Raw genomic sequence first — 115,343 nt, forward strand, 5'->3', positions numbered from 1 at the left:
ACAACATCCGCAAGCAGTACTACACAACGACCTCGGGCAGCACAGAATACGCGTTGCTCTCAATCCACGTAGCCAGCAGACAAAATCCCAACTGGGTATGGGGATCCTTTGAGCACCAGATGAATCCCGGAAGATGCGATTACATGGGTTGCTTTGACACCTTTGGCGCAGTGAAGCCCGCTATCATGCCCAATCGCACCGACTTCAATGCTGGCTACGGAACATGCGAAAAAACGCCCGCATTGAAAGCCATGATGCAGAAGGCCAACCTGTCGCCGGTCTGGGATAACTACTGCCTCAAGTCAACGGAAGTCGATTTCACCGCAGCCGATGGCACACCATACGCCTTGGGAAATTCGGTGATCGAAGGCATTGTGGGCAACGGGACGGTCGCTGCGTCATCCTGCATCTCCTGCCATTCCTACGCTTCGTTCGGCGCAACGGGAGCACCGACAACCGCGGCGACCAACATCCTGCCTTACAACCCTGTCGGTAAACCGATTCCAACAGTGCTCACTGGATCAAAGACCTTCGCATTCAACTGGGGTCTGCTCACGCAACAACCGTAAGCAACCGAATGAAAAACACAACGAACAGCTTTCCCTCAGAACGGAGAAAGCTGTTCCTTCACCAAAACAAAAGACGCGCGGTAAATCCGCGCGTCTTTCAATCTGCAAACGATGATTCAGTCTTGAACTACCAAAGACCCCATGCGCGCGAGACGTAGTCCAGCAGGCTCATGAACACAAGAATCAGGAACGTGAAGAAGCCAGCAGCAACCGTCAGCTTCACCAGTCGCGAGCTGTACTTCACGTGCATGAAGAACAGCACCACGAACACAGCCTTCGTCACAGCGATGCCGATGGCAATGGGTGCGTTGAATGGTCCAAGGTTCACCATGGATGCGCCCACGGTCAGCAGCGTACCCAGCATCAGCACGCCAAAGATCATGCCGTAGACGGCCGGGCTCACAATGTGGTGAGCAATGTGCTCCGGGTTCGTAACGTTGTCCGGGTCGTGCACATCCAGGTTATGGTGCTGTGCATCGACGGGCGTCAGGTTCTGCGATGTTGCCTGGTGGTCGCTCATGCGCTTCCTTTTACTGCAATCTCTTCGGTGTTACCGGGCAGGATATTTCGCCTGCCCTTGTTGCATACGTCCGGAACTCAGTGCCGGTTAATCAAATAGAGGAACGGGAAGAGGAAGATCCAGACAATATCGACAAAGTGCCAATACAATCCGAAGTTCTCAATCGGTTGAACATATCCCGTTGTGTATAGCCCCGTGCGCGCCTTCCAAACCAGAACGAACAGGATGGCGATACCGATGATCATGTGCAGTGCGTGGACGCCTGTCATCGCGAAGTACAGCGAGAAGTAAATCTGCGTCTTGTTCGCCATGTCCACGGTCAGCGGCTTTTCCAGGCTGCCCTTGGGCGGGTTCACGAAGTCCTTGATGTCGAACGAAGCGCCCGGAACGTGGTGCTCCACGAACTTGTCGTGGTACTCAACGGTCTTGATGCCAAGGAAGACGAATCCCAGCAGGATGGTGACCCATAGGAAGAACTTCAACTTCTTCAGGTCACGAATCTCTGAGGAATGCACCGCCATCGCCATGGTGAACGAAGACGAGATCAGCACGATCGTGTTGACCAGCCCCAGCGGCATGTTCAGAGAGTTCGAAGCGGAAACGAATGCCTCGTAGTACCAGTTGCGGTACAGCAGGTACGCGAAGAACAGTCCGCCGAAGAACATGATTTCCGTCAGCAGGAACAGCCACATTCCAAAGCTGGCGGCTTCACGCTGCTGTTCCGCCGTCTCGAAGTGGTGCTTCTGATAGAACGGGTGCTCATGCACGTCATGCGACGGATGGATCTCCGGCTCCGGCGGATGCGTAATGGTCGAAGCGATCGACATCGAATACCCTCTCGTACTGCGTAAATCTTGTGTTGCCCGGACTGAGCTTTACGCTGCAGCCCGGTAATTCAAATCTGTTTAGCCAACGTGCTGCAGTTCGCGTTCCTGCTTCTTCGCCAGCCACTCGTAGTCGTAAGCTTCCTGCGTCACGATCGGAGTCTCGATGAAGTTCTCCGTCAGCGGCGGCGACTGAATCTGCCACTCAAGGCCGGTAGCCTGCCAGGGGTTCGAACCAGCAATCGCGCCATACTTCAGCGACCAGGCCAGGTAGAACAGCGGCAGCATGTAGCCAACACCCAGAACCGTAGCGCCTGCGGTCGACAGCACATTCAGCACCTGGTACTCAGCCGGGTAGGCCGCGTAGCGGCGCGGCATACCGAGGTAGCCAACCACGAACTGCGGGAAGAACGTCAGGATGAATCCGATGAAGGTCACCACAGCGGCAAACTTCGAAACGCCTTCCGGATACATGCGGCCGGTCATCTTGGGCCACCAGAAGTGGATACCCGCGAGGAACGCCATCAACATGCCGCCCACCATCACGAAGTGGAAGTGAGCCACGACGAAGTAGGTTTCCGTCAGCATCACGTCCATACCCAGCGAGCCAAGGAACACGCCGGTCAGACCACCGATGGTGAACAGACCGATGAAGCCGAACACGTACAGCATGGGGGTCTCAAACGTGATGGAGCCCTTCTGCATGGTGAACGCCCAGTTGAAGATCTTGATGGCTGAAGGAACTGCCACAAGCATGGTCAACAGCGAGAAGACCAGCGCGGAGTAGTTCGACACACCCATGATGAACATGTGGTGGGCCCATACGAAGAAGCCGAACACCGCAATCGCCACCGAAGAGAACGCCACAGCCGTGTAGCCGAAGACGCGCTTACGGGTGAAGGTCGAGACCACTTCCGAGATCACACCAAAGCCGGGCAGAATCATGATGTACACGGCAGGGTGAGAGTAGAACCAGAATAAGTGCTGGAACAGCAGCGGATCGCCGCCCTTGGTCGGATCGAATACGCCGATACCAATCGTGCGCTCCAGAGCCACCAGGACAATCGCGATAGCCAGAACCGGCGTACCCAGAACCATCAGCACGGAAGCTGCATAGTTCGACCACACGAACAGCGGCATACGGAACCAGGTCATACCCGGTGCACGCATACGGTGCACGGTCACAATGAAGTTCAAACCGGTGAAGATCGACGAGAAGCCGGCGATGAAGATACCGGTCGCGGTCGTCGCAACGTGTGTGTTCAGGTAATGCGTGGAGAGCGGCGTCGTAAACGTCCAGCCCGTGTCCACACCACCCAGAACCAGCGTCGTGATCACGAAGATACCGGCGGCCATGTACAGGTACCAGCTCAGCAGGTTGATCTTCGGGAACGCGAGATCCTTCGCACCGATCATGATCGGCAGGAAGAAGTTACCCAGCGTTGCCGGAACCGACGGCACCAGGAACAGGAAGATCATCACGATGCCGTGCATCGTGAACATCTTGTTGTAGGTGTCGGCAGCCATCAGATCGCCAGCCGGGGTCAGCAGTTCCAGGCGGACCATGCCCGCGAAGAAACCACCGATGAAGAAGAAGAACGTGATGCTGAAGAGATACAGCATCGCGATCCGCTTGTGATCCGCAGTCAGCAGCCAGCTCAGCAGGCCGTGCTCAGCGTTGATGTAGTTCTTCTTCGGCAGCGTAGCCGTGCTCTGATCAGGGAGCGAAACGATGGTACTCATTGCGTCACCTTCTGCGAAGCCGTGGGTGTGATGGGCGCCGCGTCATCGGACTTTGACGTGTCCAGCGTCTGCTGCACACGATAGTTGGTCTTCAAGCCCTTGATGTATTCCACCAGGTCGATCAGGCCTTCTTCGCTAATCTGCCCCTGGTATGTCGGCATGATCGGCTTGTAACCATAGGGGACATGCTGCGAAGGATTCAGGATCACGTCGCGGAGGAAGCCATCCGTGGCCACCTGCTCCGTGCCGTCATCCATCTTGATTTTAGACCCGTAAACACCAGCCAGACTCGGGCCAGAGGCCGTCGCATTGCCGGAGTGGCAGGAGATGCAACCAAGCGATGCAAAGAGACGCTCGCCGTTCTGTGCAAGGCTCATGCCGCTGGTCGACTCTTCCGTCCACTTCTGGTAGTCAGCCGGATCCATGACCGTAATCTCACCGATCATGCCGGAGTGGAGCGTACCGCAGTACTGCGTGCAGAACAGGTGGTACGTTCCCGGCTTCGTCGCGTTGAACCAGACCGTGGTGTAACGGCCAGGGATCACTTCACGCTTCACACGGAAGGCCGGAATCGAGTACGAGTGGAACACGTCCTGCGAAATCATGGTCAGCTGCACCGGACGTCCTGAAGGGACGTGCAGCGCGTTGATCTCGTGCTGGCCGCCCGGATGCTCAGCCTTCCACATCCACTGCTTGCCCACCACGTAGACCTGCATTGCATCAGCAGGCGGGTTGTAGATGCGGAAGTAAAGCCATGCGCCCCATACGAACACAAACAGGAAGATACCCAGCGGGATGATCGTCCACGTGGCTTCCAGCAGCGTCGATCCTTCGATCTGCACTGCTTCCGGGTGCCGTTCCTGGCGGTAGCGGATGGCGAAAAATAGCACTAGCGCGCCCACCAGGAGCATGCCCACCACCGTCATCAACCAGAGGAAGATGTACAGCGCGTCCGCCCAGGGCGCAATTGTGGAGGCCTGGTCGGGCCAAAGCGCCGAGCTGGTGAGCCATTTGGTTAGGAACTGCCAAAGCACTGGACTGATCTGCATCGTTGGCCTTTATCTCTTCCTGTCCGTTCTCTCGTTCGGGTCCTGCGGTCTCTTGTCCGCGAAAGTTCAATACGCTGGTGCGCCGGTCGTTAGGTCCGGTCGTCCTTGCGGGTCAAAGCGTTCTCGCGGCCAAGCTTCAGGTCGCGGCGAAACATCAAAAACATAAATCCGCCCAGCCCCGCCACTGTGATCATGCCGCCGAGCTGTACAACGCGGGCGACGATCAGACTGTGCTTGTTACGGTGCGGATCGTAGTGGTAGCAATACGTCAAAATGTTGGCGACCGGCGATCCGATCTTGTGATCCGATGCCTCCACCAGTCCCAGAAGGAGATCCTTTGGGGCATACTCAACGCCGAGGTAGTACTGCGCAATCTTCGCCTCGGGCGTCAGAATCTGGATCGCGCTGGCGTGCGCAAACTGGGTGGTCTTGCCGTCCGGGCTCGGAATCTTCACATAGCCAAAGCCCACAGCCTTGGTCACAGCGTCGATCGAAGCCTGCTGGCCAGTCAGGAAGTGCCATCCACCCTCAGTACCAGGACGTGCATACCGCTTGGCGTACAGCTTCTTTTCCTTCAGAGCATCGGTCGGTGTATCGGTCGGGTCAATGCTAACCACCAGGACATTGAAGTCCTTGGAGGGGTCAAGGTGAACCATCGCCAAACCCTGCACCAGACCATCCAGCTCTTCCGAGCACAGCATCGGGCACTTGAAGTACACCAGAGCCAGAACCGCAGGCTTGCCGTTGTTGAAGTAGTCAGCCGTGTTCACCGCCTTGCCGGTCTCGTCCACAAAAGGAACAGACGGCAGAGTGGTGTTCAAATGCTGATCGATGGCAGCGCCCTTCAGCACGGTCGGAAGTTCGCTACCGGAATTCTCTCCGGACTGCTTATCCGCAATGCTGGATACCTGGGCAGAAACAGCCGCAGGCAACAGGCCGAACATCAGCGCGAGCACAGCCAACAGGCCGCCCATGCGCTTTCTCCGGATTGTCTTCTGCAGCTTCATTTCCATCTCCATCAACTACTGACTTACTTCTTGGCTTCCTGAGCTTCTTTTTCCACGGCCATCTTCTGCTCGCGGCTTTCGATCTGCTCCAGCTCATAGCCAGTGCGCGCAAAACCGGTGGTCAGCGGCGCAACTGCCTTGAACTGCTTGTCGCCGGCCATCTTCGTCTGAACACTGGTAGCCGGAGTTGCTGCCGTCGGCAGACCACGCTTCACAACCAGAGCCATTGCCTGCTCCACCGGAATGTGGATGGTCCCTTCCGGGCCCTCCGAGGGATCAGCGTAGGTGTAGTGCTCCAGCAGGAGATCCTCGCGGGCATGCATGTCCGCAGTCTCCTGGTCATCGTCGTCCACCGGAATACGGGGCGAAGGGAAGCTCTGCGCGATGCGTGCTGCATCCGCCTGCTCCTGCTCCGGATTCGTCGCCAGGCTGGCGCCGCGGTGCTGCACACCTTCCGGGCTACCGCCTGCATAGGGCGACTTCGACGCTTCCTGCAGATCCTGCTTCAGCAAGCCATAGTTAATGGCCTTACCCATCACATAGCAGAGACCGAAGAAGACGATCAGGAATCCAACCAGGCCAGCGATGAAGACTGCTACGCCCTTGGTGTTGACGTCCGTAACTTCGTATCCCGGATGTTCCGGGTCAAACTTCGGCGAAGGGTGCGGCTCCGGCTTCGGAAGACCGTGTTCGTCGTGGAACGTCGAGGGTCCCTTGACGCTCTCGATGTGATCGCGCTCGTTGAACTCAGTGGGCATGTTCGGGCTCCAGGACCTCCGCGGTGTGCGGGTCATTCAGGGCCAGCAGCGGCCGCGAGGCGAGGTTCGTGAAGTAGAAGTAGAGCCAGATGCCGCCGATGGCGACCGGCACAGTAATGTACGCGAAGATTCCGGCGCTCAGGTGGAAGTTGCGCGCAGCATCCGGGAAGTTCGGCTCGATGAGCCAGAACAGATCGAAGCAGCGGGCAAACATCATCCACATGGTCAGGCCAAGCATCTTGCGGTTGTCGTACTTGAAGCTGCGGCTCAGCAGGCAGCAGAACGGCACAACCCAGTGGAAGATGAAGTCCAGCGAAGTGAACACCCACCATCCGCCACCAATGCGGTTCAGGTACCACGGAATCTCTTCCGGCGAGTTCGCAGACCAGATGATCAGGAACTGCGCAAAGCTCAGGTAGATGTTCAGCATGACGAACGCCAGCATGAACTTACCCAGATCGTACTGCTCGGTCTTGCGCAGAATGGTCTTCAGCGGCTCATACAGGCTCAGGCGGATGGTCGTATTCACACCCAGCGCCAGTACCGCGTAGCCCTGACCAACCAGGAAGATCAGACCGTACATCGTGGAGTACCACGTGATGTCCAGAGCCATCACAAAGTCGATGGCAACCAGCGTCAGCAATCCCGAGTAAAGCAGGATACCGATACCAGACAGGTTCTCCGTCTTGGTGCGCCAGTACTCGTACGACGCCTGCGTGCCACGCTCAGGATCTGCGTCACGCTGCAGCGACCAGCGGTTCAGGAAAGTCGTCCAGACCGCGATGAATCCCAGAACAATAGCAATCTGAATAGTCACGCTTGCGGGCGAAAGCATGATGCGCTTCCAGTCCAGCGAATGTGCCTGACCTTCAGTCAGCAGACCGCTGTGCAGAGCGTTCTCCACGGCTTCATGCGTCGGATACGCAGCCCACAGCCACAGGCGCTTGCCGAATACGAAGAAGGGGAGGCAGAGTGCAGCAACAACCCACCAGGTAGCTGCCATGGCTTCCAGCGGACGACGCAGGACCAGGCCCCACTTACCGCCAGAAATGTACTGCAGCATCAGCACGCACAGGCCACCGCCGCACAGGCCGAAGACCAGCATCCATGCCTGCAGATATGCGCGGGCGACGTGATTAAAGTCGAGGACGCCAAGAATACCGGAGAGCACCAGGCCCACCACTGCAACGATGAGGCTGCGTGTCTTCCACGCGGCGACCGCTGGAGGTGCGCTCAGGTCGGCTGGAAGCACTCGCGGCCCATGATCGGCGTGCAGCGCGCTATGAGCTGCGCCGGGATCGCCGGCTCCTTCCAGTGCGTAATGTTCGTGTCCGTGTGCCATTCGTTGCGGCCTTATCCTTCAGGGAACTCGATTACTTGCTTGCTGCCAGGAACGCGACGATGTCGTTCACGTTCTCGTTGGAAAGTTGCGGAAACGCCGGCATCGGCGGTTTCGATGTCGGTGACCCGTTGGCCACCTGCGCGTGAATATGTGCCGCTCCTACGCGGGCCACAATGCCCACAAGCGACGGAATCATTGGCGGCATACCCTGGCGTGTCGGCTGGTGGCACACGCTGCAGTTCGCCGTATATAGCTTCTGCCCATTCGCTACATCGCCCGCGGCGGCATGCGGAGCAGCGGCCGACGGAACCGAAGCACTGGCTTCCGTCTTGGCTGCCGCAGCGGTTGCCGCGGTCGGCTTGGCTCCAGCTGGCAGGGCAGATGCCAGGGGAGCCGACTTAGGGTTTGCTTCAGACACCTGCGCGGGCTTCGCTGCATCGGCAGCGGGCTGCGGCATGGGCTGCGGAAGAGGAGCTGCCATCACCTGCGACTTCTGGATCTGGCCAGCCGTTGCCGGCAGGTCCCATTCCTTTACGAAGTTCGCGGACAGGCCTTCTGCCTTCTCCACATCTTCCATCTTCTCAATCTTTGCGCCGCCCGCATCCGCCGTGGTGGCGTGCTGCGAGAGCTGCAGAGCACGGATGTAAGCAACAACAGCCCAGCGGTCTTCCACGGTGACCTGTCCCTGGTAGTCAGGCATCGCGCCATAACCATTCGAGATCACGTTGAAGAAGTGGCCCAGAGGAGCCGAACGCAGGCGCTCCGTGTGCAGATTGCCTGCGGGGAAGAACCCACGCATCACAACCATGCCGCGACCATTACCGGTACGCGAGTGGCAGGACGTGCAGTAGATGTTGTACCGCTCCTGGCCACGCTCAATCAGATCTGCCGTCAACGGCACCGGAAGGCCATCGCCCTCTGCGCCATTGATCAGGCCCGTGCGGTAGTAAGAGCCTTCGTCTTCCTGGCCGCGTGCCACGGTTCCAAGCGCCTGCGGACGGACCGAACGGCCATCTGCATAGAAATTGGTACCGCGCTGCGGGAAGAACTTCGGCTGGTCGTGCATATCCTGACGGCAGCCGGCAAGACCCAGCATGCTCAGACAGGCCACCGACGCAGCCAGAAGGCGGCGGGACATGTTTCCCTGTTCCCTGTTGCCGATTGCCTGCATTACAGATCTACCTCCACCACGCTCACCGCGCGGAACTGCTCCAGGAACTCGCGCGTTTCGCCAAGCTCAAACTTGGGATCCGTCGCCTCCAGGCACAGGAAGAACTTGTCATCCGTCGCGCCTACACGGAAGTTGGGCGCGTTGAACAGCGGATGGTACGGCTGCGGCAGACCATTCAGTCCTAGCATGCCGAACGCCGCGGAAAGACCCGCGAACAAAATCGTCCATTCGTAAGCCGGGATGATGAATGCCGGCCACGAGAACAGCGGACGACCCGCAATGTTAATCGGATACGAGATCGCGGACATCCACGTCTGCATCAGGAATGCTGTCGTCAGACCCATCAGGCCGCCCATCAACGTCAGCAGCGGCACACGGTTGCGGTGCACATCCAGTGCGGTGGCAGCTTCTTCCACCGGATAGGGCGTGTAGCATTCCATGCGACGGTAGCCCGCGTCGCGTGCGGCGACAGTGGCTTTCACCATCGCCTGAGGCGTATTGAACTCGGCCAGGAGGCCGTAGACTCCCTCTTCGACCGGCATCAGGCAGTCTCCTCAACAGTTTCTTCCGCGTCCAGACCATTGAACTTGGTCTGCGGAAGCATCATCTTGATTTCGTTCATCGGGATCATCGGAATGAACCGGACGAACAGCAGGAACAGGCTGGTAAAGATACCGAACGTGCCGAGGTACAGCAGGTAGTCCCACTTGGTAGCGCGGTACGTGCCCCAGCTCGAAGGCAGGAAGTCACGGTAGAGCGAGGTGATAACGATCACGAAACGCTCGAACCACATACCAATGTTGACCACGATCGACAGGAAGAACAGGAATCCAACGTTCGTCCGGAGCTTGCGCCACCACAGGGTCAGCAACGGGATCGCGATGTTGAAGATGATCAGCAGCCAGTAGCCCCAGCCGATGGGTCCGAACATACGGTTCCACATCATGAAGAATTCCCAGTGGCTGGCAGAGAACCAGGCCATGAAGACTTCCATGCCGTAGCCATACGCAACGATCAGACCGGTTGCCAGCATGACCTTCCCCATGTTGTCCAGGTGACGCAGGGTCACCAGGTCTTCCATGTGGTAGAACTTGCGGATCGGAATGGCCAGGGTCAACACCATGGCGAAGCCGGAGTACACGGCGCCCGCAACGAAGTACGGCGGGAAGATCGTGGTGTGCCAGCCCGGCAGAGCAGCGACCGCGAAGTCGAAGCTGATGACGGTGTGTACCGAGAGTACGAGAGGCGTTGAAAGACCGGCCAGCAGGAGGGATGCCGTTTCATAGCGCATCCAGTGGCGGGTGGAACCGCGCCAGCCGAGTGACAGCAGACCGTAGAACCACTTTGCGAAGGGCATCTGCGCCTTGTCGCGGAGCGTTCCGAAGTCAGGAATCATGCCGACGTACCAGAACACCACCGAGATTGTCGCGTACGTGGATACAGCGAACACGTCCCAGCACAGCGGCGAACGGAACTGCGGCCAGACGTTCATCGTGTTCGGCAGAGGCAGCAGCCAGTAACCGAGCCACGGACGTCCGACGTGGAGTACCGGGAACAGGCCGGCGCAGACCACGGCGAAGATCGTCATGGCTTCTGCAAAACGGTTGATCGAGTTACGCCAGCTCTGCTTGAACAGCAGCAGAATGGCCGAGATCAGTGTTCCGGCGTGGCCGATACCGATCCACCACACGAAGTTGACGATAGCGAAGCCCCACGCGCCTGGGATGGTGACACCCCAGATACCGGTGCCCTTCAGCACCAGCCACGTAATCGCGATCAGCGCCAGCGAGGCGAAACCGCCCGCCACGATCAGTCCGAAAAACCAACCGAGCGGCGTGTGCGAGGTAAGCACCACGTTCGCAATCTTGCGCGTGACGCTGGTGAAGTTATGTCCCGGAGCGAGGACCACGTATTCGCCCGTTACCGGGTCGATCATCGGGTCATTCACCGGCTGGCGGTATGGATCGTGAAGAGGTTTGGTCGCCATTACGCCATCTCCAGCTCAGGATTCGGGTTAGACACGCCAGCGGTGTAGCTGGTCCGCGGCCGGTAGTTGAGGTCGGCCAGAACCTGGTAGTCCCGCTCCTCAGCCTTGCGCTTCGCAACCCGGCTGCTCTTGTCGTTAATGTTGCCGAAGACGATGGCGTCGGTCGGGCAGGCCTGCTGGCATGCCGTAACGATTTCGCCGTCCTGGATTGCGCGACCTTCCTTGTCGGCTTCGATCTTCACGGCCTGGATACGCTGCACGCAATAGGTGCACTTCTCCATCACGCCGCGCGAACGAACGCTGACATCGGGGTTACGCATGAACTTGAGGCTCTCCGTATCGAAGTCCGAGTACAGGAGGAAGTTGAAGCGACGAACCTTGTATGGGCAGTTGTTCGAGCAGTAGCGCGTACCCACGCAACGGTTGTAGACCATGGTGTTCAGGCCTTCCGGCGAGTGCACCGTAGCGCCTACCGGGCAAACCTGTTCGCAACCGGCGTTTTCGCAGTGCTGGCACAGCATCGGCTGGAAGTGCGCCTTCGGAGCATGCAGATCGCCCTCGAAGTAGGTGTCGATGCGGATCCAGTCCATCTTTCGACCGATCTTCACCTGCTCGCGACCAACAACAGGGTTGTTGTTCTCGGCATAGCAGCTCACCACGCAGGCGTTGCAGCCAATGCAGGAGTTCAGATCGATCGACATGCCCCAGGCATTCTGCATCTTGCCGCTGGACTTGTCGGTCTTGTCGTACTTCCAGTCATCCGGGAAGAACGACTCATCCTTCGGCGGCGTCTCGTAGAGCAGGTTGCCCTCGTGTGCGTAGCCAGGATTCTTCTGAGCTTCCGCCAGCGTGGCCGTGCGGATCACACCGCGCTCCATCGCTTCGTGGCCCGGCTCGGAGATCGCTGCGTTCGCATCCGTCGGATGCTGCAGGTCGCTCTGGGCAAGCTTGCCACGATGATCCAGATCATGAACCTGGGTCACGCAGAGGTCATACACGCCGTCGGTCTTCTTCGCCTTCAGGCCCGGCTGCGACCACTGCGAGTTGATCGAGCGCAGCTTGTTCGCATCGGAACCCACATACTGACCCACGCGGCCAAACCAGCGGCCACCACCAAGGTGAACCGTGATCACGCCATCTGGATGTCCCGGCATCATCAGCACGGGGAAGTTCACCTTCTGGCCGTTGATTTCCAACTCAACCAGATCGCGCTCTTCCACCTTCAGGGCTTCCATGGTGTTCATGGACATCAGCGCGGCGTTATCCCACGCCATGCGCGTTACCTGCTTCGGAACTTCCTGCAGCCAGCCGTTGTTGGCAAAGCGACCGTCGTAAACCGAAGGATCAGCCTTGAAGGCGATTTCGTAAGCGCCAGCCGAAGCGGCCAGTCCAGAGATGTCCAGCGAGACAGCCTTGCCGGAAACACCCGACTTCGGCTCGAACGCCGTTCCCTCAACCCAACCGTCGTGCAGGGCCTTCTGCCATGCGGTAGCGTCGCCGCTCTTCGCGTAGGTCTTGAAGTTCTCCTGAATCACCTGGTACGAAGTCTTCTGCGGATTATCCAGAACAGCCTGCAGAACATCGTGCGATGTCTTGCCGCCATACAGCGGATCGATCATCGGCTGCACGATCGAAATCGTACCGTCGTATGCGCGAGCATCCGACCAGCTCTCCAGGTAATGAGCCGCATTCACGTGCCAGTGAGCACGCTGACCGGTCTCATCCAGGTGCTGACCAAGGTGCGCAACAAACGGCACCTTCGAAACTGCATCGCCGAACTTAAGATCAGCCGGAGCACTGTAGATCGGGTTAACGCCGAGGATGACCACCACGCGAGCCTGACCGGAGTTCATCGCGGCAACCATCGCCTTCAGATCATCCGCACCAACCGACGGCAGAGCCTGCACCGTTTCGGTGTAGACCACGGTGGAACCCACCGCGCCAAGCTGAGCATTCAGAGCGTGCGCCGCAGCCTGGATGGCCGGGTGGCTCTGCTCACCCGCGATAACCACCGCGCGGCTGCCAGCCTTCTTCAGGTCGGCCAGAACTGCAGCAAAGAACTTCTGCGCGTACTCGTCGCCCGCGAACGATCCACCATTCCCCAGCGCGCTCGCAAACTTGACGATGTCGCTCGGCTTCAGGCCCAGGCGATGCTCTGCCTTCGCGCCGGTCACGGTCGGCATGCTCTCTACCGTGTACAGGCGGTTCATTACCTTGCCCGACTCGTAGCGATGACGCTCTGCATACGCAGCCGACAGCGGCAGGAAGCCCGGGTACGCCGACGACGACAGGAAGTCCGCATCCAGCGAAAGAATGACGTCTGCATTCTCCAGCTTGTACTGCGCGTCGTAGTAGTCGCCCAGCACAGCCTTTGAAGCGATGCGTGCCGAATCATTGTTAACCGGCGACCACTGAACCAGCTTCGCGCTCGGATACTTTGCAGCAAGCTGCTTCCACTGCGCTGCCAGCGACGGCGAAACGATCGGCTCGGACAGGACATAGATGCCCTGACCACCGCTCATCTGCACGGCCGAACGGAACGCATCAGAGAACGCACCGAAATCCGAGTTCAGCGTCATGCCGCCAACATGCTTCACAACATGCGCGGAACGGTCCGGATCATACAGATCCAGCAACGAAGCCTGCGCGAACAGATCGCTGCGGCCCTTCGATACCGGATGCTCCGGGTTACCGTCGACCTTGATCGGACGGTATGCCTCGCTCTTCACCAGGACCGGCAGTGCGCCTGTCGAGAAGGGGTAGGCAGTTGCAAAATAGTTAGGCTTGCCAAGGACCAGGTCCTCAGGAGCCTTCACATACGGGAAGATCGGTTCGTCCGGCTGCTTGGTGCAACCCGTGGTTGCAGCCAGTGCCAGCGACGCGCCCATCACCTTCATGAAGCCGCGGCGGCTGATGCCGTCCGTCAGCTCCGAAGCCTGCTGCGGAAACTCTTCGTGCAGCATCTCGGTGAAGCCCGGCGCCTCGGCCAGTTCATCCATGCTCTGCCAGAAGCGCTTGCCACGCTTGCCGTCAAGCTTGGCGCGAACCTCCGCCAGCGTCATCTTGGCCGGAGCGATCGAAGTGATCACGGTTGCGCCGGTTGCGTTGTTCTCAGCCATACCATTTCCGTTCGGGTTGCTCATCGGTGGCACACCTCGCAGCTCTGCAGCTCATTCGGTGTGCGGATGCGGTACTTGTCCGCCAGGTACGTTCCCAGCTCTCGCTGCGACGTGAACTTGTGATAGCTGGACGGCAGGATCGCCATCGGAGGTACATCCGACATCGTCTCGCCAGCGCCATTCAGAGCGTGCGGCTGGAGCTTCACGCCACCACCCGAATCCTGGCCATCCGAAGCGCCCTTCTGCAGGAACGCGAGCTGCGGATTGCCTTGGCCCGGATCCTTCGTCGTGCAGGTAACAGCCTGCGACGTGGGAGCCAGCTTGCCCGTCTCAGCGCACCAAACCGGCTTGTCGCCAGAAGCGCCTGCCCAGGCCATGTTGTAGATCTCGCTCGTCGGGCGAAGGTTCTTCACCGGATCGCGATGGCAGTTCAAGCACCACTCCATCTGCAGCGAGTTCTCGGCATACATGATGGGCATTTCATCCACGCGGCCGTGGCAGCTTGCGCAGCCGATGCCCTTGTTCACGTGGATTTCGTGATTGAAGTACACGTAGTCCGGCAGATCATGCACGCGGATCCACGGAATCGATTCGCCTGTTGCCCAGCTCTTGCGAACCGGCTCCAGCATCTCGGCGTTCGTCCAGATCTCCGCATGGCAGTTCATGCAGGTCTTGGTCGGGGGGATGCCGGCATACATCGATTTCTCCACCGACGTATGACAGTACTGGCACTGGAGACCAACGCCCTGTACGTGGTGGCGATGCGAAAACGGCACCGGCTGGTCAGCCCGCTGGCCTTGCCGGGTAACCCACGGGGAGCGCTGCAACTGGTTCAGTGCCACGCCCAGTGCGACCACGATCAGACCGGTCAGCACAAGGGCTGCACGGGCCAGAGCGTTCGAACTGCGGTCAAAAACTTGCGCCATGTGAGTGCTTCCTGCTCTCTCTTGTCCATCCCGAAGGTCAGGCGGGGGGACTACCCTTCGAAAAGATTGAAACCTGCAAAACACCCAGGGAAACCCTTAAAGGGCATTCCCCGTTCTAATCCGACTGCGACCTTTCGGCCGAGGTGGAGTCTAAGTGTGATTCCACCTAAAACTATAGCAGCGTAGAAACCGCTTGAACTGTACGTCGCATTACGCCGAAACGACTTTCTTTCATCGACTTCGATAATCGAACCAATGGTCCAACCACTGCGGCACTACATGTCGTGTCCCGATGCGTCGCTTCCGCACCAGACCACAATATCTACCCTCTCGCACAGGCATCCGGCTTGTAAATTCCGTCCAAATCGGTCCGCGTTCTTTTGTTCGATCTTCGCGCAACCACGCAAATCACTATCGCAGACCAAACATGAAAGCACTGTGACGACGGTCACGCAAGAGGGAAATCGTACAGGTACACGCGTCTTTTCATGCGTCCATAGGAACCACTCCACGCTCCTGTCCGTATCATCCTCACCAAGGAGTTTTCAAACACATGCTCCGCTTCGCTCAGCGACTCTTCGTACTCCTCGCCTGTGTCTCCACTCTCTCGGCCCTCGCGCAAACACCCATCACGGAAGAGCCGGATTACAAACCAACGCTCACCTTCGATGTCGCCACCATCCGCGTAGCTCCGCCGCCGGGAGCAAATTTCCGCGTCTCCGTCACCAGCCCACGCGACTCCAGCCGCTTCGACGCAACCAACCTCCCCGTCCGCACCCTGCTGCAGATCGCCTACGGCTACGACGCTCCCTTCGTCAACGCACCGGACTGGATTGCCAACACCTTCTACGACATCCACGCACGCTCCGACGAAGCTGCCGACGCACGCCTCGCCAAACTCCCCGTGAATGAAGTGCGCCTGGAAAAGCGAAATGCCATCCGCCTGCTCCTGGCAGACCGCATGGCCCTGAAGACACACATGGAAACGCGCAGCAGCGCCATCTTCCATCTCGTCGTCGCCAAAGGCGGCCTCAAGATGTCTCCCATACCGACACCAGCGCCCTCAGCCGACGGTGAAAAGCCCCGCATCCCGCCCGTTGATACGCAGGCGCATCCCTCACGTCACGGATTGGAATTCGTAGGCACCAACGCCAACATGCAAGCCATCACCAGCGTGCTCAGCACCATGATGGAAGCGCCTGTCATGGATAAAACCGGCCTCGCAGGCTATTACAACTACACCCTGCAGATCAGCCGCCCCTGGTCCGCAACCGACCCCGACACCTTCCCGGACATCCTCACCGCCGTACAGGAACAACTCGGCCTCAAACTCGAATCCGTACGCGAACCCGTACCCAACCTAGTCTTCGACAACATCACCAAACCCACCGAAAACTAAGCACAAAATCAGCAGGTCCAGAAAGCAAAGCTGAAGGACCTGCTGATTTTGTGCTCAAGTGCCAAATGTTTAGTGAATGCACGAGGTACCGGCGAACCAAGCGCCAAAGGCGCGACCAGATATTAGCCTAGGCCGAAGGCCTAGGTAGGTCCGCCTCGTAAAACCCAAGGGCCAAAGGCCCGCTCTATCCTGCCTGCCACAAATCTGCCATCGCACGAAGTGCGACCACGCGTAGCGTCGAGAACGGTACGAAGTACTCAGAACTTCACGTCCGTAACCTTGCCATCCTCAAACACCACCTGCATCCCGCGATAACTCCACTGGGCCTTCGAACCAAAGCTCACCTTTTTATCCGGAGCGCCCACTGCCTTCAACACATCCGCCTCGGTCATACCCGGTGCAATGGATGCATCCTGCGTCGCAACAGGCCCCGGCGCAGCTACGGCAGCCGGTGCCTGTGAAGCAGAAGCCGCACCACGACGTCCCATTAGCTTGGCAGAGTTTTCCTTCGTCCAGTGCTCGATACTCGAAGCCATATTGCTCGCAGCCAACCTCCACGAGAGAGACGACTCCGACTGCATCGGAATCTCCGAATTCCCCACCAGCAGCGTCACATGCAGTTCATTGATCGTCTGAACAGTCGGAACGGTCGTTTTCGTTGTGGACTTTCCATCGTCGCTCTTATTCGAATAGGTGTTCACTGCAGACGTCTCTTTACGGACGTTGCGAGAATCCACGCGAGCCACGACATCGGCATCGGCTGCAGAATCGACGACTGTCAAACTCTGCGACTTACCGAGTAACGCCTTCCGCAAATCCAACGCGGAATCACTCGCTCCATTCGCAGCAAAATCACCGCTACCCGCCTGCACATAAACGCGAATCAAAGTCTGCGACCACGCAACCGGAGCAATCAAACCAATAGCGAACAACAAGGCGAAAGAAAGCCGACGAAAGCTCATAGATCTCGTTTCCTTCAAAGCGATTTCAGAAAAGGGGATGCAAAACAAAATGCAGACCCATCCTACTCGACTTCAAAGAACTGAAATCCCCAACAAACCAAAATCCTGTCAAGCCCCTCATCCGCACAACCCCAACAAACCAAAAGAAATAGAGTTGGCATGGTATTTCCTCGAACTCTCTAAAATAGAAATAGGCAATCAAGCCCGTCGTGTGACCAACTCGGGAGCGCTGCCAGTAACTCCTTTAGAAAGACGATTTTGCCCCTAACCCCAATGGGCAGACGATTTTACGGCCACCAGCGCCGTAAACCCAATCAATAGACGATTTTAGGAAAACAGGGGGAGGGGGGTACCTCCCGATGCAAACCGAAAAAGTTCGCATCTCGTTCAGCGCACGATATGCTGAAAACCGGAAGAACCAGTAGCTCAGCTGGATAGAGCATCTGCCTTCTAAGCAGAGGGTCGCAGGTTCGAGTCCTGCCTGGTTCACCACAGATTGCGTACAAGGAAGGGATCGCCAGAAGCGATCCCTTTTCCTTTACCTCTGCGGCTGTGGCTGAGGCTGATTTGTCGGTGGAGTTGTGGGTGCGGGCGGCGGTCCAGAGGTGGTCGGAACCGGAGGCTCCGGACTGGAATTCGGGTCGACGGGATCGGTTCCCGGCTTTGCTGTGGACGGCACATCCGGCGTCTGCATACTGCTGTCGCTGCGCGGAGTGCTATTCGGTGTTGTTGTTCCGGAACTATTGGTGCTGTTGGGTGTGGCCGTTCCAGAACTCTTTCCGGTCTGCTTCGGTTGCGGAGCCGTCGTCGAACTGCCCGTACCAGACGCGGTCGATCCAGCGTTGGTGGAGCCCGAAGTACTCGAGCCGGAACTCTGCGCATGCATGGCAACGGGCGCCATCAGCGCCACCGCCATAAGGGGAAGTGCAAGTCTGCCAGAGAAGCTCATCGTGATGCCCTCCTGTCCAGACGGGTAAGAGGCCATCCGGCGCGCAGGAGATGCCGCGTGGCGTTATTCGGCGACTGTGTAAGGCGCAGTCTCTGAGCTGGCCACAATCGGTTTCCCCGTAACGTGTCGCAGAACCGCCAGTGCAATCACCACAAACTCCAGCGTGGTGATGCCAGCAGCGCCAAAGTGCTGCCACAGCACCGGCGAGAAGGCCGACGCGATGGAACCACCGATGAAGTACGCGGTCATGTAGATGGTGTTCAGCCGCGCTCTTGCCTCGGGTCGCAGGGCGAAGTTGCGGGCCTGATTGCCAATCTGCATGCCCTGCATGCCAACATCCATCCAGATGACGGCAAAGCCCAGCGACAGCAGGTAGAGGATCACATGCAGATGTCCCGCAGCCTGCGCACGGACGGCGTAACGCTCCACCAGGTACATGCTCAGGTAGGCCGCAGCCATCAGCGCCACGCCAATGGACAGCACATGCCGCGGCCCCTTGCGGTCCGCCATCCGGCCCCACACGGTAGCCCCCAACGCCCCTGCTGTAGCCACCAACCCAAAGCTCCCGGTCACAGCCGCGCCCAATCCATGCGATTCCATGACGAACGCAAACGTGTTCCAGAAGGCCGAAAATGCGCCAAAGCAAAGCGCGCCCATCCAGCAACTCTCACGGAGCAACGGCTCCTCACGCAGCAGCTCCCATAGCGACCGCATCGCCTGCGGATAGGTCAAGGTGCTCTTCGGTGGCAGCTCCGGCATCATGCGGCCAACCAGCGGTACCAGCGCCGCCGACACCAGCGCAGCCACGGCAAACACCACGCGCCAGCTTGCCACACGGTGTGTCAGGTGCGCCGCGCCCTCAGACAGCCAACCAGCAAAGGTACGACCCAGCAGAACACCACTCAGCAAGCCGGTCATCACCGCGCCAATCGCCTTGCCACGCTCCTCAGGAGCGGCGAGATCCGGCGCAATCGGTAGAACCAGATGCGTCACGCAGGCCATGAAGCCTGATGTGGCGCTCAACAGCAGTAGCAACGGCAATGACGGCGCGCAGGCCTGCAACAGCAGAGCCACCGCAACCAGGCCGAACATGCGCTGGATCATCCCGCGACGCTCGCGGATGTCGCCCAGCGGCGTCACCGTGAGCATGCCAATGGCATACCCCACCTGCGTAGCCACGCCCACCTGCCCCGCCGCCGCAGCATCGGCACCAAACGTAGCGCCCATTTCAGGCAACAGAGGTTGGCAGAGGTAGATAGTTGACACACCCACGCCGCAGCAGAGGCCGAGGAAGCCAAGGTGCGCTTTGGGGTGGGTGGAGGGAGCGTCGTGCTGCATCCCTCCAGTTTACTGGAGTTTTAGAGGTTTCTGGCGATTTGACTACTGCAGGGCCCGGCGAATGCTCTGTCCGGAAGCCTCAAGAGCTGCTTCAGCGGCTGCGCGAGCGATGCCGCGCTTCTGCATCACGATGGCCACGCGCACACTTCCCGCCTGCTGCAGCAACGTCGCCGCCTGCTCCTGAGGAATGCCGGTCGCTGCGGAGATGATGCGTTCTGCGCGATCCACCAGCTTGATGTTGGTGGTCTGCACATTCGTCATCAGGTTGCCGTAGACGTAGCCCAGCTTGATCATCAGGCCGGTAGAGAGCATGTTCAGCACCAGCTTGGTCGCTGTGCCCGCCTTCATACGTGTGGAACCAGTCACCACTTCTGCCCCGGTCGCGGGCGAGATGGCGATGTCCGCCGCCTGCTCAACAGGCGATCCCGGCACGCATGACAGACCAATCGTCAGGCAGCCATGATTACGCGCCGTCTCCATGGCACCCAACACATACGGAGTACGACCACTCGCAGCAATGCCCACCAACACATCCAGCCCTGGAGACTGGTTGAACCCGTTCAGCAGCAGGTCGGCACTACCCTGCTCGCGGCTGTCTTCAGCACCCTCCTGGCTAACGCGCAGTGCAGGCTCACCACCTGCAATGATCCCCACCACCATGTCACGCGGCACACCATACGTCGGAGGACACTCGCTGGCATCCAGCACTCCCAACCGCCCACTGGTGCCGGCCCCCATATAAAAAAGACGGCCGCCTTCGGAAACACGCTTGTAGATCGCGTCGACTGCTTTTGCAATCTGCGGCAACACTTCGTTGACGCGTTGAATCACAGTCGCGTCTTCGTGATTCATGATGGCAAGCATCTCTTCGGTTGAGACGATGTCGATGTTTTCCGACGCGGGATTGCGCGATTCGGTAAGTAGGTTACCTAACTTCATCTCTCTGCCTCTGGATTAACGCGGTTGAGGTGTTCGCTCTTCGCTGGGGCGGTAGCTTTCCTTCTGTTTCTTACCTGTGGGATCAAGCTCTTCATCATCCGCATCAGGCCGCTGGTCGCTGTTCTGGACGGTGCGTTTGGGAGCAGCGAACGGCTGCTTGATTCCCTGTTCGGCCGCTGCACGCACATCCGCCTGCGCTCCAGGCGTATTCATCGCTGCCTTGTATTCGGCAACAGCCTTCGAGCGATCAGGGTTCTGCTGGGTGTCATATAAGCGCCCCAGATAGACGTGTGACCACGCGACCATGCGGGGGTCTTTGCCAGTCGTCGTAATCTTCTGGAAGCGGTCGAACGCTTCCTGCGGTTCGCCACCAAGCAGCTTCAGGCGCGCCATCATGTACTGCGCTTCTGTATCGGAAGGATTGACCGCAAGCTGTTTCTCCGCAATCTCCTCCGCGCCCAACTTGTCACCCTTCTGTAGCTTCAGCTCGGCCTGATCCATCACGGAGAGTGTGCGCTTCGGAGCACGTGCGCGTGTCACACCTGCGCCTGCAACAAGGTTGTTACTGTCCGGCGCGAAGAACGGAATCTTCTTCGCTGCATCCACTTCATGCGGCACATCCATGCCGTAGACCATCTCAGCGATACTGTCCTTCAGCGTGATGCCGTCTTTGTCTTCCTTCATCAACGAGTCATAGAACGAGCCTGTAAGAACCCACCCCGACTCCATATCAAGTACGACTTGCTTACGACGCACGGCTTCGGCTCGACGGTCGTAGTCGATCAATGCCTGGTTGTAATCACCAATATCAACGCGTGCTTTTACCGTTCCCGGCTTGCGAGGCTTATCGAAGCCCACGTCCATCGTGCGTGCTTCGATCGCCTTCACAAGACACTCGGTAGTGAATGCAACGATGTCGTTCTTGTAATTGAAGTCGATGGGCGCATCCTGAATGACCTTCAAGATAGGCAGCAGACGATTGGTGGCCTGCGCACGCGCATAGATAAGCGGATCAACCTGGTAGAGCAGATAGATATGCTTCACCTGTTCCATCTGCAATCCACCCGCATGCGATCCGATAGTTAGACGTGAACCATACGACGACTTGGTAGCCGTGTTCTGGTCGATAGGCGTCGGCGACGTCACGATGAAATAGTCAGAGCCATACACACGGGCATTGACCGCCTGTGGACTGAGCATGGGCTCTAGCAAAACGAGAAACCGACGCCCGTCATAGATGCTGACCGGCTGGTGAAGATAGGAATTCGTCTCCAGCAGAAGACGCGTCATGCTGTCATGCACCTGCGCTGTTGCTGCCTCGTACTCCGCATGATGACGCACGAAGATGAGGTGCAAGTCCGCCTTTTGCGCAAAGTCCTTAAGCAGAGGCAACACGCCGACGACCTGTCCCGCGTCCGGCGAGAGATCGCCTTCGCTTACTGACAATGTGAGATCCGGTGGAGGCGACAGGAACAACGTCAGCGACACGTATTGCGCCAGGTTCTGCGCGCCGCCCTGCGAATGGCTTCCGATGTATTTGCAGAGCGCAATCTGACTCTCGCGAACATCAACCGAACGATCCAGCGCAGCACTCACTTCAGCACGAACCGCCGCCCGTACCGGCAAGGAGCTTTCAAGTCCGTTGTCATAGCCACAGGAGTTCAGCGCAGCCGCCATGGTGAACATGGTTTCGCTGGTTTCCAATGAAACAGCGGAGCCAGCCTGCTCCACACCGCGGCGCGGGATCACTGTGGAAGACGGCTGCTCTTCCACCTGTTCACCGGTGGAAGAGGAAGACGAGGAAGATCGCTGCGCATGCGCGGGCAACAGCACCAGGAGTGCTGCGAGAGAAAGGACGGAACGGGAAAAAAGTCGCACGGATGTTCGACGGACCTCAGCGAAAGGTGTACCAGAGGCTGAGTCTAGGCTGCTGGCGAGGGGTGGTCAAACCTGCGCAGTGGTTAGCCACGCACCACAACGTCGCCAAAGGTGAGCAGAACGCTGCCCCGAACCGGATGGTCAAAGACACGCGCAGGCTGGAAAATGCCGGTGAGCATACGCTGGCGCAACGACTCTAAAGCATGTGAATCCAACGCGCCGGAAAGCACCTGGTAGTCATACACACGACCCGTGGAATCGACCATTGCCTTCACGATAAGCGGCGCTTCATTCACGCTGGCCAAAGGATTCTCTCCCGCAGGAGAATAGAGATAGCGTGGCGCGGAGAAACCGGCCAGAGGTTCGTCGTTCGCTTCCACTGCCTGCTGCGGGGCGCTCAGCATCAGGGCGCCACCCGTAATAGCCACTAGCGCCACAGTTGCAACACCAGCCTGAACGGCCATGGGACGCAGCGTGTTCTCCACGAACAACTCCACCCGCTCCTTCATGCGATGAAGCCAGTTGTGCTGCGCGCGTACTCGCTCCTTAGAAAGTGCAACGCGGATACGCAACGAAAGATCGCGCGGCGGCTGAGCCGGAGCAAGCGTGCGCAACGCGTTATCCGTTAGCGAACGCTCAAAACCAAGTTCCTCCTGCTGTGTTTCGTCTTCATGCAGACGATCCAACAGGTGCTCCAGATCTTTGGACGAAAAACTCATCGTGCCTCCTTGGATGTCGCAGAGGAGGCTTTCGCTGCGGCCTGCGGCATCTTTTTGGGCGCGACTTGTGCAAATTCGGGAAGACGTGCGCCCAGGCTGGTTCGCAGAGCTGCGCGACCACGCATCAGTCTGCTCTTCACCGTCCCGATATGGATATTCAAAATCTCTGCAATCTCGTCGTAGGCCATGCCTTCGATCTCACGCAGAATAACGACCGTACGAAAACTCTCCGGCACTTCGCGCAACGCACCTTCCACCACCGTCCGAAGCTGCGATTGACGCGCGCTTTCAAACGGCGATTCACGATGGTCCGCAAGTGTGTCGCGAAGCGAGAAATTCAGTTCGCCATCTTCTTCGCTGCTATCGCTGTCAATGGTGACTTCCGGCTTCTTGTGCCGCACCCACCAACGACGGCTGTTCGACGCCTCATGCATGGCGATGCGATAGATCCACGTGCGCAGACTGCTGTCGCCATGGAAGCTTCCAATAGAACGGAAGATTTTGATGAACACGTCTTGCGTGACATCCGCAGCATCTGCCGGGTCTGCCAGCGAACGCAACAACAGCGAATATAAGGGGCCGCTGAACTGTGAAATGAGCTGACGGAAGGCGTCCTCAGAACCCGCCTGCAAAGCGGCCACCAGAGCCACTTCTTCCACAGGCAGTTCCGGACGCGCGGCAGTTATGCCACCCGCCTTGGAAAATCCACCGATCGTGCCGGTAACCGGATCCATCACCGCTGCCCCGTTCATCTGTACTGCTCCTTTTAAGGTACGGCTCTAATGCATTTCCTTGCAATGGCCTAATCCCGGGTGGAGAAAAACGGCTCATCCGCCGGCGGATGAAAGAGTGCTCTCGCTCACTCTGCAGGTATAGACACCGGGGGCGGTTGGCTTTGTTCCCACTCGCTACGGTTTTTGCGGAAGATTTTCTCCAGCCGAGGGAATAATTTTCATCAGAAATCACAGCAACCTACCGGACATAGGTCGTGTCTATCCGAACAACCAAGCGACACGGCAGCAAGAACGCCGTGCAGGAGGAAGTTCGATGAACACCAGCTTGAAAGTCGGTCTTGCAGCAGCACTGATTGGTACTGCATTTGCACCATCATTGGCCGGAGCCCAGGTCTATGTCCGCGTAGGACCGCCACGTCCGATCTATGAACGTCGTCCCCCACCGCCGCGCCCCGGCTGGGCCTGGCAGGCTGGCTACCACCGCTGGGACGGTCGTCGCTACGTGTGGGTACCTGGCGCCTATGTTGCTCCGCCACGTCCGGGCGGAGTGTGGATCGCAGGCTCTTGGGTACACGGCCCCCGCGGCTACTACTATCGCAACGGCTACTGGCGCTAAAAGCGAAATGGGCCGGTTGACGATCGCAACCGGCCCATTGGCTTCAACACGAAACTCGAACCCTATGCGGGTTTACGTAATCCACTAAACCGGGTATTCTGAGAGAACAGTGGGCCTGTGGCGCAGCTGGGAGCGCGCTTCCATGGCATGGAAGAGGTCATCGGTTCGATCCCGATCAGGTCCACCAAAATCCCCTGCCCAACGATAGCTTGGCGATACTCCCCTCCATCTAGTGGGATCGTGGTTATGCGGCAAGTTTCACTGACTATCGACCAAGCCCGAGAGTCAGTCGCATCTGCCTCTGATAAGCTAGCTCCCCTGAAATTCAATAAGGTCCTGTTCGTTGCTATTAGCGAATCCGTTTGCGAATGCTGGCAAGCGACCCAGAGTTTAAGGGCCACAAGACTTCACGACGACTAGATCGTGCATGGCGTTAGATGAGATATACCGACGCCCTACTGTGAGGGAGTTATACTCTGAGGCAAGATGCTTTTAAGGAGCATCAGTAACATTAAGCGATATGTGTGGAAATGGGGCAGCAGCACTTGGAACCTTCTGGCCGTCGTGATCGAATTTCTTTCTTCATTCGTCAGCGAAGGTCGTTATTACGACCCCTCCTGTTCACGGCATTAGCTGTATCGGTTTGGCCTCAACTACAGGCTCAGGATTGCAGCAGCTCGTTTTTGGGTTCCGCGACACCGTGTCAAACACAGACAACTCAAGACTCTCAGCAGCCCCTATCCAACCCTCAGCAATCTACTCAAACCTCCCCCCGCACTGTGTCCCGTCCAAGTGACAACACACAGGTGTATATAGATTCGGCCGGAATGAGTACACAGCGGGACACAGCGTCCGATGAGCGCAACCGAGTGCGCTTCCCGCCGGATCCGACCACAGACCTCCAGAAGCTGGCCCGATCCTCAACTGGACAAGCTCTACCGGTGTTTGGTCGAGATTTATTTCAGGAACCGCCGTCAACATTTGCGCCTGCTGACCAGATTCCCGTAGCGGCAGACTACGTCATCGGACCGGGCGATGATGTCTTGGTTCGAATCTCCGGGGCTGAACAAATCAGCAGTAATAGCCAACTTACCGTAGATGCATCCGGAAAAATCTACGTCCCCCGGGTGGGAGCGATCCAAGTAGCGGGGCTCCGGGCTAACGAATTACAGACTCAAATCGCGCGAGAGATTGATCACTATTTCCGTAATTATCAACTCTCTGTAAGTCTCGGACGACTTCGTTCGATACAGATCTATGTGGTGGGCGAGGCACGCCGACCCGGTGCATATACCATTAGCGGCTTGTCAACTGTGTTGAATGCTCTGTTTGCTTCGGGCGGCCCCAACGTGCAGGGGTCCATGCGGCGCATTCAGGTCCGCCGCGGCGATAAGACGATCACGACACTGGATCTATACGATCTCATCCTTTCGGGAGACAAGAGCCACGACATACGCCTTGAAACCGGTGACACGCTTTTCATTCCCGCAGTGGGTCCGCAGGTAGCGTTAGCTGGTAGCGTGAGGCACCCAGCCGTCTACGAACTCAAGGAAGATATTGCCGGACAAGGAGCTAATACGCTTGGCGATCTGCTAACGGTTGCGGGTGGGTTAGGTCCTACTGCCAACCCGGGACAAATCCGTTTGGAACGCATCGATGCGAACTTGCAACGGCATGCCGTGACCGTGGCATTGGACACCACTGGCAAAATGATGCCACTCCATGACGGGGACATTCTCTACGCCAATCACATTGCATCGGGATTTGAGAAAACTGTGACAATCCGTGGCAATCTGGCAAATCCTGGGCGCTTCGCATGGAAGCCGGGGATGAGGCTGAGTGACGTGCTCCCGGATCGCGAAGCGTTGCTTACAGGCGACTACTGGCGCGAACGCAACCGAATGGGGGTGCCCACTCCCCTATTTGAGCCGAATGAATTCAATTCACCTCCATCTCAGGGAGCATCCACCGATTCTGCAATGATGCGGGCTGGCATAGAGCGCTCGCCTAACGGTCAAGCAAATTCCGCCCGGAACGCTCTAACTTCAGTTCTTCCCCCCAGCGCTTTCGGGGAAGATCAGGAACAGGCTACGGTGGCAGCCAGCGGCGTGGTGTCACAATCTGCGACCCAGATGGATCGCAATGCCACAGCTGAGGCAGCCTCCAGCAAGACGAATTTGGGGACTTCTTTATTTGGACAACTTGGTCAGCCAAACCAGCAGCAGCAGCAACTAGATGGCAGTGTCCAACAGCCTCAACAGTTGCAGCAGCAGCAGCTTCTGTTAGGGCAGCAGCAACAACAACAGCAGAAGACACAGCAGCCCGTCACTGCTACGCTCACCACAAACATTATTCGAATACCTGCCCCTGAGATTGATTGGTCGTATGCGGTCGTGGAGAGACTAGATCCTGCGACGCTAAAAACAGTTTTGGTACCTTTCAATCTCGGACGGTTGGTACAAGACCATGATCCAACTCAAAATTTGGAACTGCAACCTGGTGATGTAATTACAATTTTGAACCAGCGGGATATCCTTGTGCCCCAGGCAGAGCAGACCAAATTTGTACGTTTGGAGGGAGAGTTCTCGGGAGCGGGTGTGTACAGCGTACAACCTGGAGAAACGCTAGATCAGTTAGTGAAGCGTGCCGGCGGTTTCACCTCAAGCGCTTATTTGTATGGATCGAGCTTTCAACGGGAAAGCACTCGTGTATTTCAGCAACAACGCCTAGATGAGTACATCACGCGGCTTTCCGCTGACATGGATCGGCAGACTGCAGTTCGGGGGGCTTCCACGTCAACTGGGGTCTCTGACCCTAATGCTTTAGTGCTGGAGCGCAACCTAGTTGCCCAACTTCGCGAACTACGCGCGACGGGGCGAATTGTTTTTGAATTCTCTCCAGACAGCGTAGGGGTTGATGCGTTACCGCATATTCCTTTGGAAAACGGCGATGTGTTCCGCGTGCCGACGCGCCCAAGCACAGTGAGTGTGATCGGCGCAGTGTACGGGCAGAACGTGTTTCTATATAACTCGCAACGACATCTATCTGACTATCTTTCTCTGGCTGGACGGCCGACTCGTATCGCCGATAAAGATCACGCGTTCATCGTTCGCGCAGATGGTTCTATCTATAGCCGGGAGAAAGCTAAAGGTGTGTGGTCGAATCACTTTGACTCAAGCTTTATTTACCCGGGTGACACCGTCGTGATTCCAGAAAAACCGATCTCTCCCAGTGTGACCAAACGTTTGCTTGACTACGCTCAGATACTGAGTTCGTTCGGACTTGCAGTCGCCGCGATCAATGTCATTAAATAGTTCTGATGTATCGCATGGAGGAGATAGAGCTAACTATTTCTCAAGCTAGGCTTATCAATAGTTAGCTCTATGCTCAGCTCTTTCTGATTTCAAAGCTTTGTCGCATGCACGAGCAGGATCAATCTCTCAACATATGCAGCCCGCACAATGACAACACCACCGCTTTCTTGCAACGGTATCCTTGCGGTTGTTGTGGTCTACAAGACACAGCCCGCGGATTGTCTGAGCATGATCACTCTAATGGCCTCGATAGCGAACCTGCCCGCAGGCTCTCCGCCGGTCTCAGTGATAGTCGCTGACAACACTCCAAATGGCCAGCAAATCAAACAGCTGCCAAACTTGGTCCGATACACAGCATACGAAGGTAATCCCGGTTTGGCGCGCCCTTACAACGATGCGTTGCTACAGGCAGAGTTGGGCGGCTTCGGATGGTTGCTCACATTGGATCAGGACACATCGCTTCCAGGCACGTTTCTGAGAGACATGTTAGGAGCCGCCAGAACGTATCAGGGCGACTCAACCGTCGCCGCGATTGTCCCCCGCATCGTCGACGGTCAGCGCGTTATCTCTCCGTTTCGTTATGTCGGTGGATTCCTCCCAATTGTGTATTCCACGAACAAGTCGGGCCTTGTCGGGCCTCATGCATCGGCGCTGAATTCCGCGTCGCTCCTTCGCGTGAGCGCTCTCCGTGAACTGGGCGGATATGATGAAAGTTTTCCGCTACATAACAGCGATACCCGGCTCTATCAACAACTGAACGAAGCGGGGAAACGGATTGCAGTAGCGGCTCATGTCGTGGTGCCGCATGAGCTTTCCATCCTGGACCGTGAAAACAGAATGTCGCCGGAACGCTATCGACGGATGCTCGAAGATGAATGCGAGTTCTGGGATAGCCACATGGGAATGCTCGGCCGAATGGAGCGACTAGTACGCCTAGTCGGACGCTATTGCAAAGGAATCCTCTCTGGCGAACAGGTCATGTTTCAGCGTGTGACTTTGGAGGAATTACGTCGACGCCTACTGACCCGCAGGACCAATCGCATTCGCCGTCACCTTTCGAACCTAGCGCAGATAGGTCAGTCACTGTTACCCCCTAAGCAATGACCAGCGAACAATGCCAATAGATCGCTTACCTCACCTTGAGTACAGCGCACTGTAAACAGCAGCTGTCTGAGTTGCAGCACGCTCCCACGTGAACTTCGCTGCCTGTTCCGGCCCTTTCTCCCTGAGCCCCGCCGCTAGCACAGGATCTCCCATCACGGCCTCGATGGCTTTCGTGATCGCTCGCGTGTCCTTCGGATCAATTAACAACGCAGCATCTCCTGCAACTTCTGGCAAGGAAGATACATCACTCGTAATCGTTGGCACCCCACACGCTAAAGCCTCGAGCACAGGCAAGCCAAAACCTTCATAAAGTGATGGATACACAAATAGGTCGGATCCGGCGATTAGAACTGGCTTCTCCTCTTCTGCGACATACCCCGTAAATATCACCCGATCTTCCAGGCCAAAAGCATGAACGAGGTCAGTGAGGTGTTCCTGCTTCCAACCCATCATGCCGGCAATTACCAGTGATGTTGTTGGCAATGCGGAAGCTAGACTCGCGAAGGCTTCAACGAGCCTTTCGAGGTTCTTACGAGGCTCAACTGTTCCAACGTATAAAATGTAGCGCTCTGGCAGCCCATACTTGACGCATAAAGGTTCAATTTGTGTTCTATCAATCAGGGGATGAAAAGCCGGACTTTTACCGTGATAAACAACTGTCGAAAGCCCCCGAGGAGGCCCTAAATGGGAGACAAAATCTTCTTGCGCAGAACGCGACACAAAAATGAGGCCATCGCTCCATTTTTGTGCTCGGCGAATGAAAAATCTGTAGTACCTCAATTTGATGCCAATATGTACCTCTGGCATAGATAACGAAGTCATGTCGTGGATTGTGACCGCAGACTTAGCACCGAACCGAAAAATCGGGAATGAGTAATGCAGAGAATGCACTACGTCAACCCGGTATTTACGGATCAAAAAAGGCAGTACAGTTTGTTCGAAGATAATACGTAAAGGAACTTTTCGCAGAAAGCGAGAGGGCATCCTCAACACGGTTACAGCAGCGGGATAATAAGCGAGATCGGGATCGTCATCTTGCACAACCAGATATAGTTGCACCAGGTTGCTCGCAACGAGGCCGTCAATCAGCTCTTTGCCATAAACGCCGACTCCTGCCTTCCTCTTCGTAAGACCTGTCGCATCGATCAAAACTCTCATAGAGCCAAGCCATTCTGCCTTCGTCCCTCCATAGGTATGGCCGAAGGCAGAAATAGAGAGGTATTTAGGCGTGTTTCACTTGGACACTCCACGCAGATCAAATCAGCTTCTGCTCCTCACCGTCGGCCTTGTCTGCGTCGGTCTTGTTGTAGACATGCTTATTTTCAACGACACCCTTCTTAAAGACCTTGCGTAATCCCTGTCGCAACGCGATGTCGCCTTGCAAAAGAAGATCGCGGACAGGCTGCTCTGGACGACCGCGAAACGAAGTCACATGGAAGTACTCGTGATTCTCGAGCGGCTGATCCGAAAAATAGTAATTTGAAACGCAGCAACGAGACCGATCCACAGTTACCTCGCTGACAGAATGCCAACTCTTCTCGTGCGTGGCCATAAGGGCTAGCCGATTGAAGTGGCTCGTGATCTCGCGAGGACTCCCTTTGGGACCGTCGTCCCACAACTCCAGGTTGCCGCCTTGCTCATGACTCCAATCGGGGGTCACGTAATAGAGGAGGTTTAGAACTCGATAGCGCTCACGATCCTTATCGTGGGAATTATCTAAGTGAGGATTGAGAAAGTTACCATGCGCCATAAGGCTGATGCCACCCGCGTACAGGCGGTCATCAGGAACCATACCCTGAATACCGGTTATCTCTGTAACGATTTGTACGATGCGAGGATCCTGAAAGGCATAGATAATCTCTTCCAGCACAGGAGCATAGCGGTCCATCTGAGCAGCGACGTATTTGTTTTCGCGCATGCTCTTCTTCAACGTCATAGTGCTCTTGTCAGGAAATGCCTGAACAATTTCCAATGCCAATTCTGTCGGCAACAGATTATCGATGTAGCAGCTCTGGACAACATGCTTTGGGAAGTCTTCACGTAAACGTGGAAATTCTTCCTGGAGCCGGGCAAGAATAAGGGAAGCGTACTCTTCGCGATTCAACATGGGCTTCTGAAGGATCCTTGAAACTTCCTTCATTGAACACCTGTGGACTCTGACAGTCAATCACCGCAGGTTCCATCAGACGCTGCAAGCACAGCGTCAGCCTCACGTACACACTTCCTCGTTGTTCTTCAGCAAGTACTGATGCTTTCAGGAAGTGCCAAGGTGAGAGAAGTATCTCTGGCCTGTCGCGTAGGGCTTTTCATAGCCGTAAAGGCTTCGCCTCAGACGATGGTAGATTAGGGTAATAAGCGGATGAGGAATGAAGTCGGGGTTGCAGCGGACGACAAAATAATGGGAGAGCGAAGCATAATCGAGGATCCTGAGGTTGCCTCAAAGACACCGACACTTGATCTTTTTTTGCTTCTTGCAGCCCGGAAGCGCTTAATCGCCGTAGTCACTGCGGGCGCGATGGCCATCGCTGTTGTATTTACGCTTTTCATGAAGCCAATTTATACAGCTAGCGCCACAATCTTGCCCCCCCAAACGCCCCAATCCTCGCTTTCGTCGATGTTGGGTCAGCTTGGATCTCTATCGGGGTTGGGCGGTTCTGGTGGCCTCTTGAAGAACCCTGCAGACATGTATATTGGCATCCTTCAGGGGCGGACTGTCAGCGATCGGGTCATCGATCATTTCCACCTGCAACAGCGGTGGAAGCTGAAAAATATGACACCAACTCGTCTGACACTGGCTGAAACAGCGCAGTTTGAGTCGTCAAAAGACGGCATGATCAGGCTTTCGTTCAAAGACCATGATCCGCAGTTTGCGAGCGACGTGACGAATTTTTATGTGGACGCGCTTTACGATGTCAATTCCTCTCTTGCGATCACGGAGGCGGCTCAACGGCGACTTTTTTTCGAAAAACAACTGGATGAGGAAAAAGCAGCGCTGAGTGCAGCCGAAGAGGATCTGAAAAAGACTCAGCAAAAGACCGGCATCCTCACCATCGCTGGACAGACGGAACTTGCGGTGCGTAATGTTGCGCAGATTCGCGCAGAGATCTCCGCTCACGAGGTTGAGTTGCAGGGCCTTCGCACCTATGCCGCAGAGAACAACCCGGACGTCACGCGCATTGCTCACGAATTGCAGACTCTACGAACGCAGCTAGCGGCACAGGAAGAAAATCAGAAGAATACTGCGATTGGGGACACCGAGATTTCGACCAGCCAAGTACCGGTGGGTGGTTTGGAGTACGCGAGAAAGTTCCGTGAGGTGAAGTATCACGAGACCCTCTTCGATCTGCTTTCACGCCAATACGAAGCTGCACGGATCGATGAAGCAAAATCTGCTCCCATCATTCAAGTAGTGGATCGAGCCGTCCCCCCCGATCAGAAGTCTGGACCTCACCGCACCTTGATTGTTGTGGGGATGGGGCTGGTTGGTTTTTTCCTTAGCTGTGCCTGGATTATGTTGCAGGGTGCTCTTTCCAGAGCAAAGCAACAACCAGTGCTGGCGGAAAAGCTGCAGTTGCTGCATAGTTTCTTTCCTTGGCTGCCGCTTTGACTCCTGGCTAGCCACGATGCGGAACCTCACCATCGTCGGATTCATCTACTGTCTTTGCAAGACAAATCCGGCTGGCATTCCGTTCTATTTGCAGCCCATTCCATCTGCTCTTCGCGGCTCTTTCTCGTCCTGTCGGCTGTATGAGGTTGGCCTCGATGAACCGATTGGGCCAGAGGTTATTACGCCCGTAGATCCAGAGACGCGTTAGTCATTAGGAATTGTAATTACCTCTTACTTGGGGCCTTTCCGAAAAAAGGCCAAGCTTGGCACGTGTTTGTGCAGCATCTTAAACAAATAACTGACACGTATAGTTACTCCCCCCTACAAGCCAGTAGCATTTCGGGGCGGTTGAGAGTAACCAGTGACGAACAAAAGAAGGCGAACATGACGTTGAGAGCGACGACAGAAGAACCACTTGTTTCAATCATTACGGTGGTATTTAACGCACGAGAAGAACTGAAAGCATTGATTCTCAGTGTGCTGCCACTCAAGACTGAAGAGGTCGAACTCATCGTCATCGACGGCGGATCCCAGGACGGCACTGTCGAATATCTCAACTCCGTTCATGAAATCGACTATTGGCATAGCGAACCTGACCGGGGAATATACGACGCCATGAATAAGGCTATCGCGCATGCCCAGGGGACGTATCTCCTCCACCTGAACGCCGGGGATCGCCTCTTAGAACTACCGTTGAACATATTGAGACAGGCGCGCACTAACCAGTTGGACATTCTGGCATTCCGCGTAGCTCTCGATAACGGTCGCAACTTTCAGCCTACTTATGGGTACGGATTGACGTTTTCCAATACGCTGCACCATCAAGGAACATTCTTTCGAAGGAGCGTGTTCCCTGGGTACGACGATCAATACCGTATTTTTGCCGATTTCGATGCGAATCAGCGAATGGCGATAAGAGGAGACAAGGCTAGAATCTACAACAATGTCGTCGCTTATCACGCAACGGACGGAGTCTCAAACCAGAACACAGTTAAGGCGAAGGAAGAGTTCTTAAAGGTGATTGAAAGAAATCATGGTCGTAAGGCGCGCCTCATAGCCAAATGCTTTGGTAAATGGCGCGGCTTACGGGCGCGCCTTGGTATCTGACTCTCCGGATGGACCACTCAGATCACTATCTATTAAGTTCCGGGAAATCTATGAAGCACAGGTGCCATGTTGACAGAAGAGGCTCTGAATCCGGATGCCTATATGTCCAACTGAAACCACCGAGTGACGACTCAATAACGAAACCTTCCGCCGCCTGCTCCTCGCTTAAAACTGCATGACTTTCTGAATCTGCGACGCAATCACGGTGTTAGATATAAGAAGGCCGCTCCCCAGAATCACTCCAACAGATTCGACTGTCCGCACAGAATAGATCGAGAAGTTCACTGTCGTATCGATACGGTGCGGCTCGAAACATCCAATCCCAGAATTGGTTCGAGCATCAGCGACCTTCTCCTTGACATCACGTAAAATGAAGGTTGTTGGCTTGTGTCGTTTGGGTCGCACAAGCACCGCTTTCTATGAGCCTTCCTTCTTACAGCTGCCAAACGCCTGTCGCCTTTTTTGTCTTCAATCGTCCAGAACTGACACGTAAAGTATTCGACCGTATTCGGGAGATGCGGCCGAAAAGACTACTTGTAATCGCAGACGGACCGCGTGGCACGAAGCTCGGAGAAGCTCAATCGTGTAAACAGGTTAGAGAAATTGCGACGACGGTCGACTGGCCCTGCATTGTCGAGACCAACTTCGCGCCCGAAAATATGGGCTGTCGTGGACGTTTGACGAGCGGGTTGAAGTGGGTGTTCGAGCAAACCGAAGAGGCAATCATTCTCGAAGACGACGTCTTACCTGACCCGACCTTCTTCCGGTTCTGCGACGAAATGCTGGAGCATTACCGTGATGATCCACGCGTCTCCATGATCACAGGGTTCAACATAGTGCAGGACCGCACCGCGACACCAGACAGCTATTACTTCTCTGGACTAACGCATATCTGGGGCTGGGCGACATGGAGACGTGCTTGGAAGACCTACGACGAGCAAATCACCAGTTGGCCTGCAGTAAAGGCATCCGGGCTAATGGCTGAGATGTTTCCCCAGGCCGACCATCGTGAACACTGGACCCGCATTTTTGATGAGATGTACAACGGAACGGGTCCAAACACATGGGACTTGCAATGGGTGTATACGAATTTGATTCATAACGCCCTATCTATAGCTCCAGGCGTGAACCTTGTTGACAACATTGGGTTCGGGCCGAATGCAACACACACCATCTTTGAAGCTGATGCGCCACGCCTCCCTGTCCATCCGTTGCAGTTTCCATTACGGCATCCGCCGGCGATGGTTCCATTGCGCCAGTTGGACCTGCTAGATCAAGATCGCAGCGGATGGGGCAAGCTGTCGCTTCTCATGCGAATACGCCGAAAGATTCTCAGGCAATGGTTCGCACGACGTGGCGCCAGCCGTTAACTCTGTTTCCCAATAGTCCGCAACACACTTTCGCGGCGATGCTGAACAGGAATTAAACGGCCACCGCAGATTCAGTTTTCTAAATGCGTCAGAAGCTAAGCAGCGCTCGATAAAGAAACCAATATTGGCGAAGGAGAAACTCCATGATCGAACGTGTTGGTCAGCGGCTTATTCGACCATGAATCCTGCGATGTTAGCTATTCCGCTCTTCGCGAAGCAGCCCCAACTCTGCATCAAGCATAGCGGCAATCACATCCTGCATATAGTACTTCGGACGCCACCCAAGCCCCACAGCTGCCTTGCTGACATTCACCTTGTTATGGGCGATGTCAGTGGGACGGATCAGTTCGGGATCAAGAGTCACAAACTCCTGCCAATCCCTATCGATCAGACGATAGGCCGTTGCTACGAATTCTGTCAGGGTGTGACTGCGGCCAGTGGCGATGAGGTAGTCGGCAGGGGCATCTTGAGCGAGCATCCGTGCAATAGCGTCCACATAATCCGGTGCCCATCCCCAATCGCGCTCAATATTGAGATTACCGAGAGACAGCCGCTCGTTTCCACCCAACGCTAGCGAGGCAACGGCATGGATGATTTTGCGTGTAACGAAGCGTCGCGGACGCAGGGGAGATTCATGGTTGGAGAGAATACCCGTACAGGCGTGCATCCCGTAGGCTTCCCGATAAGCACGAACGGTCCAAAATGCGGAAGCTTTAGCAACTGCATACGGGCTCCGCGGCCGCAGTGGTGACTCCTCATCAGCGACGTAATCGCCGGTATCGCCGAAACATTCGGTAGAGCCGGCGTTATAAAAGCGAATTTCCCGGGCGGAAAGACGAATCGCTTCCAAAAAGTTCAGGGTTCCCTGGGCGATGCTTTGCATCGTCTCGATGGGTTGTTCGTATGACAAGCCAACTGAACTTTGGCCAGCGAGGCTGAAGACTTCGTCCGGCTGGCACTGACGCAGGAGGCCAAGCGTACTTCCCAAGTCGCTAGTGTTTAGCGAGACGAGGCGCACATCCTTAAAAATATTCAAGGTATGCAGATTGCGGAATGAGTTCATCTCCGCGTCTCGTGAGCTTCCCCATACCTCGTACCCCTTTCTGAGCAGAAGCTGAGCAAGGTAGGCTCCGTCTTGTCCCGAAATACCACAGATCAGGGCGCGTCGGCTCACAGAGAGTATTCCTTGGGGTGCAAGTTGAAAAGTAGATCGGCGGAGACGACGCTAGAAATCTTGTTACGCGGGAACATCCTATTCTCTTTCGAAAGAGCTCATTCGTCTTGCCGATGGTACAGGATATCCGGATCCGTATCCAAATCCCTAACGAAGCTGCGACGGGGCACGGCCAGGCAAATCTAGGCGATCGCTATTCTTCGATAGAGTCTGAAAAACTGTCGTGCCGTTTCTTCAATTGAATAGTTCTCCAGTACCTTTGCACCACGAGCGGAGAGTTTTTCGCGCAGTTCGGGTGAAGCCAATATCTTCTCCATGGCATCAGCCAACTCCTCGGGCGAGTTCGGAGGGAAGAGCAGGGCTGCATCGCCAGTGACTTCAGATAGGACCGTCGCGTTGGAACTGATTACGGGCAAGCCAGCTCGGAATGCCTCCAGGATAGGGAGTCCAAGACCTTCGAAATGGCTGGGAAAAAGCAGCGCTGTCGCGAGATGGAATAGCACCTGTATCTGGCTCGATGTTGTGAAGCCCAGAAAACTAACCTTATCCGCAACTCCAAGCTCTTGGGCCAGTGCCTCCACCGTCTTTTGATACTCCGCGGGCTTGCCCGTGAACACTACATGTGGAGCCGGGCCTTTTCGAGTCTTCAGCAGAGCCAACGCACGGAGAATGACAGCATGGTTTTTGTGAGGCCAGCAGATGGCGGGATAAAGAAAGAATTGCTCTGGCAGTACCAAATCTTGGCGCACACCCTCAATATCTTCCGCTGAAGGCTGGCTATATGCCTCAAAGGCGGTTCCCCAGCGAATGACGACGACCTTATTTGGATCGAGACCGTATTGCGTGACGACGTCTTGTTTCGTCCACTCCGTTTGTACACAAACAAAACGGGCCCGTTCACAAAATGCTGGATATTGCGTCTCTCGGACGCGATAGTCCTGAGGTGAGAAGAACTTTGGATAATGGCGGTGTTGCAAGTCCCAAGGCTGGTAGATTGTCGGCAGGTCGGTCGTGTATCCGACCTGCGATGGGAAGTGAACCAAATCACAACCCAGCCGTTCTGCTGTGCCGTCAGAAGCGGGAATCCTCGCGCTGACTGGCCGCAACTTTGTATAAAGCCACTGCAGGAAGGAGATGTTGCGTAACGCAGCCTTCCATCGTGATTTGGCTGAAAGCGCCGGTTTCGGAATGCCCACCAGAGAACAGTTTCCAGATACGTACGGACGAAAGAAATCTAGGTGTGTGTCCCAAACAAGTAGAACGTATTCCTGTTCCTTTTGTTCGAGTTGGCTGAGGCCATGCAATAGTGCTAGAACTGCCGTACCTACACCCTGTCGCGGCTCTTCCACACGAAACTCAATGGCGACTTTCAACTTGCGTGATTGCAATACTTCGTCCTTGGGTGCCTTGTTCAAGCGTAACGTGCAGCCGGCCTAATTCAAACAATTAGACCTCTTTAGTAGAAATGGCCGTGACCGGAAAATCCACGGCGCACTTGCACGATCATTTCCCGCCGTCACAACGTGACGCTGCTATGGTGCACAAGAAGGCCTTCCTCAAAGCGCAGTTGGGATGTGGCACCAACTTGCTGCGAGTTTGATCAAGCATGTCGGCCGTCCGTCAATTATCTCGCTGATTGTAGATGAATGGTATCCAGAGGGAAAAGCCAACTGCTTCATCAGCTGAAGCGCTGAAGAAACGTCTATCCTGTAGAAATGCTAATGAGGCCTCGCACCTTCAGTCTCTGCCTGCGTATCGCGTGCTGGCTGATGGCCCTTTCATGTTCCGCGGCTCTAGCCCAGCTCCCTGACGCTCCTTCGCCTCTGAAGGCCCCCTATTTAAATACTTTCTCTCTCGCAGTCCCAACCGCGCCAATAAGCGTGGATCCCAAACCTATCGAGCAGCCCCAAACACCTCCTGTCTCGCTCGATGATGACCGAACTGGATCCACCCTCGTCCCCATGGATAGCTGGGTATACCCGGCACTGGAGAGGCTGGCCGCGATGGGGCTTATACCTTCGCAGCAGGTTGCTATTCGTCCTTGGACTCGGCAAGAGTGCAGGAGACAGGTACGAGAAGCGGAGGACTCTTTACATGGATTCGGCAACTTGGACAATCCAGTCGCAAAAGTTGTTACTACCGAAGCGGAATCGATGTTGCCGGACTTGGAGTACTACCTGCGTGAACCGGAACTGCAATCCAAGGTCGTACTGGAATCTATCTACGCCCGCTACGGCTCCATCATGGGCCCTGCCCTCACCGATAGTTTTCACATAGGCCAGACCTGGTGGAATGATTTTGGTCGACCCCTCGGACGCGGGGGAAGCCTGATTGCTGGCTACGCCCTGCGCGCAACCTCAGGTCGCTACTTCTTTTATAGTCGGCAGGAGTTACAGACCCATCCTGGACTCCCGGCTGTATCACAATCCCTTGCCGACTATTACAAGCAGATAGACAATGACACCTTCTCCGGCCCGGCTCCTCCGAACTTCAATCTTGCTTCCCCCCCAATTTCTGCGTACGTGCGCCAGCGACCGATTGATCTTTACGCGGGGATGGCCTTCGCAGGCTACAGTCTCTCTTTCGGCAAGCAGGAAATTTACTGGGGACCCAACACTATGGGGCCGCTCTCGTTTTCCAGCAACGCGGAACCGACCTATAACCTGCGTCTCACTTCAAATCGCCCACACGACTTGCCGTTCATCCCATCGCTCGGAACATACAGCGTGGATCTTGTCTTTGGAAAGCTTTCTGGGCATCGCTACCCGGCACGTCCCTACTTCAATGGACAAAAAATTAACTTCAACCTGGGTCGAAACCTCGAGATCAGCTTTACTCGTTGGTCTATTTTGTGGGGCGTTGGCCACCCCATGACGTTGCGTTCGCTCAAGGACAATTTCTTCAGCAGCAATTCCACCGGTAGTAACTTTGGGTATGGCGATCGTGAGGATCCGGGAGATCGAAAAAGCGCGTTTGACTTCCGTCTGCACGTGCCGGGCTTAAGCAACTTGGTGACTATTTACAGCGATTCCTACGCCGACGATGACCTGAATCCGCTGGATGCTCCGCGCCGAAACGTGTGGGCGCCTGGTATCTACGTTGCTCGCTTGCCCGGCATGTCTCACATGGATTTTCGCTTCGAGGTGACATCCACCGAAGAACTCTCGCAGGACGAGGGCAATCACCGCATCTACATCAACAACCAGTATCGTGATGGCAACACCAATAAAAGCTTCCTCCTCGGGAATGTTACTGGCAGAGATGCGCGCGCCTACGAGGGCCGCCTGGGGTATTGGGTTTCCGCTAGAACTCGCGTAGAGGGAGGATATCGCCAAGAAAAGATCAGCCCATTGCACCTGACCAATGGTGGCACGGTTTCTGATGGCTTTGTCCGGGCAAACTATGCGATCGGAAAGGACTGGAACGTCGAACTATTCTCACAGATCGAACGCTTTCTAATCCCCGTACTCGGACCTGAACGCCAAACTAATGGCAGTGTACGGCTACAAATTACTTGGGATCCGAACAAGGTGATCGGCCATCTCCGTTCTAGATAGAGGTTCGCGAGGGCAGTCCATAAAGAGCGAACGCAACAAAACACGATTGTTGAAACTATGCCTATCAATGTAGGAAATCTCGAAGGGGGACGTGTCGTTCCGCGAAAGCATTCTTTCATTACAATGAGCCTGCATGCTTGAGAACGATTCTTTGGAGAAGAACCTTCAACAACTTCCAAGAATGCAAGTAGCGAAGTTTCATCCGATGAGAAATACAGCAAAACTTCCTTCTATTTGCCCACGTAGTTAAAAACTGCACGAAACTTCGTGCTGAAGATCGGGGTCTGAGTTGTTGTGAAACAGCATTAAGAGTGGAGACGGCAATAGTGGCATCGCACACATCATCTTCTTGGAAGTCGCTCGATGCCCTTCTCAAGGAAGAGCAGGAAAAGAATCTGGCCTCACCACTATCAGAGGATCAAGCATTGGAAACGTTTGCCACTGCCATGGACAGTGAACACATCCGACCCCATCGGCTTCATTTGCAAGACGTTGCCGTGATTATCCCGACCTATAACGCCGGCGCCGACTTCGAGCTCTTGAGGGACTCCCTCATCGCGTCTGGTCTGGAAGCGCGTCAGGTTCTAGTTCTGGACTCCGAATCGAAAGATAAGACGCGTGAAATCGCCACTGCGGCAGGATTCCGAGTAGAGAGCATTTCCCCACGTAACTTCCGTCATGGAAAGAGCCGGCAATTCGCTACAAGCTTCGTCCCTCAGGCCAAGATTTTGGTCTTCATGACACAAGACGCCATGCTTGCCAATGTGGATGCCATTCGTAACCTTGTCAGCAGCTTCGATGATCCCGCAGTGGGTGCAGCCTTCGGGCGCCAGCTTCCCCGTGAGGTGGCAGGTGCGATCGAGCGCCACGGTCGCTTGTTCAACTACCCAGACGTATCCTATGTCCATGTGTACGAAGACCGTAAACGAGTTGGCTTTCGCGCAATATTCTTCTCGAATAGCTTCTCCGCGTACCGGCGAGATGCCTTTGACGCCGCTGGCGGATTCGACCCAGAAGTGATCATTGGTGAAGACTCAACGATGGCGGCCAAGATGCAGGCAAACGGATGGAAAACTGTCTATTGCAGCGAGGCAAAGGTCGTTCATTCGCACAACTTCAACTTCTCTCAGACAGTATCCCGCTACTTCGACACAGGGGTATATCACGCCCGTAAGCCTGAACTAATGGAGACATATGGTGGAGCAGGTGGTGAAGGCCGCAAATTTGTGATTTCGGAATTCAACTATCTGCGCAAACACGATCCGCTGGCCATACCGCGAGCGGCAATGCTCACCGTGGCTAAGTACTTAGGGTACAAACTGGGCCGGATGGAAGCTCATCTACCCTTGTCCCTCAAGCTCAAGCTGACAGGCCAACGCTCCTATTGGACTTAATTGGTCGCTCTTAGATAAGGCAACCTCTTACTCCTCAGAACGTACGTAGTCTCCGCTCTTGCCGCCTTTTTTGCTTAGCAGGACGACTTCTCGGATGCGGATTCCCTTATCCAGCGCCTTTGTCATGTCGTAGACGGTGAGTGCCGCGACGGCCGCAGCGGTCATCGCCTCCATCTCCACTCCGGTTCCGGCGACTGTTGCCGCGGTGGCACGAATGCGGACACCTCCACCTGTCTTCAACAATGCCGCGGGATGCACGATGGTCGCCTCAACGTCCACAAAGGACAGCGGTAGCGGGTGGCACATGGGAATCAGGTCTGCAGTCTTTTTGGCGGCGGTAATTCCCGCAAAGCGCGCTACTTCCAGAGGATTGCCTTTAGGGTTCTGTGGCAGCGCATCAAGGACATCCGCGTTCAACTCCACGAATGCTTCGGCTACCGCTTCACGGCGCGTTGGCTTCTTGTCGCTCACGTCCACCATGTGCGCTTCGCCAGCTTCGTTGTAGTGCGATAGCTTGCTCACAAGTCTTCTCCGCGGCTCAGCATTAATCCCACAATCAGCACACCCGCGTCCAGCGCCAGCCATTTCAACAGTTGCTTCTGTTCGAGGTGGATTAGGAAGTAGTGGCTCTCCACGATCAGCCCGGCTACCGCCAACGCGGGCAGAATCACAGCTGCACCAATTAATAGTTTGCCCAGGCGCGCGGTCTTGGTCATGTGTAAGAGCCTACCGCAGCAGCACCGTCACCGTGGTTCCGGCTGCAACGGAATCGACATCCGAAGGCACAACAATATAGCAATCAGCGCGAGCATTGGAAGCCAGATCACCAGATCCATGCCATTCCACCGGATTAACAGTCACGGCATGAAGAGAGGAAGAGAGCTTTGCGGGGACAAACCGCGTCAATCCAGAACGCACCTTCATTATGGATGCCAGCGTCCCCTGTACGAATCGCGGTTGTGGCAAGGACTCGCCACCCAAAGCCTGCAACATCGGCATGGCGAACAACAGCGCCGTTACCTGCGTGGACACCGGATTACCGGGCAAACCGAAGATCCACTGCTCTGCGTGTGTTTGGGTCGCAGGCAGACGCCCGAAGACAACTGGCTTGCCGGGCTGTATGAGAACGCCGGTGAAGAAGAACTCCGCGCCAAGCGAGAGAAGAACATCCTCTACCAGATCATATTTACCCGCGGACACCCCGCCACTCAGCAGCAACATGTCGGCGTCTCGCGCGACACTAATACGCTCAAGAAGCGATTCTCGAGTATCAGACGCAGGCGGCAACAGACGCGGCACACCGCCATGCTCCCGCACGATCGCCGCCAGCGCATGAGAGTTGCTGTTGCGTATCTGGTGCGACGCCGGAGTTTGGTCTACCGCCACCAGTTCATCCCCCGTCGCTAATACCGCAGCGACAGGCTGCACATAGACATCCAATCCCGCGGCTCCGACGGAGGCTGCAAGGGCAATTTCAGCGGCGGCTAGGCGGACGCCCGCATGCAGCAGAACATCGCCTGCGCGAGCTTCTTGCCCACGCGGAACCACGTTGTCACCAGCGCTCGGCAAGTGACGGTCAGAGATGCTCACCGTTGTAGCCGTAGCCTCCACATGCTCCAGCATCACAACGGCGTCCGCCCCATCCGGAACCGGAGCGCCTGTCATCACCTCGATCGTTTCTTCCTGAGCCAGAGAGGCACCGGTCCACACCTCACCCGCACGAACAGAACCAATAAGTTTTCGCACGCCGTGATCCACTGCACGCACGGCGTAGCCATCGCGAGTTGATCGTGGAAAGGGTGGTTGATCACGGTCAGCATAAACGGACTGCGCGAGAACGCGTCCGAGTGCCTGCTCCAGTGGCACTCGCTCCGTGCAGGTACGCGGGAACAGTGCGGCAATATGAGCGGCGACGAGATCGAGTGCTTCCTGGCAGGTGATCAACGCCATGTGAGTGTCCTCAGGATGCCAACAGTTCGCGTGCGGCGGCTCGACCATCGCGGATTAGATCCGGCAGTCCCACACCACGATATCCGTTACCCAGCAAATGCAGCGCACCCAGCATATTCACGCGCTCCTGCAATTCTGACATGCGCTCACCGTGCCCTACGCCGTACTGCGGCAACGAAGACGGCAACCGACGCGCGAATGCGATGGCAGAGTGTGGAAGCGGTCCCAGCACCTTCTCCATCTCGCAAGTCGCAGCCGCGATGATCGTTTCATCGCTTTCCTGCTGCAGCGCTTCTGCCTCTTCGCCACCAAAGAAAGCACGCAGACTCTTGCCGCCTTCCGGCACGCGATGGGTGTACTTCTGATCAGAAAACGTTGCAGCCAGCAACCTGCATGATTCGCCCTCCGGCGACAGGAATCCGAACCCTTTAGGAGTGACAGGTGCGGTCCCCGGAAGATAACCAAACCCAACAATGACTGCGGAACTCGTCGGCTGCACAATCAGTTCCACCATGCGCGCATCCGTCTTTGCAAGAAGCCGCGCCGCGTGATGAACCGGCAATGCCATCATCAGGTGATCAAACGGCTCACCGTCAATCGACCACCCATTCCTGGTGCGCTCAATTTGCTCTACTTCTGCATTCATGCGGATGGAAGCATCAGACAACGTCGCAGCCATGCGTTCCACCAGCGTTCCTGTTCCCGTCTTGAGCGAAGTAAAGACAGGTGAAGCAGGCCGATCCCCACGTTGTGCCTTCTTCGCAGCAAGTCCGCGGATCAACGATCCATACTCGCGCTCCATCTGCACAAACGCGGGCATCACCGCACGCACGCTGAGTTGATGCACATCGCCACCGAAGACACCGCCAAGCAATGGCGCTCCGATCACACGTAATACCTCTTCTCCAAAGTGCCGCTCGATGAAGCTGGCAACAGACTCATCTTGTGTCGGTGCTGCAGCTTTTAACTCATCCGCACGCTGCTCTTCTGCAATGTATGCGTTGCGCGCACCCTCGCTGAACAACGGCGAATGCAGAATCGTATCCACATTTTCGGGAACCATCATGCGCATGTTGTCTGGCATGGGTAGCAACTTGCCTTGCTGCAACACCCACGTAACGCGTTCGTGGTCGTTGGATGTGATGAGCTCGTCTTCCAGGCCAAGTTCGATCGCAAGTTCGCGCGCCCATGGCTTCTCCGTGACCCAACCATCAGGGCCACGCTCAATCACGAAGCCATCCTGCCGCAGCGTGTCTACGATGCCACCCAGGCGATTACTTTGCTCAAAGAGAGTGAAGCTATGGCCATTGCGCTGAAGTTCATAGGCAGCCGATAGGCCCGCCAAGCCTCCGCCAACAATGGCAATGCGCTTCATGCCTTACACCGATGCCTGTTCTTCCACTGGCGCAAGTGTCTGCACAACTTCCGCAGGCTGCGCCGTTGTGTTGAGAGGATGCTGTGGCAAACTGCGTGTTCCGCGTCGTGTCAGATCAGCCAGCGCGCCGATCAGTGTCGGTGAATCGTTCAGGCTCTCAGGACGCGATAACGTGATACCCAGTTCTGCTGCGGTCTTCTGGAATGCAATGTCGATGTCGTACAGAATCTCAACGTGATCGCAGAGGAAACCAATGGGATCAAGAATCACGTGTTGATAGCCCCCATCGCGCAGTGCTTTCAATGTGTCTTCAACACTTGGTCCAATCCACGGACCACCGCTCATGCCCTGTGACTGAAAGCAGAAATACCAGTCGCTCTCGCTGATTTGTTCGCTGAGCTCTCCCGCTATGAGCGCCGCAGTTGCTTTGCACTCAATCGCGTAGGTGTCGGCTTCCGTAGTGAGCAACATGCCGTGGTGTTCGCTGGGCTTCGACTGAATGGTGCGACACGGAACAGAATGCGCTGTGAATAGAACAGCCGTTTTCTTGTCCTGCGGTGCGACTTCGAGCGCTTTGCGCAAACGTTCTGTAAAGGCACGAATCAGCAGCGAGTGTTCGCTCCAACCGGCAACGAAGTCGATTTCGAATGCGCCGTCGGCCGCCGTTTCCATCGCTCGACGATACAGCCCCACACTGGTGCGCGAATTCTGTGGCGCAAGACAGATAGCGCGCACTTTCTTCACGCCGTCCTGCTTCATTTGCGCAACGGTATCCGCGATAAACGGCTTCCAGTTGCGCATGCCAACGTAAACCGGCATGTCCGTACGTTCACGCAACAACTCAGCTTCACGCAGTGTCCACCGCGTCAGATGTGGGCCTTCTGCGGTTGGCTCATCCTTCAAGCCGATCTCCGCATAACGCTCCTGCAACTCATGCACTACGCGCGGCGGAACACCACGTCCGCCGGTGACCAGCTTCAGATACTCGTCCATCTCACCCAGCACATCGGGTGTGCCGTGTGCGAGAAGAACGATGGCATCAAAGTGCTCTGGTTCCGGTTGCGTGACGGCAGGCGCGGCCATGGCTGCGGCAATCTGATCTGCATTGCTGATCTCATACTGCGCAAGAATGCGCCCTTCCTTCGCTGCCACGGCGGGCGCAGCCATCTGCTCCTGCAGCTTCAACTTCTCGCTGGCAAGACCGATGAGAAAGAAAGGAAGATCACGCAAGCTCATCGTGCACTCAGCTCCTTCACCCACTTGCTGACAGCAATCACGTTGTCAACAGGGGTTCCGGGGACAATACCGTGTCCCAGGTTGAAGATATGACCTGGACGGTTTGCGGCCTTGTCCAGAACATCTTTCACGCGTTGCTTCAGCAGATCCTGCGGAGCGAACAGCGCGATAGGATCAAGGTTTCCCTGCACACCGCATGTGTCTCCGGCAAGCTTCCAACCTTCATCCAAAGGCACGCGCCAGTCGAGGCCTAGAACGTCGCAGCCAGTTTCGCTCATGGTGCTGAGCAGCGATGCCGTATCCACACCGAAGTAAATTACCGGCACGCCGAGCGCCTTCACACGCTGCACCAGATCGCGCGTGTGCGGCAACACAAAGTCACGATAGTCATTGACCGCAAGTGCGCCAGCCCAGCTATCGAAGATCTGAATGACATCCGCGCCGGCCTGCACCTGCTGCGCAGCGTATTCCGCAAGCACGGTGTTCAGCTTCTCCATCAGCAGCGACCACGACGATGGAACGCCATACATGAGGCGCTTCATCTCCACGTAGTTGCGCGAAGAACCGCCTTCAATCATGTAGCTGGCCAGCGTAAATGGCGCGCCGATGAAGCCAATGATGCCAAGACGGTCGCCGTCGGTACGCGGCGCTGCGAAGTGCCTGCGCACTTTCTCAATAGCCTTCGCAACGTAGATCAAGTCTTCCGCACGGTCGGTGCGCAGAGCTTCAATCTGTTCACGCGTCCGGATGGGCTTGTGCACCACCGGCCCTTCACCATTCACGAACTCAAAGTCGAGTCCCATGGGCGTGAACGGCAGCAGCAAGTCGGCGAAGATGATCGCCGCGTCTACATCGAGCCGTTCCGCTGCGGTGATAGTCACCTCAGCAGCGACGTCCGGCGTACGGCAGATGTCCAGCAGCGAATGCTGCCGACGAACTGCCATGTATTCCGGCATGTAGCGACCTGCCTGCCGAAGAAACCACACAGGTGTGCGATCTACCTGCTGACGCAGACATGCACGTACGAAACGGCTGTCAATCGCGTTACGTTTTGACGATTCGATAGGTGTAGAAACGTCCGTCATTTACGCCGTCGGGGCGACGTATTCCTTGGGAAGCTCGCCGCCAGAGCCGTAGAAGAACTCGTTCATCTGCTCCACCAGGAACTCCTGCGCCTGCGGTGTCCAGGGTTGCAGACGATACTCGTTCAGCAGCATCTTCTGGCGCTCAATCCACTCGCCCCACGCCTTCTTGCTGACGGTGTTGTAAATCTTGTTGCCGAAGTCGGAGTCGAAGGGAGGCTCGTCCAGCCCCTCCAGCTCCTGCTTGTACTTTGAGCAGAAAACCATGTGTGCCATGTGTGTCTCTTTCCGTTTTCTATTCTAAATTGCCGGGAAGCTGTTCGCCTTTGCCCGGCACCAGATCGCCATTTTCGTCGTAAGGGCAGTGGCGACAGCCATTCCCGCAGCAGGAACCACGTTTGCGATGATATGCCGCTGTAAAGACCAGGAACGGGCCGTCGTAATAGAAATCCTCATCGGCCAGTGAGGGCTGCGTGCTCATGCGAACAAGCTGTCCTGCGGTTGGACTGTTTCTGCACGAGGGGTTTCCAGCTTTGGAGACGGGTTTCTTCGGATCCCCTGCGGCGTCGCCACTGCGTCAATCGAATTCCCCTCAGAATCACACGCCAGTCCGTTACGCAGATGCGCTTTCCGACCCGCAACCGCGCTGGTGCGCTCACCCGGCACTACGATTCCGATGAGATTCACCGGATCGCTGGCAGCAAGAGTGAGTACTTCTTCGTGCTGCAGATCGCGGGTGGCTCGCAAGCTCTCCACCGCTTCTGGCAGAGCAAATTGCTCGCCATGGAAGCCCTGCACAAAACGGCCTCCACGCACTTCCCCACGTGCCTCCATACGACGCAACATACGCTGCAGATCACGCCAGCGCGGCGCGTTTGACTCGCGCGTGAGGATGTCGCGGAAAACCACTCCATAACGTGCCAGCAACATGCGCGCAGCGGCCACGAGTGAGGTCTCTTCTTCGCGTGCGCGCTCCGTTACGGTGAGCTGACGATGCTCATCTTCGATGAAGAGGGACCATCGCCCTGCAGTGCTACGCGTGGCTCGACGCGCAGCGTTTGTCACCGGTTCGGCGGCCATCGGTTTGCGCTTCGGGTCCATCATGATGCGAAGTTGATCGAAGCCATCTGCCGAGGCAATGCCCGCCGTTGCAAGCTCCCACAACGCACTTTGCGTCTGCTGTTTGCTGAGGACGCAGAAACGTTGCAGATCACTAGCAAAGGACGCGCCGCGTTCACGCAAAGCATTTCGCACCGAGAGCGCTTCAGGGCTCAACGCCTGCTGCAGCTTTGTTTCATCAATCGATTTCTGCGCAAGCGCCGCAGGCAGCCAATCCGCGGATTCACGCAGATAAAACGTAATCGGCGCCATATTCGTTGGAATCACGCGGCGCGGTGCAGCGCCATCACCCGCAGCCCATGCCGGGTGTGGCGAGATGCGTCCCCATCCCACAGCACCGGAGAGACACAACGCATCCAGCCATTTGCCGTCGTAATCCTTCACGCGCTGCGGCAGTAAATTACGTTCCCACTCAATGGCAGGCGCTTCAAATCCCTCCAACTGCACCAACGCTTCCAGCACACCTTCTTCGCCACTAAGCTGTGTCTGCGGTTGCAGATGCTGCCAGCGAGTAAGCCAACGTAGGTACACAGCCGGCGTAACAGCTTCAATCTGTTTGCGTAGCGCGCCAAGCGTCAGACGATGAATGCGTTGCAGGATGCGGCGCTCGCACCACTCCACATGTTGATCGTTCTCTGCGGAACTATTGCCCTCAAAGATGCCACGCAGCGCCAGCCCCTGCACTTCAATAGCGACAAGCTGCTGTGCGATGGCACGTGGTTGCAATTCAAACATCTCTGCGAGATGTGTAGCAGTAGTCGGCCCCAGGAGTTGAAGAAATCCCTGCGTCAACAAACGGAGGGATTCGCTGATGGTTATAGCATCTTCACTCTGTTCGGAAGCCACAGGCACAGACGCACCTTGCGAGATGAATTGCAGAAGTTGTGCGTGAGGCAAACGTTCCGTTGCCACCCAGCAATCCTGCGTTCCAAAACGAACGAGACTTGCACGTCCGCGCTGCTGCAGTCGATCAAAGAACAATGGCCAGTGGCGACTACTGTGGATGCGATGCGACTGCATTTCTTCATCGGCACATACAGCCAGCGGGCTCTGCTCCGTGAAGAGGGCTATCGGCAAAACAATGGCGCTGAAGAGAAGATCATGCAGTTCGTGTTCATCGCGCAGGTCGGGCCATATCTCGCAACGTGTCTGCCGAATGGCTGCAGGATCAAGTCGTCCTGCCTCACCCAACACAGAATCCGGAATACTACCGCGCAGGGACACAGCACGCGCACGACGCTCACCCAGATCAGCTTCATCTAGAAAGGCATTCTGATTCGCATTAAGCAGTTCATGCGAGAAGACTGATGGCACCGGCGTATCGACTGCAATGCAACGGATCTTACCGCTATCCATATCGCGCAGAACTTCCTGCAGCCCCGCCAGGTCCATCGCTTCCTGCAACACGTCCTGCATCACTTCACGAACAAGTGGATGATCCGGTATCTCGATATCACCGACAATCGTTTCAAAGCACGCTGCGGCCTGTGGGAACACGCTTGCAAGCAAATCCTCACCACGCGTGCGCTGTACCTGCGGCGGCACCTTGCGGCCTTTTTGAAAGCGCAGCAGTTGCAGAGAACGATTCGCAGCCCAACGCCAGCGCGTCTTGAAAATAGGTGATGCCAGAGAAGCCTGTTCCAGCAACTCCTTCGCTGTGACTTCCGTGAGGAAATGGAATACATCGGCCAATGGGAAGCTGTGCTGTTCTGCGAGACAGATGTTGATGCCGTTGTCCGTCGCTGCCGCCTGCAGCTCGTAGTTGAAACCGCGGCAGAAGCGTTTGCGCAGCGCCAGTCCCCATGCACGATTGATGCGTCCGCCAAAAGGTGCATGCAGAATCAACTGCATGCCGCCACCTTCATCAAAGAAGCGCTCCGCAATGATCGTGTTCTTGGTGGGTACACAACCAAGAACAGCGCGACCATTCGCAATGTATTGAATTAGTTGCAGTGCAGCAGATTCACACAAGCTGCATTCTTCCATGAGCCATGCGAGCGCTGCATCCACACGCACATCATCGCGCGTGACCATCTCATGATGCACACCTTCTGTTCGACAACTGATCTCTTCACGAAGCCCTGAGACGAAGTCGCTGAGAACGTCGGTACGTTGTGGCGCCTCGCCCTCCCAGAAAGGAACGGAAGGCGGCGCGCCATGCGCATCTTCCACCAGCACGCGACCTTCTTTTTCTACCGTGAGAATGCGCCAGCTCGCATTGCCAAGCTGCACCACATCGCCCGGCCCGCTATCCACGGCAAAGTGCTCTCCCAGCGTGGCAATCTGCACACCTTCCGGCATCAGGACGACGGAGAAGATAGACGTATCCGGAATAGCTCCGCCATTGCCAATGGCGGTCATGCGCGCGCCGCGGCGTGGGTGCAGTATGCCCGCAACACCATCGCGCAAGAGATAAGCGCCATAGCGTCCACGCGAATTCTCAATGCCGGTATGCAGCAAGGTAACGAGTTCATCAAACTCATCACGCGTTAGAAGACGATACGGGTACGCACGTGTGATGACGCGGTACATCGCATCTTCTTCCCACGGCTCCGCACCACACATCGCCACCATCTGCTGCATCAACACATCAAGCGGTTGCGGCGGAATCTCAAGCCGGTCAAGCTGGCCGTTGCGCATAGCGCGAATGAGCGCAGCCTGCTCCAAAAGATCGTCACGTGTCGTGGCGAAGAATCGTCCTTTAGGAATAGCCCCGCGCCAATGACCCGCACGACCTACTCGCTGCATGGCGACTGCGATATCGCGCGTGCTGTTGAGTTGCAGAACAAGATCAACCGCGCCAATATCAATACCCAGTTCCAAGGAAGCTGTTGCAACCAGGCACTGAATCTCACCAGCTTTCAATCGCTGTTCTGCATCGAGTCGAAGTGCGCGTGAGAGCGAACCGTGATGCGCGGCGACATTGTCTTGTCCCAACCGTTCGCCCAACGCACAGCACAGACGTTCCACCATGCTGCGAGTGTTCGCAAAGACCAGTGTGGAACGATGTTGCGTGCACAGCTCCGCCATGCGGTCCACAACCTCAATCCACATCTTGTTATCTCGAACACTTGTCAGTTCAGACGATGGAATTTCAATACCAAGATCGAGCGTACGTCGCTGCCCCACTTGCACAATGGTGGCGCGTGTGCGGTCTGCTGCAATGCCAGTAAGGTAATCCGCAACCAGCTCAATCGGATTCTGTGTTGCGGAAAGCCCTATGCGCTGCGGACGTTTCGCCAGGCCCATCAACATGCCACCAGGAGCAAGTCTGTTCTCGCCCGTTACCAGTGCATCCAGGCGTTCCAGCGTGAGTGAAAGATGCGCGCCTCGCTTGTCGTCCACCATGGCATGGATCTCATCCACAATGACGGTGTGAACATGGCGAAGATTCTCACGTGACTTTCCCGCGGTCAACAGCAGGTACAGCGACTCCGGCGTGGTGACAAGAATATGCGGCGGCTCTTTCAACATCGCGAGACGCTCTTTGGGCAGCGTATCGCCAGTGCGCACACCGGTGCGGATACGCGGGCAGAGATAGCCCTCTTCCAATGCGAGTGCGAGTATCTCGCGCAAAGGCTCATCGAGGTTCTTCTGAACATCGTTGCCCAATGCCTTCAGCGGCGAGACATACACCACCTGCGTGTAAGCGGGCAGCGATCCTTCCAGCGCTTCAGTGACAAGCCGGTTGATGGCGACGAGGAACGCTGTGAGCGTCTTGCCACTGCCGGTGGGTGCGGAAATAAGAGTATCGTCGCCACGAAGAATCGAGGGCCAGCCCTCTACCTGGGGTTCAGTAGGCGAACCGAACTTCTGCACGAACCAATACCGCACGACGGGGTGCGCCCATGCCAGCGACGCATGGATTGCCGAGACGGGGGTGACGGCAGCAGCCATGCGGTTGATTGTATTCTGTTCGTGATTTCTTCGCTTTTCATGCCAGCGTAAATGCTCGAGACACTGCGGCAGATCTAGGTGATCGGAGATGCTCTGAGATGATGGAGACATGGATGCAGAACTGAAAGCACGCGCAGAAAAGATCAAAGTCATTGTGTTTGATGTGGATGGAGTACTTACAGACGGAACGCTGTGGTTCATTCCCACCGGCAAACGCGAGGATGGCTTTATCAGCAGCGTGGAAGTGAAAGGATTTTCAGCGCACGATGGCCTGGGTATGGGCATCGGTCGCATTGCGGGCTTGCGTTTTGGCGCCATTACCAAACGCACCAGCGACACCGTCGAAGTTCGTTTGCGCGATCTGAAAGTGGAGTTCATTCATCAGGGATCGCAGCAGAAAATGGACGCCATTCGCCAGATCATGCAGGAAGGCGACGTCACTCTCGAGGAGATCTGCTACGTCGGCGATGACATTATCGATCTGCCACCGATGCGCTCTGTGGGTCTGGCCATTGCTACGTGGAATGCTCGTGAGCCTGTGAAGGCCGTCGCACATTATGTAACGACACATGCCGGTGGCCACGGTGCAGGACGCGATGCGATCGAGCTTGTGCTGGAAGCTAAAGGCGTACTCGCCGAAGCAATTGAAGACTATCTACGTGAAGCTGGCGGCGCACGTGACATTGGCCACAACGTGCAATAGGGAACGTTAGACCTGCGTATCTCCCTCTAGGGAATGAATCTTTGGTGGCTTGATATGCAGCAGCCTGCGTCCATAGCGAAATGCAATGTGGACACTCAAGGCCACACCTGTACCGATGAGCGTGGCCATCACGCGATGCAGTAGCACCTCGCGTGGTGGCTGGCGCGCCACCGCCAGAACGAAACAAATATAACCAGTCAACGTGACAGCAAATGCACCGTAATTGACGGTGTTCAGCAGATACGTGGCTGCCTGAAAGACCAGAACGTAAAACGCAAGCCACATGCCGCTGGGATGAAATTCCACCACAATCAACGTGCAGAGCGCCGCGCCGATCAGAGTGCCTGCGGCCCGCAGTAGACCTCGCGCCATGGTCTGTACAAACTCCGGCTTGGGAAGAAGCAGCGCGGTCATGGCGATCCAGTAAGCGCTTGTCCACGTTTGCGCCTTATAGATCCAGACGGCCACTGCCGCCGTTACGGCCATGCGCAACGCAAACTGAAATGTGCCACTGCCGGGTGAGAGTTGTTCCTTCAGAAAAGCTCTCTGGAATCGTGTCGGATCAAAATCAATGCGACTGAATTTTGTATGCGCCTCTGGCAGCCACAGACGGAAGATCCACAAAATCGAAAACTGTAGCAAGCCACCCGCAAGCACGCCTGCGCCTCTCAGCAATGCGGAGTACAGCAGGTCATGCGTCGTTCCCGGCGTGTTCGGAGCAGCAGCCGAAATAACAAGGAAGATGCAACATTGCTGCCCCACCCACGCAGTCGCGGTGCTAATGCTGTTGGAAAACGCATACAGAACGGCCCACAGAATTGTTGTGAGCAACAGCGCAACAGTGTTGTCACGGCACAGTGCCCCGACAAGGGCAGAGAGAGCAATGCCGAACGAGGCTGCAAGCATCGCGCCCGAACGCGTAAACAACGGCTGCTGATAGGACCCAAAGCCCACACACTGCGCTCCGCCCACCATCAACGCAGCGGTGCCTGGATAACCGTAGTGAATGCCCACAATCAACGGCAGCGCCAGACCCGGCATGCAAAGCAATGCATGCAGAGGCTCCGACTTGTGCCAGTCAAAACGGGCGACTAACTTGCGAACAGATTCAGACACGACAGTCTGATGCTAACGCCTCAGGAATAAGAAAGATGTAAAAGATAAGGCCCGCGATTTTTCGCGGGCCTTGGTATTACGTTCGGAACGAACTAGCGTTTGCCCAGGGTTACACGCAAGCCGCCGAATACGGCAATAGGCGCTCCCGGTGCAAGGTAGGTCGTGTTACGCACGGCATAATCGCCCGAAGCATACGCCGCGAATGGACGCGCAACGAAGTTGCCATTCGCGTCATACGGCGTGGTGGCAAGCTGGCCAGCCGTGTAGTAATGGCGGTTCAGCAGGTTGTTGATTTGCGCGAAGAGCTGGAAGTGCGAGGTGATGTTGTAGCTGGAACCCAGGTTCACAACGCCAAAGCCAGGGCTCTTGCCACTTCCCAGGTAGTACACGCCATCAGCCTGATGCTGGTTGTTCTCATTGCCGCGAACATAGCTTGAGCTGATGAGGTTAAAGTCTGCACTGATGCCCAGCTTCAGCAACGGATGATAATCCGAGTAGAGCTTGAACATGTGCTGCGGCACCTGCGGAATGTTGTTTCCGGGCTGAATGGTGATCAGCCCACCATCGGCCACGCCCTTCTCTCCACTCTTAGCGTTACTGTTGCTGCTGTTGCTGTCTGCTTCAATCGTCTGCGAACTCTGATAGGTAGCTTGCAGGAAGGTGTATTCCGCACCTGCATCAAGCTTGCGCAAATGTGCTGAAGCGGCGGCCTCCACACCTTGACGACGCGTCTTGCCAAAGTTCTGGAAGTATCCATAACCAGTGGCCTGTGCTGCCACGAAGAGCAGATCATCGTAGTTGTTGGTGTGGAAGTATCCAGCGGACCAGCGATAGCGTCCATCCGGGTTACCACGGAAGCCGAACTCAAACGTACGGCTCACCACCTGCTTCAGCGGCGGATCGCTGACCAACGCATTCGGCAGCGAGCAGGGGAAATTCGGATCGGCGCAACCAAGCTCTGTGGATGTTGGGGCGCGGCTGCTCTCGTCGTAGTTGAAGTATCCGTTCAACAGGCTGCTGGCTTTGTACACAATGCCCGCAGTCGGATTGAAACGCTGGAAGTTGTTTACCGCAGTCAGCGTGCCGCGATAGCTGGCAGGTGGCAGGCGGTCCACATTGTTGATGCTCGTGTGGTTATAACGCCCACCAACGTTCAACACCCACTTGTTCAGACTGAAGGTATCGGTCACGAAGAAGCTCGGCGTCGTTGTTGTACCGTGCAGGTTCACGCGATTGTCGATGACGGTGCCGTCATCATCGGTGTAGGTGCCATCGAGGAATGCGTTTACACGTGTAATGCTGATGCCGTCCGTATTCAGATAACCGAACTGTCCAGTCTGCTGAAAGGTCAGCCCGCCGCGATCAAATCCAGCACCAACGGACAACTTATTGTGAGTCGTGTTCCAGTTCAAAACGCCGCTGAAACCAGCAGCATGCTGGCGGGTAACAGTATCCGTATCCACGCCGGTGCACTTCTCGTACGGTTCGTCCTTTTGCAGTGTCTGCGCGATGCAACGGAGATAAGGGAATGGAACCGTCGAAGCATTTTGCACGGTGCTGGGATAAGGAATACCCGCTTTCGTCAGCGCTGTTTTGTCACCAGCGCTTAGCGTATACAGCGACTGGTCAAAGCTGTCGTCATTGATGTCACCGTTCGCAGTGTTCTGGCGCGTATAGCGAACGTAAGCATTCGCATTGATCGTGACGGAACTGGAGATCGCCTGCGTCACGTTCAGCGTAAGGAAAGGCTGGTGCTGATAGGTGACATCGGGGATGGAATACACGCTGTTGTAGCCGTGATTCAGGCCAGTGGTGCGATTGATCGCACGGAAATCCTGCGTACCATTGCCAGTCAGATTGTTAATGGCATAGCCGCCAGACAGTGACACCAGAGTGCCGCCCTGCGCGTAACCCAGCTTGGCAAAGCCCTGACGCACACTGGACGGAGAAAGAGTACGCCATCCATCCTCGTGATACAGCGTGCCGGCAGCGAACCAGTTCCACGCTCCCTTGTTGCCGCCATACTCAGCGTCCACTGCACGGCGTCCGAACGAACCACCATAACCGGAAATGACAAAGCCCTGATTCGCGATACCGTCTTTGGTCTGCACGGCGATCGCACCGCCAAGCGTGTTCAGGCCGTACAACGGATTCGAACCGGGAATCAGTTCCATGGAGCTGATGGCAACCTTCGGAATCAGATCCCACTGCACCACATCGCCGAAAGGCTGATTCTGGCGCACGCCATCCATGTACACCGAGAGACCAGCGGGCGATCCGACAAGAGGAGACGCCGTGTAGCCGCGATAGTTCACATCGGGCTGGAACGGGTTGTTCTGGTTCTCGTTGACATAGACGCCGTTTAGACGGCGCTTCATCGCATCCGTAAGATCGATGGCATTCGTATCGAGCAGCGTCTGCGCGGACAATGTCTGCACCGGCACCGGTACATCTTTCAGCGGCACATTCAAAGCACCGATCGGCGTGGATGCGATGACATCCACCGTGGTATTCACACCGCCCACAGTCAGAATGATGTCTTGTGTAATGGTCGCTCCCGACCTCACAACGAAGGTGCTACGCCGCTCCGCAAAGCCTGTCTGCGAGAGTTCCAGCGTGTAACGGCCAGGAGCCAGGTCGCTTACCTGAAGCGATCCGTCTGAGGCCGACTCCACCACCTGCGAATGGCCCGCGGTAGGGCCGTAAAGAGTACCTTTGGCAGAAATAGCCGCGCCCGAAGAGTCGCGAACGTGAAGGCGCAGGTTACCGGCTGACGATTGTGCCGTAGCCGTGACGCATGCCTGGGCCAAACCTAGCCCGGCAAGCAGAAGAGCAGTGCGTTGATATCGGTACATGATGCGAAGCAGCCTCAGAAGCAAAGTCGAACCTGGCGGGCGCTGGCCCGTAAGAAAAGCCACTCCACCGGTGGGTACCAGTGGAGGGAAGGAGTGAGCGTTCAATTGCTAATTCCGTTTGAATCGATTTTGTTCAGGATTTTTTTGCAAAATTCTTCCGCGCGACAACCACACCTCTCGTCACGCATAATTGGGGCGCGAACCATGTCTTTCCTGTCCAGCAGCCCTGAAGGTTTTTTCAACCCCTCCGCAACGTTAGGTTCCGCGGAGGAAACGACTGCGCTGCAGGCAGAAGTGCTTTCCCTTTACGACACGCTGCACAGCCGATTGCTGCGCTATTCCGTTTCGTTTGGTTTGTCTGTCCCGGATGGTGAAGATGTTCTGCAGGAAGTCTTCCTTGCCCTGTTCCGCCATCTGCGTGCCGGACGTTCGCGCGAAAATCTTCCCGGATGGGTGTATCGCACCACACACAATCTGTCTCTAAAGCGACGCGCCAGCGTCCATGCAGAGCAGAGGGTCGCCGTGGTGGAAGCCAACGCCGAAATGGAAGTCAGCGATCATCAACCCGGCCCTGAAGAAACGGTTCTCTTCCAGGAACGGCAGCAGCGTCTTCGTGCCGTGGTGGAAGCGCTAACAGAGACTGACCGCATGTGCCTTCTGCTGCGCGCAGACGGTTTGCGTTATCGCGAAATCGCTTCCACGCTGGGTATCTCACTGGGCAGTGTGGCAGCATCTTTGGCGCGTTCGTTTGAACGGTTGCAGAGGACGGAACAGCGATGATCTCCCCTCACATTTCGGACGAAACACTACTCCTGATGATGGATGGCGAACTGCAGGAAAGCCATGCAGCGGAGGTGGCCGAACATCTGGAACAGTGCTCCGCATGTCGTCAGCGTCGCGATGCCTTTACGGGGTTGCTCGCCGAAGTGACCGTGCTGGAACCACAGGTTGCCCCGCCAGATACCGCGCGGGAAGGCTTGGCACAACGTATCGCGATAACCGCAGAAGCACGCCGTCCCGCATGGCTGAACCCTCGGCTGATGATGAAGGTTGCCGCGGTTCTACTGCTTGGAGTAGGCGCGCTGACCTATCGGCACTTTTACGCACTGCCGCAAAATGCCATGGTGTCCTATGAGGAAACCGGTCCAGAGCCGAACCACAACATCACACCGGGTGCCGTTCGGAATGCAGAGTTGTCGGAGCTATGCATCATGCCGGACGACAATCTGGATCCCGTCGTCACAGCGGAGAAACAGCGAGCGGTCTTCGCGGCGTACGGACTGGATGATCGCGCCTCGCGTGCCTATCAGGTGGATTACCTCATCAATCCGCAGCTTGGCGGCAATGATGAGTTTCAGAACCTGTGGCCGGAGCCCTATCACGCCACGGTATGGAACGCTCAGGCCAAAGACGCGCTGGAGACCCGCCTGCACGGCATGGTATGCAGCGGCCAGATGAGCCTGGGCGAGGCTCAGCGAGAGATTGCAAACGACTGGATCGGCGCTTATAAGAAGACCTTCCACGCGGACCGTCCGGTTCGCGTACAAGCGGCCATCGACTCCCAGTCCGAATCCAGCGACGTGAAATAGAAAAGGGCGCGGCCATTGGACCACGCCCTTCTATTCCGTCGTCAGCTTTACAGCGTCTTCAGATATTCAACCAGTTCCTTGATCTCTTCCGGCTTCAATTGATCCTTGAAGGGCGGCATGGGGACTTTGCCGTTTTCAATGCGCTCCGTCACGGTGGCATCCGTCACCTTGGTGGTGCCGTCGGCCAGGGTACCGCGTGCGTACAGGCCCTTCAGGCCCGGTCCGATCTTCTTGTCGGTGCTGTCAGCGTTGTGGCACAGGGCACACTTCGCATCGAAGGTGGCCTTGCCGTGGGTGGCGGCCTCGCTCAACTGAGCGTGGGCGCCTGCGGCAAAAGTCAGCGTGGCGGCAAGGAGCGAAAGGGTCAGGGTCGGTCGCATCATTTTCCTTTCCGGCAAACTGGCTGCCGGATATGTTCTGTCCTAAAGATAGACGGCAAACGGAGATACAAAGTCGCGGTGCCGTTGCAACGGCTTTGCATGCTGTGAAACTCCGTTTGCCGACGGTACGGAAAGTTTACGGCAGAACCACCAGTCCCCACGGGCTACCGCCGGAAGGAGCCTTGGCTTTAACCGTAAGCGTTGCCAAATCAACAGCGCTCACGTCGTTGGATGGGCCATTGGCGGTATATAGCGTCTTGCCATCGGGCGAAAGCGCAATGCCCCACGGACGCTTGCCCACCGCCACGTCTCCGGCGACGGTGTTGGTGGCCGTGTCGATAGCGGCAACTTTGCCACCGCGGCCTGTGGAAACGTAAAGCTTGGAAGCATCCGGAGAAAGCAGCACAAACATGGGCTTCACCTGCCCGGGCGTTCCCATCTCAATCGTCTTCACCATCTTGTGCGAGGCAACGTCTACCACCACCACCGAGGCGTCGTTTTCAGCATTGATGTACGCCGTCTTGCCATCGGGAGTGAAAGCTACATTGCGCGGACGGTGGCCCACCTTAAAGGTGGCCGTGATCTTCTTCTTCACCGGGTCCAGCACGGAGATAGTGCCTGTCTCTTCGCTGGTGACGTAGACGAACGTACCGTCCGGCGAAGTCTTCACGCCTTCCGGCTGCGCACCCATCTTCATCGTGGCTTCCACCTTGCCCGAATCAATATCGATGATGGAAACAGCCGATTCGTCTTCGTTGGAGACGTAAATCTTCTTGCCATCCTTGCTCAGATCAAAGTTTTCCGGATCGCTGCCGCCGGGGATGATCTTCACCAGCTTGTTCTGCGCCACATCAAAAACACCAATACCGTCCTTAGAGTGGTCGCTGGGAGGTAGAGTGCTCTCATCTACCCCAGGACCAGCAATGGGCGTTCCGCTCAAAGCGATGTAGAGGGTCTTTCCGTCAAGACTTGCGTGGATACCACGCGGACGCGTGCCGATCTTCAACTGTTCCAACCGCGTCATCGTCGTGGCGTCGATCACGGTCAGTTCGCCGGAAACTTCATCGGTCGCATAGATACGCGGCCCCTTCGCGGTATCCATGGTCAGCGGAGCCGGACCAGAGGTCGTCTCGGTCTTCGGGGCAGATTTGCAACCGGTCAGAACCATGAGTAGGCCCGCCGAGAGAAGAAGGGAATGCGAAGAGCGCATGCGATGTCCTTTTACAAAAAATTGAAGGTAACCTGATTCCGTATTCTGTAAGGCCCGATCCTGTTCAGGCTTTTCACCGCAATGGCGCAACGCGGCGGCTGGCGTTGCCGATTATAAAAGCCCACCATACGAATGGCGATTCCTGCGAACCTGCCATTCTCCGCTACGCGACGGACCAACCTGCCACCGTAACACTTGACAAGGCATGGATGAGTTTTCATGAATGGGTCAAGGTCGAGAATTTGCGGAGGATTCTATGGCGATTCCTGCAAGAGACTCAAAACACGTTCGTCCCCAGCGTTACAGTGCCGACCGCTTGCACAGAAGACTGTCAGTAGCCGCCATCGTCGCAGGTTTCCTCGTAGCTGGCATGACAGTTGAGGCACAGGACACCCCCAAATCCGCCCTGCTTGTCATCTCCAAACGCGAACATGCTCTGGCCATCGTAGATCCCAGCAATCTCAAGGTGATCGCAAAGGTGCCTGTCGGCGATGACCCACATGAAGTCACCGCCTCATCCGACGGCCACACAGCCTATGTATCCAACTACGGCTCGGGAGCGTTTCACTCTTTAGCGGTGATCGATCTCGTGCGTCACCAACCGGAAAAGGCCATCGATCTGGGAGCACTAACGGGGCCGCACGGACTCACGTTTGTCGACGGCAAAGTATGGTTCACCGCTGAAGGCGCAAAGGTGATGGGCCGATACGACCCCGTGGCAGGCAAAGTCGATCTCGTCGTGGGTACCGGACAAAACCGCACGCACATGATTTCAGTCACGCCGGGCGGCGATCACATCATCACCACGAATGTCAGTTCTGGCACCGTCAGCCTCATCGACAAAGAGTCCGTCCGCATGCCCGGACCTCCGCCGGGAATGACACCTCCCCCGGGTGCACCGCGACCTCCGCAGGGTGGACCGGGCGGGCGCACAGATTGGAATCAGACCGTAGTGCGCGTAGGCAATGGCTCCGAAGGCTTCGACCTTTCACCTGATGGGCGTGAGGTCTGGGTTGCGAATGCGCAGGACGGCACCATCTCCATCATTGATCGCCAGAACAAAAGTGTGGTGCAAACCCTGCAGGTCAACGTTGCGGGAGCGAACCGACTGAAGTTCACACCAGACGGGCGTCGCGTTCTTGTTTCAACTCTGAGCGGCTCCGACCTAACCATTCTCGATGCACATACCCGCAAAGTAGAAAAGCGGATTCCCATTGGCCACGGCGCAGCAGGCATCGTGATGCAGCCAGACGGCACACGCGCATTCGTCGCCTGCTCACCAGATAACTACGTCGCCGTCATCGATCTGAATCAGCTAACGATGACAGGAAAGTTTGTCGTAGGCGACGAACCAGACGGCATGACATGGGCAGCCCGTCCTTAGAGAAATAGTGACTTAAAACTGCAACTGATCGACATTGCTGCGATCAATCTTCAACGGTTTGCCCAGGATGATCTCGCTTCCCTGCACCGTCAGATCGCCCAGGCGTCCTGCATGGAATGATGTCGCGTTCGCCGGGATCTTTCCTTCCGCCTTCATAGCTCCGGCATAGACAGTCAGGTAGCCGAGATCCTTCGTGTTCCACAAATAGATCGCCTGCACCGTGCCGCGATGAATGTAAGTACGGCAGATGCTCGGCAGTGAAAGCCCGATCACGTCAACATCCGAGCGGCCAGATTGCTGCACCGCTTCTGCCGCTCCCGGCACAGCAGGTGCAGAGATCGCGATGACCATCTTCACCTGCGGATATGCTTTCAGAATCGTCTGCGTAGCGCTGAATGCCTTATCGCGATCATCATCGCTGGGCTGAATCGTTGCCAACCGCAGATTGGGATGCGCTGCCGCGACACGCGCTTTAATGTTGCGAATCCAGTCGTTCTGATTCTCCGCACTCAACGCGCCGGTGACGATGGCGAAGTCGCCCCCCTGCGGTAGTAACAAAGCAGCCTCATCGGCAAGCGCAGTACCAATGCCTTCCGGCGTCGCCTGATTCAGAAAGTAATCACGGGCATCGGTCTTCGCATCAGCATCCCAAGTCAGCACAGCGATACCGTGTTCACGCGCCTTGCGTAGGACCGTGGAGATGCTGCCCTTGTTTTCAACGGCAACCACAATCGCGTTCACGCCACGCGTAATCCAGTTCTCAACCAGCTCATTCTGCTGTGACGCATCCAGACTCGTAGGACCGTCCCAAATCATGTTCACGTGCAGTTCTTTCGCAGCCTCTTCCGCACCCGCACGCGCACTGATGAAGTAAGGATCGCCCTTCGCTTTTGGCATAACAGCGACAGTAAGTTGCTGTGTAGTACCGCCATGCTTTGAGCGCATCGCAAAGAAGACACCAACCGCCAGCAGCGTAACCACAGCAACCGCAATCATCGGGGTACGCTTTGCCGTTCCCGCTTCCGCTGGAGCCTTCTTCCTGTGAAGCTGATCCGCCGAGACAATCAGCAGCAGCAACACTCCCGTCAGCACGCCATTCAGTTCGCTCGGCAACGCCATCAGGTGCATGCCGTTCTGCAGCACACTCAGGAAAAACAATCCCAACAACGATCCGAAGATGGTGCCGCGACCACCAAAGACACTCGTGCCACCTAGAACAATGGCCGCAATCGCCTGCAGCTCATAACCGGTGCCAAGGTCTGACTTCGCCAGCCCAAGATGTGCGACATAAATAATGCCCGCCAGTGCCGCCACCAAGCCGGACAGAACGTAGATCAGAGCGATACGTTTGCGCACCGGAATGCCGGCATAACGCGCGCCCTCTGCATTGAATCCAATTGCATACAACGCCCGACCAATCACGGAACGATGCAACAGAACCCAATACGCTGCCACCACCAGCAAAAACAGTGGCAACTGTACCGGAATCACCTTCAGGAAATATCCCTGCCCAAAATGCAGGAACGCAGGCGAGAAGCCAGTGAAACTTACCGCGCCATGCGTTATGCCTTCTGCGACACCGCGATACAGCGAATACGTTCCAAGCGTGACGATAAGCGGAGGCAATCGCAACCCTGCAATCAGCGCAGCATTGATGCCACCTGCAACAAGTCCCAGCAATAGCGAAAGAACAATCGCAATACCCGTGTTCCAGTGCGCGCTTTGCGTCATCACACCGAACAAAACGGCTGTGATGCCAATGGTGGAACCAACCGAAAGATCAATGCCGCCCGTAATCAGGATCGGCGTCAGCGCAACAGCCAGCAGCCCAAGCTCTACAGAGAAGCGCAGTACTTCAAAGAAGTTTCCCCACGTGGCAAAGCTGGGTGCTGATGCCGCGAAGAAGAGAATCTCCAACAGCAGCGCGATGAGCAGTGCAATTTCATTCACGGAGAGGCGCACTCGCTTAACCAAGAGCCACCTCCGTGGAACGCTTACGGCGGTACTGGCTCAACGCATGAAAGCTGACGGCAACAAGAATGATCGCGCCCTGCAGCGCCTTTTCCCAATACGCGCTGACACCAAGGAACGTAAGCGCAGGACCTATGATGCCGAGCAAAATAACGCCGAGCACCGTTCCCATTATCGTTGCTGATCCACCAGTAATAGCTGCACCACCAACAGCTACCGCAGCGATCACCTTCAACTCCATCCCGAGGCCACTGTTGCTTGGCACTTGCTGGAATCGCACTGCATTCAAAGTGGCTGCAAGCCCCGTCAATGCACCCGTCAAAACAAACACGCCAAAGACAACACGCTGCGTATTCATTCCCATCTGCTGCGCGGCCACCGCATTGGATCCCGTTGCAAAGATCGCACGCCCCACACGCAGATTGCGCAACGCCCATGCGAATCCTGCAGTCATCAACGCGGTAAGAATGAAAACACTCGCGGTGTACGTGTGCGATGCCAAGCCGAAGCGCACAAACGATGCAGGCAATCCACCCACCCACGCGCCTTGCGTTGCCCATCGCAAACCATCACGCAACGCCACCATGGTTCCCAACGTGACGACAATCGAAGGGATACGAACCCATGCGGTCAGCGCACCATTCAACGCTCCGCAAGCGGCACCGGTAAGAATCGCTGCCAGAAGAAACACAGGAGCAGGCGCGCCCGCCTTTGCCGTAACGCCAGCGACAATGCTGCACAGGGCAAAGATCGAACCAATGGAAATATCAATCTGCGCTGTAACGATCACGGCCGTCATGCCCAGTGCAATCAGCATCGCCGGCATGTTCGCCAGGAATAGATCCGCGAGGTTCTCCCCCGTGAAGAACCCTTGCACCGTGAACGCGAGCAGCAGCAACAGCAAGACGTTTGCTGCTGCAATCGCGATTTCCTGAGTATGGCGCTTCAAGCAGCATCCTCCGCTGCATGTCCGAATGCCAGCGCCATCAGCCGCTCCTGCGTACAAGCGTCACGTTGTAGCACACCCGCAATCGTGCCTTGGTGAAAGACGGCGATGCGATCGCTCATGCCCATCACCTCTGGCAGTTCTGACGAGATAAGGATCACCGCCATCCCCTGCTCGGCAAGCTCCATGATGAGTTCATGAATCTCGGCCTTCGACCCTACATCCACGCCCTGCGTGGGCTCATCCAGAATCATGATCTTCGGTTTGGTAGCTAACCATCGAGACAAAGCCACCTTCTGCTGATTGCCACCAGATAATGATCCCGCCGTCACATGTACATCCGGAGCTTTTACTCGAAGGCTTTCGCGATAACGATTCGCAAGCTTCTCTTCTTCATCGCGTTGAATCAGACCGTTGCGTGACACCTGGGAAAGATCCGCCATGCTCACGTTCTGCGCAATCGGCATCTCCAACACCACACCGTGCTGCCGGCGATCTTCCGGAAGATAAGCAATGCCTGCGGCAACAGCATCAGCAGGTGAATCAATCTTCACCACATTGCCAAAGACGATCACATCGCTACTTGTAGGAGTCAGCCCAAAGAGCGTGCGCGCAAGCTCTGTGCGCCCCGAGCCGACAAGCCCGGCAAAGCCAAGAATCTCGCCGCTGCGAACGTCAAAAGAGATATTGCGCAGCCCCACTTCCCCATGATGCAAACCGCTTACCTGCAATGCCACATCACCGATGGGAACTTCGCGCTTCGGGAAAACACTCTCAATGGAGCGCCCCACCATCAGTTGAATCAACTCCGGCTTCGTGACATCGGACGCATGCCGCACAGCAACGGTTTCGCCATCACGTAGCACTGTGATGCGGTCGGCAATGCTGAGAATCTCATCCAGGCGATGTGAGATGTACAGCATGGCCACGCCCTGCGAACGCAACCTGCGAATTAGCGCGAACAGATTATTCACTTCGCGGTCACTCAACAACGCCGTGGGTTCATCCATTAAAAGAATCTTCGCGTCCGCTCCAAGGGCCTTGGCAATCTCCACAATCTGTTGCTCTGCCATGCTCAGCGTGTTCGCAAGACGTTCCGGATCAAGATTGCTGCCAACCGCTGCCAACAAACGGCGAGCATTCTCGCGGCGCTGTTTCCAGTTCACACGAATGCCGGGCTGCCCTTGCTCCAAAGCAAGCGCAATGTTTTCTGCTACCGTGAGATCAGGAAACAACGCAGGCTGCTGATAGATGGCGCTGATGCCCAGCGAACGCGCCATGTTGGGATCGTTTGTTCCCACCACATTGCCCAAGATTTTCAGTTCACCACTGTCCGCCGCGATGGCACCCGTAATAATCTTCGTCAGCGTCGATTTGCCCGCGCCGTTTTCACCGATGAGCGCATTCACTTCACCCGCGCGCAGGTCCAGCGAGCCATTACGCAGCGCGCGCACACCCGCATAGTTCTTGGTCAGCGCGGTCACGCGGAGAATCTCTTGTGGCTCAGCGGAAGCAGTCGGCATGAATCGTCTCAGTTTCGCGGCAAAAAAGAAGCGCCCTGCGGCGTACAAGCGTTATACCGCAGAGCGCATTCTTCTGGCGAAACAGGATCGGTTGACTACACGTGCACACCGCACAGGTGAACGGTAATGCCCAGCGCGGAACACATGGCGGCCTTGATTGCCAGCGCTTTCAATGCCTCGTCGCGGCTGCCCGCATAAGCAATGCTCACGTGGTTGGCGCGGTGCCGCGCCATGAAGGCGTCGCGGCTCACGCCTTCCGTTATTGCGCTGACCATGGGCCACTGCTTCGTCGTTTCGTTCCAGCGTGCTTCGGTTTCGTCTTCCGGCAGCGTGATGACCTTAGCCAGTCCCAGGTCAATGTGCATCGCGCCGCCTTCCACAAACACGCGGCTCCAAACCACATCACCGGGGCGTCCAATACCCTTCAGCGTGCCGCCACCCAACGGGAAATACATGGCAGGCTGACGATCACTCTGTGAACCGGAATAACCGCCCACAAAGTGGCTCGCCGGTGCAGCACCGGAGATCTGCCACAGCCACACATAATCATCACCGTACGGCTTGCCCCAACGCACATCATGCAACGTGGTCGACGGATCAAGGCCCAGCGCCTTCCAGCAAAGATTCGTAATGACGCCATCCACGCCGGCGCACTCGTCCACTTCGTTGAAGTGTGGCAGCGCATCGCCTGCATAGAGTTCGCGGCCATCGTCGCTCTTGACCGGCGGACGATCGGGATTGTTCAACAAACCTTCTACCAGGTCCGACGCAGGAGCCAAATCCTTCAGTCCCTGCTGATACTGAATGCCCACGCTATCGCAACCAAATTCATCGGCCATGCGCAGCGCGGCAATGTACATGCGGCACTGTTCCAGAATCTGACGATCTGTCAGTTCGCTAGCTTCATCTGTGCCTGTGTTGAACTTCAAGCCCTTCGCATCCAGCCATGTGCGCACAGTCTGTGCATCGGCTTCGCTTACAGCCCGCATGCGCGCAAACAACGCCGATTGGCTCAGCCGCTCCTTGAAGAAGCCCGCACGATTCAGCGGTTCATCATCAATGATGGCGTTGTACATGCCCATGCAGCCTTCGTCGAAGACACCAAGAATGATCTTCCGCTCCAACAACTCTGCGGCCAGCTTCTGGCCCAGCGCGTTTGACTCTGGCGGAAGGTTGGCAGTATCCAGCAGTACCACGTGGGACAGATCATGCGTCACATTGCCGGTGGTAATCCATTCACGCAAACCGCTCAATGCAAAGTCGTCGGTGAAGTTCTCGCTCCACAACGTAGAGAAGCGAACTCCTGCCTTCACCAGTGATCCATTCAGGTTCAGCAGGCCAACCAATCCCGGCCACTGTCCAGACCAGTTCGCCAGGGTAAGGATCGGTCCTTTATGCGAACGCATACCTGGCAAGACATGGTGCGTGTACTGCCACGCAGCCGTGGCAAAAACCAGCGGCGCATCTGCAGGGATATTCCGGAACACATCCATGCCCATGCGCTGACTCGAAATAAATCCGTGCCCGGCCTCTTCATCCACGGGAAATGCACGGATCAGTTCACAGCCGTTATCGGCAAAGACCTGCGTTAAACGCGCTTCCAGTTCGGCCTGCGCTGGCCAACATACGCGGTTTGCGCTCAGGCGAAGATCGCCGCTGGTGACGAGATAGACCTGCTTCATGCTGCTTTACCTACCTTTGTGCTCACTACCTGTTTGGCCCAATCCGCAAACCACGTCTGCAAGGAAGCAATCTCTGATACGCGCTCTGCCGACAGGGGGAAAGGATAACTTGCGCGCGTGAATCCGCGCACCTCGCTGGCCACTTTCAGCCCCCACGGCGTCGGCAGCGGGTTTAGATGTTCAATGAATTCCTTCAACAGCTCTTTGGCCAGCTCGTAGTTTTTGCTACCGGGCTTGGAGGCAAACAGCTCTGTCATCAGCTCTGGCAGAGCACACGCCACACCCGACACAACGCCATCACACACGCCCTCTTCCATGGCTGGGCACAAAGCAGAATCGTTGCCGATGATACGCGTACCCGAGACCTTCTCCGCCGTCATAGCGCGAACAATGTCCAGCGATCCGCCGCTATCCTTAATGCCCACAATGTTGTCATGCGACCGCAACAGAGACAGCACTGTGTCCACCTCTAACCCGCTGGTGAACTGCGGCAGGTTGTACAGCAGCACCGGGATTGGCACCGCATCCGCAACGGCCATTGAAAACGCCCGCAGATCATCCTGCCGGTACGGGAAGAACGACGGCATGGGCAGCAATACCGCCTGCGCGCCGTGGTACGCGGCAATCTTACCGCGGAGTACGGCACCGCGCACATCGCCCGCGCCGATGCCGACCAGAATCCGCGAAGAAGGCGAGACCGCGCGCGCCATCTTCAGGGTCAGGGCCAATTCATCGGGCGTGGCATAGGTGAATTCACCAGTTGCACCGTTAACGGCATAGCCCGTCATGCTTTCACGTTCAGGAAGGTCAAATTGCCTGCGCAGGCTATCGGTGTCAATTGCACCGTATTCGTTGCGAGGGGCCAGTAGGGCAGCATAAACTCCGCGGATTTGTGTCATGGGAGGTCCGTTCAAAAATTTCCGATCGAAGGAAATGTAGCAGACTCGTGTTCCGTATGTCGACAATTTGCACACACAAAGTCCGCGATACACTTGCTGCGTGCCCCGTCGCTCAAAAACACATCACCCCGGCCCTAAACCGTCCGTAAGGATGAAGGCGTACCAACTCATCCAGCAGAAGATCGCCTCGGGCGAACTTCGCGCCGGATCGCTCCTGAGCGAACTTGCTCTGGCCCGCGAACTGGGCAGCAGCCGTACCCCTATCCGCGAGGCCGCGGGCCAGTTGTTGGCCGAGGGATTGCTGGAACTTAGCCCTGGTGGCGGCCTTATCGTGACGCAACTCACGCGTCAGTCCATCGTCGACCTGTACGAACTGCGCGAAGCCCTGGAAGTGTTCGCAGTCGGCCGAGCCGCGCAGAACGGCGTGCGCCCCGCGGACAAGGAACGGCTGGAAGGACTACTGGCGGAGACACAGGTGTTGCTGAAGGAATTGAAGGCCAGTGGTTCGGCAGAGCTAAATGCTGAACAGATGAAGCGGTTTACCGTGGCAGATCTGGGCTTCCACTCGCTGCTGATTCGAATCGCATCCAACGCGCGCATCCTGAAGGTAGTCAATGACACGCGGCTCATGATGCGTATCTTTGCTATTCAGCGAAGCGGCCATCGCCGCGATGAACTGGAACGCATCCATCGCCATCACCGTGCGATCCTGCAAGCCGTTCTGCAATGCAACCCTGAGGAAGCCCGGCGCCTCCTCGCAGAGCATATTCAGGCCAGCGCGAACGAACGACTGGAGCAGTTCGATCGCTGGGAGCGCGAGAACCATCTGGCCGCGCTTGAATCCTCCACGCCTTACGCGATGTAGTCTGCTGTTGTAGCGGTCTGCTTTCGCATATTCCGCACCAACAGCAGAAGCACCACACCCAGGAACAGATAAATGAGCGAAGTCGCGCTCATGCACACACCCAGGCCAAAGCGTCCTGCAGCCTTTGCGATCAGGATGGGAGCAAATCCTCCGCCCAGCCATCCCAGCGAATTCATCGTTCCTGCGGCCACGCCGCGGCGTTCTACGGGAATCACGTCATACAACGAGGCGAAGATGTTCGCGTCGTACATGCCCTTGAAAAACCCGAAGCCAATCATGCCCACGATCAACCCCGCCATGGACAACGACCATCCTGTGAGGAACAGGAATGGAACACCTAAAAACAGACCTGCTGCCTGAATCAACTGGCGTCCGCCAGTAAGCTTCGAGGCAAACCGATCGGCCAGCATGCCGCCCAGCAAAACGCCTGTGACTGACGCCATCTGGAGGTATGCGGTAGCGCTGAAGCCTGCATTGGCAAGGCTGAGGTGGAACTTTGTGTATAGGTACGTGGGCAGCCAGGTCAGGAACACAACCGCGACGAAGTTCGCGCCAATGAACACGCAGATCAGCGTAAGCACGCGCCCGTTGGCCAACACATTGCGCACCCCGCTGAAGAAGTCCGCTCGGCTTTCATTGTTGCTGGACGCTGTCTTCTCTGGCGGATGACGCAAAGCCATCGCCAGAATCACCATCAACACGACACCCGCAACACCGAAGATCAAGAACGAACTACGCCATCCGTGTTCCTGCGCAATCAATCCAGAAAGCGCGCCACCACCAATGGTGCCGGCATATACGCCAGACTGGTGCAGCGCCATGGCGCGCGAACGGGTCGACGCAGAATGGTACATACCGATCAGTGCCATTGCGGCGGGGAAATAAAAAGCTTCACCCAAGCCGCCAAGCGTACGGAACAACACCATGCTGCCGAAGCTATGGCATACCGCCGTAGCGCCCGTCACCACAGACCAGAAAGCCAGCGCGCCAAGAATCACATTGCGCGGAGAAACGCGATCCGAAAGCCATCCAGCCAGCGGACCTGCAAGCGCATACATCCACATGAAAGACGAGCCAACCACTCCAAGTTGCAAATCGGTTAAGTGCAAATCCGTACGCAGCAACGGAAAGATGGAGAAGATGGCCTGGCGGTCTGCGTAATTGCAGAAGCAGACACACCACAGCATGGCAATCAACCACCAGCGATACGAGCTGGCGTGGCCGGTCTTGGAATCAGCAGGGTTTAGAGGCATGCAACAGATAACTCAGACATGGAAATGAACGCAGTGCGCAATGTGTACCATATGTCGACAACGGTGAGCAACGTACGAGTTGTAACGAAATCATACAGACTCCCTTTGTCCCTTATGCCTGCAACTCCAACGGAGTTGTGGATTGACGCATGACCAACGTGTGCGAGTGAAATATCTGTCGCGGAGGAAGCTCAGGCTTCTGAATCCGCTCCATCAGAGTTTTCACCGCAGTTTGAGCCAACTCGCGACACGGCTGTCGCATGGTGGTTAACGGCGGTGTCAACAGCGTGGAATAGTGCACGTCGTCAAAACCCGCGACGGCAATTTCATCAGGAATCGCACGCTTCAGTTGGGCAAGTGTACGCATGAGCAGCGCGGCGGTTTGATCGTTGGAACAGAGAATCGCATCCGGCTCAGAGACCTTAAGCAGGTTAGAAACAAACCGCGGATCAGAAGGGTCGCCAAAGTAGGGGATTTGGTGCCGAGCCTTCATGCCGAATCGACGAACCGCTTCACGACAGCCTAATAGGCGCAGGTCGGTCGTGGATGGGAAGTTGTCACGCGCAACGAAGCAGATACGTTTACGGCCCTGTTCCAACAGATGCGTCGTGATCGCAATTGAAGCAGCGACATTGTCGATGCCCACCAGATCGAACTCACTACGCGATGGATATTCGCCCAGGTCGCGGTCTAGAAGAACCAGCGGAATCTTCTGCTGACTCAACTTATCCGCAAGCTTACGGTTCCAATGGCTTCGATCTGGAATCGATTCAAAAGGCGCAAAGAAAACACCATCCACCTTGCGAGCAATGAACTCATTGCAAAGCTGAAGCGCATCTGCGCCCGTCACGATGGGAGTGGTCGCATCTCCCCACAGCACAGCGCAGCCAAGCGTCTGCGCAAAACGCGTGATCTCGTTGCAGATCGGATCAAGAATCTCCGTCTTACCCAGACCTGGAACGAAGATGCCAAGCGTATGCGTCTTTGCCGTTTGCACAGCCGGCTCAGAGGCAAGGTAATTTCCTGCTCCAGAGCGCCGCACGATCACACCCATCTGTTGCAATTCGCGCAGCGCGCGAGCTGCCGTGGGCCGAGAAACCTTATACCGCAGGCAGAGTTCCGTCTCGCTGGGAAGGCGCTTTCCACGTGCAAATTTCCCGCTGAGAATGTCTCTCTGCAACCCCTCAAACACTGACATGTACTTGTGTGTCTTCATAGAACCTGTAAGTACAGATTTCCCCCTGTATCTGCTTGTCATCTCTATGAGACGAAGGCTAATGTTCGCTTTCGAAACCTATTTCATACGTCAGCTTGCACTTGAGCTATCAGTACAGGTTCCGGAAGCAGCGATGACAGATAATACGAACACAAGTACAGAATTGTCCAAAGATTCAATGATCCCGGAAATCATACGTACGGAAACCACACACAGTGGCGCAACTGAGTTGCGTGCGCAGGACTTTGCTTTCAATGCAAAGCAGTCTGAAATTGCAGAGCGCACGACTTCTGCACGATTGATTCCCGCAGGCGCGGTACGTCCCTTTGCTCTGGTGGCCAGCCTGTTCTTCCTGTGGGGCATTCCGAACAGCATGAACGACGTGTTGATTCGTCAGTTCATGAAATCGTTCTCGCTGACTCGCTTTGAAGCGGGACTCGTGCAATCAGCTTTCTATCTTGGATACTTCGTTCTGGCATTGCCCGCGGGCTTGACGATGAGGCGCTATGGCTATAAGCGCGGACTGATCGCCGGCCTGTGCCTGTTTGCCACAGGATGCTTTCTCTTTCTGCCCGCTGCCATATCCGGCACGTACGCATTTTTTCTGGGAGCACTCTTCGTAGTCGCAAGTGGACTCGCCTTTCTCGAAACAGCCTCCAACCCCTTCGTTGCACAGCTTGGCCCTGAAGCGACATCAGAACGCCGCCTCAACCTGGCGCAGGCATTCAATCCTCTCGGGTGCATCACTGGTGTCTTGCTTGGCACAATCTTCATCTTCTCGGGGGTGGAACTTTCACCCGCGGAAGTGGCCGTCAAGCAGGCAGATCACACCTATGCAAGCTATCTGCACATGGAAACACTGCGAGTCGTTACACCGTACCTGGTGATTGGCGGCATCGCACTGGTGTGGGCTCTCCTCATTGGAGCAACAAAGTTTCCCAAGCTCGATGCAAACGATGAAAGCTGTGAAACTCCCGGCGGCGACTGGCGTTCGCTACTTCACAAACCGCACTTTCTGTTTGGCGTCTTCGCACAGTTCATCCAATGCGGCTCGCAGGTTTGCATGTGGAGTTACTTCATCCAGTACTCCAAGGAATATGTGCACATCAGCGACAAGAAGGCCGGCCTGCTGCTCACCTGCATCCTGATCATCTTTGGAATCGGACGCTTCATCTCCACAGGCCTCATGCAGCGCTTTAGCGCAAGCAGCCTTATGACTTGCTATGGCCTGACCAATGCGGGATTGCTTCTTTTCGCAATGTTCTTTCCCACGTGGGCAGGCGTGATCGCCCTGCTGCTGACCAGCTTCTTCCTTTCGGTGATGTTCCCAACAATATTTGCGTTTGGAATTAAGGATCTTGGGCCCAACACAAACATCGGCGGATCATTCATCGTTATGGCAATCGTTGGTGGCGCGGTCTTCACACCAATCATGGGATGGCTCGCAGAAGCATTGCACAGCACAGCACTCGCATTCGTCATACCGATGCTGGGCATGGCTGGCGTTGCAGCTTATGCGGCCTACATGGGCCGATACGAAAAGCGTCGCGCCGCAGATTGCGCAGCGCTGGCGTAAATATAGTTTCTGTTTTGACTTGCAAACACATGGCGTAACCGAACAGTGAACAGCCGCACATGGAATTCCTCGACGCAGTTTGCGTAGAGAAGAACCAAGCAACGCGGTGGAGGAACAATGAAGCGCAGAACTTTTCTACAGGGAACTGCGGCATCACTTGCCGTCTCCTGTATCAGTGGCAGCAGGGCGTTGTACGCGCTCGAAAGCAACCTGACCGACCTCAGTCACTGCACAGTGATCATTCCTTCTTCACCCTCGAAACGCGAAGTGGTTGCGGCAGACATGGTCGTCGACGAGATCATGAAGCGCTGCGGCGTCACTTGGAACAGGGGAAGCACTGCACCTGCCGGCACAGTAAAAATCTACTTGGGCACCCGCGCCAACTGGCATGCATTGGGTTCCGCAGTCTCCAGCATTGCTGCAAAAGCTACGAAGCTCCCCGCCGAATCCTATGCCATTGCTACAGGCAATGAAGGTGGCAACCCGTGGATTGCAGTGTGTGGTAGCGATGAACGCGGCCTGATCTTTGGTGCAGGACGAATGCTACGGTCGCTTCGCCTAATGCGCCGTGCGGTTTCAGGCGACCTAAAGGCGATGAATCTGACCAGTTCGCCACACTACTCCGTACGTGGTCATCAGCTTGGCTTTCGTCCGAAGACGAATGCATACGATGCATTCACCGTGGAGATGTGGGATCAATACATCCGCGAGCTTGCCATCTTCGGCACGAACACGGTGGAGCTACTGCCCCCCATCACGGACGACGATGCAGACAGCCCACACTTCGCCATTCCGCCGCAGCAGATGATGATCGAAATGTCGCGCATCTGCGACAAGTACGATCTGGATGTCTCTGTCTGGTATCCCGCCATGGCCAAGAACTATGGCGACGCACAAACAGTTGACGCAGAGGTGCGCAATTGGGCTGAGGTTCTGCACTATCTTCCACGCGTGGACGTGGTGTTCGTCCCCGGTGGCGATCCTGGGCACACCGAACCGAAATACATGCTGGCGCTTCTGGAAAAGCAGAAGGCAAGCCTGCGCAAGACACATCCGAAGTTGCAGATGTGGATGTCACCACAATCTTTCAACGCGGAGTGGCTAGCCGACTTCCTAAAGCTTGCCGCGGATCCGCAGACGCAGTCATGGCTCGACGGTATCGTCTTCGGTCCGCAAAACAGAAGCTCCATCTCAGAGCTGCGCAAGTCGCTACCTGCCAAGTATCCAATTCGCTTTTATCCAGACATAACGCACAGCATCGAGTCGCAGTACTCCATCAACAACTGGGATATCGCCTACGTTGTGACAGAGGGACGCGAAATCATTAATCCCCGCCCTGAAATTGAAGCGGCGATTCTTCGTTCCATGTTGAAGGACACAGTCGGCTTCGTCAGCTACTCCGAGGGAGTCAATGACGATGTAAACAAGTTCGTCTGGAGCCTTGTCTCCTGGGATCCGAAGATGTCCGCCACAGAAGCCGTTCGCGACTTTGGCAACTACATCATCGGAGCAAGGGACGGTTCCGCATACGCACAGGGCCTCTTGGATCTCGAACACAACTGGGAAGGAAGACTCGCAACGAACGAACTCGTTGACGTGACACTACAGAAGTTCCTCTCCATTGAGAGGAATGCTTCGCCCTTCTTGTTGCAAAACTGGCGGTGGCAGCAAGCACTGTTCCGCGCATGCTGCGATGCATATGTGCGCCGACGTTTGCTCTTTGAATCAGGCGAGCTTGCGCGCGCGCAAAGCGTACTGGAGCGCATTGAAGACTTCGGCTTTGCCTCCGTTCCGTGGGGCACGGGTGGCAAGCCCGAACCGATGCCCGCCAACGGTATTGATCCACAGAATCTTGTCGATGAAGCGATTGAGATTTTGCGCAAAGCCGCAGTGGTGCAGATCGCACCCGCACTCCGCACACGCATCAGCGAACTCGGCTATGCTCTGTTCCAAAGCATTCATCAGCAGCTTGCAGTAGAGCGGTTACAGGGTGAAGGCGTGGAACGTGGCGCTCCGCTCGACACCATCGATCATCCTGTTACGGATGCTCCTTACTTCCTCAAGCGGCTTAAAGCTCTCAGTTCCATTGAAGTGCAGGAAGAAAAGATTGGTGCGATTCGAGCGTTGCTGAATCGCACCAACCCCGGCCCCGGTGGCTTCTACGATGAGCTGGGTAACATCACCAACCGCCCACATCTTGTCATCGAAAACGTCGAAGGCGATTTTGATTTCCGTCGCTCGACACACGTTGGCACTAACTACCCCGACCGCTTTGGTGCTGATGAACCCATGGCATGGAAGCACTGGGCAGAGAGTCTGTATGAAGAGCCGTTGAAGATGCGCTACACGGGACTTGATCCAAACGTGGAATACAGCCTTCAGGTAGTCATCTCTGGCGATTCGAAAAACGTGAAAACGAAGCTCGTGGCAAATGAGTCCACTGAGATTCATCCGATGCAACTGCGTCCTTGGCCTCCTGCGCCACAGACATTTGCGCTTCCCAAATCAGCAACCGCATCAGGCGAGCTTCTGCTCACGTGGACGCGCGAAGCTGGCCTCGGCGGCAACGGCCGCGGATGCCAGGTTGCTGAAGTTATGTTGAAACCCGTCATTAAGAAGGAGGCGTAGACCCCAATGGCCAATGAATATGCCCCAGACCGGCACCCATCCAGCAACGACACGTGGAGTGTCGTGCGCGAAAGACTGAAGGCGGGCGAGTTTGTCCTGGGCATGACCGTCACTTCGAACAACGTAGAAACCGCCGCGCACGCAGCAACGCTGGGCTTCCACTTCCTCTGGTGCGAGATGGAGCACTCTTCCCTCTCCCTAGAATCTCTGCGCACAATGGTGCTGGCCACACGCGGTTTGCCTGCACCCGTCTTCGCACGTGTGCCGTGGCCTGAAGTATGGCTCGCAAAGCGCGTACTTGATCAAGGCGTGCAGGGAGTCATCTTTCCCTTTGTTTCCGATGTAGAACGTGCACAGAAGGCGGTTCATGGATGCCACTATCCTCCCTTTGGCCGCCGTGGCTCAGGTGCAGGCCTCGCAGTCGCCACTTGGCCCGCACCAGGCAGCTATTACGACTCCGCCGATGCAAACATTCTGGTGGTATGCGTGATTGAAGAAGCAGAAGCCGTTGACCGAATTGAAGAGATTGCCGCAATGCCCGGCATCGACGTAATCTTCATCGGCGTCAGCGATCTATCCTTCTCACTGGGCCTGCGTGGCCGCCAGGATGAGCCTCTGCTGGAAGAGGCAATTACGAAAATCGTTGCAGCAGCACAGCGCAATGGCAAATGGCTGGGCCGCCCGGCGGGCAGCGCGGAAGATGTGCGCCGCTTCGGAGAGCAAGGCTTCCAGTTCTTCCAGTCGCTAACGGAACTCGGTCTGATGAAGCTCGGAGCCAAAGCTTTGCTGGAACCGCTGGGTATCAAAGACAAGCCGCAGGAACAGACAACCTTCTACTAATCCTGCTGCATACACAATAAGCAAGAAGGCGGATGCAAGTTTGCATCCGCCTTCTGTTTTGCTGCTCTTACTTAGTTGCTCGCTCTGTACCTTGTGAATGCCACATGCCGCTGCCGCGCGACGGGTACACCAGACGCACGGTGTTAATGGAATAAGGCTCTGCATTGAACTCGACTTCATCGCCATGCAAAGCTACTTGCGCGTTGGAACCATTCACAGGCTGCTCCATCAGGTTGGTCTCTGTAGCCTGCGTTGCGCCTGCAGGCACAGTGATCTTGGCGCGTGTCTTCTCACCAGCCCATTCATAGAAGCGCAGAGTGAGACTGTCATCGTCCTCGCTCTTCTTGATCGATGTCACAACAATGTTGTGTTGAGCGGCATGAACGAGAGAGTGATTCGCGGGAAGATCGCCGCCATGCGGAATCGCCTGCACAGCCTCCATCGGATAGTTGAATTCGTAGCCGCGAAGAACCGTATCGGCCTGCTTCCATGAAGCAGCGTGTGGATAAAGCGAGTAACTGAAGTGATGATGACCACGATCAGCTGTTGGATCGGGATAAAGCGGCGCGCGAAGCAACGACAGACGAAGCGTGTTGCCAAGCGCGTCGTAGCCATACTTCGAATCGTTGATAAGGCTCAAGCCATGCTCGCTATTGCCGAGGTCCGCCCACTTCTGTGCTGAGACTTCAAAGCGGGCTGCATCAATGACATTGTCGCGTGTCGTAGGACGTTCAATACTTCCGTACGGAATCTCGTACGTGGCAGTCGAGCTCGTTGCGGTAAGCGGGAAGCTCGCCTTCAGCAGAACGTGTGTCTCATGCCAGTCAATGTCATTCACCACGTCAACGCGAGGCGAGTTGGCATACAGCGTGATGTCCTGCACAAACGTGGACTTACTCCAATGCCGCTTGATGCGGATGACAGAACGCAGTGGGCCGCTCTCGATCGTCTGGATGCTGTCAAGCTGGGTAATGTCTGTTTCTTGCTTGTCATATCCCTTATCGATATTCCACGCATCCTCGACGCGGATGCTGTCCATATTCACTTCCGTCAGGCCGCGCCCCAAGTCAACAAACGTCTCAAGCTTGTTGCCGCATTGATTGGGAGCGATATTCTCAAACTTCGCGTCCTTCCGATAAAGGCTAGTAATGCAACCCGTCTTAGGATCAAGCGTTACGCGCAGCAAGCTGTTTTCCAGCGTTGTGCCATGCACCGATAGATCACTCGGAACCGCACGCTTACCAGGAACAGCATGCAACACGGTATATCCAATCGCAGGCACACTCTTTGGCTTCAACAGTAGTTGATATGTGTTGGTTAACTTGTCCTGCGACAAGACCTGCATAGGAATAGGCTGATTGTCTGCATCGAGCACGCTGATGCCATTCGGCGTTGCATGCGGCATTTGCACTGTTGCAGTCACCGCATCGGAACGATTCCAGCTCAGGCTGTTCCACACGATGACAGGAACACCCGGCTGCGCAGCGGTGTTGATATGGTGCTGCAGTTCACGTAGCGCATTGCCCTCAGCTTCGTTGGCAATGCGATGCGCTTCGTCATAGTCGTGCTGTGCATCAACATAGGCCGCAGCAATCGCAGTTCCCGATGCAACATCATGAAATTCGTTGAACGCCTTCTTCTTCCACGCTTGCGTAAAGGATTCACCGGGATAGTTCAAACCACTGAGCCATGCAAGAGACGAGAACTTCTCCGCATCCAACAGCCACTGATCACTGCGACGCATATGAGCCTTCTGGTCGCTATGAGTGGTGTACGTGCCGCGATGATGTTCTAGATAGATTTCATCGTTCCACACAGGCAGACTGATCTTGCCTGCAGCAGGCGCGGGAAGCTGCGTATTGCCCGCAGCAAGCGTCTTGTAATTCCACACAGGCATACCTGTGGTGCCAACACGCGCGTTCATATCATCGAAGAATGCTTGCGACGTCCGGAACTCAACACGAGGATAGACACGCTTGGGGTTCGACCAATTGATGCCATTCTGAATAGCCGTGCGCGCGTCATAGATGTTCAGCCGACCAAGGCTGGGTCCGAAAACATGCATCAATTGCTGCTGACCAGGATTGAGCCGCATCGCAACAGCCGCGTCCTGCGCAATCTCTGACGCCTCCGTATCTTTCACAATGTCGTGCGGAAAATATGAAAGCACACGACTGCCATCCGGAGCCTGCCACCAGAAAAGTTTTAGGGGCAACTGATTCGTGTCGTTATAACGCAACTTTTGCGTGACGAAGTAATCAATTCCCGACTTCTTATAGATCTGCGGAAGCTGCCAGTCATAACCGAAGGAATCAACATTCCATCCGACCTTGACGTCATAGTTGAACTTCTTCAGGAAGTACCGCTTACCCAGCAACAGCTGCCGCACTTGCGATTCGCCGTCGGTCATGTTGAGATCGGGTTCAATCCACATGCCACCCACTGGCTCCCAGCGACCTTCCTTCACACGCTTCTGAATCTCGCTGAACAACGCAGGAAACTTCTCTTCGATCCACTCGTAATACTGCGCGCTCGATTGCGAAAAAATGTACTGCGGATATTCGTGCATCATCTCGATCGCACTGGCGAATGTGAAATGAACCTGATCAACGCCTTCAGAAGCCGTCCACAACCATGCCGCATCAATGTGTGCATCGCCGGTAAGTTGAATGAAAAATTTCTTAAGCAGCGGCTGTAGCGGCTCCAGAGCAGCCTGCGCCTTCACCATCGAGGCATCAAATGCAGTCTGGTCATTGCGGTCGAGAGCGCTCAGACTGACAGAAGTTGCGGCAGCATCCAGCAGCTTTTCCTGAGCCGCAAGCTGATTCGGATCGGAGATGAGAGCCGGAAGCAGCTCCGCCGCAGAAACCAGTTCCGTTGCAAGCGCCGTTGGATCCGGACGATTCGGCACAAAGTTCACATCAACATAAGCACCTTCAAAATGCTTGATGTCTGTGCTGGGCGGCATCTTTACCGCAATCAGAATCTTGTCGCCGGGCTTCGCGCTATCAATAACAGTGCGCGGTCCAATGTACGTTCCTTCCGTGTCCTTGCGACCGTTGTAATAGATCATCTCGTAGAGATAGCCGCGCCCCGGGCCGTAGCCACCCACATCCACCTTGAACGTGATGCGCGTGCCAGTAAGGTCGTAGCCATTCAGTGTCTTCGGCACTTCAATCCATCGCCGAATCCAAATCTCTTCCTTCGGCGCAACAAACGGGAGCTTGATCGTCTTCCAGTTAGAAGTATCGAGAGCTGGGCTCTCACCATGTTCAATCGGCCCCTCGTGATACTGCCATTCGCGCGCGTCGAGCGATGCAAATGAGGACAGGCGTTGAACAACAGCTTGCCCCTGTGGAGAGAACTTGTAAGAAGGCGCAGCGTTGGACTGCGCCGTCAACGGCGCAGCGAGAGTCGCAACGGAGGCGAGCACAGCAAGGAAACGCGGCGTGGAATACATATCTTGGGTCCACCTATGGTGTTGGGCTGAAGCTCAAACATCGTACTGCGTTCTCAGCACGAGCTCGACAAATTCAGCATCCTTCGTACGGGTAAGAGGGGCGGAGATGCCGATAGGTCATCGCCGCCCCTCCTTAATAGAACCCGCAGCACCGAAATGTAAAGGTAGCCGCGGGGGTTATGGCTTCTGGTTAGAACTCAACCTTCATTGAGAACTGAATGAATCGCGGCAGATTGCTCTGGTCGCTTACGCCCAGAATCTTGCCGAAGTTCGCACTGTTCACATCAGAGGTTGGGCCGTTGAAGAACTGCGGCGAGTTGAAAGCGTTGATGAAGTCAGCACGGAACGCTGCATTCACTCGCTCAGTGATCTTGTTGTTCTTCGTGAGCGAGATATCAATGTTATGCACACCCGGCAGGCGAACACTGGAAAGACGCGTCTTCCACGTCTGCAACTGATACGCCTGGCGAATGGACCAGACAGGAGTCTCTCCCGATTGGCAATTCGTTGTCGTGTTTGTGGATGGGTTGATGGTGCAGTTATTAAACCAACGAGCCAAGGTCGGATGCGCCAGAGCGGGATTGCCAATTGGCACTGAGTTCGTGCTGTTCGTCAGATCAAGCGGCATACCTGCCTGCAGACGTACCAGCGATCCCATATCCCATCCGCTGATTGCCCAGCGTACGGGAGCTACCAGATGCGATCCATAGGCGCGATTCGAGCCGAAGGGCAACTGCCAGAGAAGGCTGATCTGCATGTTACGCGGAATGTCCCACGCTGCAATCACCTTCTGTAGCTGCGTGTCCTGCGGGTTGGAGTAAAGCTTCTGATCCAACTGCTTAGACATGGTGTATTGCACCGAGAAGTCCAGACCGTACGACAAGCGCTTCTGCAGCACGAACTGAGCAGCGTTGTAGCTGGATGTACCGATAGGGATGTACTGCTCGGTGATGCCGCTGGTACCGGTGATAGTGCCCACTAGGAACTGTGGATACGGTGCCAACAGCTGCTGCCGCTGAACCGTTGCACCGTTCAGCGCCGTTCCAGGAAGCAGGCCAGCGAATGGATTTGCGACGCTTGCCGTGAGGTAAGCATTGCCATAGCCCACTGCGCTCAGAGGAACTGCGTTGATCTGATGGTTAACCGGCAGACGCCCGAAGCGCGTTCCCACATACGACGCGGTAAACAGGAAGTCCTTGGGGAACTGATGCTGAACGCCAAAGGAGAACTGCTGTACAGTGGCTGGCTTCGCGTTCTGGCTTGCATACGAAAAGCTCTGTCCCAGGTATGTCTTCAGACCGTTGGAAGCGTATGAAGGTGCCTGAACACTGCTGTTTGGGAACGGATCCGTCAGCGTGTTCGCCGGAACACCCGCCGAAACCGACGTTACCATGTTGGTCGTGTAGCTGAAGCCAGGCGCTTCACCTGGATCATTCACAACCTGGCCATAGAGCAATCCGTAACCGCCACGCAGCACCGTATTTTTATCAACCTGATAAGTAGCGCCGAAGCGCGGTCCTAGGTTGCCCCATTTCTGGTTTGTCACGTTACGAGGCTGTCCATTGACACCGGCAAACACCAGGCCACCGTAAAGTGACTGTCCCGGCACAGCCAATGGATTTGGGGTCGACGGATTGAAGGTTGCCAATCCGTTGAACCGGTCGGTAAGTGGTCCTTGATAGTCCCAGCGCAGTCCCACATTCAGGGTCAGGTTCTTCCGAACACGCACATCGTCCTGGAAATACAGCGAGACCATCTTCACCTGGCGTGTCGGGAAACTGTTCACATCGATAGAGCCCGACTGCGGTGTGCCCATTAGGAACGATGCAATCGCATTGCCCGACGTGGCATTTACGGCGTTGGGATTTGAACCAGTGAACTGCTGATCAAAGACGAACTTGCCAGAGCTATTACCGGGGCTTTGAACATTGTTACGCAGCAGTCGCATATCAATGCCGGCTGTCATATTGTTGTTGCCAGCGGTCTTGGCCACCGAAGCGCCAATCGTGTAGTTATAGCTCGTGGTGATGTTAGGCGGAGTTGCGCCCGCGCCGTTGTAGTTAGCCCAGGTAAATTGCGGGAAGATGTTAGCTGCTTGACCAGCGAAGCCGGACGAGAATCCGAGCGCGCTAGGCCCCGTTCCCACGCCCTGTGCACCACCGCTTGCCGACTTGAAGCGCTCAAGGCCGACGCGTACGGTGGCCACGGTCGTTGGGTTCACAATCTGGGTAAGCTGTACCGTTCCGTTGTGGTTTTCACGCGTGAACGGATTATTCGTGCTCGTATCCGCAATGTTCAGAGCGGAAGTTGTCGAGTAACGGAAACCACGTGCTTCTGTGAGCGAGTTACGAGAATAGCGTCCGAAGATACGCGTCGCTTCGCTCATGGTGTAGTCCACGCGAACCGTATTCTCCGGGAAGTAGTCCGTAAACTTGCGGCTGCCAGGGCCATTCGTTAGGTTGTTCAGCCCGGTAATAGGAGCATTTTTTACATTGCCGGAAGGAAGCATCGACAGGACCTTCAGAGCAACGGGATTCATGGGATGGCTGAGGTTCTTCAGGTTGTTTCCTGGAACCGCAGTACGCGTCAACACACCATTTACAGTCGTTGTCGAGAAAGGATCATAAATCGTTATCTGTTTGCCGTTTGCATCAACCGTCTGCGAGAAGTCGCCCACCTTTTGCAGGTCCGTCGGAACGGATACAACAAATGGATCAGGAATGCTCTGCCGCAGGTCTTCAAACGTGTACGCGGCAAAGAGCTTGTTCTTGATAATGGGGCCGGTGATGTTGAAGCCGAAGATGTTGATGTGCGAGGAAGAACGCGGCGTTCCGGTGTAGTTGCTATTGAACGTATTCGCGTTGAGAACTGTGTTCTGGAAGAACTCCCACGCAGCTCCGTGGAACTGATTGGTACCGCTCTTGGTCAGGATGTTGGTCACACCACCAAGCGTCCATCCGTATGCAGCATCATAGTTCGTGGTGTGCACACGAACTTCGCTTGTTGCTTCCTGCGTTGGAATGTAAGAGGCCGAGGCTCCATTCTGGAGAGCGCTCATACCATCCACCAGAATTTCGTTTGTGCTATTCGGCGATCCGTTCACGGAGATACCCGAGGTACCTGCGATATCGAAAGCACGCAGTCGCGTATCGGACGAAGTGACCAGAACACCGGGCACGGAGAAAATAGCCGAGATCGGATTACGACCTTGCGTTGGCAGAGCCATCAACTTCTCTTGTCCAAGCGCCGTGGACTGCGTAGCCGTTTCAGTCTCAAGCTGCGCCGCCGATGCGGTCACGGTGACGTTTTCATTCACGTTACCGGGCGTAAGAGTGAAGTCAATGGCCGCGCGCTCAGCGATAGAAAGCTGCACACCATTCCGGATGCTGGTGGTGAATGAAGCCTGCTGGACGGTGATGGAATACTGTCCTGGGTTCAGCGCGACCACGTGATAGTAGCCGTCCTCACCAGTAACCGTTGTCGTGGATACACCTGTCTGGACATTCAGGACGATAACCTTGGCGCCCGGCAACGCAGCGCCGCCGCTATCAGTTACCTGGCCATCCAGCGTCGCCTGTGTTCCCTGCGCAAAGAGCGGAGCGGAGCACAAAAATACGAGAGATGCCAACCCTGGGAGGGGTCGTGTAGAACGAAAGTACATTTGTTGCCTCCAGTTAAGTTGTTCGCGGACGAAGTGTTTCTGCAAATAAAACTGCGGCAAAACAACACGGTCAGGAGCTTCGTCTGCTGATTTTGAGCACTGTTGGTCCGGGCCGGTCGGGCGAAGGTTTTCGCGGCCGTTGACCGGGCTGTTCAGTACTCGAAGTTAAAGATCGCTACGGGTATCGCACTCCCGCTGCTGCCAGAATTTCGGCCGGCGACGCGGTGCCGGTCGTTTGTAGCTTTTTCACGGTCACGGTAGCTGCCAGGTTCGCCAACGTGGCAGCCTGCAACGGTGTTGCCCCTGTCGCCAGGGCCGCAGCAATCGTTGCAACCACGGTGTCTCCTGCACCTACTGTGTCGATCGGACCTTCAACAGGCCATCCTGCGATCAACGAAACTTTTCCATCTGCCGCCACGGCGATTCCCTTGTCACCGCGTGTAATAAAGGTCGGCTTGGAAGTGCGTTCGTAGATACGCGTTGCAAACTCGATGGCTCGTTCATCTTCATGCAGCGACTCAGGAGCTTCATTGAGAAGCTTTGCTGCTTCGCCCATGTTCACCTTCAGAAGAGCACCGGAGAATTTCTCCAGGTGGTGGCGTGCGTCCACAAGGAACACCGCCTTCTTCGAACTTGCAATGATGCCGTTCATACGTTCGATCAGCTTCGGTGAAGACACACCCGTCTCCACTTGCTGATTGAGAATCACCACATCGTGCCTTGCTGCAGCGCTCTCCAATCGCTCCAGCAAACGTTCCGTAACGGATTCGTTCGATTCATTAAAACTACCGAAATCGATCCGGCCTTCTTCCAGGTTTCCGATGCATGGCTTCGCGTAGACCATGGTTTGCCATGCGGCATCCTCAATGACATCGCATTTGCAATTGCGATAGTCCGACAGCATGCTGTGCATCACCTCTCCGAATGGATCGGTACCGCTAATGCCGAGCGCCTGAACATGTCCCACGTTCAGTGCTGCCAGGTTCGCAACTACATTGCCTGCGCCGCCGAGTGAATACCTCTGCCGTCGTACGCGCCTTACCTTCAGACCTGTCTCCAGCGAATACTCTTCTTCGCCTTCATCCAGGTCCCAATAGGCATCAATACAAAAATCACCAAAGACCGCCAATGAGCTTGACTCCATGCGAGTCAGAACAGACGAGAACCATTGATGAACATCTTCGGAGGCGCGAAGCCCCTCTTCCGTAACCGTGTTGCCGGTCTCTTGTTGGTGTTGTTTTTGCACGTATTGCAAACTATGAGGACATAAACATCACTGGCAAGCACACGATCCGAAAAGCTGTACTTACATGCCATGCAGTCTGTGACGGTAAACTCTGGAACTGCGGGAAATCAGCCGAACCATGCGGTTCCGTAGCGAAAAAGCCGTGAATAGATTGGGCTTAAAGCTTCATCGACAATAGAAGTCAGCTCCATCTCTTACTCAAACAGGCAATACATCGTTTCTCTACATCAGCGTGCCTGTAAGTACAGGAAAAGGGGTAAGTGAGAACACATGCAGGACGCTCACACATTACTTTGGAATTTGTCTGCTTAAAGCAACAAACAAGAGGAGTGCAATGGAACCGCTGCAAGTGTGGTCTCTCAACGGGGAGCGTTTTATAGGTAATACTCCCGAGGAGATACCATCAACCGTCACCTGGCTCAAGGGCTTATCAGATCCTGGTGCCGTGGTTCCTGACGTTCTTTGCCTGCAGGACTTCCGAGCCAGCATGATTGCGCACCTCAGCCCCCTGCCTTACTTTTCGTTTGTGCCCATGACAATCCAGAGCTTTTGGGGTAAACGAGAATCGTTAGGCATCTGTATCGCATCACGATGGCCCATCGACGAAATCGAAATTCATCACACATGGGGTGATGGCGTCGTGCGCCATCTCGAAGGCGTGGGGGAAGATAACGAACGCACGCAGCCACTGGACGTTTCGGACTCGCTCATTCTGAAAACACAGAATCGCCTTGCGATTGCCTGCAGCGTGCATCGTCCCGGTGACGAAAAGCCGTTGCGTGTCGCCACGCATCATGGCTTCTGGGTGCGTGATGGCATTCCCACTGCGAACCAGATGGACAGCACAATTTCTGTTTGTGGTTTCCTTGCGGAACAGGCACATCGTTACGGTGGCCTGCTCTACGCTGCGGATTACAACCCTGACAAAGAAGGCAATGTATTACGCACGTACCAGCAATTTGGCGGCGTGGATTGTCTTCCTCTCGAAATACAGACAACCTTGGCCACGCATCATCCGGCCTATCGCTTTGGTATTCGATCGGACTGCATGATGGTCTGGCCCGACAGCGAAGGACAGTACCACTACGCTGTTGAGGATGTTCACGTAGACCCCACTCCTGGAAGCGATCACGACATGGTCTGCGGCAGGGTCAGTTTTCTTGATACGCCGTTAGAGAATACCTTCGGACATCTGACCGCCATCTGCAGGTAGATGTTCAACCTGCGATAGGCAGGTTCCAATGGAAATGCACCGCTGCCATACGCGTTGCAAAGCAGCAGACAATCCCTGCCACATCCGCCATGGGAGGCTTAATGCCAACCTTCCGCAGCGTGACAGTGATTGCTGCTCCAAGCAGAGCCGCAGCCGCGTAAACATCTGCCTTCAGCACATTCGGAATCTGGTTGATGAGAATGTCGCGGAGAGTACCGCCGCCCACCGCCGTCAGCCCACCCAGCATCGTCGCCATCAGCGGATGGATTCCATACTCAATCGCCTTGGTCGCGCCAGCCACAGCGAAAAGGCTTAGACCCGCCGCATCCAGCACTTGTACCCAGCCCTCACCACTGGCGGCGATCGACGTTCGCAAAGTGAATACGATCAAGCCTGCGGTAAGAGCAGTAGCCACATAGCGCCAGTCGCGCATGGCATTCGGAGGTGTGGCGCCAAGCAGGATATCGCGCACGATACCACCGCCCAGTGCCGTAAGAAACGCAACCACCAGCACCCCAAGAAGATCCAGCCGAACATGCACTCCGGCCGTGGCACCTTCTGCCGCAAAAAGAGCTGTGCCGATCAAATCCAGTAGCAGGAGAAGGTGGTCGCGAACGCGCATGTGCCTCACTATAAAGTGCCGCGCCAGTTTACGACGCAACGCAATTTGCCAGATATAGCCATTTGCCAAACGCATTTGGGTGGGCGTCTACTCGCCAATACAGACTTCCGAGTCGCTCAGACATTGGCTACGCCTGTCCGGCCCGTGCACTTACACGCACTTCAACCGTTGACAAGGAAGGGGGTTCCCGTGGAAGCCGTCAGCACCCAAGCGCCTGCTTACTCTCATCGAAAAAACCCAAATCAAACGTACGACTCCATCTGCCACCGCTGCTTCTCCACAGTGGCAACGGAGAGCAACGAGAGTGCCCTCGCAAAACACGAACAGCAGCATGAGTGTGGAGCGATGGCCCAGGCACGGACGCTGATGCATAAAGACACATACATGTCCGCCGAACGAATGATTTCCTCTTCAGTAGACGCTGCCTGAAAGGGCTGCCCTTCCCTTAACGCAGCTGTGTCGGAGCGATCGTGATGGAGCGACGATGAAGCGACGCTCCTGCCTCCGGCACGCTGCCATCATTTACCAACACCTCTGCCGGCTCTGCTTCAAACGGAATACGAATCGTGGCCTTGCCGTGCGCAGGAACACGCAGTGGAAGCGTGTTGGTCAGCGTTCCGGCGCGCACAGTCACAGGAACTTCAGCATCCGTTCCGCCGGTGTTCTGTACCTCTACCGCAACAAGCCATGAACCGGCCTGTGCCACTTCCTTACTTCCACCCCATTGAGCGCGAGGATCGTCAGGCGGTGCCTGCACTTCCCTGCCGATAGGTCCACCATAAGGTTGCTGATGTTGCGGCAACAGGTTTGCCGGTGCAGCGGCGCGTTCAATCTTGCGCGGCGCAATCGCGGCAATCTCCAGTTGCGGCAACGATCCCGTTCCCTGAATCCAGCTTTGGAAGAACCAGTCCAGCTTCTTCGTTCCGGCAACCTGCTGCACCATCTGTTCGAAACTCGAAGTCTCTTGCGCAGCAGACCCAGGCGCGTTTTCCTGCTTCAATCGCCATCCGGAGAGCGCTCCTTGAAGCGCGTCCTCACCCACAATGTTTCGCAACATCTGCAGAACATAAGCAGAACGCACGCGCGCACAAGAAGGCTGCGTGCATGTCGATAGCGGCGTAACCGGACCATCTACAACCGGCGCATCCGACGACGAAGAACTCATCTGCGGCGAGGCATCCGCGTCCATCTGGCGCAGACGCTTCGCTTCCGATGCCAGTCCAGCAAGGGCTACGGTGCGATCGTTGCCACGCTCAGCCCACAGCGCCTGCATAAACTCCGGAATGCCATCACGCAGCCATGCAGCGTCGATGCCATCGGGCAGCCATGCCGAGGTCAGCGGTACCACCAACGAAGGTGCAATCGCCGCGGGCTGTGCCGTCCGCAACGGAGCCACCAGAAGCGCACCGTCCGCATATCCCGCCGCATCAGGAATGGGCAGATCAATCACATCCAGCGGACGCGAAGCCTTAGGTCCCAGCCACTGCTCCAGCATCGGACGCAAACGAGCAGCAGCCTCACCGATAGAAGCAGCACGATCAGCCGCGTCTGTAACAACACGCACCAAACCGCCTGCCACTTCCTGTGGAGCCGCCAGAGTCACGAACAACGAAGGAGTACGCGGCCCAAGCTTTGCCATTGACCACGATGCCGTAGCAACACCCTCCGCAGCAGCGGTCAGCTTCTGACGATTGCCACAGAAGAAAGCAGCATCCGGCTGTGCGCCCTCATACTCCAGCGTGAGATGAAGTGCGAACGCGCTCTCCACTTCACGCGCGCGACTCGCCTCCACAGCCTTCGGCACTGCGGCCCCATCCTTAAGCAACGCGGAATCGCCGGTAGCGGGATACCAAAGCACATTGCCCATACCGCGTAGCCCCGTAAAGGCATCGGTGACCGTGTCCCAGTCCGTGCGAACAGCAACTTCCGTGGGCGCTCCCAACTCCAACAGACGCGCTCCACTAGCTGCGATCGTGCCACCGTAATAAAGATCCAGCTTGGTATCAGCGCCAGGGGCGAGCGGTTCAGGAAGCGTTAGCAGCATCTCCGATGCCACACCCGTGTGGTCCAGATCGTCGCGAAGATGATGCTGTTCCAACTTGAGCGTACTTCCCTGCGCAATCCGCGCACTCTCCCACTTCAATGCGCCAGAAACCTGCAACGCAATCGCCGAAAGCGGCTGCGTGCCGGTGTTCTTCACCGTAATCTGCGCGCGAATTTCCGCCAGTCCGGTGTGGGTATTCAGATGAACATCCAGATCGCGTGCGGCAACAAGAGGTGCACGACGCGCTTCGGCAGGTACCTTCGCCGCAGCAGCAAGATCGGCTTCCGTGACGACTAAAGGCGACGCCCCCTCCACCGCTTCTCCAGAGCTACTGGAAGACGATTCCGCAGCTGCCGTCTGTGCAGGTTCTACTGGCGAACCATCGGCGTCTGCCGCATCATCCGGCGAGCGTCTACGCAGACGAGGTGGATGCGCACTGGAAGATTCGCCCGGCTTCGTCGGGGCAGCAGCAGGCTGCTCCGGTTCGGGTGCAACAGGCTCTTCGTGGCGTTCAAACAGCACCTTACCCTTGGGCGCAGGCTGCTGTTGCTGTTCCGTCTGTTGTTGCGGTTCAGTTTGCTGAGCGAAAGACGAAACAGGCAGCAGAGACGCCGCTGCAAGCAGATACGGAACGAGCCGGTGTGGATTGGAATGCGACATGAAAATCTTCAGAAAATGGGCGGCTAAGAGCCGAGACCCTTCCGTGGCTTGGACGCCTTCGCAGGCGCTTCGTCAGCAGGACGCTGCTTTACGCGACGCTGCCGCGCCGCCTCATACATCACGACCGCGCCCGCAACCGACACATTCAACGACGGCACCGCACCCGCCATCGGGATGCGCAGCAGAAAATCGCAGGTACGCTTGGTCAGGTCGTGCAGCCCCGCCCCCTCGCGCCCCATCACCAGGCAGATATCTGTGTTGAAGTCGAACTGGTCGTAGTCCATGGTGCCGCGCTCATCCAGCCCAATGATCCAGATATTGTGTTTCTTCAGCTCCTCGAGAGAGCGCACCAGATTGGTAACTTTGGCAGCGCGAACATGCTCCGTCGCCCCGGCTGACGCCTTCGCAGCAGCCCCGCTCAGGGGTGCCGACCGGCGTTCAGGCAGCAACACGCCGTCCACGCCGGCGCCATCCGCCGTACGCAACAGGGCGCCCATGTTATGAGGATCTTCCACCCCATCCAGAGCAAGGAAGAACCGCTTCGCATCGCCGCCGGAATGAATTAAGTCTTCAATCGTCAGCAACTTGCGTTCTTTCAGGAACGCCACTGCACCACCGTGATTTTCACTCCGGCTCATGCGCTGCAGCTCTTCCCGGCTGCCGTAACTGACACGAACGCGGGCTGATCGACACAGGTCAAGCAGGGCGGCCACGCGCGGGTTAGTCGGGCCGGAAAGAACGGTGATGTGGTCCAGGTCTTTGGGCCGTACGCGGACGGCTTCGGTGACGGGATGGAGCCCGAAGAGAATCTCCATACTCCCAGTCTACGCGGAGCCAATCCGCCGCGGAAAATAGCGCTTTTCATTGACCGTTCACTAACCCTAGAATGGATGAGCCGGACCGCATCGCACACCTTCGCGTACTCAGGGACAACTTTTCCTCATGCTGAAAGAAAATTCTTTCGGGAACCGAGTCTTTTCCGGACAACCCCGCGTCAACAATGATGTGCAGGGTGCTTTGTCCATTTCGGCGGCAATGCTGGAAGCCAGCGAGCAGGAGAACGCGGAGATCGCGCTCGGCCTGAAGCGGCAGGACCCTGATCTGCTCGATCGTCTGATCGACACCTATCAGCACCGCCTGATGCGTTACCTGACCTTCCTGACCGGCAAGCGCGAAACCGCCGAGGATCTGTTCCAGGAGACCTGGATGCGCGTGCTGATGCGCGGCGCACAGTACAACGGCAAGGCTCGTTTTGATACATGGCTGTTCACCATCGCCCGCAACCTGGCCATTGATCTCTCCCGCAAGCGCACCATGGCGTCGCTGGATGAGCTGCAGGACCCAGGCAATGACGAGCGCCCCTTTGAGATTGCGATTGACGGACCTTCGCCGTTTGAGCAGTTTTGCTCCCGCGAAGATGCCGCAGAAGTAAGCGCCGTGCTGCTGGACCTGCACGCCTCCTACCGCGAAGTGCTGGTACTGCGTTTCCATGAGGAAATGGCGCTGGAAGAGATTGCAGCGGTCACGAAGTCTCCACTCTCCACGGTGAAGTCGCGTTTGTATCGCGGCCTTGCTGCGTTGAAGCCGCAGATTGAGAAGCTCCGTCGTGAGCGGAACCTCGTCCCAAGGACGGCCGCTCAGGGAGGGCTCTCTTGAGCATGGCAATTTCGGAGGACCCGCGCACCCCAGGTTTAAATGCACGCGCGGCGGTGGTTAACCGTACCCATCGCGTCATTCGTCAGCGTGCCAATGCCATGCGGGAGCGCAAGCGTACCACCCGCGACCTGATTGTTCCGTTTGTTGTGTGTTCTGCCTTGCTTCTTTTCATCGCTGCAGCTGTGCTGCACGTAACAGACGAAAGCATTTCAGACATCGCCGGCATCTGGAAACGAATTGTGGATCTGGGCGCAGATGCAGGTAGCGAAGTAAGCCTGTTGCTGCTATGGTTTCTACCACTCTCGGTCATCACGGCCGCGGTGGTGCTGCTCCGTCGCAATCGTCGTCCGTCGGACCGCAATGACAAGGTAAGGTAAGCCCCATGGTGTGGAAGACGGAACATAGCCAGCGACCGGACGTGGAACAGAGCGACGACGAGCTGAAAATGATTCCGCTCTGGTCGGTCATTCTGTCCGTCATGGTGTTTGTCGGTATCCAGATGCTCAGCTATGGATACTTTGGCGGCCCCCCTCCCGGCGGACCGCGCCACGGCAACCCCGTCATGCATGCCATTGGCAGCTATAGCTGGGGAGCCGCTCTGGCCAGCTATGTTCTGCTGATTGGTTACATCAGCCGCGATGTGAAGCGCCGCAACATGCGTCCCGCACTGTGGATGCTGATTGTGCTGGTCATGCCCGGCGGCATTGGCGCCATCGTTTACTTCCTGCTGCGCCAGCCCATCCTGAGCCGCTGCCCCTCATGCCGTACTGAAGTCGCTAGCGACTTCCATTTCTGCCCGCAATGCCAGTTCCAGATGAAGCCGGTATGCGGCCAGTGCTTCCGCGGCGTTCATATCACGGACGTGTACTGCACCAACTGCGGCCACGACCTTGCGGAAGACGCCATGCCCGCGCGCCTGCGCTCCTACAGCGACTAAAAGCAGTCCTACACGTCCCCCAGCGGATACCCATAACGCTCATAGTTGTCCCAAACAGACGCGCCGGGAAACTTCCGCTGCGATTCGGCATACGTCGCGCGTACTTGCTACAAAGGATCGAAGTCTTTCTTTGGAGCCCCCTATGCGCTTTCTGACCGTTGCGCCGTTTGTACTGTTTGCCGCGAGTGTCTCCGCACAAAATCTGACCTCGCAACCTGCACCCACCGGCGCACAGAAGCCATTGGTCCCGCTGGAGACATTGCCGTACTCACCAGTGCTGAACCTCACCAGCCTGGACCGCAGCGTGAATCCCTGCGACGACTTTTACAAATTTGCATGTGGCGGCTGGCAAAAGAACAATCCCATCCCCGCCGACCAGTCAGCATGGAGCGTCTACGGCAAACTGACCTACGAGAACCAGCAGTTTCTATGGGGCATCCTGCGCGATGCCGCGGCCATGAAAGATCGAGATGCCACCCAGCAGAAGATTGGCGATTACTTCGCAGCCTGCACCGACGAACCTGCAATCGATAAGCGTGGCTTCGATCCGGTCAAGCCCGCACTCGCACGTATTGCGGATTACAAATCGCGCGAAGCTCTGTTGAAAGACCTGCCTGCCTTCGCAGTCGACGTGGATGGTTCTTTCTTCTTTAACGCCGGCTCCACGCAGGACCCGCAAAACGCAAACAACGTTATCGCCGGTGAAGACGCAGGCGGACTCGGCCTGCCCGACCGCGACTACTACCTGAAGACCGACCCGAAGAGCGTAGAGATTCGGCAGAAGTACGTCGCCTACATCGAAAAACTATTCACCATGAGCGGCGAGTCCGCAGCACACGCAAAGACCGATGCAGACGCGGTGATGAAACTCGAGACCGCGCTGGCAACAGCGTCGCTTTCGCGCGTCGATCGCCGCGATCCATACAAGATTTTTCATCGCCTCACGCTCGCCGACCTGCAGAAGCAAGTGCCTGCAGTCGATTGGGCACACTTCTATCAACTCGCCGGAGCGCAGAGCTTCACCACGCTGAACATCTCGCAGCCAGACTTCAACAAGGCACTGCAGCAACAACTGACAACAGCACCGCTCGATACGCTCAAAGCGTATCTACGCTTCCACGCTCTCACCTCAGCCGCACCGCAGATGAGCAAGCCATGGCGTGAAGCCCAGTTCGACTTCTTCAGCCACTACTTGCGCGGCACCCCAACAATGTCTCCCCGCTGGCGCACATGCACCCGCCAGGTGGATGACTACATGGGTGAAGCGCTCGGACAGGAGTTTGTCCGCCGCACCTTCTCTGCAGACACACGCGCCAAGACGCAGTTGATGACCAATCTCATTGAAGATTCCATGAAGCAGGAGATTGAACACCTCGACTGGATGAGCCCTGCAACGAAGGCTGAAGCACTGAAGAAGCTGAAGACCATTCGCAACAAGATTGGCTACCCCGATCACTGGCGCGACTATTCGAAGCTGACCGTCACGCGCAACGATTACTTCGCCGATTATCACAACGCGGTGATGTTCGAAAGTGAGCGCGACTTCGGCAAGATCGGCAAGCCCGTCGATCGCAATGAATGGATGATGTCACCACCAACGGTGAACGCTTACTACGATCCGCAGATGAATGACATCAACTTCCCTGCGGGTGTTCTGCAGCCACCGCTCTATGAGGCAAAGGCCGACGACGCACCGAACTACGGCAACACCGGCTCTACGATTGGCCATGAACTAACGCATGGTTTCGACGACCAGGGACGCCAGTTCGATGCCGAAGGCAACCTGCGCGACTGGTGGACGAAGGAAGATGCAAAGGGGTTTGAAGACCGCATCAACTGTCTGCGCGATCAGTTCGCCACATACACCGTGGTGGATGACATTCATATCAACAGCAAGCTGACCAGTGGTGAAGATGTAGCCGACCTCGGCGGCACATTGATTGCTTACATGGCATGGAAGAAAGCAACCGAAGCTGAACGACTCATGCCTGTTGATGGCTTCACACCAGACCAACGCTTCTTCGTAGGATTCGCACAGTGGGCATGTGAGAGCCAGCGACCCGAACAACTTCGCATGAACGCACTCACCAACGAACATTCGCCCGGCTATGCACGCATCAATGGCATTGTGGTGAACATGCCGGAATTTGCGAATGCATTTCAATGTGCAAAGACTGCGCCCATGGTGAAGGCCAACGTTTGCAAGGTTTGGTAATCGAACGCGGTCTTCTTTTTTGCACATCAGGCAACGAGAGGGCCGCGACCTTTGCTCCAACTCTGTGTCCACTCCAATGCAGTTCGGAAGTGAGGGAGCACCAATGAACATGAAGACACGTATCGCAGCACTCGTACTTGGCGCTGGCATGATTGCCACGCCTGCAGCACTTTTCGCTCAGGGGCCACCGCCTCCGCCCCCGGGCTACGGCCAGGGCCCCGGACGCTGGGATGCACCTCCTCGCGAATATACCCGCGATATCCAGCGCCAGGGCTATCGTGATGGCTTGTATGGTGCGCAGAAGGACTTTGAAAATCATCGCCGCCCCACAGTGATGAACCGCGATGAGTATCGCAACTACCGCGGACCAGATCGCCGTGGCTATCAGTCTGCTTTCCAGCGCGGCTACAACGCGTGGTGGGGCCACCAGCGTGGACCGGGCGGACCTCGTCCTTACTAAGAACTCGTGAAGATAAGAAAGCCCGCACAAGATGCGGGCTTTCTTATTTCCTGTCGTTTTCAAACGAGAATCAGCACGAACGATACTTGTCGTTGAAACGACGCCCCGCTTCCAACATCGCAATGGTTTCGCCCATGCGCTTCTCGCGCGTCTCTTCTTTCTTCGCCGTCGTGATCCATTCCAGATATTCGCGCTTGCAGCTCGGCGGCAGCGTTTCGAAATACGTCTTTGCGCTCTTTGACTTCTTCAGCAGAACGGCGAAGGCATCCGGCATTTCAATCTCCTGGCGTGTGCCCTTGCGTGTGCGGCCTTCCATTGCAGAACCGGCTTCGCCTTTCCGAATCAACTCAGCCGCATACTTCACATACTTCGGCAGGTCCTTCGGCAGATCTTTCACAGAAGCAATCTGGCCGATGCTTCCCGCGCCTTCCACCTTCGGCATCCCCTGCGATTCCAGATACTCCGGCATCTTTGGCGACCAGAAACCAAATCCACAGTAGTTCTTGAACGCCGCCATAAAGCATAGGTTTTCACCGTTCACCGTGAAGAACGGACGACTCCACTTCACATCCTCCACGACCTCCGGAACAGCCTTGTGAACCATCTGTCGCAAATGTTCCAGGATGGGTTTCGCATAGTCGGGTGCCTTTGCGATCTGCGCATCGATACGCCGATCAAAGCTCTCTGCAGACATTGTTTTCGCGGAAGACTTCTTCGCCGTTGCCATGATTGCGGCAGTATATCCGCAACCCCTTCGCTCCCGGTGGAAGCTGCGGCAGCATCGCCAACGCGCACATTGTTACAGTTCTATGAAAATACCCCTTGCATACGACCCCCTCGCAGGAGCACTATCCATTTCACCCCTAAGGCTGTGGCTCCCCCGGGAAGGAGGGTTTCCATGGTTCGCTCCATTCTCATTCCGCTACTCTTCGCGCCGTATCTGCTCTGGGCCCAGCAGGCTGTTCCTCCTGCCGCAGAAACGCCTCTCACTCCGGCGGTCCTCACGACAACAGACAAACCCGCCGACACAGCTTCCACTCTGCCCCCCACGGAAGGTCTGGCAGACACACTCGCCGTTCGCGGACGCTATCTCGCCGCAATCCACGTCTACGAGCAGCTTCAGCCCACCGCAGTCATCCTGAACAAGATGGGCATTGCCTGCGAACACATGTTCATGTGGGACCGTGCGCGCGCCAGCTTTGAAGACTCCATCAAACTCAATCCGAAATACGCCGAGGCATACAACAACCTAGGAACGCTGTCGCACAGCCAGGGCGATCTTGCGCGTGCAGAGAAGATGTATCGCAAATCGCTGAAGCTGAAGCCAAACGATCCCAACACCATGCAGAACCTGGGCACGCTCTATTACGCGAAGCGCAACTTCCGCAAAGGCGACGCCGAGTATCGCAAAGCTCTCGCAATTGACCCCGGCATCCTGGAACGCAGCGCCAACCGCGGCATTCCAGCCAATTCAAAGGTGCAGAGCGCCAGTGAAATCCACTATCACCTGGCGGCCACGTACGCGCAGGCAGGCAGCCAGAAGATGGCCCTCGACTACCTTCGCAAAGCCATCCTGGAAGGCTTCCGCGATCGCAACCGGCTCATGCACGACAAGGAATTCGCCGACATGAGAACCAGCGACGCCTTCCTGGCAATGGTCGAAGATATGCAGAAGAATTAGCCCCCTCCCTCACGTCCTCGAGGGCGAGCGGCTTCACCATCGCGTGAAGCCGCTCTTGCTTGCGTCAAAAGCAGCTACAAGACCACGCAACACCTCGCCTTTGATACAAAGGACATCGCACAGGGAGATGAAATGAGCACAGTGTGGACGCGTCGGCAGATGTTGCAATACACAGGGATAACCGCGGCAGGCGCAGCTTTCCGCCCCGTTCTCGCACAGACATCTGGCAATCGTCCACAGGTGAAGACAAAGCTCGGCACGGTGGCTGGCGAAGAAACCAACGGCATCCGACGCTTCCTCGGCATCCCCTTCGCCCAGCCGCCCATCGGCACACTGCGTTTCCGCGCACCCCAACCCGCAAAACCGTGGAGCGGCATTCTTGACGCTACAAAGTTCTCCGCTAGCGCTATGCAGCCCAGCCACCCCAACCAAAACGAAGACTGCCTGTACCTAAACATCTTCACACCAACAAAAATCGAAGGCCCTCTTCCCGTCTTTGTCTGGATTCACGGCGGCGGATTTACCGGCGGCAGTCCGGTAGACGTGGACGGCACGGTCTTCGCGCGTGACGGCGTCATCATGGTCACGGTTGCATATCGCCTGGGCGTCTTCGGCTTCCTCGACTGGTCGCCCTTGCTCGGCGCGGACTATGCGGATAGTGCAAACAATGGCCTGCGCGATCTCGTGATGTCGCTGCGATGGATACATGAAAACATCGCTGCCTTCGGTGGCGATCCCACACGCGTCACCATCGGCGGACAATCCGCAGGTGCAAAGCTGACAGCATTCCTGCTGGCTGTAGACGAAGCGCGCCCGTACTTCTCCGCAGCAATCTCCGAGAGTGGTGGTGGTGAACGCATTCTCGATACCGCAGGCGCCCATCGCGTCACAGAAGCGTTCGCATCGCAGCTGACAGACCGCAGCCACGCTGCGATTCTTGCGTTGTCCTCGCAACAACTCATCACACTGCAGGAACGCATGATCCAGGCCGCGCCAGGCAACTTTCCTCTGCGCGTACAAGGCGGAGGCCAACTGCTACCGCATCGCGCCATACCCGCCATCGCGGCAGGTACCTCACGCGGCAAACGCCTGCTCATCGGCACCTGCCGCGATGAAAGCGCCTTCTATCTCGGCGAACACGCAGCAGAGCCCATCACGCAGAAACGCCTCGGCAATTCCACCGAAGCACAATTCCAGGCTGTCCTTGCAAAATACGCAGCAATCTATCCGCAGATGTCCACTGCAGACCTCAACATCCGGGCGCTCACCGCAGAAGAGTATTGGGTGCCCAGCATCCGCGTAGCAGAAGCCCACAAGAAAGGCGGCGGTGGGGCAACCTACTTCTATCGTCTCGACGAGACCGCAGCCACCGGCCCGCACAAAGGCACCAGCTATCACGCGTACGACATTGGCTACGTCTTTGAACATCTCGCCACAGACGAACCACCTGCAGCGCAGACACTCTCCAAAGAAATGCACACGGCATGGGTGAACTTCATTAAGGGCAACGCTCCCGCCGCAACCGGCCTGCCCACATGGCCGCAGTGGGATGCAAAGCAGCGCGCCACCATGCTCTTCAACGCAACAAGCCAGGTGAAGCAACAACCCGCAGAAGCAGAACTGCGTCTGTGGGATGGCTTCTCCTTTTCATAAAAGCTGTAAGCCTCGGGTTTCGGAAATGCAAAATCTTCACAGTTTCGCATTTTCCGGCTAGTTAATCGTTTGACTAATGCGTTATGCTTCCGCTGCCACAAAACAGTCGTCACCGCCTGTGCGCAAACATGCGACGACTGTTCGGCACACAAGGGAGATGCTGTTCATGACGTACCTGCCGCGTTCCGTTACTCGCCGTTCCCTCCTTGCTTCGCTTGCCGCCACCACGGGCTACGCCGTAGCGCAGAAAGTGATTCCAGGAATCCCCAACGTTGGCATCCGTGCAGACAACAACGCTGCGCGCACCGAATGCGGTGTAGGCGCGCTGATGCCGTGGGCAGATGGCCTCTACGCCGTCACCTATAACTCTTCCGGCAAACGCACTGGTACCGGGCTCGGCCTCTATCGCCTCGAAGATGATCTGAAGATCGAGGCGCTCGATATGCCCAACGGAGTCTACGCCAATCGCTTCATCCATCACGCCAGCAATCAATGCATCATCGGCCCATACGTCATTGACTCCACCGGCAAGTGGCGCCGCATTGAAGGCCTCGTAGAACATCGCCTCACATCCACCATGCCGCACCTCACCGATCCAAAGAACCGCGTCTACTTCATGACGATGGAAGGCCTCGTCTTCGAGATGGATGTGAATGACCTCAAGCCGCGCCTGCTGACAGATCTCACAAAGGACATGAGCATCAAGGCACAGCCACACTTCAAAGGCGGCTACACCGCACAGGGTCGGGTTGTCGTCTCCAACAACGGCTTCTTTGCTTACGGTGAAACACAAGCAGGTCTCTTCGAGTGGGACGGCAAAGGGCCATGGAAACGCATCAGCGACAAGCCGCACATGGACGTGGCCGCGCGCGAAAACATGGGCAACGTCATGTTCGCCAGCGGATGGGATGAAAAGTCTGTACTCTTCCGCGCACTCGTCAAAGGCGAGTGGCAACTCTATCGGCTGCCCAAGCCCTCACATGCGTTTGAACAAGGCTGGCAGACCGAATGGATGCGCATCCGCGAAGTGGAGACCGAGCATTACATGATGGACATCCAGGGCATGTTCTATGAGCTGCAGCCCATCGCATTTGAAGACCGAATCTGGGGCGTGAAGCCCGTCTGCCAGCACCTGCGCATTATCCCTGACTACTGCAGCTTCCGCGGCATGCTCGCACTCGGAGGCAATGAGACCACACCCAACAACGACAACAACGCCGTCGTAGGCCAACCGCAAAGCGGCATCTGGTTCGGAAAGACAGATGACCTATGGTCATGGGGCAAACCAAAAGGCTGGGGCGGACCATGGCGCAAAGATATGGTCAAAGCAGGCGAACCATCCGACCCATTCCTGTTCACCAGCTTCGAACACAAGATGCTTCACCTCATCAGCGACAAGGCAGGCACCGTTGAAATCCAGATCGACTTCCTCGGCGATGGCACATGGGTGAAGTACGAAACAGTGAAGCTGGCCGCAGGCGAATACCACCCGGTCATCTTCCCCGAAGGCTTCAGCGCACAGTGGGCACGCCTCGTGCCCGGCGTCTCCGCGAAGATGACCGCAGAGTTCATGTTCACCTAGAACTCTGCATTCAACTCCGGAACAAAAAAACGCAGCGTTCACTACGAACGCTGCGTTCTTGCTTTTTTAACGCTCGCTTACTTCACGCGCTCGCGAATCTCCGTACGCACCAGGTACAGGAAGAACACCATGGAAAACGCAGCAGGCAACAGATACCCCGGCTGACGCGTTTGAAAAAACAGCGTTGCATTGCCCAACGAATAGAAGAAGCATCCGCCCAGCAACAACGCCCATCCCCAGCGCTTCAAACGCAAAAATCCAAACACGCCAATCAGGATCATCGTGGCCACAGTAAGGATGGCGTACAGAGCGCTGGTGCGAAACTGATCCCGATGCGCAATGACATTGATCGCATTCGCCATCGACACAAACAACATGAAGATGGCAATCATCGCCATGCCCGGCAACATGCGCGGGCCCTTCGATCCTTCAATGTCAGGCCGCACAGAACCCGGCGGCAACTTGATGCGTTTTACTTCCTTCTCGCTCATCGTCTCTTTTCCAATTACAGCGTCTTCAGGTAAGCCAGGATCGACGCAATATCGTCCGGCGAAACCTGCCCACCCAGCGGTGGCATCATGCCACGCCCATGCTGAATGGTCCACGTAATGCGTTCATCGTTCGCGGGCGCACCACTCTGCAAATACGGCTTCTTGTACACGCCCAACAGCGAAGGCCCATGCAGCGATCCCGTATCCCGATCGTAATGACACTGCGCGCAATTCTGTTGATAAGCGACATAGCCCGCATGTTCCTGCGGTGTGAGTTGAGTCAGAGGCTTCGGCGGCGGTACAGTCTTGCAGCCCATCAACGCCGAGCACACCACCGACATCAGCAACAGTCGCTTCAAACTGCACGCTCCCGCATCTGCTTATACGCCTTGTGAATGAACGACCCCATGTACCAGCCATCGATGTACTTGTACGGCGTTTCGCCCGTGGTGTAATGCCCGCACGGCAACACGCGGCTGACAAAGTTCACACCACGCTTACGGAAGTTGCTGAGCACATCCAGCGAAAACTCGCGCAAGAATGTGAGATCCCACGGTGCATAAATCACCAGCGTCTGTCGCGTCTTCTCCGCAGCAAAGCGATCCATCACACTCATCGGGCTGATTGACGTAAAGATGGCGCGCACCTGTTCCTGCGTCAGCCCCTCGCGTTCAAACGCTGCACGAATATGCCGCGTGCTCTGCCCTGTCCAAACCACATCGCCAAACCAAGTCGACGCATGATTGAACGCGCACACCTGAATACGCGGATCAAACGCCGCAGCCATGAAGCTGTAGCAGGAGCCAAGCGATGTGCCCAACACACCGAACTGCTCATAGCCCTGCGCCTGCAGCCAATCCACGCAAGCGCGAATATCCACCACAGCCTGTCGGCACGCGGCAATCGTACGACCAATGTTGCTGCTCACCGCATAGTCGCTACGTTCCAACTCCGCAGGCCGACGGATATCGTGATACGGCTTCGACAACCGCAGCCCCGCGATACCGAACTTGTTGAAGATGGCACACAACGCGTTGTGGCTGAACGCATCCGCATTCCACTGTGGCATCACCACAATGGCCTGCTTCTTTCGTTTCGGATCTTTGTGTGCAGGCTCAGGGTACCACCGCGCATTCACCGCATCGTTCTCGGGATACTTCGAATGCACCGGCGACGTGAATCGCAGAAACTCCGCTTTATCTAACTTGCCGCTCGCAGCGTCATCCTTCAGTTGCTGATCCTGCGCCAGCGTCTCCGGTCGCACATTCGTCGGAAACAACTCCGGATGCCGATGCTCCAACTGAAAATCCGTCGGCACGGCATAGCCGTAGAACTCCGCATTGCGCGCGACAATCTCTTCATTCACGCGCATCATGCGGTCCAACGCATCCAGCGTGGTCAACTGCCCGGCCATGTCCAGCCGATGCGACTCCGCGGCCAGCTCGCTGAAATCCGCAAGCCAGTCAAAACCCCACTCCAGCGGCCGCACCACGCGATTCGTATCGCGGGTGGTCAGCGCAGTCTCCCAGCGGATCATCCAGTCCGCATACCACTTTCCAAGCATCCCTTTCAGGATATCTGACCGCCCCGCGCGTTGCAGCAATGCACACAACTTGTTGATGAGCCAATCACACATGAAAAATTCCGTGCCGAATTACGCAGAAAGCGTATGCTTCCCACCAACAAAAGAATCTGCTTCTTCGCCTTCAGTTTCCGTGGGATGCTCCGCGGTAACTCCAGACGCCTTTCGTAACGTTGTTTCGTGAGGAGATGTCTATGGGTCTTTCCTGGAAAAAGTCAGACACACACACCCATTTGTCCGGTGCGAACAAGCGCCATAGCGGTATCCACACCGTCACGCCCACTTCCAAGGCAGAGGAAACAAATCCGAAACCCAAGCGTGGCTCTCCGTTTGGTGAACTGCAATTTGGCTCTGAAGCCGGCGCTCCACCCAAGGCCTACAAATCAATTCTTGGCCTCTAGCCCCCTTTATCTGCCCAGGCGACGCCCCACTTCTCCCTGCTTATGCACCAGCTCCCAATGCCCCGGATTATTTCCGGGGCATCTTCTTGGGCGACCTTCCCCATAAAACCCATCAGACAAAGAGTGTTACCGAGTTTGTTCCACCTCGGCACAGCCCGCCACAATTTCCTCTCTCTTCAGGCAACTCATGGAAACCCATGCAAATAAAGGTGATTTCAGCTTCCCTTAGGCATCGGGAGAAAATCCATGTTGCATCCCAGACATTGCGCGGTGAAAAAAGAGCAGCAGATGAGTGCTCCCGCGGCGGAGGAAGTACCAATGATTTCCCTGAAAAGTTTTGTACCGCCCATGGTTGCGCTTTCCCTGGTCGCTTGCATGACCACCGGGTGCTCCCGGCAGCAAAGCGCAATCGACGCGGCAAAGAAGGACGTAACAGCCACCGGTCAACCGCAGGAAGTGGTCTATTCAGAGCCGAACGGCAGCACCACGCTGACCATGGTCACCCCGGCAGCGCCCGGAGCCAGTGTTCCAACAACAGTCCAGTCCACCATCCCCGCAGGTGCCACACCCACGCAGGGTCTGCCGGACTGGAGCCAGGGCATCCATCCCGCCCCCAGCCATGCCGCACGATTCAAAGCACCCGGCATGATGGTTGAAGGCACCATTACTCAGACAGCCACCGCGCCGCCTGCGACTGCAGCCTATAGCAGCACAAATCCCGCAACCACGGCTGCAACAGCACCTGTTACCACGACGACCACTCCGGCGCCCCAGTTCGTTCCCGCTGACATCACCATCCCAGCAGGAACCACGCTGGCCATCCGCATCAACCAGCGCATCGACGTGAAGCACGCCCACATTGGCGATCGCTTCACAGGCGACCTCTCGGAGAGTGTCACGCGTGACGGTAAGGTCATCCTGCCGCGCGGTACCGACGTGCGCGGCGTAGTGGACGCAGCACACCGCCGGGGCCACTTCAAAGGCCGCTCCGTACTGGAACTGCGCCTGACTTCGATCATGCACGACGGCAAAGCTTACCCGGTACAAACCGCAGATTTCGTCGCCAGCAAGAAGGGTAAGGGCAAGCGTACCGCAGGCTGGATCGGCGGCACTGCAGGCGCAGGCATGCTCATCGGCGGCATCGCCAGCGGAGGCGTCGGCCTCCTCGCAGGCGGGCTCGCCGGTGGCGGCCTCGGCACCGTCATCGCAGGCACCACGGGCAATCGTGACATCGTCATCCCAGCGGAATCCCTCGTGCGTTTCCGTCTTGAAGACGATCTGACAGTGAGCCCCACGCCCGAAACCGCAACCGTGGCGGACAACCGCCCCGTAACCAACTAATAGAATTCCTCCCCCAGGAAAAGAAGCATTAATTCCCTCAAAGGGGCCTCATCATGAGGCCCCGCTTCTTTGCGCCAGAGGAACAGATGACCGTGGCGCAGAACCCATTAACAGTCCATTTGCACCGAGCGAAAAGAATGACCATCATGGAATGCGGATACAACAGTTGAGGAAAACCATGAGTGCGGATACCGCGGGATTCTACGATGATTTGGCGGAACACTATCATCTAATCTTTGAGGATTGGGGCCGTTCGATTGAACGACAGGCAGGTGTTCTCGGTCCGCTGCTTGAGAACAAGCTGACTCAACGCCCTCTAAAGATACTCGACTGCGCCTGTGGCATCGGAACACAAGCACTCGGCATGGCCCAACGCGGTCATAGCGTCGTCGCAACTGATTTGAGCAAGATGGCAGTACGACGAGCTTCCAGTGAAGCTCGCAAGTTGGGCTTGGATATCCAATTCCATGTGGCCGACATGCGAGATCTTTCTGTTCTTCACGAATCAGATTTCGACGCAGTCTTGGTTGGGGATAATGCTCTGCCTCATCTGTTGACCGATGAAGCTCTGAGCCAGGCCCTTGAGAGTATCTCCATTCGACTCAAACCCGGAGGCCTTCTGCTCGCCACGCTTCGCGACTATGACAGCCTGCTATCCACGCGGCCGACCTTTCAAGGCCCCACTTTCTATTCTGACAACGAAACTCGGCGCATTGTTCATCAGGTGTGGGACTGGGATCAGAACCAATACGAACTTCATCTCTACCTGACCTGGAACTCTGGCTCACTCTGGACAAGCAAGCATTACGCCTCTCGATATCGCGCGATAACGAGGGCCGAGCTTACACAGAGCCTTGAAGCAAACAGCTTCAAAGAAATCGAATGGCTGATGCCGGAAGCGACAACGTTCTATCAACCAATCGTCATCGCGCGCAAAGAAGACCACTCTGCGCACTAATCTTTTTTCGCAGCGCTCGAAACATCTCGTTTGATCAGCGTGCGACGCGTACCGCAGTCCGGACAAAATTTGTCTCTCGGTTTCAGATCTTTCTTGGGACAATTGCTGCAGTCGTAATGTTGCTGGGTTCCGCAATGAGTACAAAAGGCTTCACTACGCTCCAAAAGCTGCTCACATTGCACGCAGCAATGGTTTTTCTCAGCAAGCGACTTGCCTTCCGTCTCATACCATTCAATGACCTTCAGCAACTGATTGACTAACTCCCGAGCACTTTGAACCAGCTCGACCTTCGGTATTGTGGAAGCCCTTCCCTTGTGGGTCGCCCAATTCCCGGAAGTGCGGATCGTCTGGGCAGCGGCGTAAACACTCGTATCGGAAAACGCGTTGAGCTGCTCCAGCTTCATCAACATCGGTTCTAGTTTTTTCTTCTGATTTTCAGGTTTCTCGTCGTGGAGTTCCGAGAACACTTTCGTCACCAGCTCTTCTGAGATGACACGACACTTGGCCATCACATCCACCGGGTCCTCTGCCGCACTGGCCTCCAGCTTCGCGAGATCATTCGCCAATGCCGTATCTCGGATCATGGCCAGCCGTTGACCGCGAGTAAGCGTATGCAACGGAACAATAAAACCGTGCTCCTGATACGTTCCCTGCACCAGAGCGAGGTGATAAGCAGTACACATAAACGAATCTGTGTATCCCACGTTCAGTGTCACTTCTGTCTTCACTGCAGGGCCCGCAAGTATCTCAACCACCTGATTCGTCAGACTCCGATCCGTTGGAAATCCACTCCTCTCCAGAAAGTCATGCGAGGCCTTTAAAGCGCGGTCAAGATGCGTTTTATCGAAATCAGAAAGGGGCTCTGCCGGCCAACGATACCCTTCGCGGATCATCGTCTGAAACTGCTCAAGCGTAGTGTCTTTGCCATAAAGCCAAGGCAGGCTTCGCAATTCGTCCAGGCATTCTCCCGTGGCCAGCTTCGCCGAAACCGTTGCAGTCGCCTGCAGGAAACGCCAGATCGCTCCCAACTTCGTGCTCAATGCCGACTCGGTGACACACAGCACATTGAAGATACTGTGCGGCAAGCAGGTTGCATCACCAACCGATACACCGCCAAGGTTCTTCGCACGAGTGAGAAAAGGCTCCCAGGAAGCGATGCCATCAATGTACCTGTCGCGAAAAGCAATCAGTTGCTGCGCAGGAGAAAGATAGAGAAAGCGAACAGGTATCTGTCTCTGCCTGCACCATTCGCTGGCGATCTCATGCCCCGTCGAGCCTGCCATCGTTCCCAGGACAAGTGGCCGTCGCTTCGATGCTCTTTGAGCAATCCCCTCCTTCGGTCGCTCCCTAAGAACAACACCATGCGACTTGCCAAGGCGCTGAACAATGCCCACGATCTTCAGCTTCATGCCAAGCCGAATCGCCAACGCAAACGGCGTAACCCCAATGTGAACAATGTCCGTATCCGGCTGCATCAGCAGCGAGAGAGCTTCTGAGCCGCTGGAGGCGAAGTGTTGCACAAGCGTATCTTGCACGTTGACCTCGAAGCCCTGCCAAGCAGGCAGGATCGGATTTATTCAGTAGCACCACTCGCAACAACCATCGCAAGCGCCTCTTCCGTGGGTTCACCACTCTCTGCCGCTGCGTCGTTCAAATCTTCAACAAATGGATCTTCCTCGATCTCTTGATACACCTGCCAGCCCCGCAGACACGCAGCCACCGCAGAAATGCAGAGCACAATGGTAAGTTCCCACTGATGCCCCGGCTCTTTTCCGGTCAGCATCTTCGACAGCTTGTTCGTGAGCGTGTCGAAGGAAAGAAACGTAATTCCAAACATCAGGAACGCGGACACCGAAACTTCTAACGGGCGCAATCTGCGACGTCGCACTTTAGTGCGCTCTCGTTCCTGTTCCATACGCTGACGCACGGCATCACGCTTCACCCGCGACTCCTGCGTGAGCCAACGTTCTGCCTCCACCACATCAAACGTAATCTTGCGAATCAGATCATCCAGTCCAAGCGCAAGACGCAGCCTTTCGTACGTCTGATTGTGCATGCTGATCTGGCTCACGAGAGGAAGACGAAACTTCATCCGAAAGTCCAGCAGATGGCTGATCATCCCTCGAAGCGTACTTGCCCGCGTCGCATCATTCGTTGCATTCGCAGAGCCCTGCTCCACCAGGCTCAGCAAATACGACTGTTCATGGAATGCCAGGATGGCCATCCACAGATAACTCTGCCGCACCCTCGATAAGAACTGGCTCGCTAGAAAATCATCCGAACCATCAGCAACAGAAGCCGCTCCTTCCAACGAGAAGGCGTGGACAACGCTTTCAAAAGGACAATACAGCGCAGACTCAACTTCCGTTCGGCTCAACCGATAGTCCGTGGTGTAGCGCCGCGAAAAACGAAACGCAAGTTCCTCAAGGTAAGTACAGGACGGCGAGTGATTCACAACCATCGCGCTATAACTGAACGTCCGAACACTATCCATCAGTTCGAAGCGCTTCATCGACAACGCATGTCCCAGCATCTCGGTGACGCCAATCGGATCACCATCAGCAAACGCCGCCAGACGGCAATCATCCTTGCGCGAACGATGCGTCAGGATATGCAGCGCCTCTTCCACCGCAATCGGGTCTACGGGTGTTCCCCCGGAACTCACCACCTCCAACTCGGCGACGATAATTCGCAAGTCAGAAGGAAACACAACAAAGATCTCCCGAAACTCCACAAGCAGTTCGGTGGCCGTAGTACTCAGCCTCCGCTGCGCGGCCTTGGAAAGCCGTAGGCTGAGCCCCTTTTTCGTTGGTCGATACTTCGCTGCATCCGCAGTCGGCCACGCTCGCGGATCACCCGTTGGCCGCGAGTACATTCCATTCAGCAGATTCAGCCCTTCAGAAGAGGCCTGCAGAGCCGTCACTGAAGCTGTCTTCCCTGCCGGCCCGTGCGATCCAAGCGCTGCTACAACGGAAGGTTCCAGCTCCGGCGAAACCGACATGCCGCCCGGCACCTCTTTCCAAATGTGAAATGAAAGAGATCGCCCCTCATGCACCAGCGGATGCTGCGCCCGCACCTTGCCAACACAGTTTGTATGAAATCTCTCGGCAAGAAAGGCCTGTATGCCCTTCACCTTTACATTCGGATTGCCTTCATCCTGATCGCGCACACTGAAGATCAGAAAAATCCGCGCGTCTCCCACTGCGGGAGCAATCACTTTTCCTGTCGGTGCGGTCTGCATGTGAAGCCCCCATCGCAATGCATTTCACACAACTACATCTGCAGAGAAAGCACCACGAAACGACGGGGGAATCGTCATGGCGGCTGCACTGACGATCATAAGGGGATGAAGTAAAACTGAGCCGATAAAATCCGGCGTGGCGTTCTATTTCCTGGTGCGGCATTCGTTTTTTCAACGACCAGGATGAACCGAAGCCGTCTTACTTCATCTTGATGCCCGACGGAACAAAGCTCTCACCCTTCAAATACGCACCCAGACGAATCGGAGCGGCGTGCTCAACCGTAATTGTCCATTCCATCTTTTCGCCGGGCTTGAGCGAAAACGGAATCTCCGACGGCGACACAACCCTGCCATCCAGGCCCGGCTCTATCCAAACTTCGAACACTCCACTCCGCGCGCTGCGCCCTTGGTTTTCAATAGCCAGCTTCGCCTGCGTCGCGCTCACCTCCGTCAACCGACGCGCAATCACCGGCGTGTCGATATCCAGCCCCATCCCCTTCACCCAATCCGGATTCCACACCACGCCCTCTGGGTGAACCTGGTTCCCAGCCGAGTCCATGTTCTTCTCCTCGGTCAGCTTGTCGTAGTAGGCCACCCACACCTTGCACCAGCACTCGTTGTCATGAATCGCATTGCGCATCGGCAGCCCCGGAGGCTGGTCCAGAAATCCCACCAGTTGCGGATAGCGACTCCGCCACGGCTCTTCCTTGTAAGGCATCGCCTTCAACCGATTCAACAACGCCGGATTGGTGCCGTCAAAGTAAGCCTTCTGCCATCCCATACCGCGCGCGTCAAAGTGGATGCCAATGTCGTTATTCACAAACTTGTTCTTCTCGAAAATGTTGTCGCTGCCGCCACCAATCTTCGCGCCGCGAGCGGCTCCACGCATTACATTGCCCACCACAAGTGACCCGCTGGATTCATCATCCAGATAGATGGCGTTGATATCCCCCAGCCCCAGGTTGTGAAAGTAATTGCTACGCACCGTGTTGCCACGTTCTGTCGTGTCCGCGCCAATGTAGTAAGCGCTCGCATCCGCGGTCTCCATTGCCACGGTATGAATATCGTTTCCTTCAATCACATGGTCATTGCCATGGACCCAGATCGCAAAGTGCGGAGCATGATCAATCGTGTTGCCCACAACGCGGTTCCCCACACCCAACACATTGATTCCCGGCGTATACGTGCGCGACCAGCGCGCATAGTCATGAATATGATTGCGAGCTGCAACATGCCCAGCAGCAGTCAGCGTCTTGCGGTCTCCGCCATCCAGAACAACGCCACCATCACCTGTGTCGCGAATCTCTGAATCTTCTACGGCATCCGCATCCCCACCACGGATCACCACGCCAGCATTACCAACATTCGCAACAGTGCAATGCGCAATCCGATCATGACTGCCATCACGAATCACAATCCCGTCAGCCCGCGTCAACCCAAAATCAAGATCGCGTAACTCCACATACGACGCGCCTTCAACACTCGCCAGCGGGTTATCGAGTAACGAAACCTCAGCAACTCCAGATGCAATCGGAGAAGGCGGCCAGAAGTACAACACGCCCGCCTGTCGATCCAGATACCACTCGCCCGGTTCATCAAGCTCCTCCAGCACATTCACCACCTGCCAGCGCTGCCCGCCTCGGTAGTTGTAGTTCGGATTGGGCGCTGCGGTGTCAATGAGATGATGCGCCGTATCGATATGCGTGACACGCTCGTAATGGTCGGCCCAATCGTAATACCAGTAGCCATGCACCCACGCATCAGGGGCGTTCACCCATCGCGCCGCGCGTTCACCCTCATAAGCAAACTGGTTCTGCGCTTTGTCTTTCGTGGCTGCATCGGTATAAGCCCAACCGACGTTCGGCCAGCGAGCCAACGTCATCGGCCTGTCGTTGAAGAACAACTCCAGCGCCGAAACATTAGGCCTTCCCATACCGCGAGAAAGAATCTCTCCGTAGTTGCTAATTCCCTGCGCGCGTAAATCTGCACGCAGAATCTCGCCGCGCCACTTCTTGAATTTCCCTACCGGCGCGCCACCAACAATTCGCACCTTCTCACCCGCCATAGCACGATAGATCACAGGCGCTGCCGCAGTCCCGCTATCGGCAGCACCAAGCGTAAAGGTCGCCGTCCTGCGATATTCCCCACCGCGCAGCCAGATCGTGATCGGCGCATCATGCTTCGACACGCGCGCTGCATCTCGTGCACGTTCCAATGAAGCAAAGGGCCGCGATTTGGTACCGGGATTCGTATCCGAACCTTTCGGCGAAACGTAAAACTCTTCCCCGTAAATCTGCGCCACGGAACAAATCGCGAGAAGAACCAGAACCACAAAAGGCCGCATAGATTTCAAGACCAAAGCAACGCCCCGTTCTTAAGTTAGTTTCCAGTAAGTCGCGTAGCGTTCGTGCGCAATCTTGTAGTACGGCATCAGCGTAACGCTGTCTGCAGAGCCGCTAGCCGGAAGAGTAAAAGTAAGCGGTGATCCAGCAGGCTTTGCCTGTTGAACAAGTGTCGCGGGTTCTCCCCTCAACATTGGTGGAGCGAAAGGCGTGTTGAGAACAGAACCATAAAGGCGTTCGTTCGCATTCAGATCGCCATGAGGCGGAATGCCCTCACTCCCAAGCGCACCCGCCAACACGATGGGGCCGTAAACGAATGCAACGATGCGTTCACTTCCCGGCAAAGGAACAGCGCGCAGCTCCATCACCATATCGAGCTCAATCACATCATCGTTCTTCCACACGCGTTTCAATTCGATATAAGAACTCGCCTGTGTCGACTCAACAATCGACTTGCCATTGACCTTGACCTTCGCAACGTGGCTCCAGTGAGGATGCCGCAGATAAACCGTCATCTCAATCGGTCGATCGGTCTTCCATTGCAGCTTGGTCGTACCAGCTTCAGGAAACTGAGTCGTCTGCGTTAATGACACTCCGGGGCGCAAACGAACCACTGAAGGTATGAAGAGATTCACGTAAATGGAGTCTGCGCCTCGGAAATAGATCGAGTCGTTATACTTCGCATGGTTCTCCATGCCTGTCCCCGTGCAGCACCAGAAAGAATCAGTCGGAGTGCAGTATAGCTTCATATATCCCGGCCGATTCCCCTGGAAGTAAGTCACCATGCCAGTGTCCGGGTCCTGCGAAGCAAGAATGTCGTTGTACAGCGCACGCTCATAAAAGTCCGCATGCAATGCAGAAGGATTCAGTTCAAACAGCATCCTCGTCAGCTTGAGCATGTTGTATTCACAACATGTCTCTGAAGCCTTCGCAGAGAACACATGCTCACTAAAATTCGCCACTGAGAAAAAGTGCTCTTCATCACCGTGGTTGCCATTCACAAAAGAACGCGTCATCACAACGGTCTTCCAAAAGAAGGCAGACGCCGCAAGATAATTCTTCTCGCCGGTTAATTGGTAAAGCCGGTTGAAACCAATGACCTTCGGAATCTGCGTGTTCGCATGAAGACCATCCAGATGATCCCGGGACTTCGAAAGCGGTTCGAGAATCGCTTGATGGCAGAAGCGCTTCGCGAGTGCAAGATAACGCGCATCACCCGCCATCTCATAAGCATCTGCAAACACTTCATTCATGCCGCCATGCTCCACCTCCAACATCTTCTGAAACTGCTCCTCCGTAAGAGGAGCAGTTGCCGTCACCGCCCAATCGCAAAACTTGATCAGCACTTCCAGCGCCACAGGGTTGTCGGTATAGACACGCGCATCCCGCAAACCTGCATACACCTTGTGCAGCGTGTACCAGGGCACACCGGTGTACTTCTTCCCGCTAAGAACGGTAGCCATCAGGCCATTGCCTTCAGGAAATGCACTGACAAGCCCCGTCTCACCCGCAACCTGACAATCGCGAAGTTCATTCACGATATAGTCGGCGCGCTGCTTGAATCGTTCATCGCGGGTGGCTCCGTACATCAAAGAGCACGCCGACAGATAGTGTCCCAGCGTATGACCCTGGCAATGAATATCAGCCCACGTCGGCGCCGACTCCCAGCCGCCATAGACTTCTGCTTTAGGTTGCAGACCGGCGTTTACACGAAAAGTGTGAAGCATCCGATCCGGCTGCAAGCTCAACAAATAGCCTTGGCTCTTAGTACGTGCCCTGAGAAATGGCCCATCCAAAAGGTCAACATCCCCAAGAGCAAACGGAGTCGCTATTCGCGTAACTGGGGACGGTGACGTATCTGGCGGCTGCTCCGCAGAGTAAGTCTCAGACGCAGCAAAGGTTCTGGGGCTCGCGGCAGCAAGCCCCACACTTCCAATTCCCTTGAGCAATCCACGACGAGAGAGGCCGATTTGATCTTGTGCCATCGCTGAAGAAACGTATCGACCGAATCATACGCCGCCTCCAGAAGCAAAGTCTCCGGCAACGCGCTCTAAGCCGTCACTAACGAACACGCACGCGCAAACAATTCAAGCCTTCCAATCCAGCATGGCTAGACCTCGTCATAGGCAGGCATCGGTGAAATGTTCACCTCGCCGTCCTTACGACGGAGCAAACGATCGCAACTTTCGCTAAGACCGTGAACATGCAGCATCTTGCCGACATCTCGATAACGCTTCGCAAGCGATTCAATCGCTTCCAGAGCGGAGGAATCCATGATCCGTGCATGATCGAAATCAAGATACGTGTCAATCGGATCAGTCTTCGGACTAAAGAATGCAGTGAATTGAGCTGTAGACGCGAAAAAAAGGCTGCCGCGAAGCCGGTATGTCTTCGTGTCATTCTCTTCAACAATGTCGGCCTCAAGTTGCTGCGCATGATCCCACGCGAAAACAAGCGCAGCAATAACAATCCCCGCAACAACAGCCGTCGCCAGATTCGTAAGTACGGTGATCAGCGTAACGATCACCATCACTGCCGTGTCGTGCTTCGGAATGCGAAAGAAGTTCTGCAGGCTCTTCCAATTGAACGTCTCCGCGGACACCACGAACATAACTCCCACAAGCGCAGCAAGCGGAATACGTTCAATAAGCCGCGACCCCGCAAGGATGAAAGACAAAAGCAAACAGCCCGCTGCAATGCCGGATAGACGGCGTCTGCCACCGGAGTTCAGATTGATCATCGATTGCCCAATCATCGCGCAGCCGCCCATACCCGTGAAGAGCGATCCCACAATGTTGCCCAGGCCCTGAGCCATCGATTCGCGATTCGGTTCGCCCACGGTATCGGTGATCTCATCAATCAAATTCAACGTGAGCAACGTTTCCACAAGCCCAATGGTGGCCAGCACAAAAGCATACGGAAGCGTGATGCGCAGAGTCGCCATCGTGTATGGAACAACTGGGAGATGGAATCTTGGAAGCGTGCCATGTATTGAGGCAAGGTCGCCAACCGTACGCGTATGAATCCCAAAAGCCAGCACACAAACAGTAGCTGCAAGTATGCCTGCCAGTGCAGATGGAAATGCCTTCGTCAATTTCGGAAGAAGAACCGTTACGACCACCGTAACCGCAATCAGCCCAAACATTGTGATCAGTGACGACATCGGAAGCCAATGCTGACTTCCATCGGGCATACGCTCGCGCAGATGCTGAAATTGCGCAGAAGCAATGATGATCGCCAGGCCATTCACAAAACCCAGCATGACGGAGTGCGGCACCATGCGGATCAGTTTGCCGAAACGAAACGCTGCGAAGAGAAGCTGAAGGATACCGGTGAGAAGAATGGTCGCGAAAAGATATTCAATGCCATGCTGAACAACCAGTGCAGCCGACACCACAGCCATGGAGCCAGCCGCGCCAGATATCATTCCCGGACGACCACCAAAAATCGCAGCGATAAGACAGAGGATAAAGGCAGCGTAGAGACCGTTAAGCGGGTTAACGTGTGCCACCAGCGAGAAGCCAACAACTTCCGGCACAAGCGACAAAGCGGCCGTAAGGCCCGCAAGGACCTCAGACCGGACGATTCGGATGTTCAACGTATATTTCTTTCCACAAACCAGCACAGCATCTGCGCGCGGGCGGAGGCCTACTTCGTTGTTGTTGTGATCGTTTGCTGCTCTTCTCGGGGGCTGCGGTATCCGATAACGGGTCGCGCTCGTAACCTCAGGATAATGTACCAGCATTTATAAAGAAGGCCGTGGGGTTAGATTGAAGTAACGGGTGCTGCCCTATGACGCAGAACGATAGACCAACGGCCCTCACCCAGCGTCTCGTTCTGGTGGTGACCATTCTCGGTTCCAGCATGGCTTTTCTTGACGGGACCGCGGTCAACCTGGCTCTGCCCACCCTACAAAAGGTCTTCGTCGTAGACGTCTCCAGCGTGCAATGGGTGATCGAATCATACGCACTCACGCTGGCATCGCTGCTGCTTGTCAGCGGTTCCATGGGCGACCGGTACGGACGACGCAAGATCTATATCTACGGCGTCGTGTTGTTCACCGTTGCGTCCGTAATGTGCGGTCTCGCGAACAGTATCGAATGGCTCATTATCGCCAGAGCCGTGCAGGGTGTCGGGGCAGCACTGCTGGTTCCCGGAAGCCTGGCTTTGATCACCGCGATCTTTCCGGAAGATACGCGCGGTAAGGCGATTGGCACATGGTCGGGTTTCTCAGCGCTGACTGCGGCGCTCGGACCTGTAGCCGGCGGATGGCTGATCGAACACTTCAGTTGGCGATGGGTCTTCTTCCTGAATGTTCCGCTGGCGCTGGCTGTCGTCATTCTCTCTGTGAAGGTTCCAGAAACGAAGGACGACGACGTAACCGGAAGTCTTGACTGGCTTGGAGCGACTCTGACGACATTGGGCCTCGGAGGCATCACGTACGCGTTGATTGAATGGCCTTCGGGAGCGCATCGCAATCTGCTCGCAGGCATGGCGACCGCCGGGGTCGTCGCTCTTGTTGCGTTCGGACGTCTGGAGCGCCATGCGTCGTCGCCCATGCTTCCGTTTGCTCTATTTCACTCGCGCAACTTTACCGGAGCGAACCTGCTGACGTTCTTTGTGTATGCTCCCCTCGGCGCGCTGTTCTTTTTCACGCCACTGGACCTGATCCAAATACAGCACTACTCCGCGACAGAGGCCGGAGCGGCGCTGGTGCCGTTTGTGGTGAGCATGTTTGTGTTCTCGCGATGGGCAGGTGCACTGGTGGGGCGCTACGGCGCGAGACTACCACTTACAGTGGGGCCGCTGATCACATCGGTCGGATTCGCATTGTTCGCACTTGCGCCGCAGAGCGGCCATTACTGGACCAGCTTTCTTCCAGCGGTGCTGGTTCTTTCGCTGGGGATGACCATCACGGTCGCTCCGCTGACAACAACATTGATGAATGCAGTCCCAACATCCGAGGCGGGCGTAGCTTCAGGCATCAACAACGCAGTGTCGAGGCTGGCTTCGCTCATCGCGGTGGCCGCATTCGGAGCGTTGATGGTGACGGTGTTCAACAACAGTCTCGATCACCATCTTGCAACGTTGCACCTGCCTCCAGACGTGTTGGCAGAGATCCATGCAAACCGCCTGCAACTCGCGGCGATTAAGGTTGCAAATATTGAGGCGATGCAGGCAATTGCTGCATCTTTTGTGACTGCCTATCGAAACGTAATGTGGGTGGCCGCAGCATCCGTATTCACAGGAGCGCTCATCGCCTGGTTCGTAGTTGTGCCGAAGGAGCCGCAGCAAGAAGTCTAGAAGCCGGAGCAATAAGTCGAAACGATCTATCGCCGCCAAGGACACTGCGCAGAATACACAGGAGTAGCGGTCACCGATTCCTTCTGAACACGGAGCAGCTTCCGCCGGACAAGCCATGCCAC

Annotated in this window: 90 protein-coding genes and 2 tRNA genes (2 of these 92 cut by a window edge); 33 read left to right on the top strand and 59 right to left on the bottom strand. The window is 56.2% G+C overall.

The genetic code is table 11. The features are described 5' to 3' along the window. Positions 1-569: the 3' portion of a hypothetical protein gene (locus BLT38_RS15000; protein ID WP_083345907.1), read on the top strand. 676 nt of this gene lie to the left of the window's left edge; the window shows 569 of its 1,245 coding nt (coding positions 677-1,245); the start codon falls outside the window, past its left edge; it ends in the stop codon at positions 567-569. Positions 570-696: 127 nt separating this feature from the next. On the opposite strand, the gene BLT38_RS15005 is transcribed toward BLT38_RS15000, so the two are convergent. The 12 genes from BLT38_RS15005 to BLT38_RS15060 form a co-directional block, all read right to left on the bottom strand. Continuing rightward, the gene (locus BLT38_RS15005) at positions 697-1,089 is read right to left on the bottom strand and encodes a cytochrome C oxidase subunit IV family protein (RefSeq protein ID WP_083345908.1); all 393 of its coding nucleotides are present in this window, start codon (positions 1,087-1,089) and stop codon (positions 697-699) included. A gap of 77 nt (positions 1,090-1,166) precedes the next feature. Next, positions 1,167-1,916, bottom strand: a complete 750-nt coding sequence (locus BLT38_RS15010) for a cytochrome c oxidase subunit 3 family protein (RefSeq protein ID WP_083345909.1) — start codon at positions 1,914-1,916, stop codon at positions 1,167-1,169. 78 nt (positions 1,917-1,994) lie between these two features. Next, entirely contained in the window at positions 1,995-3,656 is a 1,662-nt protein-coding gene (locus BLT38_RS15015) for a cytochrome c oxidase subunit I (RefSeq protein WP_083345910.1), read from the bottom strand. Further along, complete coding sequence (gene coxB, locus BLT38_RS15020; protein WP_083345911.1) at positions 3,653-4,705, bottom strand: cytochrome c oxidase subunit II; 1,053 nt, start codon at positions 4,703-4,705, stop codon at positions 3,653-3,655. The genes BLT38_RS15015 and coxB overlap by 4 nt, the downstream gene beginning before the upstream one ends. A gap of 89 nt (positions 4,706-4,794) precedes the next feature. Next, complete coding sequence (locus BLT38_RS15025; RefSeq protein WP_083347121.1) at positions 4,795-5,712, bottom strand: SCO family protein; 918 nt, start codon at positions 5,710-5,712, stop codon at positions 4,795-4,797. A gap of 23 nt (positions 5,713-5,735) precedes the next feature. Then, the gene (locus BLT38_RS15030) at positions 5,736-6,470 is read right to left on the bottom strand and encodes a hypothetical protein (RefSeq protein ID WP_083345912.1); all 735 of its coding nucleotides are present in this window, start codon (positions 6,468-6,470) and stop codon (positions 5,736-5,738) included. Then, on the bottom strand, positions 6,460-7,812 hold the full coding sequence (locus tag BLT38_RS15035) for a hypothetical protein (RefSeq protein WP_083345913.1): 1,353 nt from the start codon (positions 7,810-7,812) through the stop codon (positions 6,460-6,462). Before BLT38_RS15035 ends, BLT38_RS15030 begins: the two co-directional genes overlap by 11 nt. A 31-nt stretch (positions 7,813-7,843) precedes the next feature. Continuing rightward, positions 7,844-8,950, bottom strand: coding sequence for a c-type cytochrome (locus BLT38_RS15040; protein WP_156785151.1), 1,107 nt, complete (start codon positions 8,948-8,950; stop codon positions 7,844-7,846). Positions 8,951-8,982: 32 nt separating this feature from the next. Then, positions 8,983-9,525: a DUF3341 domain-containing protein gene (locus BLT38_RS15045; RefSeq protein WP_083345915.1), complete on the bottom strand. Its 543-nt coding sequence runs from the start codon at positions 9,523-9,525 to the stop codon at positions 8,983-8,985. Beyond that, positions 9,525-10,970, bottom strand: a complete 1,446-nt coding sequence (gene nrfD / locus BLT38_RS15050) for an NrfD/PsrC family molybdoenzyme membrane anchor subunit (protein WP_083345916.1) — start codon at positions 10,968-10,970, stop codon at positions 9,525-9,527. The genes BLT38_RS15045 and nrfD overlap by 1 nt, the downstream gene beginning before the upstream one ends. After that, positions 10,970-14,089, bottom strand: a complete 3,120-nt coding sequence (locus BLT38_RS15055) for a TAT-variant-translocated molybdopterin oxidoreductase (RefSeq protein WP_231966537.1) — start codon at positions 14,087-14,089, stop codon at positions 10,970-10,972. Before BLT38_RS15055 ends, nrfD begins: the two co-directional genes overlap by 1 nt. 20 nt (positions 14,090-14,109) lie before the next feature. Next, positions 14,110-15,015 (bottom strand): cytochrome c3 family protein, encoded by a 906-nt coding sequence (locus BLT38_RS15060; RefSeq protein ID WP_083345918.1) that lies wholly within the window; start codon positions 15,013-15,015, stop codon positions 14,110-14,112. A gap of 553 nt (positions 15,016-15,568) precedes the next feature. On the opposite strand from BLT38_RS15060, the gene BLT38_RS15065 reads away from it, so the two are divergent. After that, entirely contained in the window at positions 15,569-16,414 is an 846-nt protein-coding gene (locus BLT38_RS15065; RefSeq protein WP_083345919.1) for a TIGR03435 family protein, read from the top strand. A gap of 257 nt (positions 16,415-16,671) precedes the next feature. On the opposite strand, the gene BLT38_RS15070 is transcribed toward BLT38_RS15065, so the two are convergent. Next, positions 16,672-17,376 (bottom strand): hypothetical protein, encoded by a 705-nt coding sequence (locus BLT38_RS15070; protein WP_083345920.1) that lies wholly within the window; start codon positions 17,374-17,376, stop codon positions 16,672-16,674. A 415-nt stretch (positions 17,377-17,791) separates the two neighbouring features. Here BLT38_RS15070 and BLT38_RS15075 point away from each other — a divergent pair. Further along, a tRNA-Arg gene (locus BLT38_RS15075) sits at positions 17,792-17,868 on the top strand. Between the two features lie 46 nt (positions 17,869-17,914). Here the strand turns inward: BLT38_RS15075 and BLT38_RS15080 are convergent. From BLT38_RS15080 to BLT38_RS15105, 6 genes are all read right to left on the bottom strand, one after another. Continuing rightward, positions 17,915-18,325, bottom strand: coding sequence for a hypothetical protein (locus BLT38_RS15080; RefSeq protein WP_083345921.1), 411 nt, complete (start codon positions 18,323-18,325; stop codon positions 17,915-17,917). Positions 18,326-18,388: 63 nt separating this feature from the next. Further along, positions 18,389-19,663, bottom strand: coding sequence for an MFS transporter (locus BLT38_RS15085; RefSeq protein WP_083345922.1), 1,275 nt, complete (start codon positions 19,661-19,663; stop codon positions 18,389-18,391). A gap of 42 nt (positions 19,664-19,705) precedes the next feature. Then, on the bottom strand, positions 19,706-20,602 hold the full coding sequence (murQ, locus tag BLT38_RS15090; protein ID WP_083345923.1) for an N-acetylmuramic acid 6-phosphate etherase: 897 nt from the start codon (positions 20,600-20,602) through the stop codon (positions 19,706-19,708). 15 nt (positions 20,603-20,617) lie between these two features. Further along, complete coding sequence (locus tag BLT38_RS15095; protein WP_083345924.1) at positions 20,618-22,480, bottom strand: tetratricopeptide repeat protein; 1,863 nt, start codon at positions 22,478-22,480, stop codon at positions 20,618-20,620. An 83-nt stretch (positions 22,481-22,563) separates the two neighbouring features. Then, entirely contained in the window at positions 22,564-23,199 is a 636-nt protein-coding gene (locus tag BLT38_RS15100; protein ID WP_083345925.1) for a hypothetical protein, read from the bottom strand. Then, the gene (locus BLT38_RS15105; protein WP_083345926.1) at positions 23,196-23,951 is read right to left on the bottom strand and encodes a sigma-70 family RNA polymerase sigma factor; all 756 of its coding nucleotides are present in this window, start codon (positions 23,949-23,951) and stop codon (positions 23,196-23,198) included. The genes BLT38_RS15100 and BLT38_RS15105 overlap by 4 nt, the downstream gene beginning before the upstream one ends. A gap of 295 nt (positions 23,952-24,246) precedes the next feature. Between BLT38_RS15105 and BLT38_RS15110 the strand changes: the two genes are divergently transcribed. From BLT38_RS15110 to BLT38_RS15125, 4 genes are all read left to right on the top strand, one after another. Next, positions 24,247-24,549, top strand: a complete 303-nt coding sequence (locus BLT38_RS15110; protein ID WP_083345927.1) for a YXWGXW repeat-containing protein — start codon at positions 24,247-24,249, stop codon at positions 24,547-24,549. Positions 24,550-24,660: 111 nt separating this feature from the next. Continuing rightward, positions 24,661-24,736 (top strand) — tRNA-Ala (locus BLT38_RS15115). Between the two features lie 640 nt (positions 24,737-25,376). Then, positions 25,377-27,863 carry a polysaccharide biosynthesis/export family protein gene (locus BLT38_RS15120; protein ID WP_231966539.1) on the top strand — a complete coding sequence of 829 codons (2,487 nt, stop codon included), beginning with the start codon at positions 25,377-25,379 and terminating at the stop codon, positions 27,861-27,863. Positions 27,864-28,010: 147 nt separating this feature from the next. Then, complete coding sequence (locus tag BLT38_RS15125; protein ID WP_083345929.1) at positions 28,011-28,967, top strand: hypothetical protein; 957 nt, start codon at positions 28,011-28,013, stop codon at positions 28,965-28,967. 30 nt (positions 28,968-28,997) lie between these two features. On the opposite strand, the gene BLT38_RS15130 is transcribed toward BLT38_RS15125, so the two are convergent. Further along, a complete protein-coding gene (locus BLT38_RS15130) occupies positions 28,998-30,125 on the bottom strand; it encodes a glycosyltransferase family 4 protein (protein WP_083345930.1) in 1,128 nt (375 codons plus the stop codon). 97 nt (positions 30,126-30,222) lie between these two features. Beyond that, positions 30,223-31,074 (bottom strand): 2OG-Fe(II) oxygenase, encoded by an 852-nt coding sequence (locus tag BLT38_RS15135; RefSeq protein WP_083347122.1) that lies wholly within the window; start codon positions 31,072-31,074, stop codon positions 30,223-30,225. A gap of 252 nt (positions 31,075-31,326) precedes the next feature. Between BLT38_RS15135 and BLT38_RS15140 the strand changes: the two genes are divergently transcribed. The 3 genes from BLT38_RS15140 to BLT38_RS15155 all read left to right on the top strand — a co-directional run bounded on the left by BLT38_RS15140 (position 31,327) and on the right by BLT38_RS15155 (position 35,051). After that, entirely contained in the window at positions 31,327-32,574 is a 1,248-nt protein-coding gene (locus BLT38_RS15140; RefSeq protein WP_083345931.1) for a GumC family protein, read from the top strand. Positions 32,575-32,958: 384 nt separating this feature from the next. Then, a complete protein-coding gene (locus tag BLT38_RS15145; RefSeq protein WP_156785152.1) occupies positions 32,959-33,681 on the top strand; it encodes a glycosyltransferase family 2 protein in 723 nt (240 codons plus the stop codon). A 419-nt stretch (positions 33,682-34,100) separates the two neighbouring features. Continuing rightward, positions 34,101-35,051, top strand: coding sequence for a glycosyltransferase family 2 protein (locus tag BLT38_RS15155; RefSeq protein WP_156785153.1), 951 nt, complete (start codon positions 34,101-34,103; stop codon positions 35,049-35,051). A 193-nt stretch (positions 35,052-35,244) separates the two neighbouring features. Here the strand turns inward: BLT38_RS15155 and BLT38_RS15160 are convergent, their stop codons facing one another. Together BLT38_RS15160 and BLT38_RS20710 are read right to left on the bottom strand one after the other, a co-directional pair. After that, positions 35,245-36,225 (bottom strand): GDP-mannose 4,6-dehydratase, encoded by a 981-nt coding sequence (locus BLT38_RS15160; protein ID WP_083345935.1) that lies wholly within the window; start codon positions 36,223-36,225, stop codon positions 35,245-35,247. Positions 36,226-36,407: 182 nt separating this feature from the next. Beyond that, entirely contained in the window at positions 36,408-37,202 is a 795-nt protein-coding gene (locus BLT38_RS20710; RefSeq protein ID WP_172838295.1) for a glycosyltransferase family 4 protein, read from the bottom strand. 1,131 nt (positions 37,203-38,333) lie between these two features. On the opposite strand from BLT38_RS20710, the gene BLT38_RS15170 reads away from it, so the two are divergent. Together BLT38_RS15170 and BLT38_RS15175 are read left to right on the top strand one after the other, a co-directional pair. Further along, positions 38,334-39,782: a capsule assembly Wzi family protein gene (locus BLT38_RS15170; RefSeq protein WP_231966541.1), complete on the top strand. Its 1,449-nt coding sequence runs from the start codon at positions 38,334-38,336 to the stop codon at positions 39,780-39,782. Between the two features lie 326 nt (positions 39,783-40,108). Next, positions 40,109-41,176, top strand: a complete 1,068-nt coding sequence (locus tag BLT38_RS15175) for a glycosyltransferase (RefSeq protein ID WP_083345937.1) — start codon at positions 40,109-40,111, stop codon at positions 41,174-41,176. A gap of 27 nt (positions 41,177-41,203) precedes the next feature. Here the strand turns inward: BLT38_RS15175 and moaC are convergent, their stop codons facing one another. The 9 genes from moaC to BLT38_RS15220 are packed head-to-tail and all read right to left on the bottom strand — an operon-like array spanning position 41,204 to position 51,835. After that, complete coding sequence (moaC, locus tag BLT38_RS15180) at positions 41,204-41,698, bottom strand: cyclic pyranopterin monophosphate synthase MoaC (RefSeq protein WP_083345938.1); 495 nt, start codon at positions 41,696-41,698, stop codon at positions 41,204-41,206. Then, positions 41,695-41,892, bottom strand: coding sequence for a hypothetical protein (locus tag BLT38_RS15185; RefSeq protein ID WP_083345939.1), 198 nt, complete (start codon positions 41,890-41,892; stop codon positions 41,695-41,697). Before BLT38_RS15185 ends, moaC begins: the two co-directional genes overlap by 4 nt. A 10-nt stretch (positions 41,893-41,902) precedes the next feature. Then, a complete protein-coding gene (gene glp / locus BLT38_RS15190) occupies positions 41,903-43,126 on the bottom strand; it encodes a gephyrin-like molybdotransferase Glp (protein WP_083345940.1) in 1,224 nt (407 codons plus the stop codon). A gap of 10 nt (positions 43,127-43,136) precedes the next feature. Next, positions 43,137-44,501, bottom strand: coding sequence for a protoporphyrinogen oxidase (gene hemG, locus BLT38_RS15195; RefSeq protein ID WP_083345941.1), 1,365 nt, complete (start codon positions 44,499-44,501; stop codon positions 43,137-43,139). A 3-nt stretch (positions 44,502-44,504) separates the two neighbouring features. After that, entirely contained in the window at positions 44,505-45,737 is a 1,233-nt protein-coding gene (gene hemH, locus BLT38_RS15200) for a ferrochelatase (RefSeq protein WP_083345942.1), read from the bottom strand. Then, on the bottom strand, positions 45,734-46,822 hold the full coding sequence (gene hemE, locus BLT38_RS15205) for a uroporphyrinogen decarboxylase (RefSeq protein WP_083345943.1): 1,089 nt from the start codon (positions 46,820-46,822) through the stop codon (positions 45,734-45,736). The genes hemH and hemE overlap by 4 nt, the downstream gene beginning before the upstream one ends. Next, positions 46,823-47,095: an oxidative damage protection protein gene (locus BLT38_RS15210; protein ID WP_047490527.1), complete on the bottom strand. Its 273-nt coding sequence runs from the start codon at positions 47,093-47,095 to the stop codon at positions 46,823-46,825. Between the two features lie 19 nt (positions 47,096-47,114). Continuing rightward, on the bottom strand, positions 47,115-47,300 hold the full coding sequence (locus BLT38_RS15215) for a DUF5522 domain-containing protein (protein WP_083345944.1): 186 nt from the start codon (positions 47,298-47,300) through the stop codon (positions 47,115-47,117). Beyond that, positions 47,297-51,835 carry a DEAD/DEAH box helicase gene (locus tag BLT38_RS15220; protein ID WP_083345945.1) on the bottom strand — a complete coding sequence of 1,513 codons (4,539 nt, stop codon included), beginning with the start codon at positions 51,833-51,835 and terminating at the stop codon, positions 47,297-47,299. Before BLT38_RS15220 ends, BLT38_RS15215 begins: the two co-directional genes overlap by 4 nt. 109 nt (positions 51,836-51,944) lie before the next feature. Here BLT38_RS15220 and BLT38_RS15225 point away from each other — a divergent pair, with 109 nt between their 5' ends. Beyond that, positions 51,945-52,538, top strand: coding sequence for a KdsC family phosphatase (locus BLT38_RS15225; RefSeq protein WP_083345946.1), 594 nt, complete (start codon positions 51,945-51,947; stop codon positions 52,536-52,538). A 6-nt stretch (positions 52,539-52,544) separates the two neighbouring features. On the opposite strand, the gene BLT38_RS15230 is transcribed toward BLT38_RS15225, so the two are convergent. Both BLT38_RS15230 and BLT38_RS15235 read right to left on the bottom strand, forming a co-directional pair. Next, the gene (locus tag BLT38_RS15230; RefSeq protein ID WP_231966543.1) at positions 52,545-53,654 is read right to left on the bottom strand and encodes an FUSC family protein; all 1,110 of its coding nucleotides are present in this window, start codon (positions 53,652-53,654) and stop codon (positions 52,545-52,547) included. Positions 53,655-53,746: 92 nt separating this feature from the next. Next, the gene (locus tag BLT38_RS15235) at positions 53,747-56,509 is read right to left on the bottom strand and encodes a TonB-dependent receptor (protein ID WP_083345948.1); all 2,763 of its coding nucleotides are present in this window, start codon (positions 56,507-56,509) and stop codon (positions 53,747-53,749) included. A gap of 204 nt (positions 56,510-56,713) precedes the next feature. Between BLT38_RS15235 and BLT38_RS15240 the strand changes: the two genes are divergently transcribed. After that, a complete protein-coding gene (locus BLT38_RS15240) occupies positions 56,714-57,289 on the top strand; it encodes an RNA polymerase sigma factor (protein ID WP_083345949.1) in 576 nt (191 codons plus the stop codon). Continuing rightward, complete coding sequence (locus BLT38_RS20555) at positions 57,286-58,098, top strand: anti-sigma factor family protein (protein ID WP_156785154.1); 813 nt, start codon at positions 57,286-57,288, stop codon at positions 58,096-58,098. Before BLT38_RS15240 ends, BLT38_RS20555 begins: the two co-directional genes overlap by 4 nt. A 47-nt stretch (positions 58,099-58,145) precedes the next feature. Here BLT38_RS20555 and BLT38_RS15250 read toward each other — a convergent pair whose 3' ends face one another. Both BLT38_RS15250 and BLT38_RS15255 read right to left on the bottom strand, forming a co-directional pair. Beyond that, positions 58,146-58,481 (bottom strand): c-type cytochrome, encoded by a 336-nt coding sequence (locus BLT38_RS15250; protein ID WP_047490538.1) that lies wholly within the window; start codon positions 58,479-58,481, stop codon positions 58,146-58,148. 133 nt (positions 58,482-58,614) lie between these two features. Further along, positions 58,615-59,688 carry a beta-propeller fold lactonase family protein gene (locus BLT38_RS15255; protein WP_083345950.1) on the bottom strand — a complete coding sequence of 358 codons (1,074 nt, stop codon included), beginning with the start codon at positions 59,686-59,688 and terminating at the stop codon, positions 58,615-58,617. 256 nt (positions 59,689-59,944) lie between these two features. On the opposite strand from BLT38_RS15255, the gene BLT38_RS15260 reads away from it, so the two are divergent. Then, a complete protein-coding gene (locus BLT38_RS15260; RefSeq protein WP_231966544.1) occupies positions 59,945-61,072 on the top strand; it encodes a YncE family protein in 1,128 nt (375 codons plus the stop codon). 12 nt (positions 61,073-61,084) lie between these two features. Here BLT38_RS15260 and BLT38_RS15265 read toward each other — a convergent pair whose 3' ends face one another. The 5 genes from BLT38_RS15265 to BLT38_RS15285 all read right to left on the bottom strand — a co-directional run bounded on the left by BLT38_RS15265 (position 61,085) and on the right by BLT38_RS15285 (position 68,093). Beyond that, positions 61,085-63,046 carry a substrate-binding domain-containing protein gene (locus BLT38_RS15265; RefSeq protein WP_083345951.1) on the bottom strand — a complete coding sequence of 654 codons (1,962 nt, stop codon included), beginning with the start codon at positions 63,044-63,046 and terminating at the stop codon, positions 61,085-61,087. Continuing rightward, the gene (locus BLT38_RS15270; protein ID WP_083345952.1) at positions 63,039-63,992 is read right to left on the bottom strand and encodes an ABC transporter permease; all 954 of its coding nucleotides are present in this window, start codon (positions 63,990-63,992) and stop codon (positions 63,039-63,041) included. The genes BLT38_RS15265 and BLT38_RS15270 overlap by 8 nt, the downstream gene beginning before the upstream one ends. Then, the gene (locus BLT38_RS15275; protein WP_083345953.1) at positions 63,989-65,512 is read right to left on the bottom strand and encodes a sugar ABC transporter ATP-binding protein; all 1,524 of its coding nucleotides are present in this window, start codon (positions 65,510-65,512) and stop codon (positions 63,989-63,991) included. Before BLT38_RS15275 ends, BLT38_RS15270 begins: the two co-directional genes overlap by 4 nt. A gap of 95 nt (positions 65,513-65,607) precedes the next feature. After that, on the bottom strand, positions 65,608-67,194 hold the full coding sequence (locus tag BLT38_RS15280; RefSeq protein WP_083345954.1) for a fucose isomerase: 1,587 nt from the start codon (positions 67,192-67,194) through the stop codon (positions 65,608-65,610). Then, positions 67,191-68,093, bottom strand: coding sequence for a dihydrodipicolinate synthase family protein (locus tag BLT38_RS15285; RefSeq protein WP_083345955.1), 903 nt, complete (start codon positions 68,091-68,093; stop codon positions 67,191-67,193). The genes BLT38_RS15280 and BLT38_RS15285 overlap by 4 nt, the downstream gene beginning before the upstream one ends. Before the next feature lie 100 nt (positions 68,094-68,193). Between BLT38_RS15285 and BLT38_RS15290 the strand changes: the two genes are divergently transcribed. Then, a complete protein-coding gene (locus BLT38_RS15290) occupies positions 68,194-68,958 on the top strand; it encodes a GntR family transcriptional regulator (protein WP_231966545.1) in 765 nt (254 codons plus the stop codon). On the opposite strand, the gene BLT38_RS15295 is transcribed toward BLT38_RS15290, so the two are convergent. Beyond that, positions 68,946-70,211: an MFS transporter gene (locus BLT38_RS15295; RefSeq protein ID WP_083345957.1), complete on the bottom strand. Its 1,266-nt coding sequence runs from the start codon at positions 70,209-70,211 to the stop codon at positions 68,946-68,948. The genes BLT38_RS15290 and BLT38_RS15295 overlap by 13 nt on opposite strands. Positions 70,212-70,323: 112 nt before the next feature. Next, positions 70,324-71,409, bottom strand: a complete 1,086-nt coding sequence (locus BLT38_RS15300; RefSeq protein ID WP_231966546.1) for a substrate-binding domain-containing protein — start codon at positions 71,407-71,409, stop codon at positions 70,324-70,326. Positions 71,410-71,605: 196 nt separating this feature from the next. Here BLT38_RS15300 and fucP point away from each other — a divergent pair, with 196 nt between their 5' ends. From fucP to BLT38_RS15315, 3 genes are all read left to right on the top strand, one after another. After that, entirely contained in the window at positions 71,606-73,003 is a 1,398-nt protein-coding gene (gene fucP, locus BLT38_RS15305) for an L-fucose:H+ symporter permease (RefSeq protein WP_083347126.1), read from the top strand. 117 nt (positions 73,004-73,120) lie between these two features. Further along, positions 73,121-75,631, top strand: coding sequence for a hypothetical protein (locus BLT38_RS15310; protein WP_083345959.1), 2,511 nt, complete (start codon positions 73,121-73,123; stop codon positions 75,629-75,631). Between the two features lie 6 nt (positions 75,632-75,637). Then, positions 75,638-76,471, top strand: coding sequence for an HpcH/HpaI aldolase family protein (locus BLT38_RS15315; protein WP_083345960.1), 834 nt, complete (start codon positions 75,638-75,640; stop codon positions 76,469-76,471). A 67-nt stretch (positions 76,472-76,538) separates the two neighbouring features. Here the strand turns inward: BLT38_RS15315 and BLT38_RS15320 are convergent, their stop codons facing one another. The 3 genes from BLT38_RS15320 to BLT38_RS15330 form a co-directional block, all read right to left on the bottom strand. Further along, positions 76,539-79,931 carry an alpha-mannosidase gene (locus tag BLT38_RS15320; protein ID WP_083345961.1) on the bottom strand — a complete coding sequence of 1,131 codons (3,393 nt, stop codon included), beginning with the start codon at positions 79,929-79,931 and terminating at the stop codon, positions 76,539-76,541. 190 nt (positions 79,932-80,121) lie between these two features. Beyond that, entirely contained in the window at positions 80,122-83,592 is a 3,471-nt protein-coding gene (locus BLT38_RS15325) for a TonB-dependent receptor (RefSeq protein WP_083345962.1), read from the bottom strand. Between the two features lie 175 nt (positions 83,593-83,767). After that, positions 83,768-84,838 (bottom strand): bifunctional heptose 7-phosphate kinase/heptose 1-phosphate adenyltransferase, encoded by a 1,071-nt coding sequence (locus BLT38_RS15330; RefSeq protein ID WP_083345963.1) that lies wholly within the window; start codon positions 84,836-84,838, stop codon positions 83,768-83,770. A 334-nt stretch (positions 84,839-85,172) separates the two neighbouring features. Here BLT38_RS15330 and BLT38_RS15335 point away from each other — a divergent pair, with 334 nt between their 5' ends. After that, positions 85,173-86,051 (top strand): hypothetical protein, encoded by an 879-nt coding sequence (locus BLT38_RS15335; protein WP_156785155.1) that lies wholly within the window; start codon positions 85,173-85,175, stop codon positions 86,049-86,051. A gap of 4 nt (positions 86,052-86,055) precedes the next feature. Here BLT38_RS15335 and BLT38_RS15340 read toward each other — a convergent pair whose 3' ends face one another. From BLT38_RS15340 to rlmB, 3 genes are all read right to left on the bottom strand, one after another. Then, positions 86,056-86,673 (bottom strand): trimeric intracellular cation channel family protein, encoded by a 618-nt coding sequence (locus tag BLT38_RS15340; protein WP_083345965.1) that lies wholly within the window; start codon positions 86,671-86,673, stop codon positions 86,056-86,058. A gap of 445 nt (positions 86,674-87,118) precedes the next feature. Then, entirely contained in the window at positions 87,119-89,377 is a 2,259-nt protein-coding gene (locus BLT38_RS15350; RefSeq protein ID WP_083345967.1) for a hypothetical protein, read from the bottom strand. Between the two features lie 23 nt (positions 89,378-89,400). Beyond that, the gene (gene rlmB / locus BLT38_RS15355) at positions 89,401-90,192 is read right to left on the bottom strand and encodes a 23S rRNA (guanosine(2251)-2'-O)-methyltransferase RlmB (RefSeq protein ID WP_083345968.1); all 792 of its coding nucleotides are present in this window, start codon (positions 90,190-90,192) and stop codon (positions 89,401-89,403) included. A gap of 220 nt (positions 90,193-90,412) precedes the next feature. Between rlmB and BLT38_RS15360 the strand changes: the two genes are divergently transcribed. From BLT38_RS15360 to BLT38_RS15380, 5 genes are all read left to right on the top strand, one after another. Then, positions 90,413-91,033 carry an RNA polymerase sigma factor gene (locus BLT38_RS15360; protein WP_231966893.1) on the top strand — a complete coding sequence of 207 codons (621 nt, stop codon included), beginning with the start codon at positions 90,413-90,415 and terminating at the stop codon, positions 91,031-91,033. A 2-nt stretch (positions 91,034-91,035) separates the two neighbouring features. Then, on the top strand, positions 91,036-91,410 hold the full coding sequence (locus BLT38_RS15365; protein WP_083345970.1) for a hypothetical protein: 375 nt from the start codon (positions 91,036-91,038) through the stop codon (positions 91,408-91,410). 5 nt (positions 91,411-91,415) lie between these two features. Next, a complete protein-coding gene (locus BLT38_RS15370) occupies positions 91,416-91,970 on the top strand; it encodes a zinc ribbon domain-containing protein (protein WP_083345971.1) in 555 nt (184 codons plus the stop codon). 142 nt (positions 91,971-92,112) lie between these two features. After that, positions 92,113-94,185 carry a M13 family metallopeptidase gene (locus tag BLT38_RS15375; protein WP_083345972.1) on the top strand — a complete coding sequence of 691 codons (2,073 nt, stop codon included), beginning with the start codon at positions 92,113-92,115 and terminating at the stop codon, positions 94,183-94,185. Positions 94,186-94,294: 109 nt separating this feature from the next. After that, complete coding sequence (locus BLT38_RS15380; protein ID WP_231966547.1) at positions 94,295-94,645, top strand: hypothetical protein; 351 nt, start codon at positions 94,295-94,297, stop codon at positions 94,643-94,645. Positions 94,646-94,715: 70 nt separating this feature from the next. Here the strand turns inward: BLT38_RS15380 and BLT38_RS20560 are convergent, their stop codons facing one another. After that, the gene (locus BLT38_RS20560; RefSeq protein ID WP_156785156.1) at positions 94,716-95,372 is read right to left on the bottom strand and encodes a YdeI/OmpD-associated family protein; all 657 of its coding nucleotides are present in this window, start codon (positions 95,370-95,372) and stop codon (positions 94,716-94,718) included. Positions 95,373-95,543: 171 nt separating this feature from the next. Between BLT38_RS20560 and BLT38_RS15390 the strand changes: the two genes are divergently transcribed. The 3 genes from BLT38_RS15390 (at position 95,544) to BLT38_RS15400 (ending at position 99,561) form a co-directional block, all read left to right on the top strand. Further along, positions 95,544-96,326: a tetratricopeptide repeat protein gene (locus tag BLT38_RS15390; protein WP_172838297.1), complete on the top strand. Its 783-nt coding sequence runs from the start codon at positions 95,544-95,546 to the stop codon at positions 96,324-96,326. Between the two features lie 132 nt (positions 96,327-96,458). Beyond that, on the top strand, positions 96,459-97,979 hold the full coding sequence (locus tag BLT38_RS15395) for a carboxylesterase/lipase family protein (RefSeq protein ID WP_083345975.1): 1,521 nt from the start codon (positions 96,459-96,461) through the stop codon (positions 97,977-97,979). Between the two features lie 166 nt (positions 97,980-98,145). Beyond that, entirely contained in the window at positions 98,146-99,561 is a 1,416-nt protein-coding gene (locus BLT38_RS15400) for a hypothetical protein (protein WP_156785157.1), read from the top strand. A 77-nt stretch (positions 99,562-99,638) separates the two neighbouring features. On the opposite strand, the gene BLT38_RS15405 is transcribed toward BLT38_RS15400, so the two are convergent. The 3 genes from BLT38_RS15405 to BLT38_RS15415 are packed head-to-tail and all read right to left on the bottom strand — an operon-like array spanning position 99,639 to position 101,616. After that, a complete protein-coding gene (locus BLT38_RS15405) occupies positions 99,639-100,052 on the bottom strand; it encodes a hypothetical protein (RefSeq protein WP_047490602.1) in 414 nt (137 codons plus the stop codon). Positions 100,053-100,066: 14 nt separating this feature from the next. Next, the gene (locus BLT38_RS15410; protein ID WP_231966548.1) at positions 100,067-100,411 is read right to left on the bottom strand and encodes a c-type cytochrome; all 345 of its coding nucleotides are present in this window, start codon (positions 100,409-100,411) and stop codon (positions 100,067-100,069) included. Next, positions 100,408-101,616 carry an alpha/beta hydrolase family protein gene (locus tag BLT38_RS15415; protein WP_083345976.1) on the bottom strand — a complete coding sequence of 403 codons (1,209 nt, stop codon included), beginning with the start codon at positions 101,614-101,616 and terminating at the stop codon, positions 100,408-100,410. The genes BLT38_RS15410 and BLT38_RS15415 overlap by 4 nt, the downstream gene beginning before the upstream one ends. 212 nt (positions 101,617-101,828) lie before the next feature. On the opposite strand from BLT38_RS15415, the gene BLT38_RS15420 reads away from it, so the two are divergent. The 3 genes from BLT38_RS15420 to BLT38_RS15430 all read left to right on the top strand — a co-directional run bounded on the left by BLT38_RS15420 (position 101,829) and on the right by BLT38_RS15430 (position 104,334). After that, the gene (locus BLT38_RS15420) at positions 101,829-102,035 is read left to right on the top strand and encodes a hypothetical protein (protein WP_083345977.1); all 207 of its coding nucleotides are present in this window, start codon (positions 101,829-101,831) and stop codon (positions 102,033-102,035) included. Positions 102,036-102,353: 318 nt separating this feature from the next. After that, positions 102,354-103,376, top strand: a complete 1,023-nt coding sequence (locus BLT38_RS15425) for a hypothetical protein (RefSeq protein WP_156785158.1) — start codon at positions 102,354-102,356, stop codon at positions 103,374-103,376. A 178-nt stretch (positions 103,377-103,554) separates the two neighbouring features. Then, positions 103,555-104,334 (top strand): class I SAM-dependent methyltransferase, encoded by a 780-nt coding sequence (locus tag BLT38_RS15430; protein ID WP_083345979.1) that lies wholly within the window; start codon positions 103,555-103,557, stop codon positions 104,332-104,334. Here BLT38_RS15430 and BLT38_RS15435 read toward each other — a convergent pair. The 5 genes from BLT38_RS15435 to BLT38_RS15455 form a co-directional block, all read right to left on the bottom strand. Continuing rightward, positions 104,331-105,743, bottom strand: a complete 1,413-nt coding sequence (locus BLT38_RS15435; protein ID WP_172838298.1) for a double zinc ribbon domain-containing protein — start codon at positions 105,741-105,743, stop codon at positions 104,331-104,333. The genes BLT38_RS15430 and BLT38_RS15435 overlap by 4 nt on opposite strands. Positions 105,744-105,907: 164 nt before the next feature. Further along, positions 105,908-107,575, bottom strand: a complete 1,668-nt coding sequence (locus tag BLT38_RS15440; protein ID WP_083345981.1) for a hypothetical protein — start codon at positions 107,573-107,575, stop codon at positions 105,908-105,910. Positions 107,576-107,774: 199 nt separating this feature from the next. Next, positions 107,775-109,763: a right-handed parallel beta-helix repeat-containing protein gene (locus BLT38_RS15445; protein WP_172838299.1), complete on the bottom strand. Its 1,989-nt coding sequence runs from the start codon at positions 109,761-109,763 to the stop codon at positions 107,775-107,777. 186 nt (positions 109,764-109,949) lie between these two features. After that, positions 109,950-111,902, bottom strand: a complete 1,953-nt coding sequence (locus BLT38_RS15450) for a glycoside hydrolase family 127 protein (RefSeq protein ID WP_083345983.1) — start codon at positions 111,900-111,902, stop codon at positions 109,950-109,952. A gap of 125 nt (positions 111,903-112,027) precedes the next feature. Beyond that, on the bottom strand, positions 112,028-113,515 hold the full coding sequence (locus BLT38_RS15455) for a SulP family inorganic anion transporter (RefSeq protein WP_083345984.1): 1,488 nt from the start codon (positions 113,513-113,515) through the stop codon (positions 112,028-112,030). A gap of 194 nt (positions 113,516-113,709) precedes the next feature. Here BLT38_RS15455 and BLT38_RS15460 point away from each other — a divergent pair, with 194 nt between their 5' ends. Next, positions 113,710-115,221, top strand: a complete 1,512-nt coding sequence (locus BLT38_RS15460; RefSeq protein ID WP_083345985.1) for an MFS transporter — start codon at positions 113,710-113,712, stop codon at positions 115,219-115,221. A 26-nt stretch (positions 115,222-115,247) separates the two neighbouring features. On the opposite strand, the gene BLT38_RS15465 is transcribed toward BLT38_RS15460, so the two are convergent. Continuing rightward, positions 115,248-115,343: the final stretch of a helix-turn-helix domain-containing protein gene (locus BLT38_RS15465; RefSeq protein ID WP_083345986.1), read on the bottom strand. It continues 201 nt past the right edge of the window; the window shows 96 of its 297 coding nt (coding positions 202-297); its start codon lies beyond the right edge, outside the window; its stop codon occupies positions 115,248-115,250.

This window comes from Terriglobus roseus, assembly GCF_900102185.1.
In the GTDB taxonomy this organism is placed as follows: Bacteria; Acidobacteriota; Terriglobia; order Terriglobales; family Acidobacteriaceae; genus Terriglobus; species Terriglobus roseus_A.

Coding starts and splice junctions, on each gene's coding strand:
- BLT38_RS15335 (WP_156785155.1), top strand. CDS start 85,173: ATGGAACCGCTGCAAGTGTGGTCTCTCAACGGGGAGCGTTTTATAGGT.
- BLT38_RS15120 (WP_231966539.1), top strand. CDS start 25,377: ATGAGTACACAGCGGGACACAGCGTCCGATGAGCGCAACCGAGTGCGC.
- BLT38_RS15370 (WP_083345971.1), top strand. CDS start 91,416: ATGGTGTGGAAGACGGAACATAGCCAGCGACCGGACGTGGAACAGAGC.
- BLT38_RS15440 (WP_083345981.1), bottom strand. CDS start 107,575: ATGCAGACCGCACCGACAGGAAAAGTGATTGCTCCCGCAGTGGGAGAC.
- BLT38_RS15085 (WP_083345922.1), bottom strand. CDS start 19,663: ATGCAGCACGACGCTCCCTCCACCCACCCCAAAGCGCACCTTGGCTTC.
- BLT38_RS15460 (WP_083345985.1), top strand. CDS start 113,710: ATGACGCAGAACGATAGACCAACGGCCCTCACCCAGCGTCTCGTTCTG.
- BLT38_RS15380 (WP_231966547.1), top strand. CDS start 94,295: ATGAAGACACGTATCGCAGCACTCGTACTTGGCGCTGGCATGATTGCC.
- BLT38_RS15070 (WP_083345920.1), bottom strand. CDS start 17,376: ATGAGCTTTCGTCGGCTTTCTTTCGCCTTGTTGTTCGCTATTGGTTTG.
- BLT38_RS15405 (WP_047490602.1), bottom strand. CDS start 100,052: ATGAGCGAGAAGGAAGTAAAACGCATCAAGTTGCCGCCGGGTTCTGTG.
- BLT38_RS15185 (WP_083345939.1), bottom strand. CDS start 41,892: ATGACCAAGACCGCGCGCCTGGGCAAACTATTAATTGGTGCAGCTGTG.
- BLT38_RS15210 (WP_047490527.1), bottom strand. CDS start 47,095: ATGGCACACATGGTTTTCTGCTCAAAGTACAAGCAGGAGCTGGAGGGG.
- BLT38_RS15375 (WP_083345972.1), top strand. CDS start 92,113: ATGCGCTTTCTGACCGTTGCGCCGTTTGTACTGTTTGCCGCGAGTGTC.
- BLT38_RS15240 (WP_083345949.1), top strand. CDS start 56,714: ATGTCTTTCCTGTCCAGCAGCCCTGAAGGTTTTTTCAACCCCTCCGCA.
- BLT38_RS15425 (WP_156785158.1), top strand. CDS start 102,354: ATGATTTCCCTGAAAAGTTTTGTACCGCCCATGGTTGCGCTTTCCCTG.
- BLT38_RS15365 (WP_083345970.1), top strand. CDS start 91,036: ATGGCAATTTCGGAGGACCCGCGCACCCCAGGTTTAAATGCACGCGCG.
- BLT38_RS15025 (WP_083347121.1), bottom strand. CDS start 5,712: ATGAAGCTGCAGAAGACAATCCGGAGAAAGCGCATGGGCGGCCTGTTG.
- hemH (WP_083345942.1), bottom strand. CDS start 45,737: ATGAGCTTGCGTGATCTTCCTTTCTTTCTCATCGGTCTTGCCAGCGAG.
- BLT38_RS15430 (WP_083345979.1), top strand. CDS start 103,555: ATGAGTGCGGATACCGCGGGATTCTACGATGATTTGGCGGAACACTAT.
- BLT38_RS15325 (WP_083345962.1), bottom strand. CDS start 83,592: ATGTACTTTCGTTCTACACGACCCCTCCCAGGGTTGGCATCTCTCGTA.
- BLT38_RS15350 (WP_083345967.1), bottom strand. CDS start 89,377: ATGTCGCATTCCAATCCACACCGGCTCGTTCCGTATCTGCTTGCAGCG.
- BLT38_RS15395 (WP_083345975.1), top strand. CDS start 96,459: ATGAGCACAGTGTGGACGCGTCGGCAGATGTTGCAATACACAGGGATA.
- hemE (WP_083345943.1), bottom strand. CDS start 46,822: ATGACGGACGTTTCTACACCTATCGAATCGTCAAAACGTAACGCGATT.
- BLT38_RS15130 (WP_083345930.1), bottom strand. CDS start 30,125: ATGAGAGTTTTGATCGATGCGACAGGTCTTACGAAGAGGAAGGCAGGA.
- BLT38_RS15235 (WP_083345948.1), bottom strand. CDS start 56,509: ATGTACCGATATCAACGCACTGCTCTTCTGCTTGCCGGGCTAGGTTTG.
- BLT38_RS15390 (WP_172838297.1), top strand. CDS start 95,544: ATGGTTCGCTCCATTCTCATTCCGCTACTCTTCGCGCCGTATCTGCTC.
- BLT38_RS15285 (WP_083345955.1), bottom strand. CDS start 68,093: ATGACACAAATCCGCGGAGTTTATGCTGCCCTACTGGCCCCTCGCAAC.
- BLT38_RS15225 (WP_083345946.1), top strand. CDS start 51,945: ATGGATGCAGAACTGAAAGCACGCGCAGAAAAGATCAAAGTCATTGTG.
- BLT38_RS15065 (WP_083345919.1), top strand. CDS start 15,569: ATGCTCCGCTTCGCTCAGCGACTCTTCGTACTCCTCGCCTGTGTCTCC.
- rlmB (WP_083345968.1), bottom strand. CDS start 90,192: ATGGAGATTCTCTTCGGGCTCCATCCCGTCACCGAAGCCGTCCGCGTA.
- BLT38_RS15435 (WP_172838298.1), bottom strand. CDS start 105,743: ATGAAGCTGAAGATCGTGGGCATTGTTCAGCGCCTTGGCAAGTCGCAT.
- BLT38_RS15295 (WP_083345957.1), bottom strand. CDS start 70,211: ATGCCTCTAAACCCTGCTGATTCCAAGACCGGCCACGCCAGCTCGTAT.
- BLT38_RS15320 (WP_083345961.1), bottom strand. CDS start 79,931: ATGTATTCCACGCCGCGTTTCCTTGCTGTGCTCGCCTCCGTTGCGACT.
- BLT38_RS15300 (WP_231966546.1), bottom strand. CDS start 71,409: ATGTCAGTGTTTGAGGGGTTGCAGAGAGACATTCTCAGCGGGAAATTT.
- BLT38_RS15035 (WP_083345913.1), bottom strand. CDS start 7,812: ATGGCACACGGACACGAACATTACGCACTGGAAGGAGCCGGCGATCCC.
- nrfD (WP_083345916.1), bottom strand. CDS start 10,970: ATGGCGACCAAACCTCTTCACGATCCATACCGCCAGCCGGTGAATGAC.
- BLT38_RS15310 (WP_083345959.1), top strand. CDS start 73,121: ATGAAGCGCAGAACTTTTCTACAGGGAACTGCGGCATCACTTGCCGTC.
- BLT38_RS15360 (WP_231966893.1), top strand. CDS start 90,413: ATGCTGGAAGCCAGCGAGCAGGAGAACGCGGAGATCGCGCTCGGCCTG.
- BLT38_RS15260 (WP_231966544.1), top strand. CDS start 59,945: ATGGCGATTCCTGCAAGAGACTCAAAACACGTTCGTCCCCAGCGTTAC.
- coxB (WP_083345911.1), bottom strand. CDS start 4,705: ATGCAGATCAGTCCAGTGCTTTGGCAGTTCCTAACCAAATGGCTCACC.
- BLT38_RS15100 (WP_083345925.1), bottom strand. CDS start 23,199: ATGAGTTTTTCGTCCAAAGATCTGGAGCACCTGTTGGATCGTCTGCAT.
- fucP (WP_083347126.1), top strand. CDS start 71,606: ATGATCCCGGAAATCATACGTACGGAAACCACACACAGTGGCGCAACT.
- BLT38_RS15450 (WP_083345983.1), bottom strand. CDS start 111,902: ATGGCACAAGATCAAATCGGCCTCTCTCGTCGTGGATTGCTCAAGGGA.
- BLT38_RS15125 (WP_083345929.1), top strand. CDS start 28,011: ATGACAACACCACCGCTTTCTTGCAACGGTATCCTTGCGGTTGTTGTG.
- BLT38_RS15415 (WP_083345976.1), bottom strand. CDS start 101,616: ATGCTTGGAAAGTGGTATGCGGACTGGATGATCCGCTGGGAGACTGCG.
- BLT38_RS15420 (WP_083345977.1), top strand. CDS start 101,829: ATGGGTCTTTCCTGGAAAAAGTCAGACACACACACCCATTTGTCCGGT.
- BLT38_RS15315 (WP_083345960.1), top strand. CDS start 75,638: ATGGCCAATGAATATGCCCCAGACCGGCACCCATCCAGCAACGACACG.
- BLT38_RS15400 (WP_156785157.1), top strand. CDS start 98,146: ATGACGTACCTGCCGCGTTCCGTTACTCGCCGTTCCCTCCTTGCTTCG.
- BLT38_RS15005 (WP_083345908.1), bottom strand. CDS start 1,089: ATGAGCGACCACCAGGCAACATCGCAGAACCTGACGCCCGTCGATGCA.
- BLT38_RS15135 (WP_083347122.1), bottom strand. CDS start 31,074: ATGTTGAATCGCGAAGAGTACGCTTCCCTTATTCTTGCCCGGCTCCAG.
- BLT38_RS15250 (WP_047490538.1), bottom strand. CDS start 58,481: ATGATGCGACCGACCCTGACCCTTTCGCTCCTTGCCGCCACGCTGACT.
- BLT38_RS15105 (WP_083345926.1), bottom strand. CDS start 23,951: ATGAACGGGGCAGCGGTGATGGATCCGGTTACCGGCACGATCGGTGGA.
- BLT38_RS15275 (WP_083345953.1), bottom strand. CDS start 65,512: ATGCCGACTGCTTCCGCTGAGCCACAAGAGATTCTCCGCGTGACCGCG.
- BLT38_RS15055 (WP_231966537.1), bottom strand. CDS start 14,089: ATGGCTGAGAACAACGCAACCGGCGCAACCGTGATCACTTCGATCGCT.
- BLT38_RS15155 (WP_156785153.1), top strand. CDS start 34,101: ATGAGCCTTCCTTCTTACAGCTGCCAAACGCCTGTCGCCTTTTTTGTC.
- BLT38_RS15045 (WP_083345915.1), bottom strand. CDS start 9,525: ATGCCGGTCGAAGAGGGAGTCTACGGCCTCCTGGCCGAGTTCAATACG.
- BLT38_RS15015 (WP_083345910.1), bottom strand. CDS start 3,656: ATGAGTACCATCGTTTCGCTCCCTGATCAGAGCACGGCTACGCTGCCG.
- murQ (WP_083345923.1), bottom strand. CDS start 20,602: ATGAAGTTAGGTAACCTACTTACCGAATCGCGCAATCCCGCGTCGGAA.
- BLT38_RS15110 (WP_083345927.1), top strand. CDS start 24,247: ATGAACACCAGCTTGAAAGTCGGTCTTGCAGCAGCACTGATTGGTACT.
- BLT38_RS15220 (WP_083345945.1), bottom strand. CDS start 51,835: ATGGCTGCTGCCGTCACCCCCGTCTCGGCAATCCATGCGTCGCTGGCA.
- glp (WP_083345940.1), bottom strand. CDS start 43,126: ATGGCGTTGATCACCTGCCAGGAAGCACTCGATCTCGTCGCCGCTCAT.
- BLT38_RS15280 (WP_083345954.1), bottom strand. CDS start 67,194: ATGAAGCAGGTCTATCTCGTCACCAGCGGCGATCTTCGCCTGAGCGCA.
- BLT38_RS15255 (WP_083345950.1), bottom strand. CDS start 59,688: ATGCGCTCTTCGCATTCCCTTCTTCTCTCGGCGGGCCTACTCATGGTT.
- BLT38_RS15140 (WP_083345931.1), top strand. CDS start 31,327: ATGAGGAATGAAGTCGGGGTTGCAGCGGACGACAAAATAATGGGAGAG.
- BLT38_RS15145 (WP_156785152.1), top strand. CDS start 32,959: ATGACGTTGAGAGCGACGACAGAAGAACCACTTGTTTCAATCATTACG.
- BLT38_RS15010 (WP_083345909.1), bottom strand. CDS start 1,916: ATGTCGATCGCTTCGACCATTACGCATCCGCCGGAGCCGGAGATCCAT.
- BLT38_RS15080 (WP_083345921.1), bottom strand. CDS start 18,325: ATGAGCTTCTCTGGCAGACTTGCACTTCCCCTTATGGCGGTGGCGCTG.
- hemG (WP_083345941.1), bottom strand. CDS start 44,501: ATGAAGCGCATTGCCATTGTTGGCGGAGGCTTGGCGGGCCTATCGGCT.
- BLT38_RS20560 (WP_156785156.1), bottom strand. CDS start 95,372: ATGGCAACGGCGAAGAAGTCTTCCGCGAAAACAATGTCTGCAGAGAGC.
- BLT38_RS20555 (WP_156785154.1), top strand. CDS start 57,286: ATGATCTCCCCTCACATTTCGGACGAAACACTACTCCTGATGATGGAT.
- BLT38_RS15215 (WP_083345944.1), bottom strand. CDS start 47,300: ATGAGCACGCAGCCCTCACTGGCCGATGAGGATTTCTATTACGACGGC.
- BLT38_RS15040 (WP_156785151.1), bottom strand. CDS start 8,950: ATGTCCCGCCGCCTTCTGGCTGCGTCGGTGGCCTGTCTGAGCATGCTG.
- BLT38_RS15340 (WP_083345965.1), bottom strand. CDS start 86,673: ATGCGCGTTCGCGACCACCTTCTCCTGCTACTGGATTTGATCGGCACA.
- BLT38_RS15030 (WP_083345912.1), bottom strand. CDS start 6,470: ATGCCCACTGAGTTCAACGAGCGCGATCACATCGAGAGCGTCAAGGGA.
- BLT38_RS15060 (WP_083345918.1), bottom strand. CDS start 15,015: ATGGCGCAAGTTTTTGACCGCAGTTCGAACGCTCTGGCCCGTGCAGCC.